The organism is Kitasatospora sp. P5_F3 (assembly GCF_054049135.1).
This window is the reverse complement of record NZ_JBFUMY010000018.1, coordinates 1-112299: the sequence shown is the minus strand read 5'-3', so window position 1 is coordinate 112299 and position 112299 is coordinate 1. Positions and strand designations below refer to the sequence as shown.

General features: G+C 72.0%; 104 protein-coding genes, 2 pseudogenes and 1 riboswitch (1 of these 107 only partly in view). Of the genes and pseudogenes, 63 read left to right on the top strand and 43 right to left on the bottom strand.

Translation table 11 applies throughout. The features are described 5' to 3' along the window. Positions 1 to 16, top strand: the end of a protein-coding gene (gene folE / locus ACXJMZ_RS14570; RefSeq protein WP_057227824.1) for a GTP cyclohydrolase I FolE. Its footprint begins 593 nt before the window's first position; 16 of the gene's 609 nt are visible here — the last part of the coding sequence; its start codon lies beyond the left edge, outside the window; the stop codon is at positions 14 to 16. A 199-nt stretch (positions 17 to 215) separates the two neighbouring features. Here the strand turns inward: folE and ACXJMZ_RS14565 are convergent, their stop codons facing one another. Further along, positions 216 to 968 carry a ferritin-like domain-containing protein gene (locus ACXJMZ_RS14565; RefSeq protein WP_457030443.1) on the bottom strand — a complete coding sequence of 251 codons (753 nt, stop codon included), beginning with the start codon at positions 966 to 968 and terminating at the stop codon, positions 216 to 218. A 385-nt stretch (positions 969 to 1353) separates the two neighbouring features. Between ACXJMZ_RS14565 and ACXJMZ_RS14560 the strand changes: the two genes are divergently transcribed. The 6 genes from ACXJMZ_RS14560 to ACXJMZ_RS14535 all read left to right on the top strand — a co-directional run bounded on the left by ACXJMZ_RS14560 (position 1354) and on the right by ACXJMZ_RS14535 (position 6622). Then, positions 1354 to 3192, top strand: coding sequence for a phosphatidylglycerol lysyltransferase domain-containing protein (locus tag ACXJMZ_RS14560; RefSeq protein WP_457030442.1), 1839 nt, complete (start codon positions 1354 to 1356; stop codon positions 3190 to 3192). A 189-nt stretch (positions 3193 to 3381) separates the two neighbouring features. Next, positions 3382 to 4248 (top strand): dihydropteroate synthase, encoded by an 867-nt coding sequence (folP, locus tag ACXJMZ_RS14555; protein WP_457030441.1) that lies wholly within the window; start codon positions 3382 to 3384, stop codon positions 4246 to 4248. Between the two features lie 44 nt (positions 4249 to 4292). Further along, positions 4293 to 4787, top strand: coding sequence for a nuclear transport factor 2 family protein (locus ACXJMZ_RS14550; protein ID WP_457030440.1), 495 nt, complete (start codon positions 4293 to 4295; stop codon positions 4785 to 4787). Positions 4788 to 5009: 222 nt separating this feature from the next. Next, positions 5010 to 5369, top strand: a complete 360-nt coding sequence (gene folB, locus ACXJMZ_RS14545) for a dihydroneopterin aldolase (protein ID WP_057228077.1) — start codon at positions 5010 to 5012, stop codon at positions 5367 to 5369. A gap of 43 nt (positions 5370 to 5412) precedes the next feature. Beyond that, positions 5413 to 6012: a 2-amino-4-hydroxy-6-hydroxymethyldihydropteridine diphosphokinase gene (folK, locus tag ACXJMZ_RS14540; protein WP_457030439.1), complete on the top strand. Its 600-nt coding sequence runs from the start codon at positions 5413 to 5415 to the stop codon at positions 6010 to 6012. 121 nt (positions 6013 to 6133) lie between these two features. Further along, a complete protein-coding gene (locus ACXJMZ_RS14535) occupies positions 6134 to 6622 on the top strand; it encodes a DUF3180 domain-containing protein (RefSeq protein WP_057227812.1) in 489 nt (162 codons plus the stop codon). Positions 6623 to 6640: 18 nt separating this feature from the next. Here the strand turns inward: ACXJMZ_RS14535 and ACXJMZ_RS14530 are convergent, their stop codons facing one another. The 4 genes from ACXJMZ_RS14530 to ACXJMZ_RS14515 all read right to left on the bottom strand — a co-directional run bounded on the left by ACXJMZ_RS14530 (position 6641) and on the right by ACXJMZ_RS14515 (position 8873). Further along, positions 6641 to 7162 (bottom strand): hypothetical protein, encoded by a 522-nt coding sequence (locus ACXJMZ_RS14530; protein ID WP_457030438.1) that lies wholly within the window; start codon positions 7160 to 7162, stop codon positions 6641 to 6643. Between the two features lie 185 nt (positions 7163 to 7347). Continuing rightward, on the bottom strand, positions 7348 to 7653 hold the full coding sequence (locus tag ACXJMZ_RS14525) for a hypothetical protein (protein WP_457030437.1): 306 nt from the start codon (positions 7651 to 7653) through the stop codon (positions 7348 to 7350). A 52-nt stretch (positions 7654 to 7705) separates the two neighbouring features. Then, positions 7706 to 8281, bottom strand: a complete 576-nt coding sequence (locus ACXJMZ_RS14520; RefSeq protein ID WP_457030436.1) for a TerD family protein — start codon at positions 8279 to 8281, stop codon at positions 7706 to 7708. A gap of 103 nt (positions 8282 to 8384) precedes the next feature. Then, positions 8385 to 8873: a hypothetical protein gene (locus tag ACXJMZ_RS14515; RefSeq protein WP_057228075.1), complete on the bottom strand. Its 489-nt coding sequence runs from the start codon at positions 8871 to 8873 to the stop codon at positions 8385 to 8387. 63 nt (positions 8874 to 8936) lie between these two features. Between ACXJMZ_RS14515 and ACXJMZ_RS14510 the strand changes: the two are divergent. Beyond that, a pseudogene (locus ACXJMZ_RS14510) lies at positions 8937 to 9293 on the top strand (aminoacyl-tRNA hydrolase); the annotation flags it as partial. 52 nt (positions 9294 to 9345) lie between these two features. On the opposite strand, the gene ACXJMZ_RS14505 reads toward ACXJMZ_RS14510, so the two are convergent. Further along, positions 9346 to 9876, bottom strand: a complete 531-nt coding sequence (locus tag ACXJMZ_RS14505; RefSeq protein ID WP_457030435.1) for a flavin reductase family protein — start codon at positions 9874 to 9876, stop codon at positions 9346 to 9348. Positions 9877 to 10267: 391 nt separating this feature from the next. On the opposite strand from ACXJMZ_RS14505, the gene ACXJMZ_RS14500 reads away from it, so the two are divergent. Together ACXJMZ_RS14500 and ACXJMZ_RS14495 are read left to right on the top strand one after the other, a co-directional pair. Then, positions 10268 to 12079, top strand: coding sequence for a diguanylate cyclase domain-containing protein (locus tag ACXJMZ_RS14500; protein ID WP_457030434.1), 1812 nt, complete (start codon positions 10268 to 10270; stop codon positions 12077 to 12079). Between the two features lie 155 nt (positions 12080 to 12234). After that, positions 12235 to 13140: a hypothetical protein gene (locus tag ACXJMZ_RS14495; protein ID WP_457030433.1), complete on the top strand. Its 906-nt coding sequence runs from the start codon at positions 12235 to 12237 to the stop codon at positions 13138 to 13140. Here ACXJMZ_RS14495 and ACXJMZ_RS14490 read toward each other — a convergent pair. The 4 genes from ACXJMZ_RS14490 to ACXJMZ_RS14475 all read right to left on the bottom strand — a co-directional run bounded on the left by ACXJMZ_RS14490 (position 13106) and on the right by ACXJMZ_RS14475 (position 17222). After that, a complete protein-coding gene (locus ACXJMZ_RS14490; protein ID WP_457030432.1) occupies positions 13106 to 13981 on the bottom strand; it encodes a class II fructose-bisphosphate aldolase in 876 nt (291 codons plus the stop codon). The two genes, ACXJMZ_RS14495 and ACXJMZ_RS14490, sit on opposite strands and share 35 nt — an antisense overlap. Before the next feature lie 70 nt (positions 13982 to 14051). Beyond that, a complete protein-coding gene (gene nagA / locus ACXJMZ_RS14485) occupies positions 14052 to 15224 on the bottom strand; it encodes an N-acetylglucosamine-6-phosphate deacetylase (RefSeq protein WP_457030431.1) in 1173 nt (390 codons plus the stop codon). Further along, on the bottom strand, positions 15221 to 16153 hold the full coding sequence (locus ACXJMZ_RS14480; protein ID WP_457030430.1) for an ROK family protein: 933 nt from the start codon (positions 16151 to 16153) through the stop codon (positions 15221 to 15223). The genes nagA and ACXJMZ_RS14480 overlap by 4 nt, the downstream gene beginning before the upstream one ends. A 157-nt stretch (positions 16154 to 16310) precedes the next feature. Next, complete coding sequence (locus ACXJMZ_RS14475; RefSeq protein ID WP_457030429.1) at positions 16311 to 17222, bottom strand: SIS domain-containing protein; 912 nt, start codon at positions 17220 to 17222, stop codon at positions 16311 to 16313. Between the two features lie 160 nt (positions 17223 to 17382). On the opposite strand from ACXJMZ_RS14475, the gene ACXJMZ_RS14470 reads away from it, so the two are divergent. Both ACXJMZ_RS14470 and ACXJMZ_RS14465 read left to right on the top strand, forming a co-directional pair. Further along, the gene (locus ACXJMZ_RS14470) at positions 17383 to 18162 is read left to right on the top strand and encodes a DeoR/GlpR family DNA-binding transcription regulator (protein WP_457030428.1); all 780 of its coding nucleotides are present in this window, start codon (positions 17383 to 17385) and stop codon (positions 18160 to 18162) included. Positions 18163 to 18294: 132 nt separating this feature from the next. Next, entirely contained in the window at positions 18295 to 19575 is a 1281-nt protein-coding gene (locus tag ACXJMZ_RS14465; protein WP_457030427.1) for an extracellular solute-binding protein, read from the top strand. 1 nt (position 19576) lies between these two features. Here the strand turns inward: ACXJMZ_RS14465 and ACXJMZ_RS14460 are convergent, their stop codons facing one another. Then, positions 19577 to 19933: a cupin domain-containing protein gene (locus tag ACXJMZ_RS14460; RefSeq protein WP_457030426.1), complete on the bottom strand. Its 357-nt coding sequence runs from the start codon at positions 19931 to 19933 to the stop codon at positions 19577 to 19579. Positions 19934 to 20032: 99 nt separating this feature from the next. Here ACXJMZ_RS14460 and ACXJMZ_RS14455 point away from each other — a divergent pair, with 99 nt between their 5' ends. Beyond that, entirely contained in the window at positions 20033 to 20260 is a 228-nt protein-coding gene (locus tag ACXJMZ_RS14455) for a DUF3263 domain-containing protein (protein ID WP_457030425.1), read from the top strand. A gap of 186 nt (positions 20261 to 20446) precedes the next feature. After that, on the top strand, positions 20447 to 21271 hold the full coding sequence (gene otsB / locus ACXJMZ_RS14450) for a trehalose-phosphatase (RefSeq protein WP_457030424.1): 825 nt from the start codon (positions 20447 to 20449) through the stop codon (positions 21269 to 21271). Between the two features lie 7 nt (positions 21272 to 21278). Here otsB and ACXJMZ_RS14445 read toward each other — a convergent pair whose 3' ends face one another. From ACXJMZ_RS14445 to ACXJMZ_RS14425, 5 genes are read right to left on the bottom strand one after another with little or no spacing between them, the layout of a single operon-like run. Next, positions 21279 to 22274 carry a LacI family DNA-binding transcriptional regulator gene (locus ACXJMZ_RS14445; protein WP_457030423.1) on the bottom strand — a complete coding sequence of 332 codons (996 nt, stop codon included), beginning with the start codon at positions 22272 to 22274 and terminating at the stop codon, positions 21279 to 21281. After that, positions 22271 to 24013, bottom strand: coding sequence for a glycoside hydrolase family 36 protein (locus ACXJMZ_RS14440; RefSeq protein ID WP_457030422.1), 1743 nt, complete (start codon positions 24011 to 24013; stop codon positions 22271 to 22273). The genes ACXJMZ_RS14445 and ACXJMZ_RS14440 overlap by 4 nt, the downstream gene beginning before the upstream one ends. After that, positions 24010 to 24825 carry a carbohydrate ABC transporter permease gene (locus ACXJMZ_RS14435; RefSeq protein WP_457030421.1) on the bottom strand — a complete coding sequence of 272 codons (816 nt, stop codon included), beginning with the start codon at positions 24823 to 24825 and terminating at the stop codon, positions 24010 to 24012. Before ACXJMZ_RS14435 ends, ACXJMZ_RS14440 begins: the two co-directional genes overlap by 4 nt. Then, positions 24822 to 25664, bottom strand: a complete 843-nt coding sequence (locus tag ACXJMZ_RS14430) for a carbohydrate ABC transporter permease (RefSeq protein WP_457030420.1) — start codon at positions 25662 to 25664, stop codon at positions 24822 to 24824. Before ACXJMZ_RS14430 ends, ACXJMZ_RS14435 begins: the two co-directional genes overlap by 4 nt. Further along, a complete protein-coding gene (locus tag ACXJMZ_RS14425) occupies positions 25661 to 26998 on the bottom strand; it encodes an ABC transporter substrate-binding protein (protein WP_457030419.1) in 1338 nt (445 codons plus the stop codon). The genes ACXJMZ_RS14430 and ACXJMZ_RS14425 overlap by 4 nt, the downstream gene beginning before the upstream one ends. A 190-nt stretch (positions 26999 to 27188) precedes the next feature. On the opposite strand from ACXJMZ_RS14425, the gene ACXJMZ_RS14420 reads away from it, so the two are divergent. Next, positions 27189 to 29153: a hypothetical protein gene (locus tag ACXJMZ_RS14420; RefSeq protein ID WP_457030418.1), complete on the top strand. Its 1965-nt coding sequence runs from the start codon at positions 27189 to 27191 to the stop codon at positions 29151 to 29153. 103 nt (positions 29154 to 29256) lie between these two features. Further along, complete coding sequence (locus tag ACXJMZ_RS14415; protein ID WP_457030417.1) at positions 29257 to 29997, top strand: SDR family NAD(P)-dependent oxidoreductase; 741 nt, start codon at positions 29257 to 29259, stop codon at positions 29995 to 29997. 31 nt (positions 29998 to 30028) lie between these two features. On the opposite strand, the gene ACXJMZ_RS14410 is transcribed toward ACXJMZ_RS14415, so the two are convergent. Beyond that, positions 30029 to 31501 (bottom strand): alpha,alpha-trehalose-phosphate synthase (UDP-forming), encoded by a 1473-nt coding sequence (locus tag ACXJMZ_RS14410; RefSeq protein WP_457030416.1) that lies wholly within the window; start codon positions 31499 to 31501, stop codon positions 30029 to 30031. Between the two features lie 206 nt (positions 31502 to 31707). Beyond that, positions 31708 to 32688, bottom strand: a complete 981-nt coding sequence (locus ACXJMZ_RS14405) for a glucosyl-3-phosphoglycerate synthase (protein ID WP_457030492.1) — start codon at positions 32686 to 32688, stop codon at positions 31708 to 31710. Between the two features lie 204 nt (positions 32689 to 32892). Then, a riboswitch (SAM riboswitch) is annotated at positions 32893 to 33030 on the top strand. A 17-nt stretch (positions 33031 to 33047) separates the two neighbouring features. On the opposite strand from ACXJMZ_RS14405, the gene thrC reads away from it, so the two are divergent. From thrC to ACXJMZ_RS14375, 6 genes are all read left to right on the top strand, one after another. Next, entirely contained in the window at positions 33048 to 34328 is a 1281-nt protein-coding gene (gene thrC / locus ACXJMZ_RS14400) for a threonine synthase (RefSeq protein WP_457030415.1), read from the top strand. A gap of 32 nt (positions 34329 to 34360) precedes the next feature. Continuing rightward, positions 34361 to 34639, top strand: coding sequence for a ubiquitin-like small modifier protein 1 (locus tag ACXJMZ_RS14395; protein ID WP_057227764.1), 279 nt, complete (start codon positions 34361 to 34363; stop codon positions 34637 to 34639). Positions 34640 to 35220: 581 nt separating this feature from the next. After that, positions 35221 to 35427 carry a cold-shock protein gene (locus ACXJMZ_RS14390; protein ID WP_035798772.1) on the top strand — a complete coding sequence of 69 codons (207 nt, stop codon included), beginning with the start codon at positions 35221 to 35223 and terminating at the stop codon, positions 35425 to 35427. Between the two features lie 314 nt (positions 35428 to 35741). After that, on the top strand, positions 35742 to 37364 hold the full coding sequence (gene groL / locus ACXJMZ_RS14385; RefSeq protein WP_184915595.1) for a chaperonin GroEL: 1623 nt from the start codon (positions 35742 to 35744) through the stop codon (positions 37362 to 37364). A gap of 112 nt (positions 37365 to 37476) precedes the next feature. Then, positions 37477 to 37833: a hypothetical protein gene (locus ACXJMZ_RS14380; RefSeq protein ID WP_457030414.1), complete on the top strand. Its 357-nt coding sequence runs from the start codon at positions 37477 to 37479 to the stop codon at positions 37831 to 37833. Continuing rightward, the gene (locus ACXJMZ_RS14375; protein WP_457030413.1) at positions 37830 to 38099 is read left to right on the top strand and encodes a DUF4031 domain-containing protein; all 270 of its coding nucleotides are present in this window, start codon (positions 37830 to 37832) and stop codon (positions 38097 to 38099) included. Before ACXJMZ_RS14380 ends, ACXJMZ_RS14375 begins: the two co-directional genes overlap by 4 nt. Here ACXJMZ_RS14375 and ACXJMZ_RS14370 read toward each other — a convergent pair. After that, entirely contained in the window at positions 38080 to 38709 is a 630-nt protein-coding gene (locus tag ACXJMZ_RS14370) for an HD domain-containing protein (RefSeq protein WP_457030412.1), read from the bottom strand. The genes ACXJMZ_RS14375 and ACXJMZ_RS14370 overlap by 20 nt on opposite strands. 61 nt (positions 38710 to 38770) lie before the next feature. Here ACXJMZ_RS14370 and ACXJMZ_RS14365 point away from each other — a divergent pair, with 61 nt between their 5' ends. From ACXJMZ_RS14365 to ACXJMZ_RS14355, 3 genes are all read left to right on the top strand, one after another. Continuing rightward, entirely contained in the window at positions 38771 to 38962 is a 192-nt protein-coding gene (locus ACXJMZ_RS14365; protein WP_457030411.1) for a hypothetical protein, read from the top strand. A 144-nt stretch (positions 38963 to 39106) separates the two neighbouring features. Further along, positions 39107 to 39781: a copper homeostasis protein CutC gene (locus ACXJMZ_RS14360; RefSeq protein ID WP_457030410.1), complete on the top strand. Its 675-nt coding sequence runs from the start codon at positions 39107 to 39109 to the stop codon at positions 39779 to 39781. A 525-nt stretch (positions 39782 to 40306) separates the two neighbouring features. After that, positions 40307 to 40990, top strand: a complete 684-nt coding sequence (locus ACXJMZ_RS14355; protein WP_457030409.1) for an RNA polymerase sigma factor — start codon at positions 40307 to 40309, stop codon at positions 40988 to 40990. Between the two features lie 7 nt (positions 40991 to 40997). Here the strand turns inward: ACXJMZ_RS14355 and ACXJMZ_RS14350 are convergent, their stop codons facing one another. Then, complete coding sequence (locus tag ACXJMZ_RS14350; protein WP_457030408.1) at positions 40998 to 41192, bottom strand: hypothetical protein; 195 nt, start codon at positions 41190 to 41192, stop codon at positions 40998 to 41000. A gap of 566 nt (positions 41193 to 41758) precedes the next feature. Here ACXJMZ_RS14350 and ACXJMZ_RS14345 point away from each other — a divergent pair. From ACXJMZ_RS14345 to ACXJMZ_RS14250, 20 genes and pseudogenes are all read left to right on the top strand, one after another. After that, positions 41759 to 43102 (top strand): ABC1 kinase family protein, encoded by a 1344-nt coding sequence (locus tag ACXJMZ_RS14345; protein WP_457030407.1) that lies wholly within the window; start codon positions 41759 to 41761, stop codon positions 43100 to 43102. Positions 43103 to 43306: 204 nt separating this feature from the next. Beyond that, on the top strand, positions 43307 to 44047 hold the full coding sequence (gene fabG, locus ACXJMZ_RS14340) for a 3-oxoacyl-[acyl-carrier-protein] reductase (RefSeq protein ID WP_457030406.1): 741 nt from the start codon (positions 43307 to 43309) through the stop codon (positions 44045 to 44047). A gap of 13 nt (positions 44048 to 44060) precedes the next feature. Then, positions 44061 to 44471 carry a 3-hydroxyacyl-ACP dehydratase FabZ family protein gene (locus tag ACXJMZ_RS14335; RefSeq protein ID WP_457030405.1) on the top strand — a complete coding sequence of 137 codons (411 nt, stop codon included), beginning with the start codon at positions 44061 to 44063 and terminating at the stop codon, positions 44469 to 44471. Beyond that, positions 44464 to 44946 (top strand): 3-hydroxyacyl-ACP dehydratase FabZ family protein, encoded by a 483-nt coding sequence (locus ACXJMZ_RS14330; protein WP_457030404.1) that lies wholly within the window; start codon positions 44464 to 44466, stop codon positions 44944 to 44946. The genes ACXJMZ_RS14335 and ACXJMZ_RS14330 overlap by 8 nt, the downstream gene beginning before the upstream one ends. Further along, positions 44946 to 46115: a beta-ketoacyl-[acyl-carrier-protein] synthase family protein gene (locus ACXJMZ_RS14325; RefSeq protein WP_457030403.1), complete on the top strand. Its 1170-nt coding sequence runs from the start codon at positions 44946 to 44948 to the stop codon at positions 46113 to 46115. Before ACXJMZ_RS14330 ends, ACXJMZ_RS14325 begins: the two co-directional genes overlap by 1 nt. Next, positions 46112 to 47002, top strand: a complete 891-nt coding sequence (locus tag ACXJMZ_RS14320; protein WP_457030402.1) for a beta-ketoacyl synthase N-terminal-like domain-containing protein — start codon at positions 46112 to 46114, stop codon at positions 47000 to 47002. The genes ACXJMZ_RS14325 and ACXJMZ_RS14320 overlap by 4 nt, the downstream gene beginning before the upstream one ends. Positions 47003 to 47047: 45 nt before the next feature. Next, positions 47048 to 47308 carry an acyl carrier protein gene (locus ACXJMZ_RS14315; RefSeq protein ID WP_457030401.1) on the top strand — a complete coding sequence of 87 codons (261 nt, stop codon included), beginning with the start codon at positions 47048 to 47050 and terminating at the stop codon, positions 47306 to 47308. Between the two features lies 1 nt (position 47309). Next, positions 47310 to 48518 (top strand): beta-ketoacyl-[acyl-carrier-protein] synthase family protein, encoded by a 1209-nt coding sequence (locus ACXJMZ_RS14310; protein WP_457030400.1) that lies wholly within the window; start codon positions 47310 to 47312, stop codon positions 48516 to 48518. Then, positions 48515 to 49645, top strand: coding sequence for a beta-ketoacyl synthase N-terminal-like domain-containing protein (locus tag ACXJMZ_RS14305; RefSeq protein ID WP_457030399.1), 1131 nt, complete (start codon positions 48515 to 48517; stop codon positions 49643 to 49645). The genes ACXJMZ_RS14310 and ACXJMZ_RS14305 overlap by 4 nt, the downstream gene beginning before the upstream one ends. Next, on the top strand, positions 49626 to 50744 hold the full coding sequence (locus tag ACXJMZ_RS14300) for a beta-ketoacyl synthase N-terminal-like domain-containing protein (RefSeq protein ID WP_457030398.1): 1119 nt from the start codon (positions 49626 to 49628) through the stop codon (positions 50742 to 50744). The genes ACXJMZ_RS14305 and ACXJMZ_RS14300 overlap by 20 nt, the downstream gene beginning before the upstream one ends. Next, positions 50741 to 51640 (top strand): beta-ketoacyl synthase N-terminal-like domain-containing protein, encoded by a 900-nt coding sequence (locus ACXJMZ_RS14295; RefSeq protein ID WP_457030397.1) that lies wholly within the window; start codon positions 50741 to 50743, stop codon positions 51638 to 51640. The genes ACXJMZ_RS14300 and ACXJMZ_RS14295 overlap by 4 nt, the downstream gene beginning before the upstream one ends. Then, positions 51637 to 52467, top strand: a complete 831-nt coding sequence (locus tag ACXJMZ_RS14290; RefSeq protein ID WP_457030396.1) for an alpha/beta fold hydrolase — start codon at positions 51637 to 51639, stop codon at positions 52465 to 52467. Before ACXJMZ_RS14295 ends, ACXJMZ_RS14290 begins: the two co-directional genes overlap by 4 nt. Further along, positions 52467 to 53411, top strand: a complete 945-nt coding sequence (locus tag ACXJMZ_RS14285) for a thioesterase family protein (protein WP_457030395.1) — start codon at positions 52467 to 52469, stop codon at positions 53409 to 53411. The genes ACXJMZ_RS14290 and ACXJMZ_RS14285 overlap by 1 nt, the downstream gene beginning before the upstream one ends. Continuing rightward, a complete protein-coding gene (locus ACXJMZ_RS14280; protein WP_457030394.1) occupies positions 53408 to 54055 on the top strand; it encodes a DsbA family protein in 648 nt (215 codons plus the stop codon). The genes ACXJMZ_RS14285 and ACXJMZ_RS14280 overlap by 4 nt, the downstream gene beginning before the upstream one ends. Beyond that, complete coding sequence (locus ACXJMZ_RS14275) at positions 54052 to 54207, top strand: hypothetical protein (RefSeq protein ID WP_457030393.1); 156 nt, start codon at positions 54052 to 54054, stop codon at positions 54205 to 54207. Before ACXJMZ_RS14280 ends, ACXJMZ_RS14275 begins: the two co-directional genes overlap by 4 nt. Positions 54208 to 54250: 43 nt before the next feature. After that, positions 54251 to 55747 (top strand): MFS transporter, encoded by a 1497-nt coding sequence (locus ACXJMZ_RS14270; RefSeq protein ID WP_457030392.1) that lies wholly within the window; start codon positions 54251 to 54253, stop codon positions 55745 to 55747. Beyond that, positions 55747 to 56304: a hypothetical protein gene (locus tag ACXJMZ_RS14265; protein ID WP_457030391.1), complete on the top strand. Its 558-nt coding sequence runs from the start codon at positions 55747 to 55749 to the stop codon at positions 56302 to 56304. The genes ACXJMZ_RS14270 and ACXJMZ_RS14265 overlap by 1 nt, the downstream gene beginning before the upstream one ends. 14 nt (positions 56305 to 56318) lie before the next feature. Next, positions 56319 to 56741: pseudogene (locus ACXJMZ_RS14260) on the top strand (alpha/beta fold hydrolase); the annotation flags it as partial. A gap of 555 nt (positions 56742 to 57296) precedes the next feature. Continuing rightward, on the top strand, positions 57297 to 57755 hold the full coding sequence (locus ACXJMZ_RS14255; RefSeq protein WP_457030491.1) for a peroxiredoxin: 459 nt from the start codon (positions 57297 to 57299) through the stop codon (positions 57753 to 57755). Between the two features lie 9 nt (positions 57756 to 57764). Further along, positions 57765 to 60068 (top strand): MMPL family transporter, encoded by a 2304-nt coding sequence (locus tag ACXJMZ_RS14250; RefSeq protein ID WP_457030390.1) that lies wholly within the window; start codon positions 57765 to 57767, stop codon positions 60066 to 60068. Between the two features lie 761 nt (positions 60069 to 60829). Here ACXJMZ_RS14250 and ACXJMZ_RS14245 read toward each other — a convergent pair. Then, positions 60830 to 62917, bottom strand: a complete 2088-nt coding sequence (locus ACXJMZ_RS14245) for a HelD family protein (protein ID WP_457030389.1) — start codon at positions 62915 to 62917, stop codon at positions 60830 to 60832. A gap of 181 nt (positions 62918 to 63098) precedes the next feature. Beyond that, entirely contained in the window at positions 63099 to 64736 is a 1638-nt protein-coding gene (locus ACXJMZ_RS14240) for a DNA repair helicase XPB (protein ID WP_457030388.1), read from the bottom strand. A 104-nt stretch (positions 64737 to 64840) separates the two neighbouring features. Here ACXJMZ_RS14240 and ACXJMZ_RS14235 point away from each other — a divergent pair, with 104 nt between their 5' ends. Next, positions 64841 to 65092 carry a hypothetical protein gene (locus tag ACXJMZ_RS14235; protein ID WP_157531338.1) on the top strand — a complete coding sequence of 84 codons (252 nt, stop codon included), beginning with the start codon at positions 64841 to 64843 and terminating at the stop codon, positions 65090 to 65092. A gap of 4 nt (positions 65093 to 65096) precedes the next feature. Here the strand turns inward: ACXJMZ_RS14235 and pgeF are convergent, their stop codons facing one another. Beyond that, positions 65097 to 65813, bottom strand: coding sequence for a peptidoglycan editing factor PgeF (pgeF, locus tag ACXJMZ_RS14230; protein ID WP_457030387.1), 717 nt, complete (start codon positions 65811 to 65813; stop codon positions 65097 to 65099). Between the two features lie 10 nt (positions 65814 to 65823). Continuing rightward, the gene (locus ACXJMZ_RS14225) at positions 65824 to 68358 is read right to left on the bottom strand and encodes a helicase C-terminal domain-containing protein (protein WP_457030386.1); all 2535 of its coding nucleotides are present in this window, start codon (positions 68356 to 68358) and stop codon (positions 65824 to 65826) included. Positions 68359 to 68477: 119 nt separating this feature from the next. Here ACXJMZ_RS14225 and ACXJMZ_RS14220 point away from each other — a divergent pair, with 119 nt between their 5' ends. Next, a complete protein-coding gene (locus ACXJMZ_RS14220) occupies positions 68478 to 69041 on the top strand; it encodes a DUF4291 domain-containing protein (RefSeq protein WP_457030385.1) in 564 nt (187 codons plus the stop codon). Positions 69042 to 69060: 19 nt separating this feature from the next. Here ACXJMZ_RS14220 and ACXJMZ_RS14215 read toward each other — a convergent pair whose 3' ends face one another. After that, entirely contained in the window at positions 69061 to 69501 is a 441-nt protein-coding gene (locus tag ACXJMZ_RS14215; protein WP_457030384.1) for a hypothetical protein, read from the bottom strand. A 127-nt stretch (positions 69502 to 69628) separates the two neighbouring features. Here ACXJMZ_RS14215 and ACXJMZ_RS14210 point away from each other — a divergent pair, with 127 nt between their 5' ends. Continuing rightward, positions 69629 to 70324: a hypothetical protein gene (locus ACXJMZ_RS14210; protein WP_457030383.1), complete on the top strand. Its 696-nt coding sequence runs from the start codon at positions 69629 to 69631 to the stop codon at positions 70322 to 70324. 2 nt (positions 70325 to 70326) lie between these two features. Here ACXJMZ_RS14210 and ACXJMZ_RS14205 read toward each other — a convergent pair whose 3' ends face one another. Beyond that, the gene (locus ACXJMZ_RS14205) at positions 70327 to 71310 is read right to left on the bottom strand and encodes an ABC transporter substrate-binding protein (RefSeq protein ID WP_457030382.1); all 984 of its coding nucleotides are present in this window, start codon (positions 71308 to 71310) and stop codon (positions 70327 to 70329) included. Between the two features lie 161 nt (positions 71311 to 71471). Here ACXJMZ_RS14205 and ACXJMZ_RS14200 point away from each other — a divergent pair, with 161 nt between their 5' ends. Beyond that, positions 71472 to 72077: an HAD family hydrolase gene (locus ACXJMZ_RS14200; RefSeq protein WP_457030381.1), complete on the top strand. Its 606-nt coding sequence runs from the start codon at positions 71472 to 71474 to the stop codon at positions 72075 to 72077. 37 nt (positions 72078 to 72114) lie between these two features. Here ACXJMZ_RS14200 and ACXJMZ_RS14195 read toward each other — a convergent pair whose 3' ends face one another. Next, positions 72115 to 72339, bottom strand: coding sequence for a hypothetical protein (locus tag ACXJMZ_RS14195; protein WP_457030380.1), 225 nt, complete (start codon positions 72337 to 72339; stop codon positions 72115 to 72117). A 169-nt stretch (positions 72340 to 72508) separates the two neighbouring features. On the opposite strand from ACXJMZ_RS14195, the gene ACXJMZ_RS14190 reads away from it, so the two are divergent. Both ACXJMZ_RS14190 and ACXJMZ_RS14185 read left to right on the top strand, forming a co-directional pair. Continuing rightward, on the top strand, positions 72509 to 73648 hold the full coding sequence (locus ACXJMZ_RS14190; protein WP_457030379.1) for an alpha/beta hydrolase: 1140 nt from the start codon (positions 72509 to 72511) through the stop codon (positions 73646 to 73648). A 381-nt stretch (positions 73649 to 74029) separates the two neighbouring features. Next, entirely contained in the window at positions 74030 to 74413 is a 384-nt protein-coding gene (locus ACXJMZ_RS14185; RefSeq protein ID WP_184915486.1) for a cold-shock protein, read from the top strand. Between the two features lie 25 nt (positions 74414 to 74438). Here ACXJMZ_RS14185 and ACXJMZ_RS14180 read toward each other — a convergent pair whose 3' ends face one another. From ACXJMZ_RS14180 to ACXJMZ_RS14165, 4 genes are read right to left on the bottom strand one after another with little or no spacing between them, the layout of a single operon-like run. Then, entirely contained in the window at positions 74439 to 75281 is an 843-nt protein-coding gene (locus tag ACXJMZ_RS14180) for a 1,4-dihydroxy-6-naphthoate synthase (protein ID WP_457030378.1), read from the bottom strand. Further along, positions 75278 to 76018, bottom strand: coding sequence for a futalosine hydrolase (locus ACXJMZ_RS14175; RefSeq protein ID WP_457030377.1), 741 nt, complete (start codon positions 76016 to 76018; stop codon positions 75278 to 75280). Before ACXJMZ_RS14175 ends, ACXJMZ_RS14180 begins: the two co-directional genes overlap by 4 nt. 2 nt (positions 76019 to 76020) lie before the next feature. After that, positions 76021 to 76599, bottom strand: a complete 579-nt coding sequence (locus ACXJMZ_RS14170; protein WP_457030376.1) for a hypothetical protein — start codon at positions 76597 to 76599, stop codon at positions 76021 to 76023. Between the two features lie 56 nt (positions 76600 to 76655). Next, complete coding sequence (locus tag ACXJMZ_RS14165) at positions 76656 to 78035, bottom strand: MFS transporter (RefSeq protein WP_457030490.1); 1380 nt, start codon at positions 78033 to 78035, stop codon at positions 76656 to 76658. A gap of 437 nt (positions 78036 to 78472) precedes the next feature. Here ACXJMZ_RS14165 and ACXJMZ_RS14160 point away from each other — a divergent pair, with 437 nt between their 5' ends. Together ACXJMZ_RS14160 and ACXJMZ_RS14155 are read left to right on the top strand one after the other, a co-directional pair. After that, complete coding sequence (locus tag ACXJMZ_RS14160) at positions 78473 to 79354, top strand: DUF3027 domain-containing protein (protein ID WP_457030489.1); 882 nt, start codon at positions 78473 to 78475, stop codon at positions 79352 to 79354. 249 nt (positions 79355 to 79603) lie between these two features. Next, a complete protein-coding gene (locus ACXJMZ_RS14155; protein ID WP_457030375.1) occupies positions 79604 to 82897 on the top strand; it encodes a sacsin N-terminal ATP-binding-like domain-containing protein in 3294 nt (1097 codons plus the stop codon). A 28-nt stretch (positions 82898 to 82925) separates the two neighbouring features. Here the strand turns inward: ACXJMZ_RS14155 and ACXJMZ_RS14150 are convergent, their stop codons facing one another. Continuing rightward, a complete protein-coding gene (locus ACXJMZ_RS14150; protein ID WP_457030374.1) occupies positions 82926 to 85421 on the bottom strand; it encodes an HAD-IC family P-type ATPase in 2496 nt (831 codons plus the stop codon). 52 nt (positions 85422 to 85473) lie between these two features. Beyond that, complete coding sequence (locus tag ACXJMZ_RS14145; RefSeq protein ID WP_457030373.1) at positions 85474 to 85749, bottom strand: DUF2530 domain-containing protein; 276 nt, start codon at positions 85747 to 85749, stop codon at positions 85474 to 85476. Positions 85750 to 85994: 245 nt separating this feature from the next. Here ACXJMZ_RS14145 and ACXJMZ_RS14140 point away from each other — a divergent pair, with 245 nt between their 5' ends. Together ACXJMZ_RS14140 and ACXJMZ_RS14135 are read left to right on the top strand one after the other, a co-directional pair. Further along, entirely contained in the window at positions 85995 to 87455 is a 1461-nt protein-coding gene (locus ACXJMZ_RS14140) for an NCS2 family permease (protein WP_457030372.1), read from the top strand. A 217-nt stretch (positions 87456 to 87672) separates the two neighbouring features. Continuing rightward, positions 87673 to 89370: a hydrogenase maturation protein gene (locus ACXJMZ_RS14135; RefSeq protein WP_457030371.1), complete on the top strand. Its 1698-nt coding sequence runs from the start codon at positions 87673 to 87675 to the stop codon at positions 89368 to 89370. Positions 89371 to 89445: 75 nt separating this feature from the next. On the opposite strand, the gene ACXJMZ_RS14130 is transcribed toward ACXJMZ_RS14135, so the two are convergent. Continuing rightward, a complete protein-coding gene (locus ACXJMZ_RS14130; protein WP_457030370.1) occupies positions 89446 to 90225 on the bottom strand; it encodes an MHYT domain-containing protein in 780 nt (259 codons plus the stop codon). Between the two features lie 237 nt (positions 90226 to 90462). Between ACXJMZ_RS14130 and ACXJMZ_RS14125 the strand changes: the two genes are divergently transcribed. Further along, positions 90463 to 90903 (top strand): MarR family winged helix-turn-helix transcriptional regulator, encoded by a 441-nt coding sequence (locus tag ACXJMZ_RS14125; RefSeq protein WP_457030369.1) that lies wholly within the window; start codon positions 90463 to 90465, stop codon positions 90901 to 90903. A gap of 228 nt (positions 90904 to 91131) precedes the next feature. Next, positions 91132 to 92553 carry an MFS transporter gene (locus tag ACXJMZ_RS14120; RefSeq protein WP_457030488.1) on the top strand — a complete coding sequence of 474 codons (1422 nt, stop codon included), beginning with the start codon at positions 91132 to 91134 and terminating at the stop codon, positions 92551 to 92553. 22 nt (positions 92554 to 92575) lie between these two features. Here ACXJMZ_RS14120 and ACXJMZ_RS14115 read toward each other — a convergent pair whose 3' ends face one another. After that, a complete protein-coding gene (locus ACXJMZ_RS14115; RefSeq protein WP_457030368.1) occupies positions 92576 to 93094 on the bottom strand; it encodes a GNAT family N-acetyltransferase in 519 nt (172 codons plus the stop codon). Between the two features lie 44 nt (positions 93095 to 93138). Between ACXJMZ_RS14115 and thpR the strand changes: the two genes are divergently transcribed. Continuing rightward, positions 93139 to 93729: an RNA 2',3'-cyclic phosphodiesterase gene (gene thpR / locus ACXJMZ_RS14110; protein ID WP_457030367.1), complete on the top strand. Its 591-nt coding sequence runs from the start codon at positions 93139 to 93141 to the stop codon at positions 93727 to 93729. A 123-nt stretch (positions 93730 to 93852) separates the two neighbouring features. Continuing rightward, positions 93853 to 94791 carry a LysR family transcriptional regulator gene (locus ACXJMZ_RS14105; RefSeq protein WP_457030366.1) on the top strand — a complete coding sequence of 313 codons (939 nt, stop codon included), beginning with the start codon at positions 93853 to 93855 and terminating at the stop codon, positions 94789 to 94791. Positions 94792 to 94831: 40 nt separating this feature from the next. Here the strand turns inward: ACXJMZ_RS14105 and fxsT are convergent, their stop codons facing one another. From fxsT to pdxH, 6 genes are all read right to left on the bottom strand, one after another. Further along, a complete protein-coding gene (fxsT, locus tag ACXJMZ_RS14100) occupies positions 94832 to 98836 on the bottom strand; it encodes an FxSxx-COOH system tetratricopeptide repeat protein (RefSeq protein WP_457030365.1) in 4005 nt (1334 codons plus the stop codon). Next, complete coding sequence (locus ACXJMZ_RS14095; protein WP_457030364.1) at positions 98833 to 100245, bottom strand: TIR-like protein FxsC; 1413 nt, start codon at positions 100243 to 100245, stop codon at positions 98833 to 98835. The genes fxsT and ACXJMZ_RS14095 overlap by 4 nt, the downstream gene beginning before the upstream one ends. Positions 100246 to 100368: 123 nt before the next feature. Beyond that, the gene (locus ACXJMZ_RS14090) at positions 100369 to 101151 is read right to left on the bottom strand and encodes an aminoglycoside N(3)-acetyltransferase (protein ID WP_457030363.1); all 783 of its coding nucleotides are present in this window, start codon (positions 101149 to 101151) and stop codon (positions 100369 to 100371) included. Beyond that, a complete protein-coding gene (locus tag ACXJMZ_RS14085; protein ID WP_457030362.1) occupies positions 101148 to 103466 on the bottom strand; it encodes an FxsB family cyclophane-forming radical SAM/SPASM peptide maturase in 2319 nt (772 codons plus the stop codon). Before ACXJMZ_RS14085 ends, ACXJMZ_RS14090 begins: the two co-directional genes overlap by 4 nt. 31 nt (positions 103467 to 103497) lie before the next feature. Beyond that, positions 103498 to 103680 carry an FxSxx-COOH cyclophane-containing RiPP peptide gene (gene fxsA, locus ACXJMZ_RS14080; protein ID WP_057227683.1) on the bottom strand — a complete coding sequence of 61 codons (183 nt, stop codon included), beginning with the start codon at positions 103678 to 103680 and terminating at the stop codon, positions 103498 to 103500. A gap of 203 nt (positions 103681 to 103883) precedes the next feature. Next, the gene (gene pdxH, locus ACXJMZ_RS14075; RefSeq protein ID WP_457030361.1) at positions 103884 to 104582 is read right to left on the bottom strand and encodes a pyridoxamine 5'-phosphate oxidase; all 699 of its coding nucleotides are present in this window, start codon (positions 104580 to 104582) and stop codon (positions 103884 to 103886) included. Positions 104583 to 104912: 330 nt separating this feature from the next. Here pdxH and ACXJMZ_RS14070 point away from each other — a divergent pair, with 330 nt between their 5' ends. Next, entirely contained in the window at positions 104913 to 106013 is a 1101-nt protein-coding gene (locus tag ACXJMZ_RS14070; protein ID WP_057227679.1) for a citrate synthase 2, read from the top strand. A 136-nt stretch (positions 106014 to 106149) separates the two neighbouring features. Next, the gene (gene serC / locus ACXJMZ_RS14065) at positions 106150 to 107268 is read left to right on the top strand and encodes a phosphoserine transaminase (RefSeq protein WP_457030360.1); all 1119 of its coding nucleotides are present in this window, start codon (positions 106150 to 106152) and stop codon (positions 107266 to 107268) included. 246 nt (positions 107269 to 107514) lie between these two features. Here the strand turns inward: serC and ACXJMZ_RS14060 are convergent, their stop codons facing one another. Then, a complete protein-coding gene (locus ACXJMZ_RS14060; protein WP_457030487.1) occupies positions 107515 to 108429 on the bottom strand; it encodes an AraC family transcriptional regulator in 915 nt (304 codons plus the stop codon). A 93-nt stretch (positions 108430 to 108522) separates the two neighbouring features. Between ACXJMZ_RS14060 and ACXJMZ_RS14055 the strand changes: the two genes are divergently transcribed. Then, a complete protein-coding gene (locus ACXJMZ_RS14055) occupies positions 108523 to 110280 on the top strand; it encodes a glycoside hydrolase family 35 protein (protein WP_457030359.1) in 1758 nt (585 codons plus the stop codon). A gap of 14 nt (positions 110281 to 110294) precedes the next feature. After that, entirely contained in the window at positions 110295 to 111248 is a 954-nt protein-coding gene (locus tag ACXJMZ_RS14050) for a 2-hydroxyacid dehydrogenase (RefSeq protein ID WP_457030358.1), read from the top strand. Here the strand turns inward: ACXJMZ_RS14050 and ACXJMZ_RS14045 are convergent. Next, the gene (locus ACXJMZ_RS14045; RefSeq protein WP_457030486.1) at positions 111238 to 112110 is read right to left on the bottom strand and encodes an alpha/beta hydrolase; all 873 of its coding nucleotides are present in this window, start codon (positions 112108 to 112110) and stop codon (positions 111238 to 111240) included. The two genes, ACXJMZ_RS14050 and ACXJMZ_RS14045, sit on opposite strands and share 11 nt — an antisense overlap. Positions 112111 to 112299: the final 189 nt, after the last annotated feature.

The window sequence follows — 112299 nt, the reverse complement described above, 5'->3', positions numbered from 1 at the left end:
GATCATCGGGCGCTAGCTGTTGGCACACGCTTGCGGCAGACAGGGGCTCGGGGAACTGCGACGCCGACCTCGAAACAGGTGATCGTCGCGTAGGTGGTCAGGCACTTTCGCAGTGACCCCGGCGCCAGACCTCCTCGCCCCGCGGCGGAGCCGCAAGTCAGCAGAGCCCCGAGCCCCTGGGTAGTGCCTGGCTGATGTCCGGAGGGCAGGCTGCCTCAGCCGAGGGCGTTGCGTTTGGCGGGCATGGTGAGGGAGACCATCCGGCGCCAGCCGACGGCACGTTCGTAGAGGTAGAGCCCGTGCAGCCCGGCGGCCAGTAGGAGGCGCTGGTGGCGCGGCCAGCCGAGGATGCGTCCCATGGCGGCCATCACGGCCAGCCCGACGTCGCGGTGGGTGCGGATCTCGCCCCGGGCGATGGACTCCAGGGTGTGCCGGATGTACGGCTCGTGGCCCGCCGCCGCGAGCCGGATGAGCTCCTCGTGGCAGTAGGCGAGGTGGTTGTCCTCGTCGGCGGAGATCATCCGCAGCGCCTTGTCGAGCTCGGGGTTGGACTCGTACGCCTTCACCAGCTGCCGCATCTGCTCCGAGGCGCGCTGTTCGGTGACCCGGCTGTGTGCCAGGTAGGTGATGATCTCCCGGTCGTCGAGCGGGGCGGTGGACTTGAGCCGGTCGTGCGAGAGGCCGATGCCCTGGCGTTCGAGCAGCATGCAGTAGTCGGTGTCGCCGGGGATCGAGACCTTGCTCAGGCCGCGCTTGTTGAGCAGCTGGGTGAAGATCCGGCCGTGCTTGCGCTCGTCCGCGCCGTGCCGGGCGATCTTGGGGGCGAGCACCGGGTCGGTGGTGAGTTCGGTGATCCGCTCGTTCTCCCAGCCGCCCTGGTCCTCGCCGCCGGCGGCGACGCTGCAGAACAGCTGGTACGCCTCGTCGTGGGCATAGATCTGCTGGAAGAGTGCACGGGTACTGAGCATGGTTCTCCTACTGAACGTCCGTCAGCACGGCGGGGGTCACGGACCATCGTGCTGCGGGCGCTCGGGCCCGGGCCAGTGGGGCTGCGCCGGACGGGTAGTCACGAGGGTGCTCCGGGGCCGCAACCGAGGGCCTAGAATGCGGCGTCCACCGTGTGCGGCGCCCGATGTGCGCCCCGCGAGCTCCACCAAGCCCCACCCCGCCGTTCGGCGGGTGGGGCACACCCGTCCCCAGGGCTCTGCCGTCGTCGGGGGCTCCAGCAATTACCGTACTGGGGCGCCAACTTGACGGTCCGATTGCCAGATCAAGGATTTGTCATGAAGGTTCATCACAACTCCGCCTTCGGAGTGACAGAACGGACCGCAACAGCCTCTACGCTGACTCTCCATGAGCGTTCCAGTGCCCGTTGAGTCGTCCGCCGAGGCGCCGCAGGAACAGCCGCGCCGCCGGTTCCAGAACCTGCGTACCCAGGCTGCCGCGGTGCCCCGTGCCTGGCTGCCCGGTGCGGTCGGGTACGCCGCTCTGCTGATCGGCCTGGTCGACATCGCCTGTGCGGTGTTCCCCAAGCTGCGCAACACCAAGATGCACTGGCTGGCCGGGCAGCTCCCGGGCGGCACCACCACGCTGGCCGCGGCCGGCACCCTGATGGTCGGCCTGCTGCTGGTGATACTGGCGCACGCGCTGCGCCGCCGGAAGCGCCGGGCCTGGCGCGCGGTCTGCGTGCTGCTCCCGATCGGGGCCGGCCTGCACCTGCTGCGCTGGCACCAGGTCGGCCCGGCGGTGATCTCGATGGTGCTGTTCGCGGTGCTGCTGGTGCACCACCGCGAGTTCTACGCCAAGGCCGACCCGCGCACCCGCTGGCGGGCGGTGGTCGCGTTCGTGCTGCTGACCCTGGTCAGCGTCGGGCTCGGACTGCTGATCGTCGGGGTCAGGCACGGCTCGGAGCTCGGTGACCCGAGCCTGTTCGAGCGGCTGGAGCACGTGGCGTACGGCCTGTTCGGCTTCGAGGGCCCGATCCACTACCGCTCCGACCGGGTCGCCTGGTACGTCGGGTACTCGCTCGGCGCGCTCGGTCTGCTGACCGCGGGCACCACCGCGTACCTGGCGCTGCGGCCGGAGAAGCCCCAGCCGGAGCTCACCGCCGAGGACGAGGTCAAGGTCCGGGCGCTGCTCGACAGGCACGGCGAGCGGGACTCGCTGGGCTACTTCGCGCTGCGCCGGGACAAGAGCGTGCTGTTCTCGCCGACCGGCAAGGCGGCGATCTCGTACCGGGTGGTCTCCGGCGTGATGCTCGCCTCCGGTGACCCGGTCGGCGACTACGAGGCCTGGCCCGGTGCGATCAAGGTGTTCATGACCGAGGCCCGCGAGCGGGCCTGGGTGCCGGCCGTGATGGGCTGCAGCGAGCTGGGCGGCGAGATCTGGACCCGGGAGGCGGGCCTGGACGCGATCGAGCTCGGCGACGAGGCGATCGTCGACGCCACCACCTTCTCGCTGTCCGGGCGGGCGATGCGCAACGTCCGGCAGATGGTGAAGCGGATCGAGCGCAACGGCTACTCCTGCCAGGTCCGCCGGGTCGGCGACCTGGCCCTGGAGGAGAAGCACCGGATCGCCGACGCCGCCGCCCGCTGGCGCGGCACCGACACCGAGCGCGGCTTCTCGATGGCGCTCGGCCGGTTCGGCGACCCGGGCGACGACGACTGTGTGGTGGTCACCGCCCACAAGGCGCCCGAGGAGGGCGAGGCCGGCGACGACCTCAAGGCGGTACTGCACTTCGTGCCGTGGGGGCCTGACGGCATCTCACTGGAGCTGATGCGGCGTGACCGGGCGGCCGACCCGGGGCTGAACGAGCTGCTGATCGTGGCGGCCCTGCAGGCTGTGCCGGCCCTCGGGGTGCGGCGGGTTTCGCTCAACTTTGCGATGTTCCGCTCGGCGCTGGCGCGGGGCGAGCGGATCGGGGCCGGGCCGGTGCTGCGGGCCTGGCGGGGGCTGCTGGTGTTCTCCTCGCGGTGGTTCCAGATCGAGTCGCTGTACAAGTTCAACGCGAAGTTCCAGCCGGAGTGGGAGCCGCGGTTCCTGGTGTATCCGCAGACCAGGGACCTGCCGAGGATCGGCTTCGCCGCGATGCAGGCGGAGGCGTTCATCACCTTGGGGATGCCGAGCTTCGGGCGCAAGCGGCAGCGGCAGGGGCTGATGCCGGAGACCCCTCCGCTCACGCAGGCCGCCTAGGGAAGTTGCACTACCCAGGGGCTCGGGGAACGGCGACGAGATCTGGCGTGCGGGTCACTGCGAAAGTGCCTGGCCAGCTACGCAGGAGCAACGCTCCGGAGGTCGGCGTCGCCCCGCGGCGGAGCCGCCCATCAGCAGGGCCCCGAGCCCCTGACGTGCTGAACCGTGTGCCGAGGGGTGGGGCCGATAATGGGCGGCATGAACAACCTGCCCGGGCTCTCGCGTCTTGACCGCTGCGCTGTGATGGGGGTGGTCAACGTGACCCCCGACTCGTTCTCGGACGGGGGGCTGTGGCTGGACCCGGCGGCAGCCGTGGCGCACGGGCTCGCGCTGACCGCGCGGGGGGCCGATCTGGTCGATGTCGGGGGGGAGTCGACCCGGCCCGGGGCGCAGCGGGTGACGGAGCAGGAGGAGCTGCGGCGGGTGATCCCGGTGGTCCGGGAGCTTGCGGCGGCGGGCGTGGTGGTGTCGGTGGACACCATGCGGGCGGCGGTGGCCGAGCAGGCGGTGGCGGCCGGGGCCCGGCTGGTGAACGACGTCTCGGGCGGGTTGGCCGATCCGGAGATGGCGGGGGTGGTGGCGGCCACCGGGGCGCCGTTCGTGGTGATGCACTGGCGCGGGCAGTCCGCGGACATGGACGAGCTGGCGGTCTATCAGGACGTGGTGGCCGACGTGGTGGCCGAACTGACCGGCCGGATGGCCGCGTTGACTGCGGCGGGGGTGAAGGAGGAGCAGTTGGTGCTGGACCCGGGGCTCGGCTTCGCCAAGACCTCGGAGCACAACTGGGCGCTGCTCGGCCGGCTGGCCGAGCTGACCGCGCTCGGGCGCCCCGTACTGGTGGCCGCTTCGCGCAAGCGGTTCCTGGGTACGCTGCTCGCCGACCCGGAAACCGGGGAGCCGCGCCCGGCCAGGCAGCGGGACGACGCCACCGCGGCCGTCTCGGTGCTGTCGGCCCAGGCGGGTGCGTGGGCGGTCCGGGTGCACGACGTGGCCGGCACCGCCGACGCCGTACGAGTGGTCGCGGCCTGGGAACGGGCCGCACGAAGGGGGCGGTGACGTGAGCCCCGGAGGGGACGCTGGCTTGGCACTGCGGAGGAAGCATGGCGGGTGACGGCAGGTCGATCGGTGACCGGGCGACGGCGGCGGAGTTGGACCGCGAGGCCGTCCTGGCAGCCAACCAGGCGCTCTACGAGGCGCTGGAGAACGGGAACCTGGAGGGCGTGGAGGCCGCCTGGCTGGGCCCCGGTGAGGCGGACGACAAGACCGGGGCGGTCTGTGTGCACCCCGGCTGGCCGGTGCTGCGCGGCCGGGCCCAGGTGACCCGTTCGTACATGTTGATCATGATGAACACGGAGTACATCCAGTTCTTCCTGACCGACGTGGAGTGCGAGGTGCAGGGCGATGTGGCCCTGGTCACGTGCACCGAGAACATTCTCTCCGGCGGGGAGGCCGAGGAGGAGGGCGAACTCGGTCCGCTGGTCGGTGGGAAGGTGGTCTCGACCAACCTGTTCCGCCGGACCCCGTCCGGCTGGAAGCTCTGGTCGCACCACGGTTCACCCGTACTGACCAGCGGCGACGACGAGGACGAGGACTGATCGAGGGGCGCTGTGGCCGGGAATCCGGCCGACGGCGGGAGTGTTGCGCCAACGTGCACCGGATGTTCACGTCAATGGCCGTTCCGGCGCGCGTGGCGCCGCGCGGTGCCGGGTAGGACGGTCGGGGTTCGTCCTTGCCCGCAGGTAGATTCGAAGGTCGCGGGCGACGAGGCCCGGTGCTCCGCCCTGCGCGGGGCCTGTCCACATGGGAGAAGTGAGTTGCTGGACCGCGTCACACTGCGGGGCCTCCGCGCCCGAGGCCACCACGGCGTCTTCGAGCGTGAGCGGATCGAGGGTCAGACCTTCGTGGTCGACCTGGTGCTCTACCTGGACACCCGCCCGGCGGCCTCCGGCGACGACCTGACCCGCACCGCGCACTACGGCGTGGTGGCCGAGGAGGTCACCGCGATCATCTCCGGCGAGCCGGTCGACCTGATCGAGACGCTGGCTCAGCGGATCGCCGACCAGTGCCTCGCGCACGACGCCGTCGAGGAGGTCGAGGTCACCGTGCACAAGCCGGACGCCCCGATCACCGTGCCGTTCGACGACGTCACGATCACCATCCACCGGGGCCGCGCGTGACGTCCGTGGCCCGTCCCGCCCCCGAAGCCGCAGAGGGATCTTGATGAGCACCAGCGACCCGACCGCCTCGCCGACCACGTTCGACCTGGAACGCCGGGTCGACACCGCCGACTCGACCCTGCACAACCCGCGCCGCGCCGTGGTCGCCCTCGGCAGCAACCTGGGCAACCGCCTGGAGACCCTGCAGGGCGCGGTGGACGCGCTGGAGGACACCCCCGGGGTACGGATCACCGCCGTCTCCGCCGTCTTCGAGACCGAGGCGCTGGGCGGCCCGGACGAGCAGCCCAGCTACTTCAACGCCGTGGTGGTGCTGCGCACCACGCTGCCGCCGCACTCGCTGCTGGAGCGGGCCAACGCGGTCGAGGACGCCTTCGGCCGGGTCCGCACCGTCCACTGGGGCCCGCGCACCCTGGACGTCGACATCCTGGCGTACGAGGGCGTCACCAGCGACGAGCCCGAGCTGCTGCTGCCGCACCCCCGGGCGCACGAGCGGGCCTTCGTGCTCGCCCCCTGGCAGGACGCCGACCCGGACGGCGAGCTGCCGGGCCTGGGCCGGGTGGCCGACCTGCTCAAGGAGATCGCCGAGCAGCCCGGCCAGGGCGTCAAGCGCCGGGACGACATCCAACTCCGGCTGCCCGAATAGAACGTCCCGAGTAGGAACTTCCCGATCCTGTCGGCCGTCCGACCGGGTGAGCGCCGGTACGGTGGGCTGACCAGCCGTCAGGATCTCGTACCGCCCGTTCACCCGCCCGGGAAGGACTTCCGTGAAGCCGCTCCGCCTCCGCCTGCTGCTCGCCATCGCCGCCGTGGCGACGGCGCTCGCCTGGGCCGGCGCCCGGCTGTGGGACTCGCTGGGCCATCTGCCCGGCGTGCCCACCGCCGCCCCGATCGTGCTGGCGGCCGTCGCGGTCGTCCTGCTGGCCACCGCGATCTCGCTCCGCTCCCGGCTCAAGGCGGTCCGCGAGCGGCAGCCCGGTGCCAAGGGCGTGGACCCACTGGGCGCCGCCAGGGCGGTGGTGCTGGCCCAGGCCAGCGCCCTGGTGTCGGCCGTGGTGACCGGCGTGTACGCGGGCACCGGCATCCACCTGCTGAGCCAGCTGGACAACCCGGCCCGTTCCTCGCAGGCGATCACGGCCGGCTTCGCCGTGCTGGCCGGGGTCGCGGTGGTCGCCGCCGCGCTCTGGCTGCAGCACGTCTGCCGGCTCCCGGAGGACCACGAAGGGCCGACCGGGTCGGCTCCCTCGCCGCGCTGACGGGGTGTCGGGCCACCGTCACCAGCGGTGGCCGTGACGAACTGTCAAGAGCGGAAACCGGGCCCAGGCTGACAGCGCCCCAATTCGCACGCTAGTTTCTTTGGCATGTCTCGCGGACGCCACCGGCACTCCTCCGTCCTCGGCCGCTCTGTGCCGCCGATCGCCATCGGCGTACTCGTCGTCGCTTCCCTCGGTGCACTCGCGGCCAGTCCGGACACCCTCGTGGTGCGTTCGGTCGGGATCGCGGCGGTGCTCGCCGCGGTCGGTGTCGGCGTCGTGCTGCGCCAGCGCGACCGCACCTCCCGGCTGGCCGCCGAACTCGCCGCCACCCGCCGCAAGCGGTCGGAGGAGCGCTTCGAGGAGCAGCTCGCCGAGGCCGAGTACGCCGCCGAGGTGGCCGAGGAGCGGGCCACCCGGTTCGGCCGCCGGCTGACCGCCGAGAAGTCCCGGCTGGCCAAGGCCGAGACCGAGATCGCCCGGCTGCTCAGGGAGCGGGCCGTGAGCGTCGCCGAGCAGGCCCTCAAGGAGGCCGAGGCGCACCAGCGGGCCCTTGCCGCCACCCGCCCCAAGTACCCCGCCTCTCCGGCCGCGTACGTCCGCGCGGCGTCCGTGCTGCGGCAGCTGGAGCAGGCGGCCGAGCGGGCCGAGGCCCGGCGGGAGAGCGACCAGCGGGCCGCCGTCGCGCTCCGCCCCGCGGCGCTGCCCGAGACCGTCCCGACGGTCCGTCAGCTCGGCGCCGCGCCGGAGCGTCCGGTGCTGGCCGCGCCGGGTGCGGCGGCCGAGTCGGTGGTGGTGGTCCGGCAGCGGGCCAGGCCCGCCTCCCGGGTGCCGAACTTCAGCTTCTTCGGCCGCAACAGTGCTGCCGGTGCCGCCGCCGTCCGGGCCGCCGCCCCGGCGCCCGCCGTGGGCAGCGTGACCGAGCTCGGCGCCCAGGGCGACCTGGCCGACGTGCTCGGCGACGAGGCGCTCGCCGAGAGCGCCAGGTACGCCGCCCGGCAGCAGCCGGTCGAGCAGCCCGTGGCGGCCGCCACGACGGCGGGGCGCGGGTACCACCCCCCGCGCCCCTCAGTCGTGGTCGGACCGTCAGATGCTGACGCCGAAGTCCTGGGCGATGCCCGCCAGGCCGGAGGCGTAGCCCTGGCCGATGGCGCGGAACTTCCACTCGGCGCCGTTGCGGTAGAGCTCGCCGAAGATCATGGCGGTCTCGGTGGCCGCGTCCTCGGAGAGGTCGTAACGGGCGATCTCCGCCTCGCCCGCCTGGTTCAGCACCCGGATGTAGGCGTTGCGGACCTGGCCGAAGCTCTGGCCGCGCGCGTTGCCGTCGTAGATCGACACCGGGAAGGTGATCCGGGCCGCCTCGGCGGGCAGGCCGGCCAGGTTGACCTTGATGACCTCGTCGTCGCCGGCGCCCTCGCCGGAGCGGTTGTCACCGGTGTGCACGACGGTGCTGTCGGGCGAGCTGGTGTTGTTGAAGAACACGAAGTGCCCGGCGGACAGCACCTTGCCCTCTGCGTTGAGCACGATGGCGCTGGCGTCCAGGTCGAACTCGGCACCGGTGGTGGTGCGTACGTCCCACCCGAGGCCCACGTTGACCGCGGTGAGGCCGGGGGCCTCCTTGGTCAGCGAGACGTTGCCGCCCTTGGAGAGGCTCACTGGCATGGTGTGGTGTCCCTTCGTCGCTTTTGTCGGAAGAACGCGGGCGGCGGGGCCGGTGGTTCCTGCCGCGGCCGCCAATTTCTCATGCCGAGCCCCTGATGGGGGCTCAGACCCGGGGAAACTTCCCCTGAACCGTCCAGATGTTCGGGTTGTCGGCCAGTCCCTCGTGCAGGTCGAACAGGTCGGCCAGGACGTCCTGCAGGAAATCCCGGGCCTCCCGTCGCAGATCGGCGTGGCGGACCACCGCGATCGGCTCGTCCGGCAGCCAGGTGGCGCTGATCTCGACCAGGCCGAAGCGGCGGGCGAACCGGAGCAGCTCGGTGTTCTGGGTGAAGTCCAGGTCGTAGGTCTGCACGGCGGCGGAACGGCTGCCGCGTGGGTCCTGGTCGAGCTGTTCGACGCTGTCGCAGAGTGCCCAGGCGAAGTCCAGCACCGGCACCCATCCCCAGCCTGTGGACAACTCCGCGCCGTCCGCATCCAGGTAGACGTCGCCGCAGAACAGGTCGTGCCGCAGGCTGCGGACCGGTGCGGTCCGGTAGTCCGTCTGCGGAGGGTCGGGGAAGCGGTTGGAGAGGGCGTAGCCGAGCTCGATCACACCGCCCATTCTCCCAGGCGTAAACCTGGTGACCTCGCCGCACCGGCGCGAGATGATGGGCCCATGCCCGAGCCCATCCGCGTCCGGGGATCGGTCGTCGTCCCCGACGCCGAGCTCGTCTGGCGCTTCTCCCGTTCCTCCGGCCCCGGTGGCCAGCACGTCAACACCTCCGACACCCAGGTCGAGCTCCGCTACGACCTGGCGGCCTCGGACGCCCTGCCCCAGGTCTGGAAGGACCGCGCCCTCGAACGGCTCGCCAACCGCCTGGTGGACGGCCGCATCCTGGTGGTCCGCGCCTCCGAGCACCGCTCCCAGTGGCGCACGGCGGCCGGCCTGCGGCCGACTAGCTCAGCTTCTTTGCCGGTGCTTCGGTGCTACGGCCCAGGGGCTCGGGGAACTGCGACGCCGACCCTTGCAAGGTGATCCGTCCGTGCGTGGTCAGGCACTTTCGTCTGAGCCTCTGCAAGAGGATTCAGGCGAGGTGGCGGTAGCTGCCGCGGTGGTAGAGCAGTGGCCGCGCCCCCGGCGAGGTGACCTCGGCGGCGAGGACGTGGCCGAGAAGCAGGACGTGGTCGCCGGCCGGGATGCGTTGGACGGTGCGGCACTCGACGGTGGCCAGCGCCCCGTCGATCAGCGGTGCCCCGGTGTGTGGTCCCCGGTGGTGGGCCGTGTCGGCGAACAGCAGCCGGTCGCTCAGCCGCCCCTTCATGGCGAAGCGTGAGGCGACCGCCCGGTGGGCCTCGCCGAGCAGCGAGACGGCCCAGAGTTCGGTGCGGGTCAGCAGCTCGTCCATCCGGGAGTCCTCGCGGACCGAGACCAGCACCAGCGGCGGCTCCAGCGAGACCGAGAGGAACGAGGTCGCCGTCATGCCGGCGTCCTCCTCGTCCTCGGGGTCGTGGGCGGTGACCAGCGCGACGCCGGAGGCGAGCTGGCCGAGGGCCGCGCGGAACTCCTCGGGAGTTGCGGCCGGGCTGGTGGTGGAGGACTGCGGGGACGTCTGCACGTACCGCACGGTAGTCGGCCGACCGGTCGGGCGGCATCGGGCCGTGGTCGTAGGTCCTGCTGGGCCGAAGGGCTGACCCGGTCCCACCCGGCCGGGCGCCCCTCTCACTCGCAGGGGTGACGGTGCGCGCCCTCCCGGCCCTCAGCGGCCCTCGGTGGGCTTCAGTCCGGGCCGTGGACGACCGAACAGCGAATAGTCGTGATTGTCCGGAGATGTCATCTCCAGGGCGGGTGAGCTGCAGTTTCGGTCATGTGCATTGTGTGATTTGGGTCACAAGTGGTGACCTATTGTTGACCGAGCGTGCCGAACGTTGTGCTCCCTGTGATTCAGTTCTTCTGGCAATCGGACGATAACCATCAAGAACTATCCGAAGCAGCCGGGGAGCCCCCGCATGGAAGCCGAGTCGGAGCCCTACGTCCGCCTCGCGACCCTCCGCACCTTGCACCGGGTCGTGGCGGACCTCAACGCTGCCCGCAGCCTGGCCGGGACCCTGCAGGCCGTGGTCGAAGGCGCGGTGCACGGGCTCGGCTTCGACGCTGCGGCGGTCAGCCTGGTGCGCCCGGACGGCGACCTGGTGGTGGCGGCGGTCTGGGAGCTCGAGGAGAGCGCTCTGGGCGGCCCCGCGGTGCTGCTCGGCCAGGTCGGCTCGCGGGAGTCCTGGGAGCGGATGCTGAGCGTCAGCGACCACTGGGGCACGCTGCGCTTCCTGCCGTACGACCGGGGCTGGGCGATCGGCACCGACATCCCGAGCTGGACCGGGGACGGCCCGCTGCCGGTCTACACCAACGACTGGCACCCGCAGGACGTCCTGCTGGCCCCGATGTACAGCGCCGGGGGAGACCTGCTCGGCGTGCTGTCGGTGGACCGCCCGCGCAGTGGCAAGCGGCCCGGCGCGTGGACCAGGGAGGCGCTGGAGATGTTCTCGCTCCAGGCGTCGATCGCGATCGGCAACGCCCGGTTGCGGGCCGAGATGCAGCGGGCGCTGGCCCGGCTGGAGAAGGAGCAGCAGGCGCTGCGGGCCAGCGAGGAGAGCTTCCGGCAGGCGTTCGAGTACGCCCCGAGCGGGATGGCGATCACCGAGCTGCACGGGGTCGGCACCGGCCAGCTGACCCGGGTCAACGACGCCCTCTGCCGGCTGCTCGGCCGCCCCCGGGCGACCCTGCGGCAGCAGCGGTTCGCCGACCTGGTGCACCCCGACGACCTGGAGCTGCTGAAACGGACCAGCGCCGAGGGCGGCCGGGCCGAGCTGCGGCTGTCCCGGCGGGACGGCGGCTACCAGTGGGTCTGTCTGCGCAACTCGGTGGTGGCCGACGCGGCCGAGGGCCCGAGCTTCCTGCTCACCCATGTCGAGGACATCGAGGAGCGCAAGCGGCACGAGTTCCAGCTCGCCCACCGGGCCAGTCACGACGCCCTCACCGGCCTGCCGAACAGCGCCGAGCTGCGCACCCGGCTCGGCCGCCGGCTGTGCGCCCAGGCGCCGGGCGCTCCCGCCGCGCACCCGGGGCAGGACCGGCACGACACAGAGCCCGCGTACGCCGGTCAGGCGGCCTCGTACGGCGCGCACGGCGCATTCGACGGCCAGGGGGGTCAGATCGCGCTGCCGCACGGCTACGGGCCGCCTGACGGCTTCGACCGGCCGCCCTATTCCGACCGGGAGCAGTTCGGCCGCCCCCGGGAGTGCTCCGAGGTGCCGGCCGACCACGTGCACGCGGTGATCCCGGCCGAGCTGCCCGGCGGGAGTGAGCTGTGGGGCGGCTCGGGCAGGCCCGGTGCCGCCGAGAAGGGGCTCGCGGTGCTCTTCTGCGACCTGGACGGTTTCAAGACGGTCAACGATCGGTTCGGCCACAAGGCCGGTGACGGGGTGCTGATCGAGGTGGCCAGACGGCTCCAGCAGGTGGTCCGTGAGGGCGACACGGTGGCCCGGCTCGGCGGTGACGAGTTCGTGGTGCTGGCCGACGGGATCGGCCGCGAGGAGGCCAAGGACCTGGCCGGACGGCTGCGCAACGCGATCATCCCGCCGATGCGGATCGACAACCGGACCACCCGGGTCGGGGTCAGCCTCGGCATCGGCTGGGCGGGCTGCGGGATGAGCATCGAGGAGGTGCTGCACGTGGCCGACGAGCGGATGTACGACGAGAAGAGGGCGCGCGGCGGCCCCGCCCGGGGCGCCCGGGGCGAGCGCTCGCACCGGCGCGCGGGGTGAACCGGCCGGTACGACTGCGCCACCGGTCCACCTGACCGTCCGGGCTCCGAACCATCTTTCCGTCGCGTCGTGCTCGGCAGGTAGGGTTCGCCTGGTACGAGCGTTCATCTGCCCGTACGGCGTTCGGCCGCCGTACGGAGTGCTGCGATGGGGAGTTGACCACCGTGACGACGGCCGGCACTAACGGAGCGCCCGAGGACGCGGCGAAGGACGACCCGTTCGCATACCTCTACCGTCCGGCGGAGGGCGAGCAGGTGGCCAGCCAGCCCCGCGACTCGTACTCCCGCCCGGTCGAGGTCGGCCGCGCGCAGTACGGCCAGCGCCCCGCGCTGCCGCCGCAGCCGCCGGGCCCGGCCCGGCAGGTCACCGCCCAGATGCCGCTCCCGCAGCAGCCCCGGTACGCCGAGCACTCCCGCCCGCAGCCGGGCGAGCAGCCGCCGGCCGGGCGCAGCAAGGCCGTGGTGATCGGCGCCGTCGCGGTGGTCGCCGCGATCGCGATCGGCGCGGGCGTGGCCCTCTCGAAGGGCGACGCGAACAAGTCCCCCGACAAGGCCACCGGCAGCACCAGCGCCTCGGCCAAGCCCTCGGGGTCGGCGTCCGGTTCCTCCGGGCCGTCGGCGAGCCCCACCCCGGACACCAAGCCGATCGCGGACGCGAGCGCGCTGAAGGGCCAGAACGCCCCCTCGGGCAACAGCGTCAAGGGCGCCAAGTCGGCGGACGGCAGCTACCTGACGCTGACCGCAGGCTCCTCGGTGACCTGGACGTTCACGGCGCCGAGCGCGGGCGCGTTCAAGTTCTGGCTGCACTTCAACAACACCGGCCAGAACTTCAACGCCGCCGTCGCGGTCAACGGCAAGGACCGGGACGGCGGCATCACGGTGAAGAACTACTCCGGCGTCGGAGTCGACCCGGCCCAGGCCTGGTACAGCACCAACATATGGCCGGAGCTGCAGGCCGGGGCGAACACCATCACGGTGAGCATCCCGGCCGGGAGCGGCAACAGCATCCTGGTCGACCAGGTCGCGCTCACACCGATGAGCGTGAACGAGTACCCGAGCTGACCACCGCGGCCAGCCGGGCCACCGTCGCGGTCATCGCGTCCCGGGCCGGGGCGAGGTACTTGCGCGGGTCGGTGATGGCCTGGTCCTCGGCCAGGCGCTGACGGACCACCGGGGTGAACGCGGTGTTCAGCGCCGTACCGATGTTGACCTTGACCAGCCCGGCCGCGMGGCCGGCTGACAGTTCGTCATCGGCCACTCCTGAGCTGCCGTGCAGCACCAGCGGGACGGGCACCGCCTCGGCCAGACGGCGGATCAGGTCGTGGTCGAGCAGGGCCGTCCGGGTGGTCATCGCGTGCGAACTGCCGACCGCCACCGCGAGCGCGTCCACCCCGGTCTCGGCGACGTAGCGAGCCGCCTCGGCCGGGTCGGTCCGGGCGCCGGGGGCGTGCGGGGAGAGCGGCGGTTCGCCGTCCTTGCCGCCGACCCGGCCGAGTTCGGCCTCCAGGTGCAGGCCGTGCCGGTGTGCCCAGTCGGCGGCCTCGGCGGTGCGCTTGACGTTCTCGGCGTGCGGCAGGGCGGAGGCGTCGTACATCGCGGAGCTGAACCCGGCGGCGGCACTGGCCCGCAGCAGGTCGAAGTCCTCGACGTGGTCGAGGTGGAGCGAGACCGGCACCTTGGCGGCGGCGGCGATCTCGGCGCAGGCCCGGGCCAGCGGGAGCAGCCGCCCGCCGTGGAAGGCGACCGCGTTCTGACTGATCTGCAGCACGACCGGGCTGCCGGCGAGTTCGGCTCCGGCGGCGATCGCCTCGGCGTGCTCCAACGTGATCACGTTGAAGGCGGGCAGGCCGCGGCCGTCGGCGACGGCGGAGGCGAGCAGGTCGGCGGTACGGGCAACGGGCATGGGTGTCCCCCAGGGAGAGGTGGGCAGCGGGACGCAGAACCGCTGCTCACCTCCCCGGTAGGACGGGGGATCAGGCCGCGTGGGCCTTGGCGAGACGGTCCGCGCCGACGATCCACTCGCCGCGGCGCATCACCGCGACGAGATCGAAGGTTTCGGAGTCGAGCACGACGAGGTCGGCGTTCTTGCCGGCCTCCAGGGAGCCGATCGAGTCGGCCAGGCCGAGCAGCCGGGCCGGGACGGTGGACAGGGAGGTGACGGCCTGGTTGAGCGAGAGGCCGTTGATGGTGACGGAGCGCTTGAAGGCGACGTCCAGGGTCAGGGTGGAGCCCGCGATCGAGCCGCCCTCGACCAGCCGCGCGACGCCGTTCTCGACCCGGACCTGGAGCGGGCCGAGCGGGTAGAGCCCGTCGCCCATGCCGGCCGCGCCCATCGCGTCGGTGATCAGCGCGACCCGCTCGGCACCGGCGGTGCCGTAGGCGAGGTCGAGCACCGAGGGGTGCAGGTGCACGCCGTCGTTGATCAGCTCGACGGTGACCCGCTCGTCCTCCAGCAGGGCGACGATCGGGCCGGGCGCGCGGTGCTGGATGCCCGGCATCGCGTTGAACAGGTGGGTGGCCACGGTGGCCCCCGCCTCGACGGCCTCCAGGGTCTTGGCGTAGTCGGAGTCGGTGTGCCCGACGGCCGCGATCACCCCGAGGTCGGCGAGCATCCGGACCGACTCCAGACCACCCGTCAGCTCCGGTGCCAGGGTGAACATCTTCGCGGTGCCGCGGGCGGCGTCCACCAGCTTGCGCACCAGCACCGGGTCCGGGTCGCGGAGCAGGTCGGGGCGGTGCGCGCCGCACCGGTTGTGCGAGATGAACGGGCCCTCGAAGTGGACGCCCGCCAGCACGCCGTCCTCGACCAGCTCGGAGAGCACGGCCGCCTGGTGGCAGAGCTCGTCGATCTCCCCGGTGACGGTGGAGGCGATCGTGGTGGTGGTGCCGTGCGCCAGGTGGGTCCGGGCGACGGTGAGGGCTTCCTCGGCGATGCCGGACGCGTAACTGGCGCCGCCGCCACCGTGTACATGGAGGTCCACGAAACCGGGGACGACGGTGTAACCGGTCAGGTCGACGTCGCCGGGCTGCCGCTCGCCGCCGAGGCCCGCGATCCGCGAACCCTCGACGGCCAGCCGGCCGTTCTCGACGACGCCACCCGGCAGGACCAGTCGGGCGCCGGACAGTGCAGTGCGGTCCGCGGTCACGCGGTCACCTCCATGGAGAGCAGATCCCAGGCGAGCAGGCCCGCGCCCAGGGATGCGGCGGTGTCTCTGAGCATGGCGGGAACGACCTTCGGGGGCATCTGGAAGGTCAGCCGCTCGGAAACCGCTGCGCGCAATGGTGTGAAGAGCGTGTCACCGGCTTCGGCCAGCCCGCCGCCGATGATCACCGTCGAGGGGTCGAGCAGGCTCTGGGCCAGCACGATCCCGTCGGCGAGTGCCTCGACGGCGTTCCGCCAGACGGCCAGGGCGCGTTCGTCCCCGGCGTCGACGGCGGTGGCGCAGGCCGCCGCGTCGGCGTCCGGATCACCGCTCGCCTCGGCCCAGGCCCTGGAGACCGCGGAGGCCGAGGCCAGCGTCTCCAGGCAGCCGCGGGCGCCGCAGCCGCACTGCGGTCCGCCGGGGCGGACCACCACGTGGCCGATCTCGCCGCCGTAGCCGTGCGCGCCCGCCTCGATCGACCCACCGATGCCGATGGCCCCGGCGATGCCGGTGCCGAGCGCGATGAAGAGGAAACGGTCCACGCCCTGCCCGGCGCCGATCCGCCCCTCGGCCAGCCCGCCGGAGCGGACGTCGTGGCCGAGGGCGACCGGCAGGCCGCCGAGGCGCTCGCCGAGCAGCTTGCGCATCGGGAGGTCCCGCCAGCCGAGGTTGGCGGAGAAGACCGCGATCCCGTTCTTCTCGTCGATCGTCCCCGGCACGGCGACGCCGGCGGCGAGGGGGGCGCTGCCGAAGCGGGCGCGACCCTCGTCCGCCAGTTCGGCGGCGAAGTCGAGGATGGTGGCGACGACGGCATCGGTGCCGTTCTCCCGCCCGGTCGGTCGGCGTGCCTCGAACAGCACGGAGCCGTCCTGGGCGAGCAACGCGGCCTTCATGCCGGTTCCGCCTACATCGAGTGCGATGACGTGCTTCACGGGGGACAGTTTCCCTTGACCATGTCGGAGAGGTCTAGTCCAGTTGCGTGATTGGTCTGGTCCAGCGAGGTGAGGTTTGTCGCCTTAAGGGTGGCTTAAGGCTGTTTGGTCTTCCTTAGGCAATCTGCTTTACCTGATCGCGTACGGGGGGCGACGGTCAGGTAAGGATGATCGAACGAGTCAGTGCGCGCGGCCGGTCCGGGTCGAGACCACGGGCCTCGGCGGTGGCGACGGCGAGCTTCTGGGCCCGGATCAGGTCGGCCAGCGGGTCGGTGCCGGGCTGGTGCACCAGCATCGCGCCGGTCGCCGCGACCTGCTCGGACAGCCCGTCGGGGAGCTCGCCGAAGGCCCAGACCGCCCGGCCGGGGGCGGCGATCGCGATCGGCCCGTGCCGGTACTCCATCGCCGGGTAGGACTCGGTCCAGGCGCCGGCCGCCTCGCGCATCTTCAGCCCGGCCTCCTGGGCCAGACCGTACGTCCAGCCCCGGCCGAGGAAGGTGACCTGCTCGGCCGCGACCAGTTCGGCCGGAACCGGCCAGGCGACCGCCGCCTCGGCGTCCTCGGCTGCCTCGGCGATCCGCTTGGTGCCGGGCGGCAGGGCGCCCTCCAGCTCCAGGTGGGCCCGCAGCAGGGCGAGTGCGGTGGTGGCGAACCGGGTCTGCACCACCGATCGCTCGTCGGCGAAGTCCAGCAGGACGGTCTGCTCGGCGACCTCGAACACCGGACTGCCCGGGGTGCCGGTGAGCACGGTGCTCGGCGTCTTGAGCCGCTCCAGCAGTTCGAGCACCTCGGTGGTGGTGCCCGAGCGGCTGATCGCCAGCACCCGGTCGTAGCGCCGGCCGGCCGGGAACTCGGAGGCGGCCAGCGCGTCGGTCTCGCCGTGCCCGCCGCTCTCGCGCAGTACGGCGTAGGCCTGGGCCATGAACCAGGAGGTGCCGCAGCCGATCACCGCGACCCGCTCGCCGCGCTGCGGCAGGGCGGGCGCCGCGGCGGGCGCGAGGGCGGCGGCCTGCCGCCAGTTCTCGGGCTGGGTGGCGAGTTCCTCGGCGGTCAGTGAGGAGAAGGGCATACGGGCTCCTTCGGAAGGGCTCCGGAGTAGAATGCGTGAAGCTGTTTGATTTATAGAGGTTTCGAGCATGATTGCGCAAGACCGGCTCGCTTGATGGAACTGTGGGAAGCTGGCCCCGCCGTCGTACGGCGGCTCCGGGACTGGAAGGGACGGCATCTGCGTGTCCAGGTACGAGCGGTGGAACGCGCTGCTGGAACTGCTCGCCGAACACGGCAAGTTGGAGGTCGAGGAGGCCGCCGAGGCGCTGGGGGTGTCGGCTGCGACCATCCGTCGCGACCTGGACCAGCTGGCCCGCCAGCAGATGGTCACCCGGACCAGGGGTGGGGCGGTGGCCCACAACGTGTCATACGACCTGCCGCTGCGCTACAAGACCGCGCGCAACGCCGACGCCAAACAGCGGATCGGTGCGGCGGTGGCCGAACTGGTCGCCCCCGGCGAGGTGGTGGGCCTGAACGGTGGCACCACCACCACCGAGGTGGCCCGCGCGCTGGCGGTCCGGCCGGAGCCGGAGGGGGCCGGGCAGGGCATCACGATCGTCACCAACGCGGTCAACATCGCCAACGAGTTGACGGTCCGTCCGCAGGTGAAGATCGTGCTCACCGGCGGTGTGGCCCGACCGCAGTCGTACGAGCTGATCGGCCCGCTGGCCTCGCTGGTGCTGAACGAACTCGCCCTGGACATCACGGTGCTGGGGGTGGACGCGCTCGATGCCGAGCACGGTGCCACCGCGCACAACGAGGGTGAGGCGAGCGTCAACCGGCTGCTCGCCGACCGGGCCCGCCGGGTGGTGGTGGCGGCCGACTCGTCCAAGCTCGGACACCGCGCCTTCGCCCGGATCTGCGGTCTCGACCAGGTCTCGGTGCTGGTCACCGACACCGGCATCGGGCCCGAGCTGACCGCCGCCTTCACGGAGGCCGGCGTCCGGGTGATCGCGGTCTGAACGGCACCCGCCGTTGCACGGGGCGCAACGGCGGCGGAGATTGGGTAACTACTCCGGGTACAGGTCTGGACCACTGGCGTCTGCGCTGAGAGGGTGGCCGACGCTCCTCCTCCCCCCGAAGGTGGTCCCCCGTTGTTCAGCGCTACCCGGAAGCCCGTCCTTCCCCTGACGGCGCTCGCCGTCTCCACCGCGCTGTTGCTGAGCGGCTGTTCGAGCGTGCTCGGTTCCGGCGGTGACGTCACCCTGCGGCTGGTGGTGGCCGACTACGGCGACAGCCCGGCGAACAGCTCCAGCCTGTACTGGAAGGACCTGGTCAAGCGTTTCGAGGCGGCCAACCCGGACATCAAGGTCGAGCTCGAAGTGGTGATCTGGGACGACATCGACAAGCGGGTCGCCGAGCTGCTGAAGAGCGGCCGGACGCCGGACATGCTGCAGACCGGCGGCTACGCCGACCACGCCTCGGCAGGCCGGCTCTACCCGGTGAGCGAGGTGCTCACCATCGACGCCCAGGTCAACACGATCGACGCCTTCGCCAAGGCCGGCCAGGTGCTGGGCAGTCAGTACGGCATCCCGTTCATCGCCTCCTCGCGCGCCTTCTTCTACAACAAGGCCATCTTCGAGAAGGCGGGCATCGCCCAACCGCCCACCAGCTGGGACGAGTTGCGCAAGGACGCGAAGCTGATCAAGCAGAAGGTGCCGGGCGTGGTGCCGTACGGGCTGCCGCTCGGGCCCGAGGAGGCGCAGGCCGAGTCGCTGATGTGGACGATGAGCGGTGGCGGCGGCCTGGCCGACGACGCGGGCAACTACAGCATCGACAGCACGCCCAACCGGGCCACCTTCGAGTGGCTGCGGACCAACCTGGTCAAGGACGGCCTGACCTACGGCGACCCCGGCGCGGTGAACCGCAAGGCCGTCTTCGCGGACTTCGCGGCGGGCAAGGTCGCGATGCTCAACGGCCACCCCTCGCTGGTCCAGAAGGCGGTCGCCGCGAAGATCGACTACGGCCTCGCGCCGATCCCGCGCAAGGACCCGCAGAGCAAGGCGGCCAGCTTCGCGGTGGCCGACTGGATGATGGCCTTCAAGGCCAACGGGCACCGCGCCGAGATCAAGAAGTTCCTCTCCTTCAGCTACCAGAAGGAGAACACCCTGAAGTTCTACGAGATGTACAACATGCTGCCGGTCACCCAGGACGCCCGCGTCCAGATGACCGCCGACACCGCCCACGCCGACCTCAAGCCGTTCCTGGACGCCCTGCCGGACGCCCGCTTCTACCCGTACGCCGAGCCGTCCTGGGGGAAGGTCAGCGACCAGCTGAAGAAGGAGATCGGCGGCGCGGTGAAGGAGGGCGGCGGCGAGACGCTGGAGCGGCTCCAGAGCGTCGCCGCCGAGGCGGCCGCAGAGGCCCGCAAGTAGCTCAGCCGGTCGGGCCGAGGTCGATCGCGTACGCCTTGCGGAGGGTCTCGTGGACCGTCCAGGTGGTGCGGTCGCCCTCGGCCAGCACGGCCAGGTCGCCGGGGCCGACCTCCAGCACGGTGCCGTTCTCGAACGCGATGGTGGCCCGGCCGCTGATCACCACGAAGATCTCGTCGGCCTCGGTGTCGGTCACCACGCCCGGGGTGATCTGCCAGACGCCACGGATCCGGCGGCCGTCCGGCGACTCCCAGACCACCTTGCCGGAGACCTCCGGGGAGCCTTCGATGATCTGCGCCGGGTCCAGCGGGTCGGGTTCGAGGTCGGCGTCGGGGATGTGCAGAGCGAAACTGTTGGTCATGGCACCCGACGCTAACGCCCCCGCCGCGACGGCGGGGGCGGCACACTGTGTCGGCCTGACCGGGCAGAATGACACCCCGTAAGTGGAGGTGACCCGACCATGTCCGAGCTGACCGAACGCGAGCTGGCCGTGCTCGCCCTGGAGGGCCGCAGCTGGCGCACCACCGGGGCCAAGGAACGCGCCGTCCGGGAGGAGCTCGACCTCTCGGCCACCCGCTACTACCAGATCCTGAACCGCCTGCTGGACCGTCAGGAGGCCCTTGCGCACGCCCCGGTCCTGATCAACCGGCTGCGGCGGATCCGCGAGGTGAAGCGCACCGAACGCTGATCTTGGTCAGATGATGCACCACCAGGGGCTCGGGGAACTGCGACGCCGGCTCTTGCAAGGTGATCCGTGCGTAGGTGGTCAGGCACTTTGGCAGTGACCCCGGCGCCAGATCTCCTCGCAGTTCCCCGAGCCCCTGGATAGTGCAACCGGGCGCCCTGCACATGCTCGGAGCCGTATGGTCGAGGCATGGGTATTCCTGAGCCGCGTACGCCCGCCGGCCGGGCCGGGCTGGCCGCGTTGCTGGCCGAGCCGAGGTCGGCAGTGGTGGCGCTGGACTTCGACGGGACGTTGGCCCCGATCGTGGCGGATCCTGACCGGGCCCGGGCCCACCCCGCTGCGGTGGCCGCGCTGGAGGCGCTGGCGCCGCTGGTCGGTGCGGTGGTCGTGGTGACGGGCCGTTCGGCGGCGGTGGCCGTGGAGTACGGCGGGTTCGCCGGGCTGGAGCGGTTCACGGTGCTCGGGCAGTACGGCGCCGAGCGCTGGGAGGCCGGTGTGCTGACCTCTCCGCCGCCGCCGCCCGGGGTGGCCGCCGCCCGTGAGCGGCTCCCTGAGGTGCTGGCCGAGGCGGGTGCCCCGGCGGGGACCTGGGTCGAGGACAAGGGACGGGCGCTTGCCGTGCACACCCGCCGCACCACCGACCCGCAGGGCGCACTGGAGCAACTCCGCGCCCCGCTGGAGCAGTTGGCGGCCGCACATAGCCTGATGGTGGAGCCAGGACGGTACGTGCTGGAACTCCGGCCGCCGGGCGTCGACAAGGGCGGCGCCCTGACCGCTTTCCTCGCCGAACGCCCGTCAGGCCCGGTGCTCTACGCCGGTGACGACCTCGGCGACATCCCGGCCTACGCCGCGCTGGAGCAGCGCCGCACCGCGGGCCACCCGGCCCTGTTGGTGTGCAGCTCGGCCACCACCGGCGAGGCCCAGGTCACCGAACTGGCCGACCGGGCCGACCTGTTGGTGCCGGGCCCGGTCGGCGTGGCCGAGCTGCTCGCGGCAGTGGCCGCCGGCCTCTAGTGCCGCACTAGGCCGGCGGCGTCGCCGTGGTGGAGCGGATCACCAGCTCGGGGTCGAACAGCAACTCGCCCACCGGCACAGGTCGGTTGGCCACCAGGGCCAGCACGCTGCGCCCGACCTCCAGGGCCAGCCGGTCGGCCGGCTGCCGGACGGTGGTCAGCGGCGGGTCGGTGAACTCGGTGATCATCGTGCCGTCGTAGCCGACCACCGAGACGTCCTCGGGCACCGAGCGGCCCTGCCGCCGGACCCCGCGGATCGCGCCGAGTGCCATGAAGTCGCTGGCCGCGACGATTGCGGTGGCGCCCCGCTGGACCAGCGCCGCTGCTGCCGCCTGGCCGCCCTCGACGGTGTAGGACTGCCGGATCACCCACTGCTCGGCGTCGGCCAGGCCGCGCCGGGTCATCGCGGTCAGGAAGCCCGCCACCCGCCGGTCCGCCGGGTGGTTCCCGGCCGGCCCGGAGGCCATCCCGATCCGCCGGTGGCCGAGCCGGTAGAGGTGGTCCACCGCCAGCTCGGCGGCGAGCGCGTCGTCGGTGGAGAAGACCGGGGCCGGGTGACCGTCCTCGAACTGGCCGTTGATGCCGACGTACGGGATGCGGCGGTCCCGCAGCAGCTCGTACGTCTCGGTGTCGGCGCCCTCCAGGGTGTTGCTGGCGGAGAGGAAGACCACCGCCGCGACGCCCCGGTCGACCAGTGCGGTGACGAAGTCGCGCTCCTGGACGCCGCCGGGGAAGGCCGGGCAGAGCACCATCTTGAGCCCGTGCGGGGCGAGCGCGGACTCGATCCGCTCGGCCACGTCCGCGAAGAACGGGTTGGAGATGTGCTCGGTCACCACGGCCACCAACTGGCCGGGTGTGGAGCGTTCGTAGCCGAGTTCGGCCATCGCCTGCTCGACCGCGTCCCGGGTCTTCTTGGCGACCCCCTGCCGTCGGTTGATCACCCGGCTGACGGTCGCCTCGCTGACCCCCGCTCGAGCCGCGAGTTCGGTGATCCCGACCTTCATGCCGTCCCTTCCAAGCTGGTGAGAGTGGCCAGACCCGAGCGCGGCACCGGCAGGCTGTGCAGGCCGGGCGGCAGCGTGAGCCGACTCCGCTCGATGATACGGCCGGTGGGGCCGTGGACCGTGAGTCCGGCCGAAGCGCCCGGCGCGGCCACCTCCAGAACCAGCCGGTCCACCGCCGATCCGTTCACCAGGACCAGCTCCTGAAACCGGGTCAGCGCGACCGGTACCACCTGCTCGCCGTGCACGCTGACCAGCAGGGTCCCGTCGCCGGAGGCCCGCACCACGGGGTACAGCTCGTCCGGGCGGCCAGGCTCGACCTCGCCGTCCAGCAGGGTCCCGCGCAGCCGCCGCCACTGCCCGAGCCAGAAGGCCACCGCGGCGAGGTGCTCCTCGGGCAGCCGGGACAGCCGGACGGAGACCTGCGGTACGGCGTGCAGGGCGCCGATCAACTGCCGGGCGGCGCTGTGCGCCGGGGCCTCCGGGGGCCAGAGCAGCATGTCGGAGTGGACCGCGCCGCCGACCGCCAGGAACGCGGTGTCGAGGGTGCGGACCCGGTTGGCGGTGGAGTCGGCCGGGCAGTCGAAGGAGCGCAGCAGGTTCCCGTAGGGCGCCATGCCGGGCCCGACGTACGGCTGGCGCAGCTCCAGCAGCAGCCCGGGGCGGATCGGTTCCAGCTCGGCCCGCAGCTCGGCGAGCAGCACGGTCATCGCCCGGCCGACGTCCGGGCCGCCGTCCCCGGCGTGCACCATGGCCTCGTCGAGGAAGTCCAGCTTGAGCCCGTCCACCCCGAACTCCCGTACCAGGGAGGCGCAGAGCTCGATCACGTGCTGCCGGACCTCGGGCAGGCGCGGGTCCAGCACGTACGCTCCCGGCACGGTGGCCGGGACGCTCGGGGCCCACCGGCGGTACGCCTCGGAGTGCGGGCCGACCAGCAGTGGGGCGGTCCAGAGCAGGTAGTGCAGACCCTCGTCGCGGACCCGGCCGACGTGCGCGGCGAGGTCGGGGAACTTGGCCGGGTCGGGGCGCCAGTCGCCGCAGCCGGCGTAGCCCCGGCCGTGGCCGCCGAGCTGCCAGCCGTCGTCCAGGATCAGGGTGCCGAAGCCGAGCTGGGCGGCCAGCGCGGCCTCCTGCTCGACCGATTCGGCGTCCACCTGCTGGTTGAAGGCGTACCAGGTCGAGTAGACCGGGGTGCGGGCGCCTTCGGGGACGGGCATCGCGTCGACACCGGCGGCGTACCAGGCGCGCAGGGCCCGCATGGCGGTGGCCACGGTGGGCGAGCGGGGCACGAAGAGCAGCCGGTGCGGGTCGGCGGACGGTGGCAGCCGGAGCTGGACGACGTAGCTGTCGGTCTCCTCCGAGACGCCGAACCGGAGTTCGGCCTCGGGTACCGGGTCGGCTGCCGCGAAGGTCAGCAGGGTGGCCCCCGCGTGGTCGAACAGGCAGCCGGTGGCCAGCGCGTCCACCAGCGAGACCCTGGCCCGGCCCTCCCAGTCGGCCGGCAGCGTGCGCCGCCAGCCGCCCTGTGGGTGCCAGTACCCGGCGGCGTCGCCGAGCGGGACGGTCAGCCGGATCTCGACCGGTCCGTCACCCGCCTCGACGGCCACCAGGCGGATGCCGGACGGGAGTTCGGTGCTGGACCAGTGGCCGCCCGGTACGGCGATCGAGACCTGGTCGAGCAGTGGCTCGTAGGTGGCGGGGGCCAACTCGGCGGTGGTGACCGCTTCCTGATCGGTACTCATTCCTTCACCGCCCCGGCGAGCAGCCCGGACACGAAGTGCCGCTGGAGGGCGAGGAAGAGCGCGGCCATCGGCAGCGCGGCGATCGCGGTACCGGCCATGATCGCGCCGTAGTCGGTGTCGTCGACGCCCTGCAGCGAGGCGAGCGCGACCGGGATGGTCAGGGAGGATTCGGAACGGAGCACGATCAGAGGCCAGATGAATTCGTTCCACTGGAACAGGAAGAGGAAGATGGCGAGCGCGGCCAGCGCGGGCCGCATCGGCGGCAGCGCGACCCGGAGGAACAGCTGCAGTTCGCCGCAGCCGTCCACCCGCCCCGAGTCGAGCAGTTCGTCCGGCAGTGCGGCCATCGACTGCCGCATCAGGAAGATCCCGAACGGGAGCGCCAGGTTGGGCAGCAGCACCGCCTGGTAGGTGTCCAGCCACTGGAGTTCGGCCATCAGCCGGAACAGCGGGACCAGGGTGACCTGGGCCGGGATCACCAGCCCGAGCATCAGCAGCCCGAACAGTGGCTCCCGGCCCCGGAAGCGGAACTTGGCGAAGCCGTACCCGGCCAGCGTGCAGATCGTCCCGGCGAGCAGGGTGTAGACAGTGGCGATGCCGAGCGAGTTGAGCACCACCCGGCCGAAAGCCGCGTTCTCCTGAAGGCTGTTCAGGTTGTCCAGCAGGTGCCCGCCGGGAAGCAGCGGCGGCGGCGTGCGGAAGATCTCCTGCGAGCTGTGCGTGCTGGCGATCACCAGCCAGTAGAACGGAACCAGGACGGCGGCCAGCGTGATGGCCAGCGACCAGGTCAGGGTGAGGCTGCGGAGCTTCACGACTTCCCTCCGAGCACCTTGAACTGGAGCAGGCCGAGTGCCCCGATCAGCAGGGCCAGCGCGTAGGCGATGGCCGAGGCGTAGCCGAAGTCGAAGTACTTGAAGGCGTTCTGGTAGAGGTACATACCGATCGTCAGGGTCGCGTTGTCGGGCCCGCCGCCGGTCAGCACGTAGGGCTCGTCGAAGAGTTGCAGGGTGCCGATGGTGGAGAGCACGGTGGTCAGCAGCAGCGCGGGCCGCAGCCCGGGCAGCGTGACGTGCCGGAAGGCACGCCACGCCCCGGCGCCGTCCACCGCCGCCGCGTCGTACAGCTCGGTGGGGACGGTCTGCAGCCGGGCCAGCAGGATCACCGCGTTGTAGCCGGTGTAGTGCCAGGTGAGCGCCAGGCCGAGGGAGACCTTGGCCAGCAGCGGGTCGGTCAGCCACGGGATGTCGCTGCCGACCAGCCAGTTGACCAGCCCGTACTGCTGGTTGAGCAGCACCGAGAAGACGATCCCGTACGCCACCAGGCCGGTGATCATCGGCAGGAAGAAGCCCAGCCGGAAGAGCGAACGTCCCTTCAGCAGAGTGGAGTTGAAGGCGACCGCGAGGCCGGTGGCGAGCGCCAGCATCAGTGGGACCTGGACGACCAGGATCACCGCGCTGTTGCCGAGGGCGGTCCAGAACAGCGAGTCGTCCAGCAGCCGGGCGTAGTTGTCGAGGCCGGCGAAGGTCTCCACTCCGCCCGACTGCTTGTAGAGGCTGAGCCGGAACGAGGCGAGGATCGGGTAGAGCTTGAAGGCGGCGAACAGCAGCACCGCCGGGAGCACGAACAGGTAAGGAATGGAGCGACGGGTCATCGCACGACCTTGCGCCCGGTCTGCTGGGCCAGTTGGTCGGCAGCCTGCTTCAGCACCTCGGCCGGGTCGGCGCCCTTGAGCAGCACCTTGGTCTGGGCGTCGGTGACCACCTTGAGCGCGCGGGCGTAGTCGGCCGAGTAGTTGAAGGCGGGGGAGGGGGCCTTCAGCGCGGCGAGGAAGATCTCGCCCTTCTTCTGGCCGCTGAAGAACGCCGACGGCTCGTGGAAGACCGAGTCCTCGTACGCGGCCATCAGGGCCGGGGCGATGCCCTTGCCCCGGTAGATCGCCACCTGCGAGGACGGCTTGGTGAGCACGTACTCGATGAAGGTCCAGGCGGCGGCCTGCTGCTTGCTGGACCCGGCTATCGCCAGGTGGGTGGAGTTGACGGTGGCGGCGGTGGCACCGCCCCGGCGGACGGCCGGGGGCAGCCGGACCTTCCACTTGCCGGCCTCCTGCGGGACCAGGCCCTCGATGATGCCGCCGAACCAGGTCGGCCAGGGCAGCACGGCGGCGGTGCCCTGCTTGATCGAGTTCTCCAGCGCGCTCCAGCCGCCGGACAGGTCGCTGACCAGGCCGGCGTCGTTCATCTTCTTGATCAGGGTGAGCGCGGTGACCGCCTCGGGGGAGTCCAGCGTGATCGCGCCGTCCAGGTCGAAGAAGAACTTGCCCTGGAGCTGGAGCAGCAGCTGGAAGAAGTTGGCCGCGTCGGGCTGCGAGGCGGGCTTGTCGATGCCGAGCAGGTGGGCGCCGGTGGCGGCCTTGAGCTTCTTGCCCGCCTCGATCACCTCGTCCCAGGTCTGCAGCGACTCGACGTCCACCCCGGCCTTCTCGAAGAGGTCGGCGCGGTAGTAGAAGCCACCCGAGTTCGCCTCCCAGGGCAGGGCGTTGACGCGGCCCTTGGGGGCGACGGTCTGCCACAGGCCCTGTGCGAAGGCGTCCTTGTGCTTGGTCGCGCCGAGCGGGCCGAGGTCGGCCAGGCCGTTCGGGAACTTCTCCACGTAGCCCGGCAGGTAGTCCACCCCGATGTGCAGCACGTCGGCGAGGCCGCTGCCGCCGGCCGCCATGCCGGTGGTGATCTTGTCCCAGATCGCCGGGTTGCCGATGTCCTCCACGGTGACCTTGATGTCCGGGTACGTCTTGTTGAACTCCGGGAGCAGCGCCTTGAGCTGCGCGGCCGGGCCCTGCCAGCTCCAGACCGTGATCTCGCCCTTGCGGGCGTCCCCGGCGCCACCGCCGTCGGTGCTGTTTCCGGTGCCCGAACAGGCGGCGAGCCCGGCACCCACGGTCAGGGCGCCGCCGAGTCTGAGGAGTCCACGTCGGTCGAGGGAGGTCATCGTGGTGCCTTTCGAGGGTGGGATGTGACGGCTGGACGCTAGCAACGAGTGGACCGGCTTGCAATGGATCGATGAAAACTTTCTTCGAGATCGTGCAGGAACGGAAGAATCCTTGCTCCAGCTCATTGAAAGGGGGCCCCGTGCGCTGTTAGCGTCGCTGCTCCCTCAACGGAGAGACCTGGAGACCCTGATGCGACGCGCCAGACTGCCGCTGCTCACCGCTCTCGCACTGCTGTTACCGCTCGTCCCGCAGACCCTGGCGGTGGCCAGTGCCGCCCCCGCCGCTGCCAAGGTGCCGACGGTGCTCAACCCCGGGTTCGAACTGGGCACCAGGGGTTGGGAGTTCACCTCCGGAACGGGCGTCGCCTCCAACTACCCGCACGGCGGCGCCAAGTTGGCCTACCTGGACGGCGGCCCCGGCTTCCGGGTCAGCCAGACGCTGACCGCCCCGACCGCCGGCCGGTACGACATCTCGGCCTGGATCGCCACCGGCGGCCCGAACGGCCGGTTCGTGGTCCGAGTGAACGGCGTCGAGGCCGGAGCGGTCACCGTGCCGAAGCGGTACGAGTACTCCCGGCACACCGTCAGCCGGGTCTCGGTGGCCAGGGGTGACAGGCTGGAGATCGCGTTCGAGTCCGGCGACGGCTGGCTCAACGTGGACGACGTGATGATCTCCCCGGCGGCGCCGGCCGACCCCCGGATCAGCTCCTCCGACCCGGAGATCGTCGCGATGTTCGACTGGGCCAAGCGGAAGGCCAACAGCTGGGTGCTGCTGGCGGGTTCGACCGGCCCGCTGAACGTCGACGAGAACAATCGCTCCGGCACCGGCACCGCCACCTACGGCCCGTCCTACTGGGCCGGTTACGCCAACCGCAGCGGCTACTACTCCCGGGACATGGCGCACCAGGTGGTCGGCGCCCAGGTGCTCGGCCTGACCACCGAGAACCGCAGCATGCTGCACTCCTTCGCGGCCTCCGCGACCGAGGCGCACAAGTACTACCCGGTCTGGGCCCAGAACTTCGACACCGGCACCTACCTGAGCATCGACTACCGCAACCCCGACCTCTTCGTCCGCGAGGTGCCGGCCCCGTTCGAGCTGGTGGAGAAGGCGGCCCAGGCGTACCGCTGGAGCGGTGACCCGGCGTACGTCGAGGACCAGGTGTTCTGGGACTTCTACCGGCACACCACCAAGGAGTTCGTCGCGCTGCACAACGCGGCCAAGGGCAACGGCGGGGTGCAGGTCGCCGAGGGCACCGGCCGGGGCATCTTCTCCGGCACCGCCAGCTACAACGAGCAGGGTGACGAGAAGCTCGCCGAGGCCGGCGACGGCATCGCGGCCCAGTACCAGGCCTACCTGGCGGTGGCCTCGCTGGCCAGGGCCAAGGGCGACACCGCGCTGGCCGCCGAGGCGGAGCAGCAGGCGGCGGCGCTCAAGCAGTACTTCAACTCGGAGTGGAGCGGTACCGGTTCGGGCGCCGACATGGTCCGGGCGTACTCGCTCGACGGCACCGCGTTCAAGGGCTGGGGCCTGGAGAACAGCTGGTTCATGCCGATGAAGCAGCTCATCGAGGCCGGGCCGCGCAACGAGGCCTACCTGGACTACATCGACCACCAGGCCTCCGGTGGCCACGGCCCGTCCAACATCGAGGCGTTCACCTACCTGCCGGACACCTTCTTCGCCAACAACCGCAACGACACCGCCTGGAAGTGGATGCAGTACGTCTACGACCGGCGCGACGTCCAGCACGTGAACGCCTCGCAGGGACCGAACGGCGACTACCCCGAGGTCTCCTTCACGCTGGTCGGCCAGACCGTCTCCGGCCTGCTCGGCCTCGACCCGGACGCCCCCAACCGGCGGCTGACCACCCAGTCCCGGCTGCCCGCCGGGATGGACTGGCTCCAGGTCGACGACATCCCGGTCGGCAAGGACACCGTCAGCCTGCGGCACGACGGCGCCACCAGCTCCACGCTGACCAACCACTCGACGGCCCGCGCCTACACCTGGGAGGCGCGCTTCGTCGGCAGCCACCCGACCCTGACGGTGAACGGGGCCGCCAAGCCCGCGCTGACCAAGGTCGAGCACGGCGTCACCTACAGCTACCTCGAGATCAAGGTGACGCCGGGTCAGGCCGTCCAGGTCGGCGTGGCCGGCTGAGCCGGCCGTTCCGGGGTGCGGAGGTTGTGGTGACACCGCACCCCGGAACGCGAGGTCCGAATCCCGCCGGACCGGACCGCCCGGTTCGACAATGCTCTTGCACATGAACCGACTTGAAGGACATGTGGCCCTGGTGACCGGCGGCAGCAGGGGGATCGGCGCGGCCGTGGCGCTCCGGCTGGCCGAGGAGGGCGCCGACGTGGCGCTGACGTACGAGCAGAACACCGAGCGGGCCGAGGACGTCGTGCGGCAGGTCAAGGAGCTCGGCCGCCGAGCGCTCGCGATCCGGGCCGACAGCGCGGACCCGGCGGCCGTCCGGGCCGCCGTGGACCAGACGGCCGCCACTTTCGGGCGGCTGGACATCCTGGTCAACAACGCGGCGGTGTTCCCGATGGGACCGCTGGAGGAGCTCGAACTCGACCTGCTGGACCGCACCTTGGCGGTGAACGTGCGGGCACCCATGGTGGCCGCGCAGGCGGCGCTGGCGCACATGACCGGCGGCGGCCGGATCATCGGCATCGGCAGCAACGTGGCCGAGCGGGTGGTGTTCCCCGGCCTCGCCCTGTACGCGGCCAGCAAGACCGCCCAGGTCGGCATGGTCAAGGGGCTGGCCCGGGAGCTCGGCCCCCGGGGCATCACCGTCAACCTGGTCCACCCCGGGCCGACGGACACCGAGGCCAACCCGGCCGAGGGCCCGTTCGCGGAGACGGTGAACGGCTTCACGGCGCTGGGCCGTTACGCCGAGCCGCACGAGATCGCGGCCACCGTGGCGTACCTGGCCGGGCCTGACGGCCGGTACGTCACGGGGGCCGCGATCAGCGTGGACGGCGGGTTCGCCGCCTGATCCGCCTGCTCCTACGGCGGTGGTTCCCGGGCTACTCGCGGAGCGCCGTGAGCTGGTCCAGGAACCACTGCTGCGGCGGCAGCGCGGTCGAGGCGGCGGCCAACCGCTTGGTGCGGTCGGCCCGTTCGGCCGCCGGCATGGTGAGCGCCCGGTGCAGCGCCTCGGCGGTCTCGATCACGTCGTACGGGTTCACCGTGATGGCGTCCTCGCCGAGTTCGTCGTACGCGCCCGCCTCCCGGGAGAGCACCAGGGCGCACCCGGCGTCGGAGACCACCGGGACCTCCTTGGCGACGAGGTTCATCCCGTCCCGGATCGGGTTGACCAGCGCCACGTCGGCCAGCCGGTACGCGGCCAGCGAGCGCGGGAAGTCGTCGTTCACGTGCAGGATCAGCGGCTGCCAGGCGGGGGTGCCGAACTCGTCGTTGATCTCCTGGGCGATCCGCTGCACGGCGGCGGTGTACTCCCGGTACTCCGGCAGGTCGTGCCGGGACGGGTAGGCGAACGCGATGTGCACCACCCGGTCCAGCCACTCCGGGCGGGACCGCAGCAGGTGCCGGTAGGCCAACAGGCCGCGGACGATGTTCTTGCTCAGCTCGGTCCGGTCCACCCGGACGATCGTGCTGCGTGGCCCGACGGCTTCCTTGAGGGTCGCCAACCGGCTGTCCACGTCCGGCTGGTGGGACCGCTCACGGAGGAAGTCGGCGTCCGCACCGAGACCGTGCACGCCCAGCCGGGTGGTCCGGCCGGCGTGCGTGACGGTGAGCGCGGCCCGGTCCACGGTGGCGCCGAGCACCGCCTCGCAGCAGTCCGCGAAGGCCAGCGCCCAACGGCGGGTCAGGAACGCGGCGCGGTCCGCGCCGAGGATGCCGGTCAGCACGTCGGCGGCCACGTCGTCCGGCAGCATCCGGTAGTACTCGGGCGGGGCCCACGGGGTGTGCGAGAAGTGACCGATCTTCAAGTCCGGTCGCAGCTGCCGGAGTTGGTCCGGGGCGAGGGAGAGGTGGTAGTCCTGGATCAGCACCGCCGCACCCGGTGCGGCCTCGGCGGCCAGCGCCTCGGCGAAGGCGGTGTTGTACGTCCGGTAGGAGTCCCACTCGCGCCGGAACCGGTCGTCGAAGACCGGCGCCACCGGGGTCTCGTACAGCAGGTGATGGACGAACCAGAGGGTGGAGTTGGCCACGCCGTTGTAGGCGCGGGCGAAGGTGCCTGGGTCGATGTCCAGCATCCGGACGGCCTGGCCGCCGACCTCGAAGCCGCCGAGGTCAAGCCGGCCGTCGGGGGAGCGGCGGGCCGCGGTCCGGTCGGCCTCCGAGAGGGCGGCGCACACCCAGACGGCGGACGGGTCGTCGATCGCGGAGAGGCCCGAGACCAGGCCTCCGCCGCCTCTGCGCAGGGTCAGCGAGCCGTCGTCCTCGGCGGTGAAGGACACCGGCCCCCGGTTGGAGGCCACCAGGATGGGGGCGGCCCCGGTCAGATTCGAACGTTCGGTCGCGAGATCGGCCATGACACCAACCTTGCCTCGCACCCGGGGACCCAAACCACTCGAGCTGTGTCACAGGGGCTCGGCATCTACGGTCCAGGGGCTCAGGGAACTGCGAGGAGATCTGGCGTGCGGGTCACTGCGAAAGCGACTGACCATCTACATGCGGATCACCTTGCACGAGGTCGGCGTCGCAGTTCCCCGAGCCCCTGTCTTCCGGGCCGTGTGCCTCAACGGAGCCGGTACTCCGGGAGGGTGATCATCGGGGGGCGTTCGAGAGCGCCGACCGGGTGGGTGTGGGCGGTGAACTCGCGGGTGGCGGGGTCGCGGGTGAACTGGGTGAGCAGGGGATGGACCAGGTCGGGGGTGGTCTTGAGCCGGTGGGTGCGGTCCAGCCGCTCCAGGGCGGTGCGGTAGATGGTGGCCGCCATCCGGCCGAGCGCCTGGCCGTCCTGGTGCCGGTGGTGCCTGACCCCGACGTCGACCTGGGCCAGCGCGTCCAGGCCGACCCGGTCGAGCGCGTCCACCAGCAGGCCCAGCTCGACGCCGTACCCGGTGGGGAACGGCAGCTGCTCCAGCAGTGACCGCCGGGCGGCGTACTCGCCACCCAACGGTTGGACGAATCCGGCCAGTTGGGGCCAGTGCAGGTTCAGCAGCGGCCGCGCCACCAGCTCGGTGACCCGCCCGCCGCCGGCCGGGACCACCGCGCCGTCGGTCTCCAGCGGGCGGTCGTACATCGCCTTCACCAGCTGGATGCCCGGATCGGTCAGCAGCGGTCCGACGATGCCGGAGACGAAGGCCGGGTCGAACTCCCGCAGGTCCGCGTCGATGAAGCAGACGATCTCGCCGGAGGTGACCAGCAGCGAGCGCCAGAGCACCTCGCCCTTGCCCGGGGCGGCGGGCAGCCGGGCCAGTACGTCGTCCCGGTGCACCACTCGGGCGCCGGCCGCCGCCGCGACCGAGGCGGTGCCGTCGACCGAGCCGGAGTCGACCACCACGATCTCGTCCACCAGCGGCAGCCGCTCCATCAGCTCCCGCCGGATCACCCGGACGATCTCGCCGACCGTGGACTCCTCGTCGAGCGCGGGCAGCACCACGCTGACCGTCCCGGCCGCTCCGGCGGCCCGTTTGGCGGCGAGCAGGTCGGCCGGGGGCCGGTCGGCCGTCGTCCAGGAGCGCCGGTGCAGCCAGTCGGCCACCTCCGGCAGCAGCTCCTCGGGCGGATCGGCCGGGGTCGGCTGGTCGGGCACGTCTGGTCTCCTCGGTTCGGACTCTGGGGTCGGGCTTCTCGGGACGGCGCATCTCGCGACTCGGACGGGCGGTTCCCCGCCCGGCGCCTTCGGATACAGTCTTCGTACTGCGGTCAGACCTTCGCACGTCGGGGTCGGCCGGAGAGCAGGACCACAACTTCACAGAGCTCATCCAGAGGGACTGAGGGAACGGCCCGTCGAAGTCCCGGCAACCTTCTCGTACGGCCGACCAGCAGTGGTCATCCGGCGGGACAGGTGCCAATTCCGTCCTGTGGCGCGCCCGCGTCATGGGGAAGATGAGGAGAGAGGCCTCCGCCATCATGGCTACCGCTGTTTCTGCCGCCCCGACCGTCGACCTCGGCCCCGCTGCCGCCCTGTCCTGTCGCGAGTGTGGCACCCGATTCCCGCTCGGTCCGAGCTTCGCCTGCGTCGAGTGCTTCGGCCCGCTGGAGATCGCGTACGACTTCGGCTCCGAGTCCGCCGAGGAGCTGCGCAAGCGGATCGAGGCCGGTCCCGCCTCGATCTGGCGCTATGCGCCGCTGCTGCCGGTCCCGGCCGACGTGGCGGGCAAGCCGAACCTGAACCCGGGCTGGACCCCGCTGGTGAAGGCCGACAACCTGGGTCGCGAGCTCGGCTTCACCGCCCAGCTGCACGTCAAGGACGACTCGGGCAACCCGACCCACTCCTTCAAGGACCGGGTGGTCGCCTGCGCCATCGAGGCGGCGCGTGCCTTCAACTTCACCACCCTGTCGTGCTCTTCCACCGGCAACCTGGCCGGCGCCGTCGGTGCCGCCGCGGCCCGGGCCGGTTTCAAGTCCTGCGTCTTCATCCCGCACGACCTGGAGCAGGGCAAGGTCGTGATGGCCGGTGTCTACGGTGGCGAGCTGGTCGGCATCGAGGGCAACTACGACGACGTGAACCGGTTCTGCTCCGAGCTGATCGGCGACCCGGCCGGCGAGGGCTGGGGCTTCGTCAACGTCAACCTCCGGCCGTACTACGGCGAGGGCTCGAAGACCCTGGCGTACGAGATCTGCGAGCAGCTCGGCTGGCGGCTGCCGGAGCAGCTGGTGATCCCGATCGCCTCGGGCTCCCAGCTCACCAAGATCGACAAGGGTCTGCAGGAGCTGATCAAGCTCGGACTGGTCGAGGACCGCCCGTACCGGATCTTCGGCGCCCAGGCCGAGGGCTGCTCCCCGGTCTCCGCCGCCTTCAAGGCGGGCCACGACGTGATCCGTCCGGTCAAGCCGAACACCATCGCCAAGTCGCTGGCGATCGGCAACCCGGCCGACGGCCCGTACGTGCTGGACATCGCCCGCCGCACCGGCGGTGCGGTCGAGGACGTGACGGACGCTCAGGTGGTCGAGGCGATCAAGCTGCTGGCCAGGACCGAGGGCATCTTCGCCGAGACCGCCGGCGGAGTGACCATCGGCGTGCTGAAGAAGCTGGTCGAGACCGGTCAGCTGGACCCGTCCAAGGAGACCGTCGCGATCAACACCGGTGACGGCCTGAAGACCCTGGACGCCGTCGCCGACGCGGGCCTGACCGCCACCATCCGGCCGACCCTGGACTCGTTCCGGGCCGCCGGTCTCGCCTCCGCCTGATCCCCCCTCACCTCCCCGCTAGGAGCCCGTGCATGAGCGCCACCGTCCGCATCCCGACCATCCTGCGCACCTACACCGGCGGCAAGGCCGAGGTCGCCGCCGAGGGCGCCACCCTGGGCGCCGTCATCGCCGACCTGGACGCCAACCACCCCGGCATCGCCGCCCGGGTGCTGGACGACGCGGGCAAGCTGCGCCGCTTCGTCAACGTGTACGTGAACGACGACGACGTGCGCTTCGCCGAGGGTCTGGAGACCGAGATCAAGGACGGCGCGGGCATCTCGATCATTCCCGCGGTGGCCGGCGGCTGCTGAGTCTCCGCACCCCACCGAATACGGCCGCGCCGTCGTCGGAACCGGAATCCCTATTTCCGGTACCGGTGGCGGCGCGGCCGTATGTCGGGTGGAAATCCGGGTGTGCGGGAGAGAGTAGAGTGCGACGAAAGTCGGTGGATCCCCGCTCTTCCCGCCGCTCTCGCCACGCACCGCCAGCCGATCGCGTACGCAAGGCCCGTCCGGCCGTTGAGACATCCGCCGGACCGCGTGAGACAGAAGATGTCAGGCAAGTGTCAGAAATCTGGCCGCATTTTGCGGTGATGAGTCCGCTATGCCCGGAGTGAATTGCCGTATTCTGCCGCTTTCCTCCCGCGGTATCCCCTTCGACTGCCGGTGAATTCGGCAGGGTTGGCCCTGTTGCAGAGGGCGTCTGTCCGGATACATTCAGCCGCGATCGACGCATTCACCCGTCGGCCGGGTCACCTTGCGGTGGACCGGTGGGGCGCTTGCGGCGTGCACGGCTGCGCCCAGGGGGGGTTCCCTCGGGCGTGCCTGTTCAGACCTGGGCCCGCATCCCTGCGGGCCCGCGAAGGGCCAGCACAGCACAAGGGGAGTTCGGAATGGCTCAGGGCACCGTCAAGTGGTTCAACGCGGAGAAGGGGTACGGCTTCATCGCGGTCGACGGTGGTGCGGACGTGTTCGTCCACTACAGCGCGATCCAGATGGACGGCTACCGCACCCTCGAGGAGGGCCAGCGGGTCGAGTTCGAGATCTCCCAGGGACAGAAGGGCCCGCAGGCGGACATGGTCCGTGCGCCGGCGGTCTGACCTTTCCGAACCTCGGAGGACTCGGCTCGGTCACGAGCTGGCGTCACCTGCTTCGTCCACGGGTCCGTACGACATCGTCGTACGGACCCGTCGGCGTCCCCGCTGTTCGCGTGTCTCTATCACGATTGGGCTTGCACTCGATACCCGAGAGTGCTAATCATTGGCGTTAGCACTCGCAGCATGAGAGTGACAACGGACCGGGTCGGTGAGGCCCCCGGGAGCGGTAGGGGACAAGACCCCCGCACACCAGGGCCGTCCGTCGCGGGCGCCCCTCGGTCCGGTGCAGTCGACCGTGTCCTGGAGGACCACTTCCGATGGCCAAGATCATCGCGTTTGACGAGGAAGCTCGCCGCGGCCTTGAGCGTGGCATGAACCAGCTTGCCGACGCCGTCAAGGTGACGCTCGGCCCCAAGGGCCGCAACGTCGTCCTGGAGAAGAAGTGGGGCGCCCCCACGATCACGAACGACGGCGTCTCCATCGCCAAGGAGATCGAGCTCGAGGACCCGTACGAGAAGATCGGTGCCGAGCTCGTCAAGGAGGTCGCCAAGAAGACGGACGACGTCGCTGGCGACGGCACCACCACCGCCACCGTGCTGGCCCAGGCGCTCGTGCGCGAGGGTCTGCGCAACGTCGCGGCCGGCGCCAACCCGATGGCCCTGAAGCGCGGCATCGAGAAGGCCGTCAAGGCCGTCTCGGACCAGCTGCTGGCCCAGGCCAAGGATGTCGAGACCAAGGAGCAGATCGCTTCGACCGCCTCCATCTCGGCCGCCGACACCCAGATCGGCGAGCTCATCGCCGAGGCCATGGACAAGGTCGGCAAGGAAGGTGTCATCACCGTCGAGGAGAGCAACACCTTCGGTCTCGAGCTCGAGCTCACCGAGGGCATGCGCTTCGACAAGGGCTACATCTCGGCCTACTTCGCCACCGACCTGGAGCGGATGGAGGCGTCCTTCGAGGACCCGTACATCCTGATCGCCAACTCCAAGATCGGCTCGGTCAAGGACCTGCTCCCGCTGCTGGAGAAGGTCATGCAGAGCGGCAAGCCGCTCGTCATCATCGCCGAGGACGTCGAGGGCGAGGCCCTGTCGACCCTGGTCGTCAACAAGATCCGTGGCACCTTCAAGTCCGTCGCCGTCAAGGCCCCGGGCTTCGGTGACCGCCGCAAGGCCATGCTCGGCGACATCGCCATCCTCACCGGTGGCACCGTGATCTCCGAGGAGGTCGGCCTCAAGCTCGAGAACGCCGGCGTCGACCTGCTGGGCACCGCCCGCAAGGTGGTCATCACCAAGGACGAGACCACCATCGTCGACGGTGGCGGCGACAGCGACCAGGTCGCCGGCCGGGTCAACCAGATCCGCGCCGAGATCGAGAACAGCGACTCGGACTACGACCGCGAGAAGCTCCAGGAGCGCCTGGCCAAGCTCGCCGGTGGTGTCGCGGTCATCAAGGCCGGCGCCGCGACCGAGGTCGAGCTCAAGGAGCGCAAGCACCGCATCGAGGACGCCGTTCGCAACGCGAAGGCGGCCGTCGAGGAGGGCATCGTCGCCGGTGGTGGCGTTGCGCTGCTGCAGGCCGCGGTCGCGTTCGACAAGCTGGAGCTCGAGGGCGACGAGGCCACCGGTGCCAACATCGTGCGCGTCGCGCTGGAGGCCCCGATCAAGCAGATCGCGGTCAACGCCGGCCTCGAGGGTGGCGTCGTCGTGGAGAAGGTCCGCAACCTGCAGCCCGGTTGGGGCCTGAACGCCGCGACCAACGAGTACGTCGACCTCATCGCCGCGGGCATCATCGACCCGGCCAAGGTCACGCGCTCCGCGCTGCAGAACGCCGCCTCCATCGCGGCGCTCTTCCTCACCACCGAGGCCGTCATCGCCGACAAGCCCGAGAAGGCCGGTGCCCCCGCGGGCGGCGGCATGCCGGGCGGCGACATGGACTTCTGATCCTCCTGAGGATCAGTCAGTCCTGACCGACTCACGAAGGCGGTCTCCCCTCCGGGGGAGGCCGCCTTCGCGGCGTTCCCGGTGTCGGGTCGGACTGCGGGACAATGGGCGGATGAGTTCTGCTGACATCGAAGCCGCGCTGCACGCCGCGCGGGCGCTGATCCTCGCCGACCTGACCGCCCGGGACGTGGCCGACCCGCAGGTGGTGTCGCTGGTGGAGGACGCCGTGACGCACCGGCGCTGGTGGCTGGAGCAGTGGCCGGACGGGACGGACTTCGTGCTCGGGCTGGTGGCGCAGGACGTGCAGGACAAGCTGCTGGAGGAGTACGGGCGCTGGCCGCTGTGCGAGATCTGTGCCGCCGAGGGGGACCCGCACGCGTTGAGTGTGGAGCCGGAGCTGGGGCCCGAGCCGCACTGGGTGTGCGGCAAGGAGGCGGCCGTGGTGGCGCCGGTGGGTGCGCTGTCGTGATCCTGATCGACCCGCCGTCCTGGCCGGGGCACGGGAAGCACTGGTCGCACCTGGTGAGCGACGTCTCGTACGAGGAGCTGCACGCCTTCGCCGAGCGCCTGGGCGCCCCCGCGCGCGGGTTCGAGCGCGATCACTACGACATACCCGCCGCCTGGTACGACACGGCGGTCGGGCTCGGCGCGCTGCCGGTCGGCAGCAAGGAGCTGGTGGCCCGGCTGACGGCGGCCGGGCTGCGGCGGCGGAAGGTCAGCGCTCCAGGAGCGTGAGCTCGGCCGCCAGGTTGCGGCGGGCGGCGGCGTCGAAGCGTTCGGCGGCGGCGGGGGTGCGGTAGAGCGCGGGCAGGGCGAGGAGCTGACGCAGGATCGCGGCCCGCCCTTCGCGGAAGGCGTCCTCGGGGACGAAGCCGTACTCCTCGCGGACGGCGGCGGCGTAGGCGGCGTACAGCTCGGGGGCACCGCCGAGCACGGCGAGATCGGCGTCGCAGAGCACCTCGCCGTTGCGGTCGCCGGGGGCGGGGTGGTGGCTGACGGTGAGTCGGACCAGTCGGGCGACCTCCTCGACCAGGGCCTCGGCCAGCCCGGCCTCGCGCAGGGCGCGGACGGCCAGCTGGGCGCTGCGCTCCTCGTTCTCGGAGCGGTCCGGCTTGTACACGGCGTCGTGGAACCAGGCGGCCAGCCGGACGGCGTCCGGGTCCTCGGCGTGTGCGGCGAGCGTGTCGACGTGGTCCAGTACGGCGGCCAGGTGGGCGGTGGAGTGGTAGCGCCGCTGCGGTTCGGCCCAGCGCGTGAGCAGGTCCTTCCCGTACGGGCCGGGGTCGACGGTGGCTCCGGCACGGAGCAGCAGGGCGGTCCAACGGTCCAGCAGCGCGGTGGTCATGACGGTCATTCTTCCCGACGGAGCATGCAGGAATATATGTAGTCGTATGACAGAACGCTCCATGCAGGAGCCCATGCTGCTGCTCACCGCGCTGGCCGTCCTGCCGTACGTGCTGCAGGAAGCGACCTTCGACATCGCCAAGGTGACCACCGGTGCCAACGGGCCGGTGGCCGCGCTGGCGCTGACGGGTGCGGCGTCGGGGCTCGCCTATGTCCTGCCGGCACGCAGGGGGAAGCGGGCCGTCACTGGTTGAGCCGGTGCCGGATGCGGCCCTGCCGGGTGGTGGCCATGCTGGGAAGTGCAGGTCCGCCGCTCGGTGGGGCTGATCTTTTTCCCCGTGCAGGGGGCTCGCCGACGGGCCTCCGGATGTGGCAGGGTTAGCAATATGTCTAGACCAATGTTCGAAGTGATCGCGCTGACGGCGGAGGACGCCCGGGCTGCTCAGGCGGGTGGTGCCGACCGGCTCGAACTGGTCGCGGACATGGCCGCCGACGGACTCACCCCCTCCGTCGAGGACTTCGCCGCCATCCGGGACGCGGTGAGCATCCCGCTCCGGGTGATGCTCCGGATCCGGGACGGCTTCACTCCCGGCAGCCTGGACGAGCTGCGCGCACGGGCCGCCGCGCTGCGCGCCGAGGGCGCTGAGGAGTTCGTCCTCGGCTTCCTGGACGCCGACGGCGCGGTGGACCTGGCCGCGACCGAGGCCGTCGCCGAGGCCGTCGCGGGCTGCCGCTGGACCTTCCACCGGGCGATCGACCACAGCGTCGACCGGGCTGCCGTCCGCGCTGCCGTCGGCGACCTGCGCGGCCTCGACACCTTCCTCACCTCCGGCTCCGCCGCCGGCGTGAGTGCGGGCCGGGAAGTCCTGGCCGGTGAACTCGCCAAGGCGGGCGACCCCGGCTACCGCCAGCAGATCCTGATCGGTGGCGGCCTCCGGGCCGAACACGTCCCCGGCCTCCGAGCCGCCGGCTTCGACGGCTTCCACGTCGGCGGCCCCGTCCGCACCAACGGCTGGGACACTCCGGTGGACGCGGCCAAGGTCGCGCACTGGCGGGCCCTGATCGACGGCTAGGACCGCTCGCCCCGTCCGACCGGTCCTGCTGGTGCTGCGCAGGATCGTTCAGGAGAGTGAGCCGGGAAAGCCGTACGGAATTCAGCAGGCGAATGTCTCGGATTTCCTGCCGTACCGGATGGTTCCATTCCGGTGCGAGATGGCGGCGCCGGTAAGTTACCGACAGGTAATGGCGGTGACGCCTTCGAGCCACCGCCCCTTTGTGGTCCGGGGTGGCGCTCCGAATGGCCCCGGTAACCGGGTGGACTCCGCCATTGCCGGGGTGTCCAGTCAGCCCCTACGGCGTTGACCAGCGGCAATGGCGAGCGGCTGCTGAATGGCGAGTTTCGGCCGGAGAGAAATGGCGGTAAGACGACGGCTCGGCACGGCCGGGCGGGGGCTCCGGACGGCGGTTGACACTGCTGTGAGGTGCGGCGATAGTAAATGACAGCCGCCCGCATACAGCAGATTCACAGGAGTTGCACAGCTCGGGAGATGTCCGGTGTTACTGGGGCGAAATGAGCATCGGGCAGTCGGTTTCGTGGCGTGCGCTCGACAAGGGGTGATAGCGGCGGTGACGAATACGGGGGAGCAGTGCAGGGGAACACGCCCGCGGAATTGGTGCGCGGTTGTCTAGCCGGGGATCAAGAGGCCTGGGGTGAACTGGTCGATCGCTACACACCGTTGATCTACGCGATAGCAAGATCGCACAGACTGGGCTCGGCCGACTGTGAGGATGTGGTCCAGACAACTTGGCTGAGGGCCGTTCAGTCACTGGAGAAACTCCGAGATCCGGAGCGGGTGGCCCAGTGGATCTCGACAGCGGCCCGACGGGAGAGCCTCAAGTGTCTGGCGAAGGCGGGGCGCAGCCTTCCGATCGGTGAGCCGGCGGTCTTCGACCGGGCCGGTCCGGCGGAGAACCCTCCCGAGGAGCAGCTGCTCGCGGCCGAGCGGGACGACGAAGTCCTCTCGGCGTTCCGTGAGTTGAAGCCGCAGTGCCAGGCGCTGCTGGGCCTGCTGGTGGCCGATCCGCCGATGTCCTACGACCAGATCAGCGCGGCGCTCGACATGCCGCGCGGCTCCATCGGCCCGACCAGGTCGCGGTGTCTGGCGCACCTGGAGCGCGTACTGAAGCAGCGAGCCGGTCGGTCGCCGCAGGACGCGGCGCTGCTGAGCCGGATGCGCGAGAGCGGACTGCTGCGGACATCCATCTCGGAGCAGGCCGACTGACGCCGGGTCAGACCTGGCCGGGAGTCTCCGGCTGCTCGGACGTGGGCCCCGCGGCGCTTGCCCCGGGGCCCTCCGAGGTGGCCTCGTCGAGCGGCAGGGGTGTCGACAGCTCCGCGGCCAGGTTCTGCTTGACCCGGTCGGTGAGCCCGGGCGGCATCGGTCCTACGGCCTGCGCGAGACGCTGGAGCAGTTCGTCCTCCACCCTGTCCTCTCCGTCGAGTAGTTGATGAATCAAGTGATATCAAGGTAATGGGGGTGCAGCCTCAGGACAAGGGGGCTGTAAGAGATTTTGTCAGTCTGAGGAATTCCTCCGGCACGGCATTCGGCGCAGGTGGGAGGCCGGATGTCCAGTCGCTGGTCAGGGGCGGGTCGACTCCCCCGGTGCGGTCCTGAGTCTGCCGTCCGACGGACCGGAGTTCGGCGCTCCGTCCTGCCCGGAGGTGATCGTTGATGCGGCGGACGGTAGCGATTCGGCAGTCAGCTCCGACGGCTTCCATCCGATCGTACTCAGCGCGCTAAAGAGCGGGTTGTGCCACTGAAGCTCGGTCAACGCAGTTCCTCTCTCGAGTCCGTGCGGCCGACACGCGGTTCTCGGCCTCAGACCCTTCGGCAGGTCTTATCGGGACAGAGCCGTCCGACGGTGCGCTGGATACACCCGCGGCGGGTCCGGGCCCGGTGTCCCGATTCATGTATCCAGCACGCCGGTCGGTGGCTCTGTGGGGGAGGGGCACCACTCGGTGCCGTGCTGATCGGGAGGGAACGGCACGTATGAGTGAGTTGCCGAAGGGGACGGTGCGCCGGTCGTGGAAGGTGGCATCGCTGCCGATCGGGCTGGCCGGCCGGACCGCGTTCGGGATGGCCAGGCGGCTGGCCGGTGGCGCCGAGGAGGCGATCAGGGCCGAGATCGAGGAGCGCACCGCCCGGCAGGTGTTCGCCGTGATCGGTGAACTCAAGGGTGGCGCACAGAAGTTCGCCCAGATGCTGAGCGTGATGGAGAGCGCGCTGCCGGAGGCGATGGTGCGCCCCTACCGGGCGGCGCTGACCAGCCTTCAGGAGTCCGGCCCCGCGCTGCCCGCCGACATCGTCCACGGTGTGCTGAGTGATCAACTGGGCGCAGACTGGCGCAAGTTGATGCCGGAGTTCACCGACCGGCCGGTGGCCAGTGCGTCGATCGGCCAGGTGCACCGGGCTCGCTGGCACGACGGGCGGGAGGTCGCGGTCAAGATCCAGCACCCGGGTGCCGCCGAGGCGATCGCCTCCGACTTCGGTCATCTGACCCGGCTGGGCTGGCTGTTGGAACGCCTGACCGGCAACGAGATGAAGGTCGGGGAGACGCTGGCCGGGCTGCGCGAGCAGATGGCCGAAGAGCTGGACTACCGTCAGGAGGCGGCCTCCCAGCAGCTCTTCGCCGACGCCTTCGCCGACGATCCCGACGTGCTGGTACCCGGGGTGGTGGAGTTCACCGGCCGGGTGCTGGTGACCGACTGGCTGGCCGGTACGCCGATGGCCACCGTGATGGCCGAGGGTGAGCAGTCCGACCGGGACCGGCTGGGGCTGCTGCTGACGCGCTTCCTCTATGCCGGGCCGCAGCGGGTGGGCCTGCTGCACGCCGATCCGCACCCCGGGAACTTCCGGCTGACCGACGACGGGCGGCTCGGCGTACTCGACTTCGGGGCGGTCGCCCGGCTGCCGGACGGACTGCCGTCCTGGATCGGTGCGGTGATGCGCGCGGCCGTGGACGAGGACCCGGAGCGGATGGCCCGGGTGCTCCAGGAGGCGGGCCTGCTGCGGGACCGCAAGAAGGGCGGCGACCAACCGGAGGACTTCGGCTGGCTGTTGGGTGCGATGGCTCCGATGGTCCGGCCCTTCGAGGCGGAGGTCTTCGCCTTCGACCGGGAGTGGATGCGCGAGGCGGTACGCCAGGCCACCCTCTCGAAGGAGGCCGACATGCTCCGGTCCCGGATGCAGGTGCCGCCGGACCAGGCCCTGGCCCAGCGGGTCTGGATGGGCAAGCTGGCGATGCTCAGCCAGCTCGGCGCCCGGATTCCGTTCCGTGCGGAGGCCTGTCGAGGGCTGCCGGGCTTCGAACCCGCTGCCACCTCGCCGGGCTGACCGGACCGGAGGGCAAGTCGGCTGGCAATCTCTTGCCAGCCCGGCCGGTGGGCGGCACCGGGTGCCGGATAACTGCAACATCCTGCCAAGGAAATAGTTTTCCGGAGAGGTCCGGATCTAGTCTTCCGATGCGTTCGAAAACCGCGCGGTTGCGCTGGGAACGTATTCAGGTTCCGTCCCTGGTCAACCCAAGGAGAATTCGCGGTGTCCGACAATCGAATGGCGATCGTCACGGGTGGATCTCGTGGTATCGGCCGGGCCGTCGCGGTGAAACTCGCCGAAGACGGATTTGATATCGCCTTCTGCTACCGTTCGGGCACGGACGCGGCGGCCGAGACCGAGAAGCTCGTCCTGGAGCACGGTGTCCGGGTCTACCACGCGCCGTGCGACGTCACCGACGAGGCCGCCGTGAAGAGCTTCGTCAAGGCCGCCGAGGACGAGCTCGGCAAGGTCCAGGTGCTGGTCAACTCGGCCGGCATCGTCCGGGACAACCCGATGGTGCTGATGCCGACGGCCGACTGGCACGCGGTGGTCGACACCAACCTGAACGGCACCTACTACTTCTGCCGGACCGTCGCCTTCGGCTTCATGAAGCGCAAGGCCGGCGTGATCGTGAACATGTCCTCGGTCGCCGGGGTGTACGGAAACGCCGGGCAGAGCAATTACTCGGCCTCGAAGGCCGGTATCCAGGGAATGAGCAAGTCGCTCGCCAAGGAACTCGCCGCGAGCGGGGTCCGGGTGAATGTGGTGGCCCCCGGATTCATCGAGACCGACATGACGGACCGGCTGCCCGAGAAGATGCGCGAAGGCGCCCTCGCGATGGTTCCGCTGAAGCGTTTCGGCCAGGTCGAGCATGTCGCCGATCTGGTGAGTTTCCTGGTTTCCGACCGGGCCGACTACATCACCGGCCAGGTCATCCAGGTCGATGGTGGCATCGCTCTCTGAGAGGGGGGAGAACATGAAGAACCGCGCCGCACCCCTGGTGGCCGTCGACCAGGTGACCATCGTCGACGAGCACACCGTCACGGGCACCAAGGTGATCAAGGCGGACGACCCGTACCTGGAGGGTCACTACCCGCACTTCACCATCTACCCCGGCATCTTCATCATCGAGTCCGTCCACCAGGTGATCGACCACTTCGTGCGGTCCACCCGGGGCAAGAGCGTGCTGGCCGAGCTGGCGGAGGTCCGCACGGTGCGGTTCACCGCGCCGCTCACGCCCGGCGACACCCTGAGCCTCAGCTGCGCCCTGAAGACCGAGGAGGACGGGGAGTTGGTGGTCAAGGCGGTCGGCCTGAACCAACGCGGTGAGAAGGCCGCGCAGATGACCCTCGGCTACCGGCTCGTGGAGGAGGACAGCGATGTATGAGTACGCCGCGATCCGCCGGGCCATCCCGCACCGGCACCCGGTCCTGCTGGTCGACCGCGTGGTCGAGCTGGACCCGTTCGAACGGATCGTCACCACCAAGACCATCAGCGGTTGCGAGCCCTGCTACGCCGGGATGGCCGACGATCTGCCGCAGAGCGCGTACTCCTACCCGAGGTCGCTGCTGATCGAGTCCTTCGGACAGTCCGGCGCGGTGCTCTGGATGGAGAGCGTCCGGCTCCGGGAGGCGCCGATGACCGGCACCCTGATCTTCGCGGTGGCCCGCAAGGTGGTCTTCCACCGGTCGGTCTACCCCGGTGACACGGTGCGGCACGTGGCCCGGGTGGACAGCCTGGTCGGGCCCAACGCCTTTCTCTCCGGCGAGAGTTACGTCGGGGACGAGTTGGTGGCCACGGTCGGCGAGGCGATCGCCGTGATGCGTGAGACGGACGCGCTGGGCCCGGGGGCGGACAGCTGATGCGCGAGGTCGTCGTCACCGGACTCGGCGTGGTGTCCCCGATGGGGCATGACGTGCCGACCTTCTGGCGGGCCCTGCTCGCCGGGCAGGACGGGGCCGAGTTCGTCGAGTACCCGGAGCTGGGTGGCCGTTCGGCACCGAGCTACCCGGTGGCCGGGCATCCGGTCCAGCCGGGGGACGAACGCCTGGGCCGGGCCAGTCAGTTCGCACTGGCGGCGGCCGGGGCCGCGCTCGCCGACGCGGCGCTGCCCGAGGCCGGCGAGACGTCCGCGCCGATCGGCCTCTACCTGGGGCTCGGCACCGGTGACGGCGACGTGGTGGAGGCCGGCCGGTCCGGCCGGCGGGAACTGTCGGGGATGGACTGGTGGCCGTACGGATCGGGCGCGCTGCTGGCCGGCCGGCTCGGCCTGTACGGGCCCAACCTGACGGTGGCCACCGCCTGTTCGGCCGGGGCGTACGCGGTCGGCCTGGCCGCCGAGGCGATCGCGGCCGGTGAGGCCGAGGTGATGCTGGTCGGCGGCAGCGAGGGCGTCTCGCGACCGGCGATGGGCGCGTTCCTGCGGCTCGGCGCGGTCGATCCGCACGCCTGCCGTCCGTTCGACGCGGACCGGCAGGGCACGGTGTACGGCGAGGGCGCGGCGTTCCTGGTGCTGGAGTCGGCCGAGTCCGCCGCCGCCCGGGGCCGGACGCCGTACGCCCGGGTGCTCGGCTCGGGCTGGAGCTGCGACGCCTACCACCCGACCGCCCCGGAGCCCACCGGGGCCCAGGCGGTGCGGGCGGCCCGGGAGGCGCTGGAGCGCGGTGGCCGGACCGTCGGCCGGATCGGTGCGCTGATCTGCCACGGCACCGGTACTCCGATGAACGACCGGACGGAGAGTCTGACGATGGGTCAGCTACTGGCCGAGCGGGCCTCGGAGGTGCCCGCGACCGCGATCAAGGCGGCGCTCGGACACAGCGGTGGTGCGGCCGGGGCGTTCTCCTGCCTGGTCGGCGCCCTGGTGGTGCACGAGGGCCTGGTGCCCCCCACGGCGAACCTGAACCGGCTCGACCCGGACTGCCCGCTCGCGTTGGTGACCGGCTCGCCGGCGGCCGTCGACGGTGACGTCCTGGTCAACGCGTACGCCTTCGGTGGCAACAACATCTCGGTCCTGCTCGGAGCGGCGTCGTGATCGCCGCCATCACCGGACTGGGCACGGTGACCGAGGAGTTCGACCCGGCCGAGCACCTGGGCCGCCGGGGCTGGCGGCACCTGCCGCGCGCCGCCCAGGCCGCGCTGGTCGCGGCCAGGCTCGTGCTCGCCGACGCCGGCCGGGACGGCTCCGCCCAGGACGCCGGCCGCACCGGGGTGGCGATCGGCACCAACTTCGCCGTCGCGGAGGTGGCCGACCGGATCGACTTCGCGCTGCTGGCAGGCGGCGTACGGGAGATCAGCCCGCTGGACTGCCCGAACTTCTCGGTGAACCTGCCGGCCAGTCAGGTGTCCATCGCGCACGGCCTGGCGGCGTTCAACGTGACCCTGCTCAACCTGTTCACGGCCGGCGCCGAGGCGCTCTGGTTCGCCGCCGACGCGCTCCGGCACGGCCGGGCGGACGCCGTGGTCGCCGGTGCGATCGAAGGCCCGACCGGCAGCGCGCCCGAACCGGTCGCGGCGGGCGCCTGCCTGCTCCACCTGGAGCGGCCGGCCGACGCGGCGGCGCGCGGTGCCCGGGTGCACGGCTACCTGGCCGGCGGTGCCCAACGGCTGCTCCCGGACGACCCCGCCCGGGCCGCCGGTGTGCTGGCCGAGGCGGTGCACCGGGTGACCGGTACGGCGGCACCCGACGAGGTGCTGCTCAGCCTGCCGACGGACCGGCGGACGGACTGGGTGGCGGAGGCGATGACGGCCCACTTCCCGGCCGCCGCCGTCACCACCCTGCACGGCGCGCCGCAGGCGAGCGTGACCGGGGTCGCCCGGCTCGCCGCCACGCTCGGCCGACTCCCCGCGAGGGGCTTGCTCTTCGGCACGGCCGGACCGCAGGGCCACCTGGTCCTGCTCCGGCTCGTACCGGGGCCGTAAGGCCAGTTCCACCCAACCACTGAGTGATCACCGAAAGGAAATACCGTGACTGTTCCCGCCAAGGAGTCCGTGCTCGAGGAGCTGCGCGAGATGATCGCCGAGGTGCTCGAGGTCGAGACCGAGGAGATCACCGAGACCAGCCTGTTCGTCGAGGAGCACGGCGCCGACTCGCTGCGCGCGATCGAGATCCTGGCCCGGATCGAGAAGAAGTACAAGGTCGAGGTCCCGCAGGAGAAGCTCGCCGAGATGCTCAACCTCTCGGCGGTCTACGACACGCTGGCCGAGTCCGCGGGTTGGACTGTCTGAGATGTCGCGCCGGGTCGTCATCACGGGGCTCGGACCGTTGTCGGCGATCGGTGTGGGGGCCTCCGCTTTCGCGGACGGCCTCCGCGCCGGTCGGACCGAGATGGGACCGATCCGCAGCTTCGACGCCTCGGGTTTCCCGCACAACACCGCGGGTGAACTCCGGGACGTTCGTTCCAGTGACTATGTGAAGAACATTGATCCTGAGGAGTGGGGGCCGGCGAGCGTCGCGGCCGCCGCGGCAGCCCGGCTGGCCGTCGACGACGCCGGCCTCGACCGGGCCGAACTGCGCCGGGGCCGGGCCGGATCGGTGATGGGCACCACCGGTGGCGAGTCCCGGCTGCTCGAGGAGGTCTGCTCGACCTGGGTCAACGAGGGCTTCCCGGCCGTGAACGGTGACCGGGTGAAGCTGATCCCGGCCTACCGGCTGGCCGTGGCGGCCAACCGGGAGCTCGGTCTCAACGGCGAGGCCGTCACGATCTCCACCGCCTGCTCGGCGAGCAACTACTCGATCGGCTACGCCTACGACGCGATCCGGGCCGGCGACGCCGAGTACATGATCGCGGGCGGCGCCGAGGCGATGTGCATGTTCGCGGTGGCCGGCTTCTACCGGCTGGGTGCGATGGCCAAGGACGTCTGCTCCCCGTTCGACGCCGACCGGGGCGGCATCCTGATCGGCGAGGGCAGCTCCGCGCTGCTCCTGGAGACCCACGAGAACGCCAAGGCGCGCGGCGCGAAGATCTACGCCGAGATTCTGGGCTACGGCCTGAACTGCGACGCCAAGCACATGGTCTCCCCGAACGGCCCGGCGATCGCCGAGTGCATCCGGCGCGCGCACGCCAACGCGGGGATCAAGAAGGAGGAGGTCGACTACATCTGCGCCCACGGCACCGGCACGCCGTCCAACGACGTCGCCGAGACCGCCGCGGTCCGTGAGGTGTTCGGCGACAGCCCGCCCCCGATCAGCTCCATCAAGTCGATGATCGGCCACAGCATGGGCGCCGCCAGCGGCTTCGGGGCGATCGCCTCGGCGCTGGCCATCTCCGAGGGCTTCCTGCCGCCGACCATCAACCTGCGGAACCTGGACCCGAGGTTCGAGGGCCTGGACGTGGTGCCGAACGTGTCCCGTCCGGCCGACGTACGGATCGTCCAGAACAACGGCTTCGCGTTCGGCGGGAACAACGCGATCACCATGCTGGGGAGGGTGGAATGAGTACGCTCGCGATCACCGGCTGGGGAGTGCTCAGCCCGCTGGGCACCGGCGCCGACGAGTTCACCGCGGCCTGGCGGGACCGGCACTCCGGCCTGCGCAGCGTCGAGGGCATGTACGAGGACCCGCTGCCGTCCGACAAGGCCTGCGCCATCACGGACTTCAGCGTCCGCGAGCACCTCGGCCGCAAGGGCACCAGCTTCTTCGACCGCAGCACCTCGCTGGCGGTGGTGAGTTGCGGACTGGCCCTGGCCGACAGCGACCTCGACCTACCGGACGAGGAGCGCGGCGAGCTCGGTCTGATCCTCGGCCTGACCAACGGTGGGCCGCAGGCGATGAGCGAGTTCATCCGCGAGATGTACATCAACGACAAGCCCTACCTGGTCAATCCGCTGCTGTTCCCGTACGCGGTGATGAACGGCGCGGCCAGCGCCACCGCGATCTGGCACCAGCTGCGCGGGGTGAACGCGACCCTCTCCGGCGGGCAGATGGCGTTCCACACCGTGCTCAGGTACGCCCGGAACAAGATCCGCAACGGGTACGTCCGGGCCGCGATGGCCGGTGTGGTCGAGGAGTTCTCGCCGCACCGGGCCTGGGCCTCGCACCACACCCGGGGCGCGAGCGACACCCCGCGGGTGCCGCTCGGCGAGGGCGGCGCGTTCTTCACCGTGGAGTCGGCCGAGGCGGTGCGGGCCGAGGGCCGGCACCTGGACGGCGAGATCCTCGCGGTGGAGACCGGCCTGTACGGCGGCGACGGGGACGACCCCGCCGAGGGCCTGGCCGAACTGATCACCCGGGCCCTGGAGATCGCCGGTGCGGCTCCGTCCGACATCCGGCGGGTCGCGCCCTCGCTGGCCGGCAGCTCGCGCCGGGACGCGATCGAGCGGGCCGGGCTCGCGCAGGCCGGCATCGGCGGCGCGTCGGTCGAACTGCTGCCGGTGAAGGAGCTGTTGGGCGAGACGTACAGCGCGTCCGGCGGCCTGCAGCTGGCCGCGCTGCTGGCCGAGCACCGGGCCGAACCCGCACTGGACGGGCAGCTCTCGCTGCTCACCTCGGTCACCTCGGAGGGCCTGGTCGGCGCCGCGGTGGTCAGGGGGTGGAGTCGTGCGGGTGACGATCACCGGATATGACGTCGTCTCATGTCTGGGCGACGCGGAGCAGACCTTCGCGGCGCTGCTGAGCGGTGCGGTGGGAGTGTCGCCGCTCCGGCCGGACCGGGCCGACCCGGTCCGGTTCGGGGTGGCCAACGCCTACCAGATCGACCAGCAGGCCCAGCAGCTGCAGGCCTCGGGCTGGCTGGCCACGGCGATCGCCTCGGCGGTGCTCAGGGCCGGCCTCGACCCGGTCGCCAAGCGGACCGCCGTGGTGGTCGGCACCGGGCTGCGTGAGCTGCCCTCGGTGGAGCGCTGGCATGCCGACGACGCCGAACTGCGGCTGCACGAGCTGCACTTCGGAGCGGCGGTGCGCTCGGTGCTGCCGACGGCGACCGAGGTGGTGACGATCTCCAACGCCTGCTCGGCGGCGGGTTCGGCACTCGCCCTGGCCTGCGACCTGCTGGCGGCCGACGAGGCCGACGCGGTGGTGGTGGCCGGCTGCGACGGGATGACCCGCAGCATGCTGTCCATCGTGGGCCGGGGCAGCCCGGTGGCGACCGCAGCGGTCCGGCCGTTCGACCTGGACCGGGAGGGCGTGCTGCTCGGCGAGGGCGCGGCCGCCGTGGTGGTCGAGCGGGCCGGCTCGGCTGCCGAGCCGCTGGCCGTGGTGCGCGGGGTCGGACTCTCCTGCGACGCGTACCACGAGACCGCGCCGTCGCGGGCGGGCATCGTGGCCAGCATGCACGACGCCCACCGGCTGGCCGGGCTGACGCCCGATCAGATCGACCTGGTGCTCGCGCACGGCACCGGCACCGCGCTCAACGACCCGACCGAGGCCGGTGCGCTGGCCGAGGTGTTCGGGGACGCGCTGGAGCGGACCACCGTCACCGGGATCAAGGCCTCGGTGGGCCACACCTCGGGCTCGGCGTTCCTGATGAGCCTGATCGTCGCGATCCAGGCGCTGCGCCAGGGCACCGTGCCGCCGATCGCCGGTCTGCGCACCACCATCGACGAGGCGGCCGACCTGCGGCTGGTCCGTGGTGAGGCCGAGCCGATCGACGGCTCGATCGCCCAGGTCAACGCGTTCGGCTTCGGCGGCGTGAACGCGGTCGCGATCCTGGAGGTGGCCTCGTGATCGCCGTCACCGGATACGCGGTGCACGTGCCGGGAGCGAGCGCCGAGGACCTGCTCGGCGCGGTGGCCGACCCGGCCGGGATGTGGCCGGCCGACGAGGTCAAGCACGTGCTCGGCCGCAAGGGCCTGCTGTTCAAGGAGCCGGCCACCCGACTGGCGCTGTGCGCCGCCCAGCGTGCGCTCGGCCTGCCGGACGGCCCGGTCACCGGGCCGGTCCCGGGGGCCGACCGGACGGCCGTCGTGGTCAGCTCCAACCTCGGCAACGTGCACACCGTGACCGACATCGTCCGCCGGGTCCAGGCGGACTCGTTCAAGGAGGTCAGCCCGCTGGACACGCCGAACGCGTCCAGCAACGTGATCGCCAGCACGATCGCCATCAGGTTCGGCATCACCGGCCCGAACTTCATGCTCTGCAACGGTGCCACCTCCGGTCTGGACGCCGTCCGGCTCGGTGCCAGGCTGCTCCGGGCCGACCGCGCCGACCGGGTCCTGGTGGTGGGGGTGGAACCGGCGGACGAGACCGCCACCGCGCTGGCCGCCCGACGTGATCCGGCGGCGTTCGGCGGCCGGGAGCCCCGGCCGCTGCGGGAGGCCGCCGCCGCGGTGCTGCTCTCCCGGGCCGACCGGGGGGTGCTGATCGACGCCGCCGGGTCCGGCCAACCCCCGTCCGGGGAGGACGACTTGGCGCTGGTGGCCTACGGGCGGCCGTTGCCCGCCGAGGTCGTGGTCGATCTGACCGGACGCCTAGGCGAGACCTACGGTGCCCAGGGCGTGCTCCAAGTCGCCTGTGCCACCGCCTGGTTGACGAGCCGGGGGTACGGCACCGCGGTGCTGTCCGGCGGTGACGCGGTGGAAGGGCACGGCTGGCTGCGGCTGTCCGTACAGGGCGAGCGGTGAGCCGGCCGGTCTGGTCGCCGGTGGCCGAGAGTCACCTGCACGGTGAGCCGGTCGGCCTGCACAGCACCGGCACCGGACCGGCCATGCTGCTGCTGCACGGCCTGGAGGACAGCTGGACCAAGTGGACTCCGTTCGCCGCCGAGTTCGAGGGCCGGTTCCGCTGCTACGCCGCCGATCTGCCCTGGCGGACCGGCGGCACCTACGGCTGGCGGACCCGGCCCGGGCTCGGCGGCTGGGCGGAGGGTGCCGCGGACCTGGTGCCGGAGCCGGTCTCGGTGCTGGTGGCCCACTCGATGGGCGCCAACGCCGTACTGCAGTGGCTGGCCGGCGGGACGGCCCCGAAGGTGGACGCCCTGGTCCTGCTGGCGCCGCTGTTCCGGCCGCCCAGCCTGCCGGTCGGCTGGCGGATGTTCGAGCAGTCGCTGGCCGACTTCCGGGCCGTGATGACCGCCGGACTGCGCGCCAACCTCGGTACCAGGGCGGACACCCTGGAGCCGGAGATCTTCGACGTGATGGCGACCAAGATGATCGACAAGATCGGTCCGCTCGGTTTCCTCTGCCTCTTCGAGCACTACCTGAACACGGCGGCGCTGAACCTGTCGCACGTGACGATACCGACCTTGATCATCGGGAGCACCGACGACCCGGGGATCGCGGGAGAACGCGGCCTGGCGCTGCGCGACCGGTTGCCCGGCGCCGAACTGCACATGGACCCGAACCTCTCGCACTTCTGCCACGTGCAGCAGACCCGCGAGATCGCCGAGCTGATTCTCGGCTTCCTCGAACGCCATCCGACGACCAGTCGGTCCAGCAGAACGGAACAGTGATGACGGCAACGCACTTCTGGGAGCCGACCGGATTCGAGGGCCGCCCTCGGTACGACGGCGCCAACATCAACACCTTCATCGGCTTCAAGAACTTCATGACGCTGGCCGAGGAGTCGGTCCTGCAGCACTTCCGCGACCAGGGCTTCGGCCCGCAGCGGCTGTTCACCACCTACGGCCTGGGCCTGGAGGTGGTCGACAGCTCCACCCGCCTGATCAACACCCTGCACGCCGACGACCTGGTGCACGGCACGGTGGAGTCCACTCCGGTCAAGTCCGGCCAGGGCCTGACCTGCAAGGTCGACCTGGTCACCACCCGGGACGGGGTCGACGTGCCGGTGCTGGCCGGCCGGCTCAAGGTGGCGCTGGTGACCGAGGTGGACGGCGTCCCGGCCGAGCCCGTCCCGGCCGAGCTCCGGTCGCTGGTGGTTGCGGACGTCGCGGCGGCGGGCAAGGCCCGGCCGGTGCTCGAGGTGCCGGCCGGAGTGACCGCCGAGAAGGCGCTGGCCCCGGCGAACGGCTTCGTCTGGGACTGGGAGATCCCGTACTTCTACTGCCACTGGTACACCCGGCTGCAGAGCTCGGGCTACGTCCGGCTGCTGGAGGAGGCGACCGACCGCTACCTGGCCCACGCCGGGCTGCCGATCACCGGGCTGTTGGCCCAGCGGGACTGGATCCCGGTGGTCTCCAAGGCCCGGGTGCAGATGCACGGCGACGCCTACATGGGCGAGGTGCTGCACATCACCTACCGGGTGGACGACGTCATCAAGGACATCGTCTGGACCGCCACCATGGAGTGCCACGTGCGGCGGGGTGACCAGCTGGTCAACGTCGCCACCTGCACGATCATGCACGGCTACGTGCCGGCCCGCGGTCCCGAGGCGTTCGCCGGGATCGTCACCCTGGACGAGGCCACCCAGCGCGCACTGCTCGGCGGTGCCGCATGAGCCGCAAGCCCGCGAAGTTCTACTTCTCCTTCCACAGCCCCTACTCGTGGATGGCGGCCAAGCTGCTCGAGCAGCGGGTGCCGGACGCGCCGGAGCTGCTGGAGTACATCCCGTACTGCTTCCCGGACGAGCAGATGCTGGCCGACATGGACGCCCGTGGCGTCGAGGTGCACTACACCAACATGAGCAAGGCCAAGCACCTCTACATCCTCCAGGACACCAAGCGGCTGGCGGGCAGGTTCGGCTTCGACATGACCTGGCCGGTGGACGTCAACCCCTGGTGGGTGCTGCCGCACCACGCCTGGCTGTCGGCCAAGCGCACCGGTGACCAGCACAAGCTGTTCTGGACGCTGCTGGACGCCCGTTGGGAGCGTGGCGAGAACATCACCGACCGCGCGACCGTGATCCGGCTGCTGGACCAGGCCGGTCTGGACGGCAAGCACCTGGCCTCCGCGCCGGAGGACCAGGAGCTGCGCCGGGAGGGTGTGGACGGACTGGAGTCGGCGTACATGGACGACGCGTTCGGCGTGCCGTACTTCAAGATCGGCCCGCACCGGTTCTGGGGTCTGGACCGGCTGGACGACTTCGTCGCCGCCCTGGAGCTCAAGGTCGCCCAGCTCAAGGCGAAGGAGACCGGCCGGTGATCCCCGAGCCCGCCACCCGGGCGTCCACCGGGCTGGCCCGCCCGGTGCCGCTGGTACTCGACCTGGCCGAGGACCCGCTGGAGGGCATCCCGCCGGAGCTGTTCGACCTGGTCGGCAGCTACGACCTGGACACCCCCGGCGGCTGCGGCTAACCGCAGGTAGGACGAACCAGCCACTCTCTCAATGGAGTTGACCATGGCAGTACCCAAGGGGCGGCCCGGCCTCACCATGCTCGCGGCACTGCTCGGCCTGTTCGTCGTGCTGTTGGACGTCACGGTGGTGAACGTCGCCCTGCCGACCATCCGCGGTGAGCTGAACGCGTCGTTCACCGACCTGGAGTGGGTGGCCAACGCCTACCTGCTGGCGCTGGCGGTGCTGATCGTGACGGCCGGCCGGGTCGGGGACATCCTCGGCCATCGCCGGGTGTACGCGGGCGGGGTACTGCTCTTCCTGACCGGCTCGCTGCTCTGCGGCGCGGCGGACACCATGACGGTGCTTCATGCCGGGCGGGTGGTCCAGGGGTTGGGAGGCGCGGTGGTCGTGCCGCTGTCGCTGGCGGTGATCTACGCCGGGTTCGAGGGCCGCGCCCGCAGTCTGGGCATCATGCTCTGGGGCGCGGCCGGCGGTCTGGCCACCGCGCTCGGCCCGCTGATCGGCGGGCTGCTGGTCGACCACTTCGGCTGGCAGTGGATCTTCCTGATCAACCTGCCGCTCGGCGTGCTGGTGGTGATCGCCGCCCTGCTGGGTATCGGGGACAGCGGCCGGCCGGCGTCGGCCGGCCGGGTCTCCTTCGACCTGCCGGGGCTGGTCACGGCCGGTGCGACGCTGCTCTGCCTGAATCTCGCGCTGATCAACGGGCCGCACTGGGGCTGGAGTTCGGGCGGTGTGCTGGCACTGTTCGGCGGCGCGCTGCTCGGCCTGGCGCTGTTCGTCCTGGTCGAGCGCCGGGCCGTGAACCCGATCGTGAACCTGTCCTGGCTGCGCCGGCCGTCCTTCGGCGGCAGCGTGCTGGCCGGTCTGCTGCTCGGCACCGGAATGTTCTCGATCATCTTCTACCTGTCCATCTACCTCCAGAACGGTCTGGGCTTCAGCGCCCAGCAGACCGGGCTCCGGCTGTTGCCGATGACCCTGGTGCTGATCCTGGGCGCACCGCTGGGCGGCCGGCTGGCCACCCTGCTCGGCGCGCGCAACGTCCTGGCGGGCACCTTCGTCCTGATGGCGGTCGGCATCGCGCTGCTCGCCCGGCTCGACCCGCAGGGCGACCGCGACTCCTGGACCACCCTGCTGCCCGGCATGCTGATCACCGGACTCTGCCTGGGCGCGGTGATGCCGATCATCAGCGAACTGACGGTCGCCGCCGGGCCGCAGGACCAGATCGGGGTGGTGTCGAGCGTTGGCGCGATGTTCCGCCAGGTCGGCAACTCCGTTGGCATCGCGGTCATGGGAGCACTGCTCACCGCCCGGATCAATGACGTTTCGGGCGGTCTGACGGGTGATCAGGCGAACAGTAACCAGGTAACCCGCCTGCACCAGGAAGCGATCTCATACGGTGTTCGAGACATGGCCTGGTTTGCCGCCGCAGTGACGCTCGCCGCAGCCCTCGTGGTGCTGCTGTCGATCCGGGGCCGGCCGACCGAGGCCGAGGAACGGGCGCTCCCGACGGAGCGTCCCGTCATGGCAGGAGGCCACTGATGGCCGAGATCGTCTGGCACTTCCACATGAAGCACGACAAGGTCATCGCCGCTCCGCCGGAGTTGGTCTGGCAGGCGATGTTCGAGGTGAAGCTCTCCGACCTGCTGGTGGTGCAGGCGCTGATCTTCGCCCGCGGCGTACCGGCCCGGCTGACCGGACGTCAGTTCAAGGCCTCGGAGGGGCTGACCCTGTTCGAGGGCGTCAAGGAGCGGTTCGCGATCGTCACCAACGACGAGCCCCGGAAGCTGGAGATCGGGCGGATCGCCCAGTTCTGGCAGCCGGTCCCCAAGGACGGCCCGGTGGCCAAGGACTACGAGGACTTCGTCGCCTTCAACGAGCCGGGCTACGCCAAGGCCCTGATGTCCTTCGAGTTCCAACCCGAAGGTGCCGGCACCCGCATGATCACCACCACCAAGGTCGCCGCCACCGACGAGCAGGCCAGGCGCAAGTTCGCCGCGTACTGGCTGGTGATCCGGCTCGGAGCCGGAGCGATCCGCCGCGCCATGCTGTCCGCCGCCGAGCGGCGGGCCCTCGCGCTCGCGGCCAAGGCAACCTAGGAGGAGTTACCGACATGCCATTCGCGTCCCCCGAATTCGAGGCCCAGTGGGCACCGCTCGTCCAGAGCACGGTCAACGGGTACGAAGTCCGGGTCATGCACCATCAGTTGTCCGCCTACACGGACACTCCGGTCCTGCTCATGATGCACGGCCTCGAGGAGGTCTGGCAGGTCTGGCTGCCGATGGCCGAGCGGATGCTCGGCCGGTTCCGGATCTTCGCGGTGGACCTGCCCTGGCGGGCGCACAACGACTACGGCTGGTCGGAGACGCTGCTGCCGTCGCAGTGGCTGACCGAGGTGATGGACATCCTGCCGGTGGTGCCGGACGCGATCGTGGGGCACTCCTTCGGGTCGAACGCCACCCTGGAGTACCTCGCCAAACCTGGTGCAGCGCCGGTCAGTTCGGCGATCCTCACCTCTCCGGCCTACCGGCCGACCACCCAGGGCCTGACCTGGAAGATGATGAACGACTCGCTGGCCAGCTTCAAGGAGATCCTGACGGCCGGTCTGCGGGTGCGGGCGGAGAAGGAGTACGACCCCGAGATCTTCGACCGGATGGTCGACAAGATCTCCGAGCGGGTCGGGCCGAACGGGTTCGTCAACCTGTTCCGGCTGTTCGCGCACAGCCCGTTCGTCCGGCTGGAGAACATCGCCTGCCCGACCCTGGTGATCGGTGGCAAGCAGGACCCCACCGCCACCGCCACCGGGGTGCAGGCCCTGGCGGCGGGCCTGCCCGCCGGGTCGCTCGAACTGCTCGACCCCTTCGACCACTTCTGCGAGGTCGAGCAGGCTGACGAGGTGTCAGCGCTGACCGCCGCCCACGTGCTGGCGCACGCCCGGCCCCGGCAGTTCGCCGCGCCGGCGAGCCCCAACCCCCGGCGCAGCGGCCTGTTCGTGCCGGCCGCGGCGGCGCCCACGCCCCGGGCGGTCACCACTCCTGCGGTGTGGACCCCCGAACCCCAACCGGAACCCGAGAGAGAAGAAGAGGCACCCGTGGAGATCAAGGTCGGCCAGCAGGCCCCCGAGTTCACCCTGAACAGCCACCAGGGGGAGCGGATCACCCTGTCGTCGTTCCGCGGCGAGAAGAGCGTCCTGCTGGTGTTCTTCCCGTTCGCCTTCAGCGGTGTGTGCACCGGTGAGCTGTGCAGCGTGCGTGACGACCTGTCGCGTTTCGAGAACGAGGACGTCCAGGTGCTGGCGATCAGCACCGACCCGGTGTTCAGCCTGATCGCCTGGGCGGAGAAGGAGGGCTACAAGTTCCCGCTGCTCTCCGACTTCTGGCCGCACGGCGCGACCGCCCAGGCCTACGGCGTGTTCGAGGAGAACTTCGGCATAGCCACCCGTGGCACCTTCCTGATCGACCGGGAGGGCGTGGTCCGTTTCGCCGAGGTGAACGGGCCGAGCGAGGCACGGGACCAGACCGGGTGGCTGAAGGCCATCGAAGAACTCTAGGGGGATCCCGTGTCTCAGCAGTCAGTGACTGTCCGGGCGGCGCGTTGGAGCGCCGCCCACCCGTGGCGTGCGATCGGCATCTGGCTGGCCTGCATCGTGCTCAGCCTGCTGGCCGGCGGCGCCGCCGGCCTGAAGACCTGGAGCATGGACGACACCGCCAGTGGCGAGGTCGCCCGGGCCATCCAGATCCAGAAGGACGGCAACTTCGGTGATCAGGCGAAGGAGAACGTCCTGATCACCGCACGCTCCGGCACGCTGGACATCGCCCGGGCCAACGAGGCGGCCCGCGACGTCAGCGCACGGATGACCGGCCTGGCCGACGTCCAGGACGTGACCGCCCCGGCGGTCTCGCCGAAGAAGGACGCGGTGCTGGTCCCGGTGACCATGCGCAGCAAGCCGGACCAGAAGATCGCCCGGGACAAGGTCGGCCCGCTGCTGGCCGCCACCTCGGCCACCCAGGGCGCCTTCCCTGACCTGAGGGTCGAGCAGTTCGGTCCCGGCTCGCTGGGCAAGGGCCTGGAGGAGACGGTCGGCAAGGACTTCGGTCTGGTCGAGAAGCTGAGCCTGCCGATCACCTACCTGATCCTGCTGGTCACCTTCGGCTCGTTGCTGGCGGCCGCGGTGCCGCTGATGCTCTCGCTGACCGCGATCTTCGGCGCGATCGGCCTGACCATGCTGGTGTCGAACGTGAGCCCCGGCGGTGAGAACGACTTCAGCCTGATCATGCTGGTCGGCCTGGCGGTCGGTGTCGACTACTCGATGTTCTACGTCCGCCGCGAGCGCGAGGAGCGGGCCAGAGGGCGCGGCCACATCGACGCGATCGAGATCGCGGCACAGACCTCCGGCCATGCCGTGGTGGTCTCGGGCATCTCCGTGGTGGTCGCGATGGCCGGCATGTACCTGGGCGGCGACCAGGTCTGGATCGCCTTCGCCAACGCCACCATCCTGGTGGTGGCGGTCTCGGTGATCGGTTCACTGACCGTGCTGCCCGCGCTGCTCGCCAAGATCGGGCACCGGATCGACCGGCCGCGCGTCCCGCTGCTCTGGAAGCTGTCCCAACGACCCGACCAGACCTCGAAGTTCTGGTCGGCGGTGCTGCGTCCGTCCAAGAAGTGGCCGGCCGTCACGCTGCTGGCCTCGACCGGTCTGGCCGCGCTGATCGCGCTGCCCGGCTTCGGGATGCACCTGACCACCGGAGGCGAGGAGGCACTCAGCCGGGACGTCCCGGCGGTGGCCACCATGGACCGGTTGAACGCCGCCTTCCCCAGCACCGGCGGGGTCGGGCACCTGGTCGCGGTCAAGGCCGGTCCCGAGCAGGCCGCCGACGTGCGGCGGGCGTTGGACGACCTGGTGACCAGGGCCGGCAACGACCGGCTGTTCGTCAAGGACGCCCGCCGGCCCGAGGTCCGCGAGTCGGCGGACCGGACCGTGCACACGATGATGCTGGCGGTGCCGTTCAAGTCGGACTCCGACGACGCCCGGGCCTCGCTGGCCCGGCTGCGCACCGACCTGCTGCCCGCCACCGTGGGCACGGTCTCCGGTGCGGAGGTCGCGGTCGGCGGCCGGGTGGCGGGCGAGAACGACTGGCTGGACCGGATGAACTCCCGGCTGCCGCTGGTGATCGGCTTCGTCCTGCTGTTCACCCTGCTGGTGATGATCGTGACCTTCCGGTCGGTGGTGCTGGGTGTGCTGTCGATCCTGCTGAACCTGCTGTCGGTCGGTGCGGCCTTCGGCGTGCTGGTGCTGGTGTTCCAGAACACCTGGGCGGAGAGCCTGTTGGGCTTCCACTCGGTCGGCGGGATCATGGGCTGGCTGCCGCTGTTCCTGTTCGTGATCCTGTTCGGGCTCTCGATGGACTACCACGTCTTCGTGGTCAGCCGGATCAGGGAGGCCGTGCTGCGCGGGGTGCCGACCCGGCAGGCCGTCGCGGAGGGCATCACCTCCTCGGCGGGGGTGGTGAGCAGCGCCGCGATCGTGATGGTGGTGGTGTTCGCCCTGTTCGCCACGGTGTCCGACCTGGGCTTCAAACAGATGGGTGTCGGGCTGGCCGCGGCGATCTTCCTCGACGCCACCCTGATCCGGGCCCTGGTGCTGCCGTCGGCGATGTCGCTGCTCGGCAAGTGGACCTGGTGGGCGCCCGCCTTCATGCGGGGCCCACCCATGGACGGCGCCCCGGCGCTGTCGGTGGGTCAGTGGGCGGACGTCTCCTGTTCGTGCAGGCAGAGTGCGGCCGAGGCCGCGGCCCTGACCCCGGCCTGGAACCGGGTGGTGGCGCCGAGCCTGCGCATGATGTCGGCGACACAGCGCCGGTAGGTACGGACCGAGAGGTTCAGCGCGCGGGCCGCCGCGTCGTCGGCGAGCCCCGCACTCAGCGGCTGGAGCACCGCGCGGGTCTGTCTGCACTCACGGTGCCGACACGCCTCGCGCTGGGGATCCGTCGGCCGGGCCAGCGCCCAGCCGGCCGCGAACAGTGCCTGCAGGGCGTGCAGGACCGAGGGCAGCTCGATCTGCGACACCTGGCCCGCGTGCCGGACCAGCGCGAACCGCTGATCGACGATCAGCAGTTCGGGGAAGAGCCCGTGCACCGCCCGGACCTGTGGCCCGTCCCGTCCGGCGGTCCTGGCCGGGCCGCCCTCGTCGGCTGCCGGGGCCGGGCCACGGGTCGCGTACAGCAGTTGGCCCTGCACCCCGGTGCCGCCCCGCACCACCTGGGCGACCACCTCGGGCAGTCCGTCGAGCAGGACCCGTTCGCTGCGCAGGGCGGGTACCAGGCAGACGATCTGGTGCTCGGCCCGCAGGGCCAGCCGGACCGCGCTGTCACGGGCGTCCGTGATCTCCCCGGGCAGGTCGGCCGACAGCCGGTGCCGGTCCATCGCGGCATCGATGAGCAGGCGTGCGTCGGCGAGCATCTGCTCGACCTGGCCGCCGGCCGCCCCCACGGGCATGACACGAGCGTCGGAGGTGACGCTGGGCGAGTACATGCTTCGCTCCTCTCACTTCGTCCTACGTGGAGGTAGATCCGCAGCACTCGCGTTCGGATACAGCGAGCTTCGCCCGAGTCGCAGTGGCGAGCGTCACTCCGCCGGGGCCGGGGCGGTCAACTCCCCGGGCAGCGACTCCGCGTGTACGACCGTCAGCCCGGAGACCGCCCGGGTGAGGGCGACGTAGAGGCGGCGCAGGCCGGTCCGTCGGTCGGGCTCGCCGGCCACCACGGCGGCCGGCTCGTCCAGGACCACGTAGTCGTACTCGAGGCCCTTGGCGAGCGAGGCGGGCACCAGGGTGAGGCGGGCGTCGGCGCTGGTCTCGGTGCCGGGTTCGAGGAAGGGCAGCCCGGCTGCGGTGAGCGCCACGCCCAGCGCGGGAATCCGGGCGTCCGCGGCGATCAGGCCGGTGGAACCCTCGCGCTCCAGGGCGCTGCGGCAGGCCGCGACCAGGGCCGAATCCCGTACCTCGGCCTCGACCTGACGGAGGCTCAGCGATCCCGGGGTGTCACGGACCGAGGTGGCCGGCGCCAGCCCGGGAGCGATCGCGGGCAGCAGCCGGGAGGCGTACGCGATCACCTCCTCAGGGACCCGGAAGCCCTTGGTCAGCTCCTCGATGTGGGCGGCCGGCTTGCCGAGGTGGTGCAGGGCCTCGGCCCAACTACCGGTCGCCCAGGGGGTGGTGCCCTGCGCGAGGTCGCCCAGCACGGTGGCGGAGCCGGTGCTGCAGCGCCGTCCGACGGCCCGGTACTGCATCGGCGAGAGGTCCTGCGCCTCGTCCAGTACGACGTGGCCGAGCGAGGCGGTGCGCTGCACCAGGTCGGCGGTCTCGTCGACCAGGACGGCGTCGGCGGCGGTCCACGGCGCGGTCTTCGCCGAACGTCCTGGCCTGGCCCAGCGGATGGTGGCCTGCTCGTCCTCGGTCAGGATGCCGTCCGCGCAACTCGCCAGGAACTCGGCGTCGGTGAGCAGCCGGTGCACCAGCTTGGCCGGGTCGACCGGCGGCCAGCACTGCTTCACCAGGGCCTTGACCTGCGGGTTGCGGGCCATCGCGTCCTGCACCCGGTCGTCGGGGGCCTCGCCGCCCTGCTCCATCTTCAGCAGGAGCGCGTGCGACAGCCGCTGCGGCAGCGCGTCGCCCGCCGCGCCGTAGCGGATCTCCCGACCGCGCATCTCCTCGAAGATCTCGACGAGTTCGTACACCGGGAGGCGCCAGCGGCGGGAGCCGCGGACCGCCACCAGCGGCTCGGTCGGCAGACTGATGCCGGACCGGACGGCGCGCCGCAGCACCTCGGCCATCCGGGCGTCGCCCTTCAGCCCGGCTGCCTCGGACGGGTCCTCGGCGCGGATCTCGACGTGCTTGACCAGCTCCTGCACGGTCGCCTGGGCGACGTCCAACTCGCCCAGGGCGGGCAGGACTTGTTCGATGTAGTGCAGGAAGGAGCGGTTCGGCCCGACCACCAGGGTGCCGGACTTGGCGAGCCGGTCGCGGTGGGCGTAGAGCAGGTACGCGACCCGGTGCAGGCCGACGGCGGTCTTGCCGGTGCCGGGGGCACCCTGGACACAGACGGTGCCGCCGATCTCGGCCCGGACGATCTCGTCCTGCTCGGGCTGGATGGTGGCCACGATGTCCCGCATCGGGCCGACGCGGGGCTTCTCGATCTCGGCGGCGAGCAGGGCGGAGGCGCCCTCTGTCTCCGCCGGGTCGCTCAGGTGCTCGTCCTCGTACGCGGTCAACTCGCCGCCGGTGTACCCGAACCGGCGCCGCCGGTCGACGTCCAGCGGCTCCGTCCGGCTGGCCCGGTAGAACGGCTGCGAGACCGGTGCCCGCCAGTCGATCACCATCGGGTCGCCGGTGGCGTCGTGCACGTGCCGCCGCCCGATGTAGAACTGCTCCCCGCCACCGCCCTCGGCCTTGTCCTCGCTGATCGCGTGCAGGTAGTCCAGCCGGCCGAAGAACAGCGGCGTGTGCGCCAGGTCGGCGAGGGCGGCGATCCGGCTGGTGATCTGGTTCTGCAGCACGGCGGCGGAGACCCAGGTGCCGGTCACGTCGCGCAGGTCGAGCGACTCGACGTCCGCGCGCATCGCGCGCAGCGCGTCCCGGGAGGCGGCGAGGTGGTCGCGCTCGCGCTGGAGCAGCGGGTCGACGGGCAGCGGGTCAACAGGGGCGGGGGAGTGCACAGCGAACCTTCCCGGCCACCCGGTCCGGGCGGCGGTCTCGTCATTAGCTCACGGTGAAAACCGCCCGGTTACCGACCGGACGGGCTCCCACGGCTGCCAGGACGGCACCACGCTTCGGGAGGGGGCAAGACCGGAAATCCTAGACCTGCCCCCACCCGCGACGCGAATCATTTACCCCGGGCTACAGCACGTCGTCCGCGTCGATGATCCGGTAGGCGTAGCCCTGCTCGGCCAGGAAGCGCTGCCGGTGGGCGGCGAAGTCCTGGTCCACGGTGTCCCGGGCCACCACCGAGTAGAAGTGCGCGGAGTGCCCGTCCGCTTTCGGGCGGAGCACCCGCCCCAGCCGCTGGGCCTCCTCCTGCCGGGAGCCGAAGGTGCCGGAGACCTGGATGGCCACCGTCGCCTCCGGCAGGTCGATGGAGAAGTTGGCTACCTTGGAGACCACCAGCACGCTGATCTCCTTGGTGCGGAACGCCTCGAACAGCTTCTCCCGCTGCGCGTTGCTGGTCTCGCCCTTGATCACCGGCGCGTTCAGCACCTCGCCCAGCTCGTCCAGCTGGTCGATGTACTGACCGATGATCAGGGTCTGGTCCTTCTCGTGCTTCTTGACCAGCGCCTCCACCACCCGCCGCTTGGTCGCGGTGGTGGCGCAGTACCGGTAGCGCTCCTCCGGCTCGGCGGTGGCGTAGGTCAGCCGCTCCGAGTCGGTCAGCGTGACCCGGACCTCGCAGCAGTCGGCCGGCGCGATGTAGCCCTGCGCCTCGATCTCCTTCCACGGCGCGTCGAACCGCTTGGGCCCGATCAGCGAGAAGACGTCACCCTCCCGGCCGTCCTCGCGGACCAGCGTCGCGGTCAGCCCGAGCCGCCGCCTGGCCTGCAGGTCGGCGGTGAACTTGAACACCGGCGCGGGCAGCAGGTGCACCTCGTCGTAGACCACCAGGCCCCAGTTCCGCGCGTCGAACAGCTCCAGGTGCGCGTAGCTGCCCTTCCGCTTGGTCGTCATCACCTGGTAGGTGGCGATGGTGACCGGGCGGATCTCCTTCCTGGTCCCGCTGTACTCGCCGATCTCGTCCTCGGTCAGCGAGGTCCGCTTCACCAGCTCGTGCTTCCACTGCCGGGCCGAGACGGTGTTGGTCACCAGGATCAGCGTGGTCGACTTGGCCTCCGCCATCGCGGCCGCGCCGACCAGCGTCTTGCCTGCCCCACAGGGCAGCACCACGACACCGCTGCCGCCGTGCCAGAAGCCCTCCACGGCCTGCTGCTGGTACGGCCGGAGCGTCCAGCCGTCCTGCTCCAGCTCGATCGGGTGCGCCTCGCCGTCCACGTACCCGGCGTAGTCCTCGGCCGGCCAGCCGAGCTTGAGCAGCACCTGCTTGATCTGACCGCGCTCCGAGGGGTGCACGATCACGGTGTCCGGGTCGAGCCGGGCGCCCACCAGCGGGGCGACCTTCCTCGACTTCAGCACCTCCTCCAGCACCGGCCGGTCGGTGGTGCTCAGCACCAGCCCATGCACCGGGTGCTTGGACAGCTGCAGCCGCCCGTACCGGCCCATGGTGTCGGCGATGTCCACCAGCAGCGCATGCGGCACCGGGTAGCGCGAGTACGTCACCAGAGCGTCCACCACCTGCTCGGCGTCGTGCCCGGCCGCCCGGGCGTTCCACAGCCCGAGCGGGGTCACCCGGTAGGTGTGGACGTGCTCGGGCGCCCGCTCCAGCTCTGCGAACGGCGCGATCGCACGGCGGCATTCGGCTGCCTTGGGGTGGTCGATCTCCAGCAGCAGGGTCTTGTCGCTCTGGACGATCAGCGGTCCGTCGTTCACGCGGGGAGTCCTCCGGTTGTCAGGTCGCAGACTTTCCAGTGTCCCGCACTCGGGTGGTTATGGGTGACCTGCCCGGGAAGTGCTCGTTAGAGCAGGGCATGAAGATGCCGAATCGTCTGCTCGCCGCGGTCGCGCTGTCCGGTGCCGCGCTGGCCGCCGCCGCTGTGCCCGCCCATGCGGCCAAGACCGCCGGGATGCCCGACCTGAAGAACGCCGGCGGGGTGTTCGGGCTGGTCGCGTTCACCGGCACCGAACTGCTCACCGGGGTCGACCCGACGCCGCCGGACCCGGAGGTGCTGATGGAGCAGGCCAAGCAGCAGCAGGCCGAGCAGGCCGCCAAGGAGAAGAAGCAGTAGCGCTTCAGACCAGCCAGACGTAGGCGGCGAACCGGCCGGTGACCTGCTCCCGGCGGTGCGAGAAGAAGTTCTCGTCCTCCATGGTGCAGCGGTCGTCGTGCCGGATCTCGCCGACCCCGGCCCTGGTCAGCTGGGCGGTGATGCCGGCCCGGACATCCAGGGCCGGCGTGCCCTGCCGGGTGGTGGCCCAGAGCTCGGGGAGCTGTTCGCAGGCTTCCGCCCGCATCTGCTCGGGCACCTCGTAGCAGCGGCCGCAGGCCAGTGGGCCGACCAGGGCGACCAGGTCGGCCGGGTCACTGCCGCGCGCGGTCAGCGCCGCGACCAGTGCCGTGGCCATCCCGGCGACCGTACCGGCCCGGCCGGAGTGCGCGGCGCCGACCAGCCGCCGGACCGGGTCGCCGATCAGCACCGGGGCGCAGTCGGCGGCCAGCGCCACCAGGCCGAGGCCGGGGCGGTCGGTGACGATGCCGTCCAGCGGCGGTGCGGTGCCCGGGTCGTACGGCTCGGTCACGTACGCGACCTCGGTGCCGTGCACCTGACGCATCATCACCACCCGGGCCGGGTCCAGGCCCAGCTCCAGCGCGGTGAGTTCGCGGTTGCGGCGGACGTTCGCGGGGTCGTCGTCGGTCCGCCCGCCGAGGTTGCGCGAGTCGAACGGGGCCTGGCTGACCCCGCCGTGACGGTCCATGACGGCGTACCGGATACCGGCTGCGAGCTCCATGCTCTTGACCCTACTGCGCGCTGTCCGCCAGTTCGGCGACTCCGGTGATCCGGTGCAGGGCGAAGGTGCGGACCTCGTCGCTGAGGTGGTCGTAGGCCGTGACGTAGCCGCCCTCGACCTTCACCGGGTCGATCACCCGCTGCGAGGAGAGGCCCTCGGCGTTCACGTAGCCGATCCACATCCGCTCGCCGAGCAGCACTGCGGTCTGCAGGGCGGCCAGGGTGTCCGCGGCGGCGGTGCGCGGGAGCTGGCGCAGGTCGCTGCGGGCCGGGCCGCTCTGCGGCCGGTGGGCGGCGGGTCCTGTGACGGTCTCCCGGCGGACGGCGGTGGCGGCCCGGTCGCCCGCCCGGACGGCCTTCACGGCGGCGGTGAGCAGCACCCGGTCGGGCTCCGGCGGTCCGTCGGGGACGGGCGTGGGGGCGGTCCGCGGCGGGGTGCGGCGGCTGTCGGGGTGGGTCAGCAGCACGTCGCCCTCGGCGGATTCGGCGGCCGGGGCGTACCCCATCGACCTGAGCACCGAGAGCAGCGTCTCGGGCCCGGCCTGGGAGGCCAGCACGGTCGGGGCGAGCATCCGCAGCCGCAGCTCGACCGCGCGCCGGTCGGCCAGCACCTCGGCCAGCAGCCCGGGGTCGTCGCAGCGCAGGTACGAGGAGGCCGCGCCGACCCGGAGCACGCCGTGCCGCCGTGCCACGTCGTCGATCAGGTAGCTGAGCGGCTGCGGGACGGGGGTGCGGGAGTGCTGGGCCAGGAAGGAGTGCAGGTCGGCGGCGGACCGCCCGGCGTCCAGTGCGCGGCGGATCGAGCCGGTGGTGAACCGGTAGACCGTCGCGCCGCCCTTGGACTCGATGTCCGCGCAGAGCGCCAGCGCCTGGGACAGCGGGGTGAGCAGCGGGCCCGGGGCGATCGCGGTCAGGTCCGGCTGGAGGATCACGTGGTCCAGCGGCTGCGGGAGCAGCGGGTCCAGCACGGTGGCCGGATCGGCGTGGCCGAGCAGCGCCCGGGCCGGTGCGCCGAGGGCGCCCCGGCCGGTGATGCCGAGCAGCTCGGCCTCGTGCAGGGTCCAGTCGACCAGGTGGTCGCGGAAGTCCCGGCCGTCCGCCCCCACCGGGCCGCCCCGGAGCGGGCGTTGCCAGCGGATCAGCGGCAGCAGTGTCGCGGCGTCCGCCACACCGCCGGCCGGCAGGCCGGCCAGGGCATCGAGGGTCGCGCGGCGTACGGACGGTGCCAGGGTGCGGTCCAGCTCGGGGCCGAGCGGGGCGCGGGTCTTGCCCTTGCCGTCCGGGGTGCCGGTCAGCCCGGCCACCCGGGTGGCGGCCAGCCAGCTGCGGGCCAGCAGCGACCAGCGGTCGGCGGTCGCCTGCTGGAGCCAGTGGTCGTACGCGGGGGTGGGCGCCCACCGTTCGTCGGTCTCCCCGTCCGGCGCCAACAGCCCTGAGGTGTAGGCGAGTTCGAGCCAGAAGGCGGCGGTCGTCTCGCCGCACTCCAGGACCAGCGCGGCCCGCTTGAGGTCCCGTACGCCCAGGCCGCCGGCCCGCAGGGTGGGCGGGGGCTGCAGGCCCCAGGCCTCCAGCAGTTCCTCGATGGTGCGGACGGCGGTGTACGCCTGTCCGGCCGCCGCGTTGTCCACAGCCTGTGGATCGCGCTCGAGGGTCGGCGTGATCGCGGGCGGGGTCGGCTCGACCGTACGGTGGCTCCGCTCGCCGCGCAGGTGCAGCGCCAACTCCCTTGGAATCACTACCGATCCGGCGCTGGAGGGGAGCAGCAGTCCGCGCGCGAGCAGCCACTCGACCGGGCTGCGGGCCTCGTCCACAGTCACCGGCCTGGCCGCGTCCGGGACGGTGCCGGTCGGCGGTCCCCAGACCAGCTTCTCCAGCAGGGCGAGCGCCGGGGCGGGCGCCTCGGCCAGCAGGGCGGCGCAGCGCTTGCGGTCCTGCAGCAGCTTGCCGAGCGCGGCCACGGCGGTCACCGGGTCGGCGGTGGGGGCCAGCCCGGCGCCGGCGATCAGCTGCTGGATCCGGGCCGGTGACATCCCGAGGGTCGCCTCGGCCAGGGTCGGGCCGAGCCCGGTCCGACCGGGGTTGGCGGCGGTCGGGGCGAGCGCCTCGCGGACCGCGATCACCAGCCGGAGCGCCGAGTCGGGGCCCCAGAGCAGCACCTGGGAGCGGAGCGTGGCGATCGCGGCGGGCAGCGCGGCCGCGACGGCAGCCCGGTCGGCCGGGGCCGCGGCGGTGTGCGGCTTCACCCGGGCGGGGCCGCCCAGCAGGTTGCGCACCACGGTGTCGGCGCAGCCGTCGGGGGCGGCGGCCAGCGCCTCGGCGGTCTGCAGGGTGAAACGGTCCAGTCGCTCCAGCGCCCGGAGGCTGGAGGCGCGACTGGAGAGCCGGGCGGCCAGCTGGGTGAGATCGCTCGGCACCGGGTTCAGCAGGTCGGGGCGGGCATGCAGCAGGTCGGCCAGCGAGTTGTCGTCGCGGGCGCGGAGCTCCTCGGCGAGCGTCCGGGGTACGGCGGCCTTCGCCGGGCGGGGCTCGCTCTGCTGACTGGTCATCCGACCCAGATTACGGCACCCACGCAAACAAGCCATGGCCTTGGCAGGAGCTTCGGCGTCCACGGTCCGGGTGGGAAACCGTTGGCGACTCCGGGACGGCGGATGACAGGGTGCGCTGCATGACGCCGCAGTATCAGATCCGCGCCGACCACGACGCCCGTACCGTCGTGGTCTACCAGGCGTACTCGCCCGCGATTGCTGACGCCGCACTGCGGGCGGGGCACTTCGTCACGCCGTTCTCGTTCCAGCGGATGACGTGGATCAAGCCCTCGTTCCAGTGGCTGATGCACCGCAGCAACTGGGCCCGCAAGCCGGGGCAGGAGCGTGTCCTCGCCGTGCGGATGACCCGGGAAGGCTGGGAGCAGGCGCTGTCCCAGGCCGTACTGACGACCGCGAGCCCGGAGGCAGTGGCCCAGGCTGCCGTGCACCTTCAGTGGGACCCCGAGCGCTCGGTGCGTGGAGCGGCTCTGAACCACTACAGCATCCAGATCGGCATCGGCCGCCACCTGATCCGCACGTTCGCCGAGGACTGGGTCGTCAGCCTCACCGACCTCACCCCGCAGGTCCACAAGGCCGCGGCGCTGGTCCGGAACGGACGCGCCGCCCAGGCCCAGCGACTTCTGCCCGCAGAGCGCGTCTACCCGCTGAGCCGGAGCCTGGAAGAGCACCTGTCGCCGAAGTAGGTCCCGGCCGACCGGCAAGTCAGCGGCGGCCGGTGGACAGGATGACGAGGAACTGGCCGCCGCCCGCCTCGATGTCGGCGGTCACCGGCAGCCCCGGTACCAGGCGGGAGAACCGGTCCACCAGCCAGTCCGCCGCCTCCTGGGCGTCCTTCCTGGTCGGACAGCGGCCCACCATCTCGCGGCCGCCCTTGCGCTCCAGCCTTCCGGCCACGGTGATCAGCGGCGCGGGTTCGACCACGTACAGGCGCTCCGGCCAGGCGATGACCACCTTGACCGCGCCCTTGCGGGTGTTGCACCCGCGGTGCGCGAGCCGCTCGGCGATCTTGGCCTTCCGGTCGGCGGTCCGGCTGTCGACGCTGGGCCCCCGCGGGTCGTTCACCGACTCGTCGGGGTCGACCGGTTCGTCGCACACCCAGCAGCGCCAGCCATCGCGCTCGGCCACATCATCAAGGAGACTCACCCGAGCAAACTAGCACCGGCCGGCACCCCTGCCTGAGGAGGGCGTGCAGCGGGGGCGTGGGGGCGCGAAGGGGGTCGTGCCGGGGGGTGGAAGTGGGTAGCGTCCGTGGTGAGGCGAGGGGTGGGGCATGGCGGACGGCGAGTGGTGGCGGGTGGACGGGCCGTGGCGGGTGCTGGGGCGGAAGTCCGAGGAGGCGTCGGCCGAGGTGACGGAGTCGGTGTACGCGCCGGAGACGCCGGTGGAGCGGGCCGAGGTCCCGCCGGAGGGGGCGTGGCTGATCGCCCGGGCGGCGCCGAGCCGGCCGCTGACGGCCGCCGACTTCCCGGGGTGGGACAGCGTCACCTTCGACTTCCCGGTGGCCGAGCCGGAGACCGCCGCCGGGCAGCTGCCGGAGCAGCGCACGGAGGAGGCGGTGGAGGAGGAGGCGGAGCCGCCGCCGGGAGAGCAGGGCCGCTCGTTCCTGACGGGTCGTCGCCCCTCGCCGCTGGTGCTGCTGGCGGTCGTGGTGCTGCTGGCGGGTGCGGGCACCGGCCAGCTGCTCGCGCTGCTGGCGGGCTGGGCGCTGGCGTACGTGTCCCGGCTGGGTGACCTGACCAGGAAGTTCGCCGTGCTGGTGGTGCCGTTGGGCACGCTGACCGGTACGGCGATCTGGCAGTGGGGCCGGGCGCAGGGCAGGTGGGGCTCCCCGGCCGGGCCGGCCGACCAGCTGGGGCAGCAGGTCTGGGACGGTGCGCCCGGGGCGCTGCGGCTGGCGGCGGTGCTCTCGGCACTGTTCCTGCTCGTGGTGACACTGCGTCGGCGCAAGGCGGTCGTTGAGGGCTGAGGTCAGGCGCCCAGGAAGTGCTGCAGCTCGGCCAGGATCTGGTTGGCCCCGGTGTAGCCGATGCCCTCGAACCAGAGCTGGTCGTCCACCGGGAAGGCCCGGTGCGCCTGGACGGCGCCGAGCGCCTGCCAGCCGGGGCCGGCCAGCACCGCGTCGGTGCCGGCCTTGGCGGGGTCGCCGTACGTCGAGTAGAAGAGGAAGTCCCCGTCGGCCTCGGCGATCCGGTCGGGCGGCACCTCGACGGCGAACCGGTCGACGTTCTGCGGGGCGGGCCGTCCGAGCTGGAGGTCGGCCAGCAGGGTGCCGATGAAGTTCTGCTTCCCGTACAGCCGGACGGTCGGGGACCCCTCGACGAACCGGACCACGCTGATCCGCCTGCCGCCCGAACCGGCGTTGCCGATCGCCTGGGTGGCCCGGCCGACGTGCCGGTCGTACTCGGCGGCGGTGACGGCGCCCTGGGCCCGGCGGCCGAGGGCCTGGGCGTGCAGCTGGAAGTTTTCCTTCCAGGGGAAGCCGGTGGTCCGGGTCAGCACGGTGGGGGCGATCGCCCGCAGGGCGTCGTAGTACGCGCCGTCCCGGGTCTGGTTGCCGAGGATCAGTTCGGGGTCGAGGGCGGCGATCCGGGCCGTGTCCGGGCTGCCGATGTCGCCGATCTGGGTGATCCGGTCCCGCCAGGCGGCCGGCCAGTAGTCCGGAAGCCCCTGGTCGGCGGGGGCCCGGGCGGCGCCGACCGGGGGGATGCCCAGGGTGATGGCGGAGTCCAGCTCGGCGGTGTCCAGCACCACCACCCGGACCGGCGCGCCCGGCACCTCGACCTCGCCCGTGGCGGCGGTCACCGTGACGTTCGGCACCGGCGCTGGGCTGGGCGTCTCGGTGCCGGTCGGCAGGTCGGGGACGGCCGGGGTAACGGGCGAGCTGGTGCAGCCGGCCAGCAGGGACGCCCCCAGCCCGGCCAGGGCGGTACGGCGGGAGAGTTGACGTGGCATCGGCACCTCGGACGGCTCGACAGTACGAGAGATGTCGATTATGTCCGAGTTGTCTGCTGACGTACGGTCAGCCCGCCCAGGGCGCGCCCGGGATCGTCGGCGGCGTCCCGGCCGCCCCCACGCCGGACCGGCAGATTCCGCCCCCTTCTAGGGTGGGGGTCATGTCTCTCACCGTGGGCTTCGACCTCGACATGACCCTGCTCGACACCCGGCCCGGCATCCAGGCCACCTATGACGCGCTGTCAGCTGCCACCGGTGTGCCGATCGACAGCGCGCTGGCCGTCACCCGGCTCGGGCCGCCGCTCGCCCAGGAGATCGGGCAGTGGTTCCCGGCCGAGGCGGTGGCGGGGATGGTGGACCTGTACCGAACGCTCTACCGCGAGCACGCGCTGCCCGGCACGCTGGTCCTGCCCGGCGCGGTCGAGTCACTGGCCGCCGTCCGGGCCCACGGCGGCCGGGTCGCAGTGATCACCGGCAAGTACGAGTCCAACGCCCGCCTCCAGCTCGACCACGTCGGCCTGGCCACGGACATCCTGGTCGGCGACACCTGGGCCGAGTCGAAGGGCGACGCCCTGCGGCTGCACGACGCCACGGTCTACGTCGGGGACCACCTCGGCGACATCGTCGGGGCCCGGGCCGCGGACGCGGTCGCGGTGGGCGTGACCACGGGGCCGTACGGCGCCGCCGCACTGTACGAGGCCGGTGCGGACGTGGTCCTTCCGGACCTCACCGCGTTCCCCGCCTGGCTGGCTGCCCACCTCGCCTAAGTTCCCCGAGCCCCTGATGGCTGACGCCGGAGCGCGGCTAGACCTGGTTGGTCCTGCGGGCCGACTGGAAGAGGCCGGTCAGCGCGGTCAGGAGGCCGAGGGGCATGACCATCGAGACCCAGTAGGCGATCGGCGGGAACCGGGGCAGGTCGAGGAAGAGTGGGACGAACGTCACCACGGTGGCCACCGCCCCGACCAGGAAGACGATCGCACCGGCTCGGACGAGGCCGTCGCCGCGGTCGGTGGTGTTGCTGCTGCTCACGGGGACTCCTCGACGACGTGGCCCGGGACGGGTCAAGTGTGGCAGCCCGCCGCCCCCGTCGATCGGCGGGGGCGATATCGGCCCAGACGCTCAGGTCTCACAGCCGGCTCTCAGGCAACCTTGAGGGAGGCGGGTGGACCGCGCGGGCCGAGCAGGGGCGAACCAACACATGGGTCTGACGAGTCACAAGGTGCTCGCACTGTCGGCGCTGGTCTCGGTGCTGACGGTGGCCGCGACGGTCTGGCTCTGGCCCCGGCTGGCGGAGCGGAGCTGGGCGACGGTGTTCGGCCGGCTCGGCACCATCCTGGCCACCCAGCTCGCCGTGATGTGCACCGTCGGGCTGGTCGCCAACAACTACTTCGCCTTCTACAGCAGCTGGGCCGACCTGATCGGGAGCAACGACGACGGCCCGGTGGTGATCCAGAGTCAGCTCGCGGACGGCCGCAAGGGCGCCGTGGTCCAGACGATCTCGAACGAGAACGTCCGGGGCGCCAACACGGTCGGCCGGGAGCCCGCAGTGGTCGGCAAGCTGGAGAAGATCCGGATCCCCGGCGCGGCCACCGGTCTGGCCACCGAGGGGTACGTCTACCTGCCGCCGCAGTACTTCCAGCCGGAGTTCAAGGACCGGAAGTTCCCGGCCGCGATCGCCATCACCGGCTTTCCCGGTGACGCGAAGAACCTGATCACCAAGCTGAACTACCCCTCCACCGAGCTGTCGCTGATCAACGAGGGCAGGACCAAGCCGTACGTCCTGGTGCTGATGCGGCCGTCGCCTGCCATGCCCCGGGACACCGAGTGCGAGGACATCCCGGGCGGCCCGCAGTCCGAGACGTACTTCGCCCAGGACGTGCCGCAGACCATCCGGGACTCCTACCGGGTCGCCTCGGGCCCGGGCAGCTGGGGCGTCATCGGCAACTCCACCGGCGGGTACTGCGCGCTCAAGCTGGCCATGAAGCACCCGGACGTGTTCGCCGCCGGGGTCTCGCTGTCCGGCTACTACCGGGCCGCCGAGGACCCGACCACCGGCGACCTGTTCGGCGGCAGCCAGGACCGCCGCAACCAGGCCGACCTGGACTGGCGGCTGGCCAACCTGCCGAAGCCGGCGGTCTCGCTGCTGGTCGGCGGCAGCAGGGAGGGTGACGGGGACTACTACGCGTCCACCCAGAAGTTCGCCGCGGCCGCCAAGGGCAGCGACACCAAGGTCTCCTCGATCACCCTGGAGACCGGCGGTCACAACTTCAACACCTGGAGCCGGATGCTCCCGGCTTCGCTCGGCTGGCTCGGCGACAAGCTGAACGCCCCCGCCTGAGCCGCACTCTCCCGACCTGCGCCGACCGGGGGTTCGTCACAGCGCGCAGTTCCTCGGGGACGGAAAGTTTCGGCCCGCAGGTGGTCAGGGTATGCAGCCTTCGCACGGGGCCGTCCGGTTGCCCCGCCGTCCTGATCGGGGGTGTCGTCAGTGCCGAGCGCTCAGCCGCTGCCTGGCCGCGCCAGGCCCTGGTCGGGCAGTGCCAGGTGCGTCAGAACGCCGTACGAGAAACCGGCTGCGTGCCGGTGAGGCACTGACGGATCATTAGGCTGCTGACCCCGAGCCCGACCTGACGCCCCAGCGCGGTCGGCTCGTCATCCACCCCGGTGATCCCCGGCCCACGGCCGGGGTCTCCCCGCACCCACACGAGGACTTTTCGAGATGCCCACCGGCCAGGTCAAGTGGTTCAACGAGACGAAGGGCTTCGGCTTCCTGTCGCGCGACGACGGCGGCGACGTCTTCGTGCACACCAAGGCACTGCCCGCCGGGGTGACCGCGCTCCGGCCGGGGCAGCGGGTCGAGTTCGGCGTGGTGGCCGGGCACCGGGGTGACCAGGCGATGTCGGTCACCCTGCTGGAGGCGCTGCCCTCGGTGGCCGCCGCCCAGCGCAAGAGCGCGGACGACATGGCCCCGATCGTGCAGGACCTGATCACCATGCTGGACGCGGTGCTTCCCGGCCTCCAGCACGGCCGCTACCCGGCCAAGCCGACCGGAGAGAAGCTGGCCGGCCTGCTCCGCGCGGTGGCCGACCAGTTCGACGTCTGAGGCGGCTCAGGCGGTTGACCAGCCCTCAGAACTCCAGCGCACCCGGGCCGATGGCGGGCACCAGCCCCTCGGCGGCGGCCCGGGTGAGCAGGCCGCGGACGGCGGCGTAGCCGGCCTCGCCCAGGTCGGCGGTGAACTCGTTGACGTACAGGCCGATGTGCTGGTCCGCCACCGCCGGGTCCATCTCCTGCGCGTGCGCCAGCACGTACTTCCGGGAGGCCTCGGGGTCGTCCCAGGCCATCCTGACCGAGCTGCGGATGGTGGCCGCCAGCTCGTCCAGCCGCTCGCGGCCGAGCGACCTGCGGGCCACGATGGCGCCGAGCGGGATCGGCAGGCCGGTCTCCTGCTCCCAGGCCTCGCCCATGTCGGCGAGCCGGTGCAGGCCGTACTGCTGGTAGGTGAAGCGGGCCTCGTGGATCACCAGCCCGGCATCCACCCGGCCGTCCCGGACGGCGGGCATGATCTCGTGGAACGGCAGCACCACGATCTCGCCGAAGCCGCCGGGCACCGCGTTCGCCGCCCAGAGCCGGAACAGCAGGTAGGCGGTGGAGCGCTCGCTCGGCACCGCGACCGTACGGCCGGTCAGACCGGCTGCCTCGCCCGCCTCCCGGGTCAGCACCAGCGGGCCGCAGCCCCGGCCCAGCGCGCCGCCGCAGGGCAGCAGCGCGTACTCGTCCAGCACCCAGGGCAGCTGGCCGTAGCTGATCTTCAGCAGGTCCAGCTCCCCGCGTTCGGCGAGGCCGTTGGTGATGTCGATGTCCGCGAAGGTCACCTCGGGCGCCTCGGCGCCCGGCACCAGACCGTGTGCCCAGGCGTGGAAGACGAAGGTGTCGTTCGGGCAGGGGGAGTAGGCGACCTGCAGGGTCATCGGGCGACCTCCTGGATCAGCTCCCGGTAGGGGAGCAGAACGAACGCTCGCTCCAGCGACCCCAGTGCCTCGCCGATCCGCCAGGCCGCCCGGTCCCGGGGGCCCACCGGGTTGGAGACGGTGCGCAGCTCCAGCATCGGTACGCCGTACCGCTCCGCCGCCTGCGCCACTCCGTAGCCCTCCATCGCCTCCGCGACCGCGTGCGGGTGGCGGGCCGTCAGCTCGGCCGCCCGCTCGGCGCTGCCGGTCACGGTGGAGACCGTCAGCACGGTGCCGGTGGCGGCGTCCAGCGCGTCGGCGGCCAGCCGGACGGCGCCGGACGGCGGGGTGAACCTGATCCGGCCGAAGCCGAGCTCGGTCACGTCCCGGAAGCCGTCGGGGGTCTGCGCGCCCAGGTCGGCGACCACGATCTCCTCGGCCAGCACGATCGCCGCGATCGGTGCCCGGGGGACGAAGCCACCGGCGATCCCGGCCGAGATCACCAGGTCGTACGGGTGCTCCGCCAGCACGGCGGCCACCGAGACGGCGGCCGCCGTCGGGCCGACCCCGGCCACCAGGACGTCCACCTCGGTGCCCGAGGCGTGCTCACTGCGGCGCAGCTCACCGACGTCCAGCGGCACCGGCCGGGCGCCGTCCCGCAGCCCGCGCAGCACCGCCTCGGCCTCCGCCTGAACGGCAACGGCGACGAGCAGCCGGGGGGTACCCGGCCGCGCGTCGCCGCCTGGGGGCCGTGTCACCCCTACTGCTCCTGCTGCTGCTGCGGCTGCTGCGCGGCCGGCTGCTCGCCGACGGCGTCCTTGTTCTTGAGCTGGAAGTACCAGACGCCGATGATGTCGCCGGTCTTCTCGTTCGCCTCGACCACGGTCACCTTGGTCTTCTCGGTGGCGGCCAGCAGGCCCGAGGCCGGGAGGAGACCGGAGAAGGTCGAACCGGTACGGGTCGCGGCCAGGGTGGCGCGCTGCTGCTGCCCACCGTCGGTGAAGGCGAACCAGCCCTTCTCGGCCACCTTCGGGTCGACGCCGACGCCGACCTTGTCGGCGGTGGTCACGTCGAGGCTGGGCAGGGTGCCCTTCTCGAACGCCTCGGCGGCGCTCTTCTGGCAGGCCGCCTGGGCTGCCTCGTCCAGCGGCTTGCCGTCGTTGTAGCAGGACTTGCCGAACGGCTCGGAGTGGATGGAGGAGGTGCCGACCACCAGGGTGGCCAGCTTTCCCTTCGGTGCGTCCTCGCCACTGGCGATCGCAACGGAGGCGCCGACCGTGACGGCGCCGATCACGACAACGGCGCCGACGGCGGCGATGACACGGGTGCTGAGGCTCATGGGCTAGAGGCTACCGGCCTGACCCGATCAGCAAACTCCGGGGTCGCCCGAATGCCCTAGGGAGTTGGCTGGGCAGTCCGGGGCACCCGGTGCGGGCCGAGCCGGACCAGCGCCCAGACCGTCCAGACCAGCGGGATCAGGAGCAGCCCGGTCGCCGTCCACAGCCCGAGCGAGCCGTCCAGCGGCAGGGTGATCCCCAGCGCGCCGCCGGCCACCCAGCAGAGCTGGAGCAGCGTCTCGGACCGGGCGAAGGCGGAGGTCCTGACCGCCTCCGGCACGTCCCGCTGGATCAGCGCGTCCAGCGCCAGCTTCCCCAGCGAGGCCGCCGCCCCGGCCGCCGCCGCGACCAGACCCACCGTCAGCAGCCCGTACCAGAGCGCAGCCGCCCCGGCCGCGACCGTGGCGACCAGCAGGCTGGCGGTGACGATCACCTCGGAGCTCCGGGTCCGCAGCCAGGAACCGAGGATCGAACCGAGCGCGTTGCCGCCGCCCGCGCAGGCCGCCACCACCCCGATCGTCACGGTCGGCTGCAGCCCGCCGACCGGGTCGTCCCGGAGCAGGAAGGCCAGGAACATCACCAGGAAGCCGACCAGCGCCCGCAGCGAGGCCACCGCCCGGAGGGCGAGGATCACCGAGGGGCCGACCGTCCGCAGCCGGGCTTTGTCCGGCCTGCGGCGGTGCTCCTCGCCGGTCAGGTGCTCCTCGGAGTGCAGCACGGCCCGCTGCTCGCCCTTCGCGGAGTCCACCTTGTGCGGCAGGTGAAAAGCCATCAGGGTGCCCACCACGAAGACCAGGAAGGCCCCGCGCAGCGGCCAGGCGGGCCCGATCAGATGGAGCAGGCCACCTACCCCGGCGGCCACCATGCCGGCCAGCAGACCGGCCAGCGTGACCCGGGAGTTGGCCTTCACCAGGGAGAGCCGGGGGGGCAGCAGCCGGGGCACCACGACGCTGCGCACCACCCCGTACGCCTTGGAGGCGACCAGTACCCCGAGCGCGGCGGGATAGAGCGTCAGCCCGCCGTTGATCACCGGACCGGCCATGGTCCACGCCAGGACCGCGCGGGCCAGCATCGAGATCGCTATCGCGGACCGGCGGCCCTGCGGCATCCGGTCGAGCAGCGGGCCGATCACCGGGGCGAGCAGCGCGAACGGCGCCATGGTGACCAGCAGGTAGAGCGCGACCCGTCCGCGGGCCTCGCCGGTGGGGACCGAGAAGAAGACGGTGGAGGCCAGCGCGATCGTGATCAGCATGTCGCCGAACGAGTTCAGCGCGTGCAGTTCGATCAACTTGGCGAGGCCGGATTCACCGGCGCCCTCGGCCGCGGTGGCGCGGCGGATCCGCCGGCCGGTGCCGTGCACCACGCGGCCGGTGCGCAGGCCGGCCGAGGAGGCACCGCGTACCAACAGGTTCCGGCGGGGCGGCGTCGGTCCACCCACCGGCGGCGGCCCGCTGTCGCTCGCCGAGGGGACGGGGTTGGGCAGTCGTGGCGCCGGTGCCGACGGGCCGGGTTGCTCCGGGCCCTCGGCTTCGGGCCGCGACGGGATCTCGTCCGCCACGTAGCCAATCCTGCCCGAGATTCGCCCGGACAACGCGGGGGATCTCCATGATCACCACGACTTGACCTGACCCGCCTCCAAGCCGGACTGTCCCGGGTGGCCGACCGGCGGGTAGCCTGCACTACGCGCGTGCACTGCCCAGCGGGCGGCGCGGCCGGTCAGCGGACAGGCGCAGGTACCGCAGAATGATAAGAGAGACGGTGCCCACCGGACCGGAGCTCCTGGCAGGACCGCGCGGGTCCAGCAGCTGACGGACCGTGGGCAAATGGGCCGCAGGCTACAGAACTTGGGAGAGAATCGACGCCGTGAGTGCTGCGATGCGAAGCCGTACCCCCGACCGGCTCTGTGCCGAGGCCGTCGAGATCGCCCGTCAGGCCGCCGCCGAGGCGGTCGGCCCGGAGGCCGTAGGGGCGCACCTCGGTGTCCGCGCCGACGGCGAGCGGGTCGTCACCCATACGTTCGAGTGCCTGGACGCGGCCTACCGCGGCTGGCACTGGGCCGTGACGGTGGCCCGCGCGCCCCGGGCGAAGAACGTCACGCTGGACGAGACGGTGCTGCTGCCCGGCCCCGACGCGGTGCTCGCACCGCAGTGGGTGCCGTGGAGCCAGCGCCTGCGTCCCGGTGACATGGGCCCCGGCGACCTGCTGCCCACCGACGCGGACGACCTCCGGCTGGAGCCGGGCTGGTCCGGCGAGGACGAGCCCGCCCCGAACTCGGTGGCGGCCCTGGACGACACCGAGGACCTGGTCGTCGCCGACCCCGACCTCCAGCCCAGCCCGGCCCGGGCCCAGATCAGCGCCGTCGCCGGGGAGCTCGGCCTCGGCCGCCCCCGGGTGCTGTCCCGGATCGGCCTGCACCTGGCCGCCGACCGCTGGGAGACCGCACACGGTCCGCAGACGCCGATGGCCCAGGCGGCCCCGGCCAACTGCGACACCTGCGGCTTCCTGATCCCGATCGGCGGCTCGCTCGGACAGGCCTTCGGCATCTGCGGCAACGAGTTCGGCCCGGCCGACGGCCAGGTCGTCTCCTTCGCCTACGGCTGCGGCGGCCACTCCGAGGCGGCGGTCATCCCGGCCCCGCCGGCCCCGTCCGAGCTGATCCTCGACGAGCTGGAGATCGAGCCGATGCAGCTCCACCCCGACCGCACCAGCGGCTCCGTCGAACCCGACGCCCCGGCCGAGGAGCTCGGGCACTCCTAGGTGGGTGCACCACCAGGGGCTCGGGGAACTGCGACGCCGACCTCGTGCAAGGTGATCCGTACGTGGGCGGTCAGGCACTTTCGCAGTGACCCGAGCGCCAGATCTCCTCGCAGTTCCCCGAGCCCCTGACCGTAGATGCTTGAGCGCTTGCCCAGCGCAGCGCCGAGCCCCTGCGCGGAGTCGCGGTCCGGGCAGGGGAGAATGCCCCCGTACGGCAGGGCCAGGGTGGCGGCGGAAGGCGGCAGTGCAGTGGAGCCTCGGATCATCGGTGGCAGCAGTGACGAGCAGGTGGCCGACCCCTTCGACACGGCCGGTCTGCGGCGTCGGGTCCTGGATGCCTGGACGGCCGCCCCGGCCCGCTTCCGGGAGGACGCGAACGCCGAGGAGGAGCTCGCCCTCGGCGGCTACCGCGACCGCCTGATCGTCGAGTTGGCGCAGAACGCCGCCGACGCGGCGGCCCGCACCGGCACCGGCCCCGGCCGCCTGCGGCTGACCCTGCGGGACGGCGTGCTGGCCGCCGCCAACACCGGCGCCGCGCTGGACGAGGCGGCCGTCGAGTCGCTGGCCACGCTGCGTGCCTCCTCCAAGCGCACCGACGAGGCCCGCACCGTCGGCCGCTTCGGCGTCGGCTTCGCCGCGGTGCTCGCGGTCACCGACGAACCGGCCGTGCTCTCGGCCCACGGCGGGGTCCGCTGGTCGCTGACCGAGGCTCAGGCGCTCACCGAGGAGCGGCCCCAGCTGGCCGAGGAGCTGCGCCGCCGGGAAGGCCATGTGCCGCTGCTGCGGCTGCCGTTCCCGGCCGAGGGTGCCGCGCCGGCCGGCTACGACACCGTGGTGGTGCTCCCGCTCCGGGACACCGCCGCCGAGGACCTGACCCGCCGTCTGCTGACCGGGATCGACGACGCGCTGCTGCTCACCCTGCCGGGCCTGGCCGAGGTCACGGTCGAGACGCCCGACGGCGTCCGGACCCTGACCCGTTCGGCGGATCCGGCGCCCGCCGAGGGGATCACCACGGTCACCCTCACCGACGGGGACCGCAGCACCAGTTGGCAGACCGTCACCCGGAGCGGCAGCACCGCGCCCGAGCTGCTGGCCGACCGGCCGACCGAGGAACGCGCCCGCCCGTACTGGTCGGTGACCTGGGCGGTGCCGGTCTCGGAGGACGGCACCCCGCAGCCGCTGCGCACCGACCCGGTGGTGCACGCCCCGACGCCGAGCGACGAACCGCTGGGCGTACCGGCCCTGTTGATCGCCGGGTACCCGCTGGACCCGACCCGCCGTCATGTCGCGCCGGGCCCGCTCACCGACTTCCTGACCGAGCGCGCGGCGGACGCGTACGCCGACCTGCTGCGGGCCAGGGGCGGCGACCTCGGGTCGCTCGGCCTGGTGCCGGGGCCGCTCGGTGACGGCGCGTTGGACAACGCGCTGCGCTCGGCGATCCTGCGCCGGCTGCCCGCCACGCCGTTCCTGCCGCACCCGGCGCCGGTGGAGGAGGGCACCCCCGCACTCCGGCCCAGGGACGCCACGCTGCTCGAAGGCGCCGACCGGGACGTGGTGGCGGCGCTGGCGCCGATCTTCCCCGGCCTGCTGCCGGCCGGCCTGGAGCGCCGTACCGAGCTGCGGGTGCTCGAGGTCCGCCGGGTGCCGCTGGCCGAGGTGGTCGACCAACTCGGCGGCCTGGAGCGGGAACCCGCCTGGTGGCGGAACCTGTACGCGGCGCTCGCGGGCGCCGACCCGGAGTCGCTCGGCGCGCTGCCGGTGCCGCTCGCCGACGGCCGTACGGTGACCGGCCCGCGCCGGGTGCTGCTGCCCTCGGACGCGGCCGACTGGGAGGGCTTCGAGGGCTACCCCGAGTCGCTGGCCGACGCGCTCGGTCTGCTCGACCTGCGGCTGGCCCACCCGGAGGCGGCGCACCCGCTGCTGGCCAAGCTCGGTGCCGGGACCGCCACCCCCGCCGGGGTGCTGGACACCCCGGAGGTGCGGGCGGCGGTGGCCCGTTCGCTGGAGCTCGGGGAGGACGACTTCGACGCCGCCGTCGACCTGGCCGACGCGGTGCTGGGGCTGGTCAAGGCCGCCGGGGCGACCCCCGGTGAGCACCGCTGGCTGGCCCGGCTGGCGCTGCCGGACGACGAGGGCGAGCTGTCCAGGGCCGGTGAGCTGATCCTGCCCGACTCCCCGCTGTCCGCGCTGGCCCGGGACGACGACGCCGGGTACGTGGACGAGGACCTGCTGGAGCGCTGGGGCCCCGAAGTCCTGGCGGCGGCAGGGGCGTTGAGCACCTTCGTGCTGGTCCGCGCCGAGGACGTGGTGCTCGACCCGGACGACCTGGAGCGGCTGGACCCGACCGCGCCCGCCGACCGGGCGGCCGGCGGCCGCCCGACCGGCCTGCTGGACGAGGCCCCGGACGGCCTGGCCGAATGGTGCGAGGACGCGCTGGAGGCCCTGCACGCCGACGACAACGGCGAGTTGGGCGTCCCGCCGGTGGCCGCCGAGCTGCTCGCGGTGCGCGACCTGGACCTGGTGGACGAGGACGCCTGGCCCGAGGCGCTGGCTCTGCTGTCCCGGCCGCCGTACCGGGAGGCGGTGGTCAACCCGGTCCGCACCCTGCTGCCGAACGGCAGTTACGTCGACCTGCCGCCGTACACCGCCTGGTGGCTCCGCGACCACCCGGTGCTGGACGGCAAGGAGCCCGCGGGCCTGCGCGCCGCCGGGGCCGACCCGCTGCTGCGCGGCCTCTACGACGAGGCCCGCACCAATCTGGACGAGACCTTCCTGCACGCCCTCGGGGTACGCACCACGCTGGCCGCGCTGCTCGCCGAACCGCACGGCCCGGACGAGCTGCTGGACCGGCTGACCGACCCGGCCTCAGCTGTGACGCACCGTCAGCTGCACGGTATCCACAGCGCGTTGGCGACCGTCCCGGCCGACCGGGTGGAGGCGTTGGACGTGGTCAGGGCGGTGCCGCCGATGGACCCGGAGACCGGTCGCCGCCCCGACACCACGGTGCTGGTGGACGCCGCCGACGCGGTGGTCGCGGACGCCCCCGACCTGGTCGAGCTGCTGCACCCGTACCCGCTGCTGCCGGTCGCCCCGGAGCTGGCCCCGGAGTTGGCCGAGCGGCTGCACGTCTCGCTGGCCAGTGAGGTGGCCGGCGGCCGGGTGCTCTCCGAGGGAACCCTGCACCGGACCCCCTCGGTGGTACGGGAGTTGCTGCCCGGTTGCCCCGCCGTCTACGAGGAGCACGACGAGCTGCTGGTGGTCGGCCCGGACGGCAACGAGGCGGCGATCGGCTGGCGTTGGGACCGTGCCGCGGCCGCCCCGGAGCTTCCCTACGACCCGGACGGTGCCGAAGCGGCGGACGAGGACGACGAGTTCGACGTCCCGCCGGTCCCCGGCCTGCTGCACGCGGCCACCCCCGAGGGCCTGGCCGCCGGGCTGGCCTGGTCGGTCGGCCAGTGGCACCGCCGGTTCGAGATCCTGGCCGCCCTGGCCGAGCCGGACCGGGCCTACGAGCTGCTGGCGGCCCGGGACTTCGAGCGCTGACCCGCATCGGACACCGGCTGAGTCCACGTCAGCCGGTGTCCCCGTTGCGGCGGACGATCACCGCCCAGACCACCTCGAGCAGCAGCCCGGCCACCAGCGCGATGGCCACCCCGGTCAACGGGTCCCGCAGGCCCTCGAGCGAGAGCTGGAAGAAGTCCGACAGCCACGGCACCAGCAGCACCAGCGCGAACGCCCCGCCCATGGCGGCGATCAGCGCGATCCGCAGCCAGTTGTACGGCCGGGCCACGATCGCCAGCACCCACATCGCCACCAGGAACAGCGTCAGCGTCGCGACGCTGGTGTCCGCCTCCAGGTCGGTCGCGGGGTTGGACCTGGCCAGCATGTACGCGGTGAAGGTGGCCGCACCCGCGATCACCCCGCCGGGGACGGCGAGCCGCAGCACCCGGCGGACGAAGCCCGTCCGGGCCCGCTCGTTGTTGGGGGCCAGCGCCAGGAAGAAGGCGGGGATGCCGATGGTCAGCGAACTGAGCACGGTGGAGTGCCGGGGCAGGAACGGGTACGGCACGTGGGTGATCACCACCAGCAGGGCCAGCAGCACCGAGTAGACCGTCTTCACCAGGAAGAGGTTCGCCACCCGTTCGATGTTGCCGATCACCCGGCGGCCCTCGGCCACCACCGAGGGCAGGGTGGCGAAGCTGTCGTCCAGCAGCACGATCTGGGCCACCGCCCGGGTCGCCTCGCTGCCGGAGCCCATCGCCACGCCGATGTCCGCGTCCTTGAGCGCGAGCACGTCGTTGACGCCGTCGCCGGTCATCGCCACGGTGTGCCCGCGGGACTGCATCGCACCGACCAGTTCGCGCTTCTGCTGCGGCGTCACCCGCCCGAAGACGGTGGTCCGCTCCGCCACCTCGGCCAGCTCCTCGGGGTCGGTGGGCAGCGTCCGGGCGTCCAACGGGAGCTCCGCGCCCGGGAGTCCGAGGTGCGCGGCGACCGCGCCGACCGAGACCGCGCTGTCGCCGGAGATCACCTTCGCCTCGACCTGCTGGCTCTCGAAGTACCGCAGGGTGTCGGCGGCGTCCTCGCGCAGCCGCTGCTGGAGCACCAGCAGCGCCAGCGGCTGGAGGCCGGCGGCCGGGTCGGGGGCGTCGAGCGGTTGCGGGGTCCGGCCCAGCAGCAGGACCCGCAGGCCGCGTGAGCCGAGCTCGTCCACCTCGGCCAGCGCCGGATGACCGGTCGGCAGCAGGACGTCCGGGGCGCCGAGCAGCCAGCTGGCCTCGGTGCCCGCCGGCTCCAGCAGCTGCACGCCGCTCCACTTCCGGGCGGACGAGAACGGCATCGCCTCCAGCACCCGCCAGTGCTCCCCGTCGCCTTGTCCGTTGCCGTAGGCGTCGATCACCGCCTGCATGCTGGGGTTGGGCCGGGAGTCCGCGCCGCCCAGCGCGCCGAGCGCCTGTTGCAGCACCTGCCGGTCGGCGAGCACGTGGTTGGCGAGTGGGGCGTCCGGCCGCAGCTGGCCGTCGGTGCCCCGGCCGTCCGATGTGGCCAGCGGGCGCAGCTCGAGCAGGTCCATGCCGCCCTCGGTGAGGGTGCCGGTCTTGTCCAGGCAGACGGTGTCCACCCGGGCCAGCCCCTCGATCGCGGGCAGCTCCTGCACCAGGCACTGCTTGCGGCCGAGCCGGACCACCCCGATCGCGAAGGCCACCGAGGTGAGCAGCACCAGGCCCTCGGGCACCATCGGCACGATGCCGGCCACCATCCGGCGGACCGCCTCGCGCCAGTCGTTCCTCTCCACCGCGAGCTGACTGATGATCAGGCCGATCGCGGTCGGGATCAGCAGCCAGGTGATGAACTTCAGGATCGCGTCGATGCCGCTCCGCAGCTCCGACCTGACCAGGGTGAACCGGCTGGCCTCCTCGGCCAGCTGCGCGGCGTACGCCTCCCGGCCGACCTTGGTGGCGGTGAACGCGCCGGCGCCGGCGACCACGAAGCTGCCGGACATCACCTGGTCACCGGGCTGCTTGAGCACCGGGTCCGGTTCGCCGGTGAGCAGCGACTCGTCGATCTCCAGACCGTCCGCCTCGGTGACCCGGCCGTCCACGATCACCTTGTCGCCGATGCCGAGCAGCACGGTGTCGTCGAGCACGATGCCGGCCACCGCGACCTGCTGCTCGGTGCCGTCCCGGCGGACCTGCGGCTTGGCCTCGCCGATCAGCGCCAGACCGTCCAGGGTCTTCTTGGCGCGCAGCTCCTGGATGATGCCGATCGCCGTGTTGGCGACGATGACCAGGCCGAACAGTCCGTCCTGGAGCGGTCCGACCACCAGGATGATGCCGAACATGACGCCGATGATCGCGTTGAACCGGGTGAACACGTTGGCCCGGACGATCTCGCGGGTCGACCGGCTGGAGCGGACGGGTACGTCGTTCACCTCGCCGCGCGCCACCCGCTCGGCGACCTCGGCGGCGGTCAGCCCGCCCGGGCGCTCGCGGTGCTCCTGAGGGGAACGGCGGGCGGGCGGGTCGTCGCCGGGCTCGGTCGCCGTGTTCTCCGCAGGGTGAGTCATGGGACCGACTCTAGGTGGGCGATTTGCGTGGTGCGCCCTACCTTGGTCCGATTCAGTCCAACCGCGTGGCGGGGCTCTCGGCCGCGCTCTCCTTACTACGGCGGATCGCGTCCCGGCGGGCCCGGCAGTACCAGAGGCCGATCAGTCCGAGGCCGGCCCCGGCCAGGCAGATCCACGGCCAGCTGCCGTGGCCGTGCTGCTCCAGGCTGCCCTTGAAGGGGAGCAGTACCAGGAAGCCGACGAACCAGAGCACCGTGCCGCCGCCGACGATCGCAACGTCGTTCGCTTCCAGCGGCGGGGGAGAGGGGCGCAGAGCGGTCTTGGCCATGGGCCCCAGCCTACGGGGCGGGGCGCTCGGGACCGTAGTGGTGGGCCGGGGCGAATGATCGAATCTGACCGTAATGGGCTCTTTCTACGCGCGAAGATAGCGCGGGCACGATCGAGGAACTCATACTGAGAATCCGCTACGGCCCTGGTGCGATCCCCCGACTGCCCGGCCGTCGCCCGGCAGTCCCGGCCAGTGACGCTCCGGGTCTCCGCCCTCCTCACCTCCCCCATCTGACGAGGACGCGAATGTCTCCGCTGGCCCAGCCGACCGCAAAGTCGCCCGAGCCCTCCCAGGCCGCCCCACAGCCGTCCACCCCGCTGGACCGGTTCTTCAGGATCTCCGAGCGCGGCTCCACGCTCGCCCGTGAGGTCCGCGGCGGTGTCGCCACCTTCTTCACGATGGCGTACATCCTGGTGCTCAACCCGATCATCCTGGCCAATGCCGTCGACATGACCGGCACCCACCTGAGCAGTGCTCAGCTGGTCACCGCGACCGCCCTGACGGCCGGTCTGACCACGCTGCTGATGGGTGTGATCGGCAACGTGCCGATCGGTCTGGCGGCGGGCCTCGGCGTCAACACCATCGTCGCGCTCCAGCTCGCCCCCCGGATGACCTGGGCGGACGCGATGGGCATGGTGGTGCTGGCCGGGTTCGCGATCATGATCCTGGTGGCCACCGGGCTCCGCGAGCGGGTGATGAACGCGGTGCCGCTCGGCCTGCGGAAGGCCATCGCGATCGGCATCGGCCTCTTCATCTGCCTGGTCGGCCTGGTGGACGCGGGCTTCGTCAGCCGCATCCCGGACGCCGCGCACACCACCGTCCCGCTCCAGCTCGGCTCGGACGGCCACCTGAACGGCTGGCCGGTGCTGGTCTTCATCCTGGGCCTGCTGCTCACCCTGGTCCTGATGATCCGTAAGGTCCCCGGCGCGATCCTGATCAGCATCGCGGCGATGACCGCCGTCGCGGTCCTGCTCAACCAGGCGGCGACCATCCCGGCGAGCTCCTGGGGTCTGACCGTGCCGGAGTGGCCGGGCAATCCGGTGGCCGCCCCCGACTTCGGTCTGGTCGGTCAGGTCAGCCTGTTCGGCGGCTTCGGCAAGGTCGGCCTCCTGACCGGCTGCCTGTTCGTCTTCACCGTGCTGATGTCCTGCTTCTTCGACGCGATGGGCACCATCCTCGGCGTCGCCGACGAGGCCCACCTGCTGGACGAGAAGGGCGACCTGCCCGGCATCAACAAGATCCTGATGGTGGACGGCATCGCCACCGCCGCCGGCGGCGCGACCTCCTCCTCCGCCAACACCTGCTTCGTCGAGTCCACCGCGGGCGTCGGCGAGGGCGCCAGGACCGGCTTCGCCTCGATCGTCACCGGCGGGCTCTTCCTGGTCGCGCTCTTCCTCACCCCGCTCGCCACCATGGTCCCCGCCCAGGCCGCCACCCCGGCCCTGGTCACGGTCGGCTTCCTGATCCTGGCCAACTCGATCCGGGACATCGACTGGTCCGACTACACGATCGCCGTCCCGGCCTTCCTCACCATGGTCCTGATGCCGTTCAGCTACAGCATCACCAACGGCATCGGCTTCGGCTTCATCACCTTCTGCGTCCTGCGCCTCGCCGCCGGCCGCGGCCGCAGCGTCCCGGTCGCCCTCTACGTGGTCGCCGCGGTCTTCGCCTTCTACTACCTGATGCCGGCCCTCGGCCTCGGCTGACCCGACGCGTCACCGGCGAGCCCTCCCGTGCACCGCATGGGAGGGCTCGGTGCGTTCTCGGCGGGTGTTTGGGAGGGGTGTTGTAGAGGTCCCCCGAGCGAGCGTTTGACTGGGCATGGACATGCTTGGATGAGGCTCGCGCGGGGCTCGGGGCGGGGCTGAGCAGGGCGTGAACGGGGGGAGTTCGCGGTACTGCTGACCTGCCGTCGGAGGGCACATGCGCATTCTGCTGATCGCCAGCGCTTTCAACAGCCTGACCCAGCGCGTCCACGTGGAGCTGCGCGAGCGTGGCCATACGCTCGGGGTCGAACTCGCCCTCGGGGACGAGGCGGTACGGGCCGGGGTGGCCCGGTTCCGGCCGGATCTGATTCTGGCGCCGATGCTGACCCGGGCGGTGCCGGAGGACGTCTGGCAGCGGTATCCGGTGCTGATCGTGCACCCGGGGCCGAAGGGTGACCGGGGGCCGTCCTCGCTGGACTGGGCGATCCACCAGGGTTCGGCCGAGTGGGGCGTGACGGTGCTTCAGGCGGTGGCGGAGATGGATGCGGGGCCGATCTGGGCCTCGGTGCCGTTCACCGTCCGGGCCGGCGGGAAGAGCGAGTTGTACCGGAACGAGGTCGCGGACGCGGCGGTCGAGGCGGTGCTGCTGGCGGTCGAGCGGTTCGCGGGCGGCTGGTACGGGCCCGAGCCGCTGGACTACTCCCAGTGGGACGTCACCGGGCAGCTCCGCCCGTACCACGCGCAGGAGTTCCGGCGGATCGACTGGGCGGCGGACGACACCGCGACGGTGCTGCGCAAGCTGCGGGCGGCGGACAGTCAGCCGGGGGTGCTGGACATCCTGCTGGGTCGGGAGTACTTCCTGCACGGCGGCTGCGCGGAGGACGAACTGCGCGGCAGGCCGGGTGAGTTGATCGCCAGTCGGGACGGTGCGGTGTGCCGGGCCACGGTGGACGGGGCGGTCTGGATCCCGCAGCTGCGGCCGCGCCGGGAGGCGGGTGGTCCGCCCACCTTCAAGCTGCCCGCCGCGCGGGTGCTCGGGCCCTCGCTGGTGCTGGCGGGCGTACCGGAGGTGCCGGTCACGCCCGAGCGGGCGGCCGGGCGGCAGACCTGGTCGGAGATCCGCTACCGGGAGGCGGGGGAGGTCGGGTACCTGGAGTTCGGGTTCCCCGGCGGGGCGATGAGTACGGCGCAGTGCCGTCGGCTGCTGGCGGCGTACCGGGCGGCGGTGGCACGGCCGACGTCGGTGCTGGTGCTGGGGCCGTCGCGGGACTTCTTCTCCAACGGCATCCATCTGAATGTGATCGAGGCGGCCGGTGATCCGGCGGCGGAGTCCTGGGCGAACATCAACGCGATGGACGACCTGGTCGAGGCGATGCTGACCAGCACCGACAAGTACGTGGTGGCGGCGTTGGCCGGGAACGCGGCGGCCGGCGGCCTGATGCTGGCGCTGGCGGCGGACGAGGTGTGGTGCCGGGCTTCGGCGGTGCTCAATCCGCACTACCGGCTGATGGGGCTGTACGGCTCCGAGTACTGGACCTACACGCTGCCGCGGCGGGTCGGCGCCGAGCAGGCGGAGCGGCTGACCGCGGCCGCGCTGCCGGTCGGGCCCCGGGAGGCGCTGGCGCTCGGTCTGGTGGACCGGGTGGGCGGCGGTGACTCGACGGCGTTCCGGGGCTGGGTGCAGGAGCAGGCCGACCTGCTGGCCAGGTCCGGCGAGTTGGCGGCGCGGCTGCTGGCGAAGAAGCAGCGGCGGGTCGACGACGAGGCGGTCAAGCCGCTGGCGGCGTACCGCGCCGAGGAGTTGGCCCGGATGCGGCACAACTTCCTCGACCCGGGCGAGAGTTACCACCAGCTGCGGCGGGCCTTCGTGTACAAGAGCTGCCCGGTCGAGACCCCGGCGCACCTGCGCGGCTGACACCCGAAAGCGCTGGCACACGAAAGAAAGCAGGGCCCCCGCCGGGCAGCGGCGGGGGCCCTGCTGGTGTCCGGGTTACCGAGCCCGGACGCTGAGGGGCGCGGCCGGACCGAGGAAGACCGAGGGACGTCCGATCTCCTTGCTCGGGGCGACGGCGAACGCCAGTGCGCTGGAGAACACGTAGGTGCCGAGGCCGACGGCGAGCGGGAAGACGAACTGCAGCCCGATCACCCCGGGCGGCGTGGTGCGGACCGCCGAGAGCTGGACGCTGATCGCGGTCATGCCGGTGTAGTGCATCGCGCAGACCGCGACCCCCATCACCGGTGCGGCGGCCAGTACGGCGGCGGTGCCCTGGATGTTCAGCGCGGCCCAGAGCGCGGCGGTCGCCGCGAAGATCGCGATGCCGACCGAGACCGCCACCGTGGTGGTGTCGTACGCGATGGTGCCGGAGACCCGCATCGCGGCCATCCCGAGGTAGTGCATGGCGGCCACCCCGAGCCCGGTGGCCACACCGCCGGCCAGCAGCGAGCCGACCGGCCGGCTGCTGTAGCCGACGGTGAAGATGCCGGCGCCGACCACCAGGATGGCGACCAGCAGGCTGAGCACGGTGAGTGGGACGTTGTAGCGGATCTCGGCGCCGCGGACCGCGAAGCCGAGCATCGCGATGAAGTGCATGCTCCAGATGCCGAGGCCGAGCGAGATCGAGGCGAAGGTGAGCCAGTTCCGTCTGGTCCGGCCCTCGGTGAGCAGCGCCCACCGGGTGCTGCGGAGGGCGAGCAGGGCCCCGAGGCAGGCAGCCAAGTAGGAGATCGCCGGGGTGACCCAGCCGTGGACAGCGTGGTCGATGTGACCCAAGAAGACTCCCTGGACGGGGGCGGGGTGCACTGTGCCGGCGTGCTGTGTTCCTGACAACCTGGAGGCTAACGGCGGGTCAGGTGCGGGGCAACCCTGGGGGATTTGGTGAACTCCCAGGTCAGGGTGGGTCCTTCACGAGTACGCCAAGAGCTGGGCACGAAGTCCTGACGGGATGTCCAGTCTTCCTGGCGACCCGCGGATATGAGTTTTCATTAGCGAGAGTAATGAGATAGGCTAATGACTATGCCCGAGATGTCCGAGGAGGACCTCGCAGCGGTCAGCCAGCTGCGTTCGTCCGCCATGCGCCTTTCCCGCCGGTTGCGACACCAGCGGGTCGAGGAGTCGTTGAGCCCCACCGAGATCGGGGTGCTCGGCACCCTCGGCAGGTGCGGCAAGGCCACCCCTGGTGAGCTCGCCAGGAAGGAACACGTCCAGCCGCCGTCGATGACCCGGATCATCGCGATGCTGGAGGAGAAGGGCCTGGTCCGGCGCGAGCCGCACCCGGAGGACCGCCGGCAGGTGGTGGTCAGTGCCACCGAGCAGGCGGAGGCGATCCTCGCGGAGAGCCGCCGCAGGCGGAACGCCTGGCTGGCCGAACTGGCCCAGGGGCTGACCGAGGAGGAGTGGGCGGTACTCAAGGAGGCCGCACCCGTCCTCTACAAGCTGGCGCACCTCTAGGACGTAGCAGCAGGACGCAGACGGGACCGGAAGAAGGAGTACCGCATCACCGCATCACACAACCGAGCAAGCAGCAGCGCGACGCTGGCCACCGCCGTGGTCGCGCTTCGAGGGGAGAGCACCGTGACACCGCCGGCCGCCATCAGCGCCGCCATCCGTACCGACGACTCGACGACCGACTCGGCAGCGACCACCGCTGCCCCCGCCGACAGCCTGGCGCCGACCCCCGTGGGTCTGCCGGGCAGCGGCGACGACGACCCCGACGAACGCACCGCGGCGGCACCGACCGCCGCGTCCGCCCCGCTCCGGAAGGCACCGGCAGGGGACGGCCCCACGGGGGCCCGCTTCACCCGGCCCGACGGGATGTTCTCCTCCCTGCGGGTCCGCAACTACCGCTACTACTTCGCCGGTCAGGTGGTCTCCAACACCGGCACCTGGATGCAGCGGATCGCCCAGGACTGGCTGGTGCTCAGCCTCACCGGCAGCCCGCTCGCGGTCGGCATCACGACCGCGATGCAGTTCCTCCCGATGCTGCTGCTCGGCCTCTGGGGCGGCGTAATGGCCGACCGGCTGCCCAAGCGGCGGCTGCTGATCGCCACCCAGGGCGCGATGGGCCTGCTGGCCGTCGGCCTCGCGGTGCTCACCATCTCCGGCGCGGTCACCGCCGGGTACGTCTACGTCTTCGCGCTGCTGCTCGGCCTGGTCACGGTGGTGGACAACCCCACCCGGCAGGCCTTCGTCAGCGAGATGGTGCCCGCCAAGGACCTGGCCAACGCGGTCAGCCTGAACGCCGCCAACTTCCAGACCGCCCGGCTGATCGGTCCGGCGGTGGCCGGTCTGCTGATCGCCGCGGTCGGCAGCGGCTGGGCCTTCGCGGTCAACGCGCTGTCGTTCGCCGCCGTGATCGGCGGCCTGCTGGCGATGCGGACGAGTGAGCTGCGTCCGACCGAGCCGGTGGCCCGGCAGAGCGGTCAACTCCGGGAGGGGCTCCGGTATGTGAAGGAGCGTCCGGAGCTGCTCTGGCCGATGGTGCTGGCCGGATTCATCGGGACCTTCGGGTTCAACTTCCCGACCCTGCTGTCGGGTTTCGCCTACGGCACCTTCCACGTGGGTGCCGGGCAGTACGGCCTGCTGAACACCGCGATGGCGGTCGGTTCGCTGGCCGGTGCGCTGCTCGCCGCCCGGCGCGGGGTGCCCCGGCTGCGCCGGCTGGTCGGCGCCGCGCTGGTCTTCGGTGCGCTGGAGGTGCTGGCCGCCTTCGCCCCCGGGTACTGGTCGTTCGCGCTGCTGCTGACCGTGATCGGGGTCTTCGGCCTGACCTTCAACACCTCGGTCAACTCGATGATCCAGCTGTCCACCGACCCGGAGATGCGCGGCCGGGTGAGCGGGCTGCTGGTGCTGGTCTTCACCGGCGGCACGCCCATCGGCGCCCCGGTGGTCGGCTGGGTGACCGACGTCTACGGGCCCCGGCTCGGCCTGCTGGCCTGCGGCGCGGTCTCCGCGCTGGCCGCCCTGGTGGTCGGCCTGGTGCTGGCCAGGGCCGCCGACCTCAAGGTCCGGGTCGACCTGCACCGGGGCTCCCGGGTGGTGGCCTTCGTGCCGCGCACCCCGGTCCCGGTGCGCACCCGCGAGCTGGCCACCGCCTGCTGACGGTCGGCCGGGTGACCCGGTCTCAGATCCTGATCTCCAGGACCTGACCGGGCCACCGGCGGCCGTCGTCCAGGGTGACCTCGAACCCCTCGGTCGGGGTGAAGCCGAGCCGCTGGTACTGCGCCACCAGCCGTCGGTCGTCGCCCGCGTAGCAGTCCACCCGCAAGGCCGAAAGCCCGCGGCGGCGGGCCTCGGCCAGCGCGTCCGCGACCAGCGCCGCGCCCACGCCGGTGCCGCGGGCGGCCCGGTCGGTGACCAGCCAGCGGATGTACAGCTCGGGGCCGTCGGCCGGGGCGGCGTACTCCGGGGCCTGCTCGGCCAGCACGCAGCTGCCGAGCACCCGGCCGTCCCGGTCCACCGCGAGGCGGACCAGCAGCTCGGCCGCGGCCTGTTCGAGCTTGGCCACCGCGGTCGGGCGGCTGCTCCAGGGCTGCTCGCCCCACTGCCCGGTCCGGCCCTCGGCGGCCAGCCAGGCCACGGCGCCGTCGAGCAGGGCCAGGATCGCGGGGGCGTCGGCGGGGCCGCCGGTGTGGATCTGCATGGAAATGTTTCTACCAGGCGGTACCCGTGGCCGATCATGGAGGTATGAGGCTCTTCGTGGCGGTGAATCCGCCGGTGGTCGCGGTGCAGGAACTGGCCGACGCGGTGGCGCCGTTGCGCGAGCTGCCGGGGGCGGAGCGGCTGCGCTGGAGCGGGGTCGACGGGTGGCACCTGACGCTGGCCTTCCTGGGCGAGCTGCCGGTGACCGAACTGCCCGCGCTGACCGGGCTGCTGGCCCGGGTGGCCGAGGAGCACGGTGCGCACCGGCTGCGGCTGGCCGGGGGCGGCTGCTTCGGCGACCGGGTGCTCTGGGCCGGGGTGGACGGGGAGGTCTGGGCGCTCCGCCGGCTGGCCGAGGCGGTCCGCGAGGGGGTCGGTGAACTCGGCGTCGAGACCGACCAGTTCGGCTTCCACCCGCATCTGACGCTGGCTCGGGCAGGCTCCTCGCAGGGCCGTCGGCGGGCCGCCCGGCGGACCGACGCGGGCGACCTGCAGTCGCTGGCCGGTGCGCTGGACGGCTTCCGGGGCCGTGAGTGGCGGGCCGGTGAGCTCTGTCTGATGCGCAGCGACCAGGGCATCGGCCCGTCCCGCTACACGGTGCTGGAGCGCCTGCCGCTGGCGGACTGGACCGCCTGACCCCGGTGCCGGAGCGAGGCCGCCGCAGCGGCCGGGTTTCACCCGGGTGGCCGGATGGTGCCAGCAGCGATCGCGGGCGACGGTTCCCTTGTCGGGGGGAGTCGGCGCCCGTACGTTCGTCGGATGGAGCTGGAGCTGCGCCACCTGCGGACCATCCGGGCGATCGCCGACGCGGGCAGCCTGACCAAGGCCTCGGTCTCACTGGGTCTGGCCCAGCCCGCGCTGAGTACCCAACTCAAGCGGATCGAACGACTGTTGGGCGGCACCCTGTTCGAGCGCAGCCGGGAGGGAGTGCGGCCGACCCCGCTCGGCGAGCTGGTGCTGGACCGGGCCAAGGTGCTGCTGCCCGCCGCGCGGGAGCTCCAGGAGGAGGCCGTCCGGTTCGCCAACGCGCTCGGCGGGCCGCCCCGGTTCCGGCTCGGCGCCACCCACGGACCGCTGCTCGGCGCCCTGGTGGACCGGCTGATGGCCGAGTACCCGGGTGCCGCCGTGACCACCGCCACCTCCTGGTCCATCCAGCAGCTCACCGGCCAAGTGGCGGGCGGGCGGCTGGACTTCGCGCTGGTCGGGGTCTGCGGGGAGAGCAAACCGGAGGGTGACGACCGGCTGGCCTGGCGCGAGATCGGCACCGATCCGGTGTTCGCGATGCTGGCCGACGACCATCCGCTGGCCGGAGAGCCGGAACTGAAACTGTGCCAACTGGCCGACGAGCAGTGGACGATGGCGCCGGGGGAGGGCTGCTTCGCGGACTGTTTCTCGGCGGCCTGCAGCCGGGCCGGGTTCGCCCCGCTGCCGATGTACGAGACCGACACCGCCTCCTGCGTGCACCTGGTGCAGGTGGGGCGGGCGGTCGGCCTCTGCCGCGCCACCTTCCCGCCCACCGCCGGACTGGTCACCGTGCCGCTGGCGGGCTCCCCGCTGACCTGGCGTCACCTGCTCGGCTGGCACCCCGCCGCCGGCGCGGCCGGGACGGCCGGCGAAGTCACCGGCTACGCCCGCACCGCGCACGCCGAGGCCGCCGGGCGCAGCCCCTCGTACGCCAGTTGGCTGGCCGCCCGGTAGACACCTGGGGGGTGCCGACCGGGCGGGCCCGTAGACGGGATCAGACCGGCTGCGGCTCCAGATCGCGGTTGATCCGGCGCCAGCCCCGGGCCGAGACGGTGTTGGGGTGTTCCTCGCCGAACAGGCGGAGCAGCTCGGCCAGCGCGTGCTCGCGGAGTTCGGCGGCCTGGGCGGGGCTGGACTTGCGCAGGGTGACCGCGAGGTTGGACTCGCAGGCGATCGCGTCCGGGTGGGCGGGGCCGTACCGGTTGCACAGGCCGGTGTAGGCGGCCCGCTCCAACTCCTCGGCCTTGGCGGGCAGTCCGCCGTCGCCGTAGGCGTTGGCCAGGTTGATCATCGCGTTCATGGTGAACGGGTGGTCGGGGCCGAGCACCGCCCGGAGGTTCTGCACGGTGTGCGTGCCGCGCCGGATCGCCGCGTCGACGTCGCCGCTGCCGCGCAGGTAGATGCCGAGGTTGTTCTCGCAGGCCAGGGTGAACGGGTGCTCGTCGCCGAACAGCCGCTGGTGCCCCTCGTAGACGGTGGTGGCCAGGTCCCGGGCGGCCTCCTTGTCGCCGGAGGCGCTGTGGTCGGCGGCCAGGTTGAGCGCGCAGGCCAGGGTGTCCGCCGCCTCCGCGCCGAACCGGTCCAGGTAGCGCTCGTAGGTCTGCATGGTGAGCTGCCTGGCCTCCCGCAGGTGGCCGTCCCGACGGAGCGACACCGCGAGGGACTTGGCATTGCGCAGGTTCTCCGGCAGGTCGGCCTGGAGCACGTCGGCGAGCTCCTCGGTGACCTCCCGCAGCAGCTCGATCGACCCCTTGTAGTCGCCGATCTCGCGCAGGTCGCGGGCCAGGTTGGACTTGCTGGAGAGGGTGTACGGGTGCCTCGGGCCGAGCACCGCGGCCCGCCGGTCGTAGGTGTCCTGGTCCAGGTCGCGGGCGGCCTCGCTGTCGCCGACCAGGCGGTAGTCGATGGCCAGGTTGTTGGCGATCGACAGGGTGCGGGCGTTCTCCTCGCCGAACAGCTCGCGGAACTGGCCGTACGTCTCCAGGTCGAGGTCGAGCGCCTCCTGGAACCGGCCGAGTGCGCGCAGGTCGGCGCCGAGCGAACCCGCGGTCATCAGGGTGTACGGGTTGTGCTCGCCGAGCAGGGCCTTCTGCCCGGCCAGGGTGCGCTCGTCGAGGGAGCGGGCGTCCGCGAAGTTGCCCTGCGAGCGGACCACGTTGGCGAGTTGGAAGTTGAGGCTGAGCACCTGGCGCCGCAGGTGCCGGGCCTCGACCTCGTCCGGCTCGCCGCCGAGCCGGCCGGTCCAGGTGGCGTCGAGCTGTTCGGCGAGGGTGCGGGCCTTGTCGAGGTCGGTGCGCTTCCAGAGGTAGCGGACCCGGTCGATCAGCAGTTCGCGGGTCTCGCGCTCGTCGCAGTCCTGGGCCCTGGAGGGGGCCAGGTGCGGCCAGATCTTCTCGAACCGGGGCCAGTTGGCGGGGTTGTCGGTGTCGCCGAGCGCGGGACGGGCGCCGACCAGGATGCGGTGCACCTCGTGCATCGCGGCCTCGCGGGCGCTGTCGTCCATCTCGGAGCGGACCACGGCCTGCACCAGCCGGTGCACCTGGAAGCTGTTGCTGCCGGCGTCGACCTTGGCCAGGGCGTACCGGCCGACCGCCTGGATCACCTTGCCGAGCATGAAGACGTCGCTGAGGTCCTCGTCGTACCTCACCAGCGACCTGATCATCTGGTCGCTGTAGAACAGGTCCATCGAGATCGGCTCGGGGGCGAAGAACGCGCAGAGCTGCAACAGCCGCACCGCCGCCGGGGACTGCTCGCGCAGCCGGGCGATCGAGACGTTCCAGGTGGCCCCGACCGGGGTGGGGTAGTCGGCCGGGCGGCCGACCGCGAGCGCCCGGGTGGCCTCCTGCTGGAGCTGGCGGACGTAGGTGTCGACGGGGGTGCGGGTGGTGTCCAGCCAGGCGGCCGCCACCTCGACCGCCAGCGGCAGGTCGCCGACCGCCTCGGCCACCCGGTCGGCGTCGGCCCGGGACAGGCCCCGGGTGCGCCGGGTGAGGTGCTCGACGCTCTCGCCCCGGGTGAAGACGTCCACCCCGAGCACCCCGGCCTGGCCGGACCAGGCCTGGTTCCGCGAGGTGACCAGGATGTGCCCGGAGCCGCCGGGGAAGAACCGGCGGATCTCGCCCGGCTCGTCGGCGTTGTCGAAGATCAGCAGCCAGCGCGAGGTCGGGTTGCCCCGGCGCAGCGCCTCCCGGGCCGCCTCGGCGGCCTCGTTGACACTGTCGCCGACCCGCAGCCCGAGCCGCGCCGCCAGCTCGGCCAGCGCGGTCGGGATCAGGTCGGTCTGCTCGGCGTCGATCCACCAGACCAGGTCGTAGTGCGACATGTAGCGGTGCGCGTACTCCAGTGCCAGCTGGGACTTGCCGACTCCGCCGAGCCCGTACAGCGTCTGCGGGGTCGGCAGCACCACCATCGGCCCGCCGACCAGCTGTTCGCGCAGCTCCTCCAGCACCTTGGCCCGGCCGGTGAAGGACGGGTTGCGCTGCGGCACCGACCAGTACGAGGGCCGGGTGCCGGGGAAGCGCGGGATCGGCACCTCGGCGTCGATGTCGGCGTCCGCCCGGCCGAGCGCGCGGAGCAGGATGGCGGCGGCCTGGCTCTCGTCGCGGCCGACCAGGTCGACCGGGTTGCGGCTGACGAACGGTGCGTTCAGCCGGACGTCGCTGACCCGGACCGGGACGATCTGGCGACGGCTGCCCGAGGGGTCGAAACCGCCCATCGAGTCCCACAGCGCCCGGGCCTGAGGGGCCCTCAGATAGGCGGCGGAGAGCACCGCGACGGTCCGGTTGGCGGCGTCGATGCCGCGCTCGGTCTCCTGCCGGGTGTCCGCCCCCGCCCCGATGTCCCGGGGCACCACCCGGAATCCGGCGCTCTCCAGCACGGCGGCGATCCAGTCCGCCCAGATCCGGTCCTCGGGGACGAAGGAGAGGTAGAGGTCGGCGGGCACGGTCGGCCGCCGCCGGGTGTACGCCTCCACCCAGTGCAGCCGGACGTCCTCGTCCAGTGGCGGCAGCGCGGTGACCCGGCCCTTGGTCAGCACCGAGGTGAGCCGCTCGCAGGCGGCCAGCATCGAGGTCGGGGTGCCGGTCTGGTCGCCGAAGGTGGCCAGGATCTCCTCGTAGGCGTAGAACGGCCGGTACGGGATCTCCACCGAGCCCCAGTAGTGGGCGAGTTCCTCCTCGACCAGCCCCTCGGGCAGCCCGGAGAACCGCAGCCGGGCCAGCGCCCGGCCGGCGTCCGCCTTCTCCTTCTCGCCCTCGTCGATCCGCATCGGCACCGGCAGGATGCGGATCGCCCGCTCCCGGTAGCGGTCGTTGATGTGCTGGGCGATCTTCGAGGCGCCCTCGATGCTCTGGTCGCTCAGGGTGAAGCAGACCACCAGGTCGTCCGGCATCTGCACGGTGCAGATCTCGGCGATGTCGGACAGGCCGGTCCGGCTGTCGATCAGGATGTAGTCGTAACGGCGGCTCATGTCCCGCTTCAGGGCGTCGAAGAACTGCCCGCCGTCGAACCGGTCGTAGAACAGGTCCCAGTCGAGCCGGCCGACCACCTCGGAGTAGTCCCGGTTCAGCTGGCCTGCGGAGAGGAAGTCCAGGCTGCCGCCGGGCGGGAACCCGGGCCAGGAGAGCGAGAGCGCGTGCGGGTGGACCCGGGCGAAGTCCTGGTGCCAGCCCGGCGGGTGCTCGACCTCGCGGAGCGCCTCCTCCCGGTAGTCGGTGATCAGGTCCATCATCCCGGTGGTGCCCGCCAGCGCGCCCTGGTCGAGGAAAGGCCGGAAGAACTTGGCCAGGCCCGGCGCCTCCAGGTCCCAGTCCACGGTGAGCACCCGGAAGCCGTTGGCGGCCAGGATCCAGGCGGTGTTGGCCAGCGCCATGGTGCGGCCGGTGCCGCCCTTGTAGGAGTAGAAGGTCACCACCCGGCCCTGGCGGTCCTCGTTGGCCTGCGGCTCGGCGTCCTCCACCGGGTCGGCCATCCGGAGCTTCCTGGTCGGCTTGTCGGTCATAGCTCTCCTCCCCCGAAGGCGATCCCCGGGGGAGAATCGTCCTCCTCGTGATAGCGCGGCTGGTCGCTGTCCCGGTCGTCCCGACTCCAGGGCCGTCGCCGTGGCGGCTCGTCCCCGGCGCCCGGCGGCAGTTCGAAGGCCCGGCGCAGACTCGGCCTGCTGCTGCCCGAACTACCGGTCCCTTCGGGCTGGTTGCCCTGTCCGTTCGGTGGTCTCGAACTCTCCTCGAAGGCGTACTTGGCCCGCATCACCGCCCGCGGCAGCGCGGCCTCGAACTCCTCCAGGGTGCCCAGCTCGGTCGGGGTGCCGTGGAAGCTCGGCCGGCTGTCGCGGTGCTGGGAGCGCAGCGTGCGGGCGCTCAGCTCGGTCAGCGTCTCGCCGTCGGCGACACAGTCCGGATCGGTGCTGCTCCACGGCTCCAGCACGCTCACCCAGGACGGGTTGCGCCGGTCGAAGTCCACCACCGCCTCCCGCCGGGTCTCGTCCCGCAGCGCCCAGCGGTCCAGCAGCAGCAGCCCGGGAGCGGTCGGCGGGCCCTCGGCGAGGATCGCGTCCGCCTCGTCCTCGTACGCGTGCACGCTCGGCTCGAACCCCAACTGCCGTGCCACCCTGGCCGCGTGGTCGGCCAGCGGGCGGGACGAGGCGGGCTGGTACGGGCGCCAGTCGGTCGGGTGCGGGCCGTAGTAGTCCGGGTTGCGGTCCTCCGGCAGCTCGGCCTGCGGGTAGGAGAGCACCGAGATCCGGAGCTGCCGGGTGCGCGGCGTCGGGAAGGCGCTCGGCTGGGCCTGGAAGTCCAGCGGCCGGCCCGGCGGGATCACCGTGCTGGCCGCCACGTCCACGATCCGCTCGGCCAGCCGGTGCACGGCCAGCTCGTAGGCCCGGCGGAAGTAGCCGAGCCGCATCAGCGCGTACAGGCCCTCGGCCTCGTAGTCGGGGCCGAACCCACGGTGGTTGAACTGGAGTTGCCGGGCCACCTCGGGCAGCTGGTGGTCGCTCATCGGAATCCACAGCACCGGCACGATCCCGGTCGGCCGCTCGGTGCTCTGCCGCTCCGGGAAGACCGGCCGCTGGACGAACGAGTGCCACTCCTGGCCGCAGGCCACGCTGGTGAAGTAGCGCGGCGAGTAGAGCGGCACGAAGACCCGGCAGCTGGCCAGCTCCTGGGACAGCCGCTCGGCCCACAACTGGCCCTGGTGCATGGACTGGTCCATGAAACCGACCGGTGACCCGCCGCGCAGGTCGGTCAGGTGCAGCACCTCGTCGCAGAGATCGTTGAAGAGGCGGTTCACCCACTGGTTGGGATCGCCTGCCCCGCCGGTGCGGGATCTGGGCACGTGCGCGTAGCTGAGAAAGAAGTACGGACGCTCCGCGTTCTCGTCCCACCCGCCAGGGTCGTCGTCGCCGTACACACGCGCCTCCCCCGAGACCATCCGGTGTGTTGGTGGTGCACCGTCTCAGACGTAGCCGGGGTGTGCTCAGTTCCCAGCCGCGTCTTTCCCCCACAGAGGACCTTCAGTGTAGGAAGGTCAGGTTCACGAATGGAATAGGGCGTTGTCCCGGAGGAACTTGTCGGCCACGTCGACCCCGTCCGCGATGTCCATCACGAAGCAGTCCGCGGCGCCCAGCCGGCCCCGGTGCAGGCTCGGCATCTCGCTCAGTACGTCGGTCATCGGTTCGAAGTGCTCGTCCCGCAGGTGCACCGCGTCGAAGGACTGCCAGCGGCCGTTCGGCAGCACGCAGCTGTAGGTCTGGATCGGCGGATCGGGCTGCCGGTACTCCGCCAGGTGCAGCGCTGTGCAGCACCAGACCGGTACACCGATCAGCAGGGCGCGGGCCCGGGTGGCGTACAGCCGGCCGATCGGGGAGGTCTCGCCGAGGTGCGACTCGAGCGGGTGATCGTCCGTCAGTTCGGCTGCCCGGCGGCCGATGGCGGCGAAGGAGGTCTGCGGGTGGTGGCTGCGGCGGGCGCCCGGGGTCTGCCGCAGCACTTCGGAGAAGTGGCCGAGAATGCGTGAGGTCGGGGTGGTGTCCGGGTCGAAGGGGGGGCGCGAATCCCAGTACGCCTGCTTCTGTTGGCCCGTCATCCCGTCGGTGGGCGCCAGCGAGAGGCGGGAGGTGTTCGAGTTCTCCGGGGTCGCGGTGTAGGCGACGACGGTGCCTTCGGGGCCGATGACGCTTCGTAGTGCCGCCAGGAGGGTGGCCGGGCCGCCTTCGATCGGGCCGACGGCGCGGAGCGAGGACTGCACCAGCAGGGTTTCGCCCGGCGTGATGCCGAGGGACCGCAGGTCGCGCTCCAGCGCCTCGATGCCGGTCACCTTCCTGCGGCCATTTCTGAACTGCCGACGGCGGAGCGCATGCCCTCGGTGAAGCGGAGACCCAGCGGGGTCAGCGAGCCCGAGGCAGCCAGGGTTTCGACGGCGGCGGCCGTGTGGGCGTGCCAGGTGGTGTGCTGGGTGCGGGCGTGGGCGGCGGCGGGGCTGTCGAGGCCGGCGTAGGTGTGGACCCGGGTGGCCCAGAACTCGGTGACGGCGAGGTGGGCGTAGGTGCCCTGGAGGAGGCCCTCCAGGGGGCGCGGGTCGGGGCGCCAGGGGGCGTGGAAGAGGCGCTCGTCGGCCGGGTCGTAGAGGTCGTGGAAGTCCAGCACGGCGCCGAGTTTGACGTGGTTGAACTCGTGCGCCAGCAGCAGCGCCAGGATCGGTGCGGTGCCGGGCCGGGCGATGCCGACCGCGCCGAAGGCCTGCCGGGCCGCCGCGCTGACGTCCCGTCCGGCGGGACCTGGGCGGAGCGGGGTGAGGGTGCCGAGCCCGGCCCGCAGGCCGGCCGCGTGCTCGGGCAGGTCGCGGCCGAGCAGCTCCCAGGCCTCCCGCAGGCTGCCCGTCCAGGCCAGCAGTTCGCCGTCGGTCAGCCGGTCGGTGACCGGCCACTGGTGGCTGTCGCGCTGCGGGTCGGTGTCCTCCAGGGCCAGCGTCCAGCCGCCGGGCAGCGCGACCCGGCGGACGGGCTGCCAGGGGCCGGCGGCCGGGTCGTCCCAGCCGACCGTGACGTCCCGGACGGTGAACCCGTCCCTGGTGCCGCGCAGCACCGCCTCGCCCGCCCCGCCGACCTCGACCCGGCCCAGCGTCGGCAGGTGCACCGCGCCGCCCCGGACCGGGACCGGCAGCTCGAACTCCCGACCGGCCCGGAGCGCGGCGGCGGCGGCCAGCTCGGCGAAGCCGCCGAGGTCGGCCCCGGGGTCGCGGTCCAGGCAGCGCACCGCCCAGGCCCGGACGTACGGGTGGCCGAGGGTGGCGTCCAGCGCGTCCGGCGCGGTGCTGTCCAACTCGGCCAGCAGCGCCCAGGGTTCCGGGGCGGCGGCCGAGAGGGCGGCCAGCAGGCGTCTGGTCAGCCCGAGCTGGGCCGAGGCCAGCGCCCGGACGGTGGACGCACTGCCGTGCCCGGTGGCCAGCTCGGCCAACTGGGCCTCGGTGAGCGCCCCTTCGGACGGTCCGGGCTGGGCGGGGACGGTGGCCGCGGGGGCGACCCGGTCCCGGATGGTGGTGATCAGCTTCATCAGATCCCCGCAGAAGACGGAGGGGTTGTCGAATCCACGGCTGCTCCGGTACCGGTGCGCGTACAGACCGCCGCCGCAGGAGCGGACCACGGGGCAGGCCCGGCAGTCCGCGCTCAGCCCGGCCAGACCGGACTGACGTTCCATCATGCCCGGGTGCCCCGCCACCTCGTCCAGGGTGTGCGCGAAGACGTCGAAACCGGTCTCGGGTGCGCCGTCGTACGCCGTCTTGAGGCTGTCCGCCTGCTCCAGCGTGCCGTCGGTCTCGATCACCACCAGGTCGGCCGGGTCGAGGCCGAGGGACTCGGTCAGGCTGGAGCGGCCGCGCAGGGTGCGGTGCACCGAGTCGAAGATCCGGACCGGCACGGGGCGGCCCTGCGCCGTCCAGCGCCGGTGGATCGTCAGCAGCCAGTCGGCGTACGGGGCGGGCCCCGCACCGGAGGGACGTTTCGGCGGGTCGTCCCAGGTCGCGTGCGGGAGCAGGAAGTCGATCCGGGGCGGGGCGAGTTCGACCAGCGCGTCGTAGACGGCGACCGGGTCGTTCTCGACGTCGATGGTGCAGAGCAGCCCGGCGTACAGGTGGCGGTAGGCGGGGCGGCGGAGCAGCTCGACGGCGGCCAGCACCTTGCTGTGGCTGCTACGGCCGTCGGCGTACCTGCGGTGCCGGTCGTTGGCGGCGCGGTTGCCGTCCAGCGAGATGCCGACCTTGATGTCCAGCTCGGCGAAGAGATCACAGAACCGCTCGGACAGCTGGACGCCGTTGGTGTGGATGCGCAGGTCGAGCGCGCAGCCCGGGGGGAGGGCGGCGCGCAGCAGCTCGGCGGCCCGGCGCAGCACGGCGGGGCCCGCGAGCAGCGGCTCCCCGCCGTGCAGCACCACGTGGACGGCCGTCAGCCGGTGGGCCAGGGCATGCTCCGCGATGCGGTCGGCGGTCGCCGCGAGGACGCGCTCCGAGATGGTGCGCGGCTTGCCACGCCAACTGGTGTCGGCGTGCTCGTACACATAGCAGTGATCACAGGACAGGTCACAGCGACTGTGCACCTTGAGGACGAACTGCGAGAACGCCACGGGGGGACGGGACATGACGTGGTGTCGGCCGGCTGCGCGGGAGGCGTCAGATGGAGGAGTTGAAGGCCGCCACGGCGACCTGGCCGCTCTCCTGGCCGGGCAGGGCCCGGTGCAGCTCGGCGGTGAGGTGATCGGTGCCCAGAGCGGCGAGGGCGGCGAGCGAGGCCCGTGGTGCGGGCTGCTCGACGGAGTCGCGGTCAGCAGGCCGGATGGCGAGTGCGGTGACCATTGCAGTCTCGTTTCTGCGGTTGAAGCGCGGGGAAACGGGGTAACCCGGAGTCACTTGCACCGGCTTCGGGCCCGCCCGACTACCGCCGAGTGTCCCGGACGCACCTACGTACCGCCCGCCAAATGGCCATAAATCCATCAGTTCGTGCGAGCGGGTACTACTGCGATTGACGTAGGGTCAGTCGCGCGCGCCCGAAACGATCTTCACGGGCAGAGCCGCTCGACCCGCCAGCCGCCGCCCTCGGCGAGGTAGCGCAGCCGGTCGTGCAGCCGGTTCTCCCGGCCCTGCCAGAACTCCACGGTCTCCGGGACCACCCGGTAGCCGCCCCAGAACGGCGGCACCGGCACGCCCTCGCCCTCCGGGTAGCGCCGATCCAGCTCCGCGTACCGCTGCTCCAGCACCTCCCGGCTGCTCACCGGGCTGGACTGCTCACTGGCCCAGGCGCCCAGCTGGGAGCCGTGCGGGCGGGTCCGGAAGTAGGCGGCGGTCTCGTCCCGGCCGACCTTCTCGACCCGGCCGCCGACCACCACCTGCCGGGAGATCGAGATCCACGGAAAGAGCAGCGAGGCCCAGGGATTGACGGCCAGTTCGCTGCCCTTGCGGGAGCCGTAGTTGGTGAAGAACACGAAGCCGCGCCGGTCGTAGCCCTTCAGCAGTACGGTCCGCGAACTGGGCCGGCCCTGCGCGTCGGCGGTGCTCAGCACCATCGCGTTGGGCTCGGTCACCCCGGCGTCCACCGCCTGGTGGAACCACTCGGTGAACTGGGCGACCGGCTCGGCCATGAGCTGCTTCTCGGCCAGGCCCTCGTGCTGGTAATGCTTGCGCATCACGCTCGGGTCCGGGGTGGGCCGGGCCTCGGTGGGCGTGGCCGGAGGGGTCGGGTGACGATCCGCGGTAGGCACGGCAACATCATCCCGTACGACAAGCGTCGGATACCGCTACGTCCAGGCAAACCCGGGTGGGAGATAAGGTGTCTCGCCACCGCTCCACCCACCGCCAGGCAGGGGATTGCCCGGGTTCGTCCGGAACATCCCGCTACGGTCCGCCAACGCCGCCGGACCGCGGACTGACCAGGCCGGGGCGGCCGCCGGGAAACATCACCGTGGTGGTGTCTGGCGTAATGCACTCCGTGCCTGTCAGTCTGACACCGAGTGCCAACACACCATCGGTCACCGGCGTCGCCCGCCCCACCAACGGCGGCCCGCCGGAATCGGAACACTGAAGGAGCCGTCATGTCCGACTTCGTACCCGGGCTCGAGGGAGTCGTCGCGTTCGAGAGCGAGATCGCCGAACCGGACCGTGAGGGCGGCGCACTGCGCTACCGCGGTGTGGACATCGACGACCTGGTCGGACACGTCTCGTTCGGGCACGTCTGGGGCCTGCTGGTGGACGGCAAGTTCAACCCGGGCCTGCCCGCCGCCGAGCCGTTCCCGATCCCGGTGCACTCCGGTGACATCCGGGTCGACGTGCAGTCCGCGCTGGCGATGCTCGCCCCGGTCTGGGGTCTCAAGCCGCTGCTCGACATCTCCGCCGAGGAGGCCCGCGACAACCTCGCCAGGGCCGCCGTGATGGCGCTCTCGTACGTCGCGCAGTCCGCCCGTGGCCAGGGCCGCCCGATGGTCCCGCAGAGCGAGATCGACAAGGCCGAGACCGTGGTCGAGCGGTTCATGATCCGCTGGCGCGGCGAGCCGGACCCGAAGCACGTCAAGGCGATCGACGCGTACTGGACCTCGGCCGCCGAGCACGGCATGAACGCCTCCACCTTCACCGCCCGGGTGATCGCCTCCACCGGCGCCGACGTGGCGGCCGCGCTCTCCGGCGCGGTCGGTGCGATGTCGGGCCCGCTGCACGGCGGCGCCCCGTCCCGGGTGCTCGGCATGATCGAGGAGATCGAGCGGACCGGCGACGCCGCCGCGTACGTCCGCAAGGCCCTCGACAACGGTGAGCGCCTGATGGGCTTCGGCCACCGGGTCTACCGCGCCGAGGACCCGCGCGCCCGCGTGCTGCGCCGCACCGCCAAGGAGCTCGGTGCCCCGCGCTTCGAGATCGCCGAGGCGCTGGAGAAGGCCGCGCTGGAGGAGCTGCACAACCGCCGCCCCGACCGCGTGCTCGCCACCAACGTGGAGTTCTGGGCCGCCATCATGCTGGACTTCGCCGAGGTCCCGGCGCACATGTTCACCTCGATGTTCACCTGCGCCCGGACGGCCGGCTGGTCCGCCCACATCCTGGAGCAGAAGCGCACCGGCCGGCTGGTCCGCCCGGCCGCCCGCTACATCGGCCCGGCCGCGCGCCGGCCGGAGGACATCGAGGGCTACGAGTCGATCGCGCACTGACGCGGCGTCACTCTTTCGAGCGGGTCCGGGGCAGCTGTCCCGGACCCGCTGCACACCTGCTCTGAGCGGGCAAGATCACATCTCAGCGGGCGGACGGGCGCTGCGAGTTCGCGATCCCGCGCAGTAGGCTGCCGCCGTGGCTAAGATCCAGATCCCCGCTGACATCAAGCCCGCAGACGGCCGTTTCGGCTGCGGTCCGTCCAAGGTGCGTCCCGAGGCACTGAGTGCCCTCGCCGCCACCGGTACCTCGCTGCTGGGCACCTCGCACCGGCAGGCTCCGGTGAAGAACGTGGTCAAGCGCGTCCGTGAGGGCGTCGCCGACCTGTTCTCGCTGCCCGAGGGCTACCAGGTGGTGCTCGGCAACGGTGGCTCCACCGCGTTCTGGGACATCGCGGCCTTCGGGCTGGTGCGCGAGAAGTCCCAGCACCTCAACTTCGGTGAGTTCTCCTCCAAGTTCGCGTCGTCGGTCAAGGCCGCGCCGTGGCTGGGCGAGCCCTCGGTGATCAAGTCGGAGCCGGGCACCCACCCGCTCCCGGTCGCCGAGGCGGGCGTGGACGTCTACGCCCTCACCCACAACGAGACCTCCACCGGTGTCGCGATGCCGATCCGCCGCCCGGCGGGCGGTGACGCCGGCTCGCTGGTGCTGGTCGACGCCACCTCGGGCGCCGGCGGCCTGCCGGTCGACATCACCGAGACGGACGTCTACTACTTCGCGCCGCAGAAGTCCTTCGCCTCCGAGGGCGGCCTCTGGCTCGCGACCTTCTCGCCCGCCGCGCTGGAGCGCGCCGCCGAGATCGCCGCCTCCGGCCGGTACATCCCGCCGTTCTTCGACCTGCCGACCGCGATCGACAACTCCTCGAAGGACCAGACCTACAACACCCCGGCGATCTCCACCCTCTTCCTGCTCGCCGAGCAGCTGGAGTGGCTGAACGGCCAGGGCGGCCTGGACTGGGCGGTCGCGCGCACCGCCGACTCCGCGTCCCGGCTGTACGGCTGGGCCGAGAAGTCCTCCTACGCCCGGCCGTTCGTGGCCAAGGCCGAGGAGCGCTCGCAGGTGGTCGGCACGATCGACTTCGACGACTCGATCGACGCCGCCGAGATCGCCAAGGCGCTGCGCGCCAACGGCATCGTGGACACCGAGCCGTACCGCAAGCTCGGCCGCAACCAGCTCCGGGTCGCGATGTTCCCGGCCGTCGAGCCCGCCGACGTCGAGGCGCTCACGGCCTGCATCGACTACGTGGTCGAGGCGCTCTAGGCACGTGCTCAGCCAGAGCTGACCAGGGGCTCGGGGAACGGCGACGAGATCTGGCGTGCGGGTCACAGGCGAAAGTGCCTGACCACGCACGGACGGATCACCTTTTACGAGGGCGGCGTCGCAGTTCCCCGAGCCCCTGTTTCGGCTAGTGCCTGAGCAGAGCGCTCACGATCACGACGGCCAGCAGCAGCGCCAGTGCGCCGCTCACGATTCGCATTCGGGTCTTGGGGTCCACGGTCAACGAGGTTACCCGCTGGCCCGGCCGGCTTCGGTGGTGGCCCGTTCGGGGCCGTAGAGGCCGGTGAGCTCCTCGGCCAGCTCCTCCTGGGGGACCGCGCGGAGCTGGCCGTCGCCGCGGTACTGCTGGGCGCGGAAGGCGGACGGGGCGAGGCCGACCCGGCGGGTGAAGATCCGGGTGAAGTAGGCCGGATCGTCGTAGCCGACCCGGCGGGCCACGGCGGCGACCGGGAGTTCGCCGGCGGCCAGCAGGGCCTTGGCCTCGTTCAGCCGTACGGTCAGCAGGTACTCCTTGGGGCCGACCGCCCCGACCGAGCGGACGGCGCGGCGCAGTTCGGCCACGGTCAGCCCGGCGCGGCGGGCGTGCTGGGCCACCGAGAGCGGCAGGCAGGCGTCCCGGCGGAGCACTTCGAGCACCGGCTCGCCGTCTCGGTCGAGGTCGGCCCGGTGGCGGCGCAGCTCGACCAGCAGCTCGTGCACCCCGGCCGAGGACTCCAGGTCCACCAGCGGTCCGCCCCGGCGGCAGGCGCCGGCGATCCGGGCCACCACCCGCTGGGCCGAGTCGGCGGTGGCGAGCGGTGTCACGTCCACGTCGGGCAGCAGGCCGAGCTCGAGGTACCCGGCGATGCCGGGGCCGGTGAAGTCGACGAAGGACTCCGCCCAGCCGTTGTCGTCCGGCGCGTAGTGGTGCGGCTCGCCGGGGCGCAGCCAGAGCACGGCGGGGGCGGTCACCGGCTGGCGCACGCCGCTCGTCCCGGTGAACCAGCCGCGCCCGTGGGTCACCACCACGGCGACCCAGTGGTCCAGGGTGCGCGGCCCGACGGTGGGCAGCCGGCCGCGCTGCATCCCGACGCCGAGACAGGCCAGACCGGTGGCCAGCTGCGCCGGACCGGGCGTCAGGTAGTGCCACCACCGCTCCATCAGCCACCTCCGTCCGGTCTGTTCCGCCCGACAATCCAACACCCGCCGGGGCTTTGTCCATGGCACCGGCCTGCCGGGTTACCGCAGGCTGGGGGCATGCTCACCTATGACTCCACCGGCTTCCGGCTCGACGGTGGCCCGCTGCGGATCCTCTCCGGAGCCATGCACTACTTCCGTACCCGCCCCGAGCAGTGGCCGGCCCGGCTGGCCGCACTGCGCGCGATGGGCCTGAACACCGTCGAGACGTACGTCCCGTGGAATCTGCACGAACCCCGGCCCGGTGAGTTCCGGCGGCTGGACGAGCTGCCCGCCTTCCTGGACGAGGCCGCCCGGCAGGGCCTGTGGGCGATCGTCCGCCCGGGCCCGTACATCTGTGCCGAGTGGGACAACGGCGGGCTGCCCGGCTGGCTGACCGCGCGGGTGGGCCGCCGGGCCAGGACCTCGGACCCGGAGTACCTGGCCGCCGTGGACAGCTTCTTCGACCGGCTGCTGCCCTCGGTGGTGGAGCGTCAGACCACCCGGGGCGGCAACGTGCTGATGGTCCAGGTGGAGAACGAGTACGGCTCCTACGGCAGCGACCGGGCGTATCTGCGGCAGCTGGCGGACGGGCTGCTCCGCCGGGGCGTGGACGTCCCGCTGTTCACCTCGGACGGCCCGGAGGACCACATGCTGACCGGCGGCACCCTGCCCGGGGTGCTGGCCACGGTGAACTTCGGCTCGGAGCCGGAGGCCGCGTTCGAGACGCTGCGGCGGCACCGGCCGCAGGACCCGCCGTTCTGCATGGAGTACTGGAACGGCTGGTTCGACCACTGGGGCCGGCCGCACCACACCCGGGACGCGGCCGACGCCGCCGACACGCTGCGCCGGATGCTGGCGGCGGGCGGCTCGGTCAACCTGTACATGGCGCACGGGGGCAGCAACTTCGGCACCGGCGCGGGGGCCAACCACGCCGACCCGCCGTTCAACTCGACCGACTGGACCGAGTCCCCGTACCAGCCGGTGACCACGTCGTACGACTACGACGCCCCGCTGGACGAGCGCGGCGCGGTGACCGAGAAGTACGAGCTGTTCCGGGCGGTGCTGGCCGAGTTCGCGGCCGAGCACCCCGAGCAGGCCCGCTACCTGGACGACCGGACGCCCGCGCTGCCGGAGCTGCCGCCGGTGCTGGCCGCGCGCTCGGTGGCGCTGACCGGTTCGGCGCCGATCCCGTTCGGCCCGGAGTCGGTGCACCCGGTGCCGCCCACCTTCGAGGAGCTGGGGATCGAGCACGGGGTGGTCAGGTACGTCTTCGAGGTGCCGCAGGACCGGCCCGAACTCCCGCTGACCGTCGAGGGGTTGCACGACCGGGCGGTGCTGCTGGTGGACGGCAAGCGGGTGGCCGAGCTGGCCCGGGGGGTGGCCGGCGACGCCGTCACGGTGCCCGGCGGGGTGACACTGGAGCTGCTGGTCGACTCGCTCGGCCGGGTCAACTACGGCCCCGGCACCGGGGACCGGAAGGGCATCACGGGCGGGGTCAGGCACGAGCGGCAGTACCTGCACGGCTGCCGGACGGCCGTCCTCGACCTGGGTGCGGACCTGCCGCCGCTCGACTTCACCGCCGAAGGACCGGTGCTGCGGGGCGAGTTCACCCTGGACGCGACGGGCGACACCTTCCTGGCGGTACCCGGCGGCCGGCGCGGCCGGCTCTGGGTGAACGGGTTCCTGCTCGGCAGCTACGACGAGCGCGGTCCGCAGGTCACGCTGTTCTGCCCGCAGCCGCTGCTCCGGGTCGGGGTGAACGAGCTGGTGGTGCTCGAACTCGGTGAGGCGAACCCGCGCTCGGTGGAGCTGCGGGAGGCGGCCGAGCTGGGTTGAGTAGGGTGCGGGGCATGGAATCGGTACTGGTGACCCGGCGGTTGGCGCCCGGTGTGGTGGAACGGCTGGCCCCCTACGTCGAGGTGACCTCGCACGACGAGGAGCGGCCGATGACGCGGGCCGCACTGCTCGCGGCGGTGCGCGGCAAGGCCGGGGTGATCACCACGCTGGACGACGTGGTGGACGCCGAGTTCCTGGCGGCGGCCGGTCCGGGGCTGCGGATCGTGGCCAACCACGCGGTCGGCACCCACAACGTCGACCGCGCCGCCTGCGCGGCCCGGGGCGTGCTGGTCAGCAACACCCCGGGCGTGCTGACCGCCGCCACCGCGGACTTCACCTGGGCGCTGCTGCTCGCCGCCACCCGCCGGCTCGGGGAGGGCGAGCGGCTGCTGCGCTCCGGCGAACCCTGGGCCTGGGCGCCGACCATGCTGCTCGGCATGGAGCTGACCGGTGCCCGGCTGGGCATCCTCGGCATGGGCCGGATCGGCCAGGCGGTGGCCCGGCGGGCCGTCGGCTTCGAGATGCCGGTGGCCTACCACAACCGCAACCGCCTCCCGGCGGCGGACGAGGCCGGGGCCGAATGGCTGCCGATGGACGAACTCTTCGCCCGCTCCCAGGTGTTGGTGGTGACCTGCCCGCTCAGTGACGCCACCCGCCACCTGGTGGACCGGCACCGGCTCGCCCAACTGCCCGCCGGAGCCGTACTGGTGAGCGTGGTGGCCGGAGTGGTGGACGAACAGGATCTGGCCGAATCCCTCGCCTCCGGGCACCTCGCGGCCGCCGCCGTGGACAACTTCGAGCGCGAACCGGCCGTTCCGGCGGCGCTGCTGGCCCAGCCGAACGCCGTGCTCGCCCCGCACCTGGGCAGCGCCACCGTGCAGACCCGGCAGGCGATGGGCAACCTGGCGGTGGACAACCTGCTCGCGGTCCTGACCGGCGGTCAGCCACCCACGCTCGTCAGTCCGTAGCGGCGGCAGCCCATCGCATCGCCTCGGCCATCACCTGCAGTGCGCCGAAGTGCGCGGCGCCGGGCTCCAGGTAGAGCTCGGCGCCGGGGATGTGGTCGGCCAGCCAGCGGGAGTGGTCGACCGGCGAGAACTGGTCGTCCGCGCCGTGCCAGAACCTGGTCGGCACGGCGATGTCCTCGACCTTGAAGCCCCAGTCGGTGGTGAAGGCCAGCACGTCGTCGATCCAGCCGTCGGCGCTGTTCCGGAACGCCTGCCGGTAGGTGGAGATCAGCCGCTGCCGGATGCCCGAGTCGGTCACCAGCGCCCGGTCGGTGGGCGGCAACTCGGGGACCAGGCCCTCGATCACACTGGCCGGGTCGGCCCTGATCCGGCGGGACATGGCCTGGAACGAGGCGGCGAACCGGTGCTGCCCGCGCTCCACCTCCTGGTAGGCGTGCACGTTGGACGCGGTCATCCCGGCGTACCAGTCCAGGCCCTCGGCGTTCCGCGGCGCCAGGCTGACCAGCGCGGCCACCCGGCTGACCCGGTGCGGCAGCAGGGCGGCGCAGGCCAGCGCGTGCGGCCCGCCGCCGGAGCGGCCGAGGATGGCGATCTCGTCCAGCCCCAGCGCGTCCGAGATGGCCTCCACGTCGGCCGCCGCCGAGGCCACCCGGCGGCCCGGCAGCCGGGTGGAGTCCCCGTAGCCGGGCCGGTCGAAGGCGATCAGATGGACCCCGAGGCGGTAGAGCACGGAGGTCCGGGGGTACGGGCCGACCCGGCTGCCCGGGGTGCCGTGCAGGACGAACACCGGCCGCCCGTGCGGATCGCCGAAGGTCTCGACCGCGAGTGAGCGGGAGTCGCCCGCCTCGACCAGTTGCAACACCACGTGGCTACCTCCTGAGAAGTGGTCCGGAAGACGCGTGCTAGTGCCGCGCCCGGCAAGGTTTGCCCCATCGCGCCGCCCGGCACGCGCCCTCCTTGCCCGGCATCGGGCAGGAGGGGCCCTTTCGCCGCACCGGTCAAAGGTCCAAGTAGCTCCGCTACGAGTGGCCTTCGTCCGGCACGCCGAGAG

What these genes read in the sequence shown, in the direction of transcription:
- ACXJMZ_RS14380 (WP_457030414.1), top strand. Translation starts at nt 37,477, where the DNA reads ATGAGTTCTGCTGACATCGAAGCCGCGCTGCACGCCGCGCGGGCGCTG.
- ACXJMZ_RS14330 (WP_457030404.1), top strand. Translation starts at nt 44,464, where the DNA reads ATGTATGAGTACGCCGCGATCCGCCGGGCCATCCCGCACCGGCACCCG.
- ACXJMZ_RS14565 (WP_457030443.1), bottom strand. Translation starts at nt 968, where the DNA reads ATGCTCAGTACCCGTGCACTCTTCCAGCAGATCTATGCCCACGACGAG.
- ACXJMZ_RS14210 (WP_457030383.1), top strand. Translation starts at nt 69,629, where the DNA reads ATGGCGGACGGCGAGTGGTGGCGGGTGGACGGGCCGTGGCGGGTGCTG.
- ACXJMZ_RS14360 (WP_457030410.1), top strand. Translation starts at nt 39,107, where the DNA reads ATGTTCGAAGTGATCGCGCTGACGGCGGAGGACGCCCGGGCTGCTCAG.
- thpR (WP_457030367.1), top strand. Translation starts at nt 93,139, where the DNA reads ATGAGGCTCTTCGTGGCGGTGAATCCGCCGGTGGTCGCGGTGCAGGAA.
- ACXJMZ_RS14455 (WP_457030425.1), top strand. Translation starts at nt 20,033, where the DNA reads ATGTCCGAGCTGACCGAACGCGAGCTGGCCGTGCTCGCCCTGGAGGGC.
- fxsT (WP_457030365.1), bottom strand. Translation starts at nt 98,836, where the DNA reads ATGACCGACAAGCCGACCAGGAAGCTCCGGATGGCCGACCCGGTGGAG.
- folP (WP_457030441.1), top strand. Translation starts at nt 3,382, where the DNA reads ATGGGCGGCATGAACAACCTGCCCGGGCTCTCGCGTCTTGACCGCTGC.
- ACXJMZ_RS14115 (WP_457030368.1), bottom strand. Translation starts at nt 93,094, where the DNA reads ATGCAGATCCACACCGGCGGCCCCGCCGACGCCCCCGCGATCCTGGCC.
- ACXJMZ_RS14335 (WP_457030405.1), top strand. Translation starts at nt 44,061, where the DNA reads ATGAAGAACCGCGCCGCACCCCTGGTGGCCGTCGACCAGGTGACCATC.
- ACXJMZ_RS14410 (WP_457030416.1), bottom strand. Translation starts at nt 31,501, where the DNA reads ATGGCCGATCTCGCGACCGAACGTTCGAATCTGACCGGGGCCGCCCCC.
- otsB (WP_457030424.1), top strand. Translation starts at nt 20,447, where the DNA reads ATGGGTATTCCTGAGCCGCGTACGCCCGCCGGCCGGGCCGGGCTGGCC.
- ACXJMZ_RS14150 (WP_457030374.1), bottom strand. Translation starts at nt 85,421, where the DNA reads ATGACTCACCCTGCGGAGAACACGGCGACCGAGCCCGGCGACGACCCG.
- ACXJMZ_RS14365 (WP_457030411.1), top strand. Translation starts at nt 38,771, where the DNA reads ATGCAGGAGCCCATGCTGCTGCTCACCGCGCTGGCCGTCCTGCCGTAC.
- ACXJMZ_RS14475 (WP_457030429.1), bottom strand. Translation starts at nt 17,222, where the DNA reads ATGCCCTTCTCCTCACTGACCGCCGAGGAACTCGCCACCCAGCCCGAG.
- thrC (WP_457030415.1), top strand. Translation starts at nt 33,048, where the DNA reads ATGGCTACCGCTGTTTCTGCCGCCCCGACCGTCGACCTCGGCCCCGCT.
- ACXJMZ_RS14370 (WP_457030412.1), bottom strand. Translation starts at nt 38,709, where the DNA reads ATGACCACCGCGCTGCTGGACCGTTGGACCGCCCTGCTGCTCCGTGCC.
- ACXJMZ_RS14415 (WP_457030417.1), top strand. Translation starts at nt 29,257, where the DNA reads ATGAACCGACTTGAAGGACATGTGGCCCTGGTGACCGGCGGCAGCAGG.
- ACXJMZ_RS14280 (WP_457030394.1), top strand. Translation starts at nt 53,408, where the DNA reads ATGAGCCGCAAGCCCGCGAAGTTCTACTTCTCCTTCCACAGCCCCTAC.
- ACXJMZ_RS14285 (WP_457030395.1), top strand. Translation starts at nt 52,467, where the DNA reads ATGACGGCAACGCACTTCTGGGAGCCGACCGGATTCGAGGGCCGCCCT.
- ACXJMZ_RS14220 (WP_457030385.1), top strand. Translation starts at nt 68,478, where the DNA reads ATGACGCCGCAGTATCAGATCCGCGCCGACCACGACGCCCGTACCGTC.
- ACXJMZ_RS14140 (WP_457030372.1), top strand. Translation starts at nt 85,995, where the DNA reads ATGTCTCCGCTGGCCCAGCCGACCGCAAAGTCGCCCGAGCCCTCCCAG.
- ACXJMZ_RS14420 (WP_457030418.1), top strand. Translation starts at nt 27,189, where the DNA reads ATGCGACGCGCCAGACTGCCGCTGCTCACCGCTCTCGCACTGCTGTTA.
- ACXJMZ_RS14225 (WP_457030386.1), bottom strand. Translation starts at nt 68,358, where the DNA reads ATGACCAGTCAGCAGAGCGAGCCCCGCCCGGCGAAGGCCGCCGTACCC.
- ACXJMZ_RS14265 (WP_457030391.1), top strand. Translation starts at nt 55,747, where the DNA reads ATGGCCGAGATCGTCTGGCACTTCCACATGAAGCACGACAAGGTCATC.
- ACXJMZ_RS14440 (WP_457030422.1), bottom strand. Translation starts at nt 24,013, where the DNA reads ATGAGTACCGATCAGGAAGCGGTCACCACCGCCGAGTTGGCCCCCGCC.
- ACXJMZ_RS14200 (WP_457030381.1), top strand. Translation starts at nt 71,472, where the DNA reads ATGTCTCTCACCGTGGGCTTCGACCTCGACATGACCCTGCTCGACACC.
- ACXJMZ_RS14430 (WP_457030420.1), bottom strand. Translation starts at nt 25,664, where the DNA reads ATGACCCGTCGCTCCATTCCTTACCTGTTCGTGCTCCCGGCGGTGCTG.
- ACXJMZ_RS14500 (WP_457030434.1), top strand. Translation starts at nt 10,268, where the DNA reads ATGGAAGCCGAGTCGGAGCCCTACGTCCGCCTCGCGACCCTCCGCACC.
- ACXJMZ_RS14550 (WP_457030440.1), top strand. Translation starts at nt 4,293, where the DNA reads ATGGCGGGTGACGGCAGGTCGATCGGTGACCGGGCGACGGCGGCGGAG.
- ACXJMZ_RS14205 (WP_457030382.1), bottom strand. Translation starts at nt 71,310, where the DNA reads ATGCCACGTCAACTCTCCCGCCGTACCGCCCTGGCCGGGCTGGGGGCG.
- fxsA (WP_057227683.1), bottom strand. Translation starts at nt 103,680, where the DNA reads ATGGTCACCGCACTCGCCATCCGGCCTGCTGACCGCGACTCCGTCGAG.
- ACXJMZ_RS14085 (WP_457030362.1), bottom strand. Translation starts at nt 103,466, where the DNA reads ATGTCCCGTCCCCCCGTGGCGTTCTCGCAGTTCGTCCTCAAGGTGCAC.
- ACXJMZ_RS14460 (WP_457030426.1), bottom strand. Translation starts at nt 19,933, where the DNA reads ATGACCAACAGTTTCGCTCTGCACATCCCCGACGCCGACCTCGAACCC.
- ACXJMZ_RS14395 (WP_057227764.1), top strand. Translation starts at nt 34,361, where the DNA reads ATGAGCGCCACCGTCCGCATCCCGACCATCCTGCGCACCTACACCGGC.
- groL (WP_184915595.1), top strand. Translation starts at nt 35,742, where the DNA reads ATGGCCAAGATCATCGCGTTTGACGAGGAAGCTCGCCGCGGCCTTGAG.
- ACXJMZ_RS14185 (WP_184915486.1), top strand. Translation starts at nt 74,030, where the DNA reads ATGCCCACCGGCCAGGTCAAGTGGTTCAACGAGACGAAGGGCTTCGGC.
- ACXJMZ_RS14070 (WP_057227679.1), top strand. Translation starts at nt 104,913, where the DNA reads ATGTCCGACTTCGTACCCGGGCTCGAGGGAGTCGTCGCGTTCGAGAGC.
- ACXJMZ_RS14345 (WP_457030407.1), top strand. Translation starts at nt 41,759, where the DNA reads ATGAGTGAGTTGCCGAAGGGGACGGTGCGCCGGTCGTGGAAGGTGGCA.
- ACXJMZ_RS14050 (WP_457030358.1), top strand. Translation starts at nt 110,295, where the DNA reads ATGGAATCGGTACTGGTGACCCGGCGGTTGGCGCCCGGTGTGGTGGAA.
- ACXJMZ_RS14520 (WP_457030436.1), bottom strand. Translation starts at nt 8,281, where the DNA reads ATGCCAGTGAGCCTCTCCAAGGGCGGCAACGTCTCGCTGACCAAGGAG.
- ACXJMZ_RS14425 (WP_457030419.1), bottom strand. Translation starts at nt 26,998, where the DNA reads ATGACCTCCCTCGACCGACGTGGACTCCTCAGACTCGGCGGCGCCCTG.
- ACXJMZ_RS14235 (WP_157531338.1), top strand. Translation starts at nt 64,841, where the DNA reads ATGCCGAATCGTCTGCTCGCCGCGGTCGCGCTGTCCGGTGCCGCGCTG.
- ACXJMZ_RS14055 (WP_457030359.1), top strand. Translation starts at nt 108,523, where the DNA reads ATGCTCACCTATGACTCCACCGGCTTCCGGCTCGACGGTGGCCCGCTG.
- ACXJMZ_RS14105 (WP_457030366.1), top strand. Translation starts at nt 93,853, where the DNA reads ATGGAGCTGGAGCTGCGCCACCTGCGGACCATCCGGGCGATCGCCGAC.
- ACXJMZ_RS14270 (WP_457030392.1), top strand. Translation starts at nt 54,251, where the DNA reads ATGGCAGTACCCAAGGGGCGGCCCGGCCTCACCATGCTCGCGGCACTG.
- ACXJMZ_RS14170 (WP_457030376.1), bottom strand. Translation starts at nt 76,599, where the DNA reads ATGAGCCTCAGCACCCGTGTCATCGCCGCCGTCGGCGCCGTTGTCGTG.
- ACXJMZ_RS14390 (WP_035798772.1), top strand. Translation starts at nt 35,221, where the DNA reads ATGGCTCAGGGCACCGTCAAGTGGTTCAACGCGGAGAAGGGGTACGGC.
- pgeF (WP_457030387.1), bottom strand. Translation starts at nt 65,813, where the DNA reads ATGGAGCTCGCAGCCGGTATCCGGTACGCCGTCATGGACCGTCACGGC.
- ACXJMZ_RS14325 (WP_457030403.1), top strand. Translation starts at nt 44,946, where the DNA reads ATGCGCGAGGTCGTCGTCACCGGACTCGGCGTGGTGTCCCCGATGGGG.
- ACXJMZ_RS14310 (WP_457030400.1), top strand. Translation starts at nt 47,310, where the DNA reads ATGTCGCGCCGGGTCGTCATCACGGGGCTCGGACCGTTGTCGGCGATC.
- ACXJMZ_RS14560 (WP_457030442.1), top strand. Translation starts at nt 1,354, where the DNA reads ATGAGCGTTCCAGTGCCCGTTGAGTCGTCCGCCGAGGCGCCGCAGGAA.
- ACXJMZ_RS14125 (WP_457030369.1), top strand. Translation starts at nt 90,463, where the DNA reads ATGACTATGCCCGAGATGTCCGAGGAGGACCTCGCAGCGGTCAGCCAG.
- folK (WP_457030439.1), top strand. Translation starts at nt 5,413, where the DNA reads ATGAGCACCAGCGACCCGACCGCCTCGCCGACCACGTTCGACCTGGAA.
- ACXJMZ_RS14445 (WP_457030423.1), bottom strand. Translation starts at nt 22,274, where the DNA reads ATGAAGGTCGGGATCACCGAACTCGCGGCTCGAGCGGGGGTCAGCGAG.
- ACXJMZ_RS14160 (WP_457030489.1), top strand. Translation starts at nt 78,473, where the DNA reads ATGCGAAGCCGTACCCCCGACCGGCTCTGTGCCGAGGCCGTCGAGATC.
- ACXJMZ_RS14190 (WP_457030379.1), top strand. Translation starts at nt 72,509, where the DNA reads ATGGGTCTGACGAGTCACAAGGTGCTCGCACTGTCGGCGCTGGTCTCG.
- ACXJMZ_RS14305 (WP_457030399.1), top strand. Translation starts at nt 48,515, where the DNA reads ATGAGTACGCTCGCGATCACCGGCTGGGGAGTGCTCAGCCCGCTGGGC.
- ACXJMZ_RS14145 (WP_457030373.1), bottom strand. Translation starts at nt 85,749, where the DNA reads ATGGCCAAGACCGCTCTGCGCCCCTCTCCCCCGCCGCTGGAAGCGAAC.
- ACXJMZ_RS14135 (WP_457030371.1), top strand. Translation starts at nt 87,673, where the DNA reads ATGCGCATTCTGCTGATCGCCAGCGCTTTCAACAGCCTGACCCAGCGC.
- ACXJMZ_RS14180 (WP_457030378.1), bottom strand. Translation starts at nt 75,281, where the DNA reads ATGACCCTGCAGGTCGCCTACTCCCCCTGCCCGAACGACACCTTCGTC.